Source organism: Tistrella sp. (assembly GCF_002684955.1).
GTDB classification, from domain to species: Bacteria; Pseudomonadota; Alphaproteobacteria; order Tistrellales; family Tistrellaceae; genus Tistrella; species Tistrella mobilis.
In genome coordinates, this window is sequence record NZ_NYWI01000037.1 from 1 (window position 1) to 98,289 (window position 98,289).

99 protein-coding genes are annotated in these 98,289 nt (G+C 69.1%); 28 read left to right on the top strand and 71 right to left on the bottom strand.

The window, feature by feature from the left end; genetic code table 11:
- Nucleotides 1-75: 75 nt before the first annotated feature.
- Genes CMO28_RS13435 through CMO28_RS13445 form a run of 3 tightly spaced genes read left to right on the top strand, consistent with a single transcriptional unit; the run spans nucleotide 76 to nucleotide 3,303 of the window.
- Nucleotides 76-1,044: an ABC transporter permease gene (locus CMO28_RS13435; protein WP_296714247.1), complete on the top strand. Its 969-nt coding sequence runs from the start codon at nucleotides 76-78 to the stop codon at nucleotides 1,042-1,044.
- On the top strand, nucleotides 1,034-1,846 hold the full coding sequence (locus CMO28_RS13440) for an ABC transporter permease (RefSeq protein WP_296714249.1): 813 nt from the start codon (nucleotides 1,034-1,036) through the stop codon (nucleotides 1,844-1,846). Before CMO28_RS13435 ends, CMO28_RS13440 begins: the two co-directional genes overlap by 11 nt.
- A gap of 29 nt (nucleotides 1,847-1,875) precedes the next feature.
- Nucleotides 1,876-3,303 carry a gamma-aminobutyraldehyde dehydrogenase gene (locus tag CMO28_RS13445; protein WP_322111351.1) on the top strand — a complete coding sequence of 476 codons (1,428 nt, stop codon included), beginning with the start codon at nucleotides 1,876-1,878 and terminating at the stop codon, nucleotides 3,301-3,303.
- A gap of 104 nt (nucleotides 3,304-3,407) precedes the next feature.
- Here CMO28_RS13445 and CMO28_RS13450 read toward each other — a convergent pair whose 3' ends face one another.
- Nucleotides 3,408-4,565 carry a glycosyltransferase family 4 protein gene (locus CMO28_RS13450; protein ID WP_062763464.1) on the bottom strand — a complete coding sequence of 386 codons (1,158 nt, stop codon included), beginning with the start codon at nucleotides 4,563-4,565 and terminating at the stop codon, nucleotides 3,408-3,410.
- Between the two features lie 244 nt (nucleotides 4,566-4,809).
- Between CMO28_RS13450 and glmU the strand changes: the two genes are divergently transcribed.
- Complete coding sequence (gene glmU, locus CMO28_RS13455; RefSeq protein ID WP_296714253.1) at nucleotides 4,810-6,174, top strand: bifunctional UDP-N-acetylglucosamine diphosphorylase/glucosamine-1-phosphate N-acetyltransferase GlmU; 1,365 nt, start codon at nucleotides 4,810-4,812, stop codon at nucleotides 6,172-6,174.
- Between the two features lie 14 nt (nucleotides 6,175-6,188).
- Here the strand turns inward: glmU and CMO28_RS13460 are convergent, their stop codons facing one another.
- Entirely contained in the window at nucleotides 6,189-7,538 is a 1,350-nt protein-coding gene (locus tag CMO28_RS13460; protein ID WP_296714254.1) for an alanine/glycine:cation symporter family protein, read from the bottom strand.
- Between the two features lie 253 nt (nucleotides 7,539-7,791).
- On the opposite strand from CMO28_RS13460, the gene CMO28_RS13465 reads away from it, so the two are divergent.
- The 6 genes from CMO28_RS13465 to plsY all read left to right on the top strand — a co-directional run bounded on the left by CMO28_RS13465 (nucleotide 7,792) and on the right by plsY (nucleotide 13,798).
- Nucleotides 7,792-8,718, top strand: a complete 927-nt coding sequence (locus CMO28_RS13465) for an AEC family transporter (protein WP_296714256.1) — start codon at nucleotides 7,792-7,794, stop codon at nucleotides 8,716-8,718.
- Nucleotides 8,719-8,941: 223 nt separating this feature from the next.
- Nucleotides 8,942-9,790: an ABC transporter ATP-binding protein gene (locus tag CMO28_RS13470; RefSeq protein WP_322111352.1), complete on the top strand. Its 849-nt coding sequence runs from the start codon at nucleotides 8,942-8,944 to the stop codon at nucleotides 9,788-9,790.
- On the top strand, nucleotides 9,790-10,602 hold the full coding sequence (locus tag CMO28_RS13475) for an ABC transporter permease (protein ID WP_296714261.1): 813 nt from the start codon (nucleotides 9,790-9,792) through the stop codon (nucleotides 10,600-10,602). The genes CMO28_RS13470 and CMO28_RS13475 overlap by 1 nt, the downstream gene beginning before the upstream one ends.
- Nucleotides 10,603-10,763: 161 nt before the next feature.
- Nucleotides 10,764-11,699, top strand: a complete 936-nt coding sequence (locus CMO28_RS13480) for an aspartate carbamoyltransferase catalytic subunit (protein WP_014746061.1) — start codon at nucleotides 10,764-10,766, stop codon at nucleotides 11,697-11,699.
- Between the two features lie 84 nt (nucleotides 11,700-11,783).
- Nucleotides 11,784-13,127 carry a dihydroorotase gene (locus CMO28_RS13485; protein ID WP_082828433.1) on the top strand — a complete coding sequence of 448 codons (1,344 nt, stop codon included), beginning with the start codon at nucleotides 11,784-11,786 and terminating at the stop codon, nucleotides 13,125-13,127.
- Between the two features lie 50 nt (nucleotides 13,128-13,177).
- Nucleotides 13,178-13,798 carry a glycerol-3-phosphate 1-O-acyltransferase PlsY gene (gene plsY / locus CMO28_RS13490; RefSeq protein ID WP_296714266.1) on the top strand — a complete coding sequence of 207 codons (621 nt, stop codon included), beginning with the start codon at nucleotides 13,178-13,180 and terminating at the stop codon, nucleotides 13,796-13,798.
- Here the strand turns inward: plsY and CMO28_RS13495 are convergent.
- Together CMO28_RS13495 and CMO28_RS13500 are read right to left on the bottom strand one after the other, a co-directional pair.
- Nucleotides 13,783-16,497, bottom strand: coding sequence for an AMP-binding protein (locus tag CMO28_RS13495; protein WP_296714268.1), 2,715 nt, complete (start codon nucleotides 16,495-16,497; stop codon nucleotides 13,783-13,785). The genes plsY and CMO28_RS13495 overlap by 16 nt on opposite strands.
- Nucleotides 16,494-17,492 (bottom strand): uroporphyrinogen decarboxylase family protein, encoded by a 999-nt coding sequence (locus CMO28_RS13500; protein ID WP_296714270.1) that lies wholly within the window; start codon nucleotides 17,490-17,492, stop codon nucleotides 16,494-16,496. Before CMO28_RS13500 ends, CMO28_RS13495 begins: the two co-directional genes overlap by 4 nt.
- A 204-nt stretch (nucleotides 17,493-17,696) precedes the next feature.
- On the opposite strand from CMO28_RS13500, the gene dprA reads away from it, so the two are divergent.
- The 6 genes from dprA (at nucleotide 17,697) to CMO28_RS13530 (ending at nucleotide 27,250) form a co-directional block, all read left to right on the top strand.
- A complete protein-coding gene (gene dprA / locus CMO28_RS13505; protein ID WP_296714271.1) occupies nucleotides 17,697-18,842 on the top strand; it encodes a DNA-processing protein DprA in 1,146 nt (381 codons plus the stop codon).
- A gap of 99 nt (nucleotides 18,843-18,941) precedes the next feature.
- Nucleotides 18,942-21,788, top strand: a complete 2,847-nt coding sequence (gene topA, locus CMO28_RS13510) for a type I DNA topoisomerase (protein ID WP_296714273.1) — start codon at nucleotides 18,942-18,944, stop codon at nucleotides 21,786-21,788.
- A 157-nt stretch (nucleotides 21,789-21,945) separates the two neighbouring features.
- Entirely contained in the window at nucleotides 21,946-24,291 is a 2,346-nt protein-coding gene (gene rnr / locus CMO28_RS13515; RefSeq protein WP_296714276.1) for a ribonuclease R, read from the top strand.
- Nucleotides 24,291-25,061: an HpcH/HpaI aldolase family protein gene (locus tag CMO28_RS13520; protein WP_062764653.1), complete on the top strand. Its 771-nt coding sequence runs from the start codon at nucleotides 24,291-24,293 to the stop codon at nucleotides 25,059-25,061. The genes rnr and CMO28_RS13520 overlap by 1 nt, the downstream gene beginning before the upstream one ends.
- A 41-nt stretch (nucleotides 25,062-25,102) precedes the next feature.
- Nucleotides 25,103-26,350, top strand: coding sequence for a Bcr/CflA family multidrug efflux MFS transporter (locus tag CMO28_RS13525; RefSeq protein WP_296714279.1), 1,248 nt, complete (start codon nucleotides 25,103-25,105; stop codon nucleotides 26,348-26,350).
- Between the two features lie 126 nt (nucleotides 26,351-26,476).
- A complete protein-coding gene (locus CMO28_RS13530; protein ID WP_014746071.1) occupies nucleotides 26,477-27,250 on the top strand; it encodes a ferredoxin--NADP reductase in 774 nt (257 codons plus the stop codon).
- A 31-nt stretch (nucleotides 27,251-27,281) separates the two neighbouring features.
- On the opposite strand, the gene CMO28_RS13535 is transcribed toward CMO28_RS13530, so the two are convergent.
- Nucleotides 27,282-27,878, bottom strand: coding sequence for a PAS domain-containing protein (locus tag CMO28_RS13535; protein ID WP_014746072.1), 597 nt, complete (start codon nucleotides 27,876-27,878; stop codon nucleotides 27,282-27,284).
- A gap of 315 nt (nucleotides 27,879-28,193) precedes the next feature.
- Here CMO28_RS13535 and rpmG point away from each other — a divergent pair, with 315 nt between their 5' ends.
- Nucleotides 28,194-28,361, top strand: coding sequence for a 50S ribosomal protein L33 (gene rpmG / locus CMO28_RS13540; RefSeq protein ID WP_014746073.1), 168 nt, complete (start codon nucleotides 28,194-28,196; stop codon nucleotides 28,359-28,361).
- Between the two features lie 147 nt (nucleotides 28,362-28,508).
- On the opposite strand, the gene CMO28_RS13545 is transcribed toward rpmG, so the two are convergent.
- Nucleotides 28,509-29,885 carry a PleD family two-component system response regulator gene (locus CMO28_RS13545; protein WP_296714284.1) on the bottom strand — a complete coding sequence of 459 codons (1,377 nt, stop codon included), beginning with the start codon at nucleotides 29,883-29,885 and terminating at the stop codon, nucleotides 28,509-28,511.
- Nucleotides 29,886-29,891: 6 nt separating this feature from the next.
- Nucleotides 29,892-30,257 carry a response regulator gene (locus CMO28_RS13550; protein ID WP_014746075.1) on the bottom strand — a complete coding sequence of 122 codons (366 nt, stop codon included), beginning with the start codon at nucleotides 30,255-30,257 and terminating at the stop codon, nucleotides 29,892-29,894.
- A gap of 234 nt (nucleotides 30,258-30,491) precedes the next feature.
- Here CMO28_RS13550 and CMO28_RS13555 point away from each other — a divergent pair, with 234 nt between their 5' ends.
- The gene (locus tag CMO28_RS13555; RefSeq protein ID WP_296714288.1) at nucleotides 30,492-31,517 is read left to right on the top strand and encodes an ROK family protein; all 1,026 of its coding nucleotides are present in this window, start codon (nucleotides 30,492-30,494) and stop codon (nucleotides 31,515-31,517) included.
- Between the two features lie 177 nt (nucleotides 31,518-31,694).
- The gene (locus CMO28_RS13560) at nucleotides 31,695-32,867 is read left to right on the top strand and encodes a DNA polymerase IV (protein ID WP_322111353.1); all 1,173 of its coding nucleotides are present in this window, start codon (nucleotides 31,695-31,697) and stop codon (nucleotides 32,865-32,867) included.
- 42 nt (nucleotides 32,868-32,909) lie between these two features.
- Here CMO28_RS13560 and CMO28_RS13565 read toward each other — a convergent pair whose 3' ends face one another.
- The 3 genes from CMO28_RS13565 to aguB all read right to left on the bottom strand — a co-directional run bounded on the left by CMO28_RS13565 (nucleotide 32,910) and on the right by aguB (nucleotide 35,330).
- Nucleotides 32,910-33,347 (bottom strand): PaaI family thioesterase, encoded by a 438-nt coding sequence (locus tag CMO28_RS13565; protein ID WP_296714292.1) that lies wholly within the window; start codon nucleotides 33,345-33,347, stop codon nucleotides 32,910-32,912.
- Nucleotides 33,348-33,392: 45 nt separating this feature from the next.
- Entirely contained in the window at nucleotides 33,393-34,322 is a 930-nt protein-coding gene (locus CMO28_RS13570) for a cell envelope integrity EipB family protein (protein WP_296714293.1), read from the bottom strand.
- A gap of 126 nt (nucleotides 34,323-34,448) precedes the next feature.
- Nucleotides 34,449-35,330, bottom strand: a complete 882-nt coding sequence (aguB, locus tag CMO28_RS13575; protein WP_062764672.1) for an N-carbamoylputrescine amidase — start codon at nucleotides 35,328-35,330, stop codon at nucleotides 34,449-34,451.
- A 326-nt stretch (nucleotides 35,331-35,656) separates the two neighbouring features.
- Between aguB and CMO28_RS13580 the strand changes: the two genes are divergently transcribed.
- A complete protein-coding gene (locus tag CMO28_RS13580; protein ID WP_296714296.1) occupies nucleotides 35,657-37,018 on the top strand; it encodes an OmpP1/FadL family transporter in 1,362 nt (453 codons plus the stop codon).
- Nucleotides 37,019-37,067: 49 nt separating this feature from the next.
- Here the strand turns inward: CMO28_RS13580 and CMO28_RS13585 are convergent, their stop codons facing one another.
- The 15 genes from CMO28_RS13585 to CMO28_RS13655 all read right to left on the bottom strand — a co-directional run bounded on the left by CMO28_RS13585 (nucleotide 37,068) and on the right by CMO28_RS13655 (nucleotide 55,175).
- Nucleotides 37,068-38,144: an agmatine deiminase family protein gene (locus CMO28_RS13585; protein WP_296714298.1), complete on the bottom strand. Its 1,077-nt coding sequence runs from the start codon at nucleotides 38,142-38,144 to the stop codon at nucleotides 37,068-37,070.
- 300 nt (nucleotides 38,145-38,444) lie between these two features.
- Nucleotides 38,445-39,623 carry an acetate/propionate family kinase gene (locus tag CMO28_RS13590; RefSeq protein WP_296714302.1) on the bottom strand — a complete coding sequence of 393 codons (1,179 nt, stop codon included), beginning with the start codon at nucleotides 39,621-39,623 and terminating at the stop codon, nucleotides 38,445-38,447.
- The gene (locus CMO28_RS13595) at nucleotides 39,620-41,023 is read right to left on the bottom strand and encodes a bifunctional enoyl-CoA hydratase/phosphate acetyltransferase (RefSeq protein ID WP_296714305.1); all 1,404 of its coding nucleotides are present in this window, start codon (nucleotides 41,021-41,023) and stop codon (nucleotides 39,620-39,622) included. The genes CMO28_RS13590 and CMO28_RS13595 overlap by 4 nt, the downstream gene beginning before the upstream one ends.
- A gap of 136 nt (nucleotides 41,024-41,159) precedes the next feature.
- Nucleotides 41,160-42,227, bottom strand: a complete 1,068-nt coding sequence (locus CMO28_RS13600) for a Glu/Leu/Phe/Val family dehydrogenase (RefSeq protein ID WP_296714309.1) — start codon at nucleotides 42,225-42,227, stop codon at nucleotides 41,160-41,162.
- 236 nt (nucleotides 42,228-42,463) lie between these two features.
- On the bottom strand, nucleotides 42,464-42,997 hold the full coding sequence (locus tag CMO28_RS13605) for a MarR family winged helix-turn-helix transcriptional regulator (RefSeq protein WP_296714312.1): 534 nt from the start codon (nucleotides 42,995-42,997) through the stop codon (nucleotides 42,464-42,466).
- A 146-nt stretch (nucleotides 42,998-43,143) separates the two neighbouring features.
- On the bottom strand, nucleotides 43,144-44,529 hold the full coding sequence (locus CMO28_RS13610) for an SLC13 family permease (RefSeq protein WP_296714313.1): 1,386 nt from the start codon (nucleotides 44,527-44,529) through the stop codon (nucleotides 43,144-43,146).
- Nucleotides 44,530-44,556: 27 nt separating this feature from the next.
- Complete coding sequence (locus CMO28_RS13615; RefSeq protein ID WP_296714318.1) at nucleotides 44,557-45,468, bottom strand: hydroxymethylglutaryl-CoA lyase; 912 nt, start codon at nucleotides 45,466-45,468, stop codon at nucleotides 44,557-44,559.
- Between the two features lie 26 nt (nucleotides 45,469-45,494).
- A complete protein-coding gene (locus tag CMO28_RS13620) occupies nucleotides 45,495-47,516 on the bottom strand; it encodes an acetyl-CoA carboxylase biotin carboxylase subunit (protein ID WP_296714321.1) in 2,022 nt (673 codons plus the stop codon).
- A 63-nt stretch (nucleotides 47,517-47,579) separates the two neighbouring features.
- Complete coding sequence (locus CMO28_RS13625; protein WP_296714323.1) at nucleotides 47,580-48,377, bottom strand: enoyl-CoA hydratase/isomerase family protein; 798 nt, start codon at nucleotides 48,375-48,377, stop codon at nucleotides 47,580-47,582.
- A 51-nt stretch (nucleotides 48,378-48,428) separates the two neighbouring features.
- Entirely contained in the window at nucleotides 48,429-50,036 is a 1,608-nt protein-coding gene (locus tag CMO28_RS13630) for a carboxyl transferase domain-containing protein (RefSeq protein WP_062764704.1), read from the bottom strand.
- A gap of 128 nt (nucleotides 50,037-50,164) precedes the next feature.
- Entirely contained in the window at nucleotides 50,165-50,767 is a 603-nt protein-coding gene (locus CMO28_RS13635; protein WP_062764706.1) for a 2-hydroxychromene-2-carboxylate isomerase, read from the bottom strand.
- A 79-nt stretch (nucleotides 50,768-50,846) separates the two neighbouring features.
- Nucleotides 50,847-51,980, bottom strand: a complete 1,134-nt coding sequence (locus tag CMO28_RS13640) for an acyl-CoA dehydrogenase (RefSeq protein WP_296714330.1) — start codon at nucleotides 51,978-51,980, stop codon at nucleotides 50,847-50,849.
- A 190-nt stretch (nucleotides 51,981-52,170) separates the two neighbouring features.
- A complete protein-coding gene (locus tag CMO28_RS13645; protein ID WP_296714332.1) occupies nucleotides 52,171-53,364 on the bottom strand; it encodes an acetyl-CoA C-acetyltransferase in 1,194 nt (397 codons plus the stop codon).
- A gap of 95 nt (nucleotides 53,365-53,459) precedes the next feature.
- Nucleotides 53,460-54,629 carry an isovaleryl-CoA dehydrogenase gene (locus CMO28_RS13650; RefSeq protein ID WP_062764714.1) on the bottom strand — a complete coding sequence of 390 codons (1,170 nt, stop codon included), beginning with the start codon at nucleotides 54,627-54,629 and terminating at the stop codon, nucleotides 53,460-53,462.
- Between the two features lie 57 nt (nucleotides 54,630-54,686).
- Nucleotides 54,687-55,175: a PaaI family thioesterase gene (locus CMO28_RS13655; protein WP_296714336.1), complete on the bottom strand. Its 489-nt coding sequence runs from the start codon at nucleotides 55,173-55,175 to the stop codon at nucleotides 54,687-54,689.
- A gap of 355 nt (nucleotides 55,176-55,530) precedes the next feature.
- Here CMO28_RS13655 and CMO28_RS13660 point away from each other — a divergent pair, with 355 nt between their 5' ends.
- Entirely contained in the window at nucleotides 55,531-56,436 is a 906-nt protein-coding gene (locus CMO28_RS13660; RefSeq protein ID WP_296714338.1) for a LysR family transcriptional regulator, read from the top strand.
- Between the two features lie 20 nt (nucleotides 56,437-56,456).
- On the opposite strand, the gene CMO28_RS13665 is transcribed toward CMO28_RS13660, so the two are convergent.
- Both CMO28_RS13665 and CMO28_RS13670 read right to left on the bottom strand, forming a co-directional pair.
- Complete coding sequence (locus CMO28_RS13665) at nucleotides 56,457-56,786, bottom strand: hypothetical protein (protein ID WP_296714342.1); 330 nt, start codon at nucleotides 56,784-56,786, stop codon at nucleotides 56,457-56,459.
- Nucleotides 56,787-56,854: 68 nt separating this feature from the next.
- Nucleotides 56,855-57,865, bottom strand: coding sequence for a GlxA family transcriptional regulator (locus CMO28_RS13670; protein WP_296714344.1), 1,011 nt, complete (start codon nucleotides 57,863-57,865; stop codon nucleotides 56,855-56,857).
- A gap of 134 nt (nucleotides 57,866-57,999) precedes the next feature.
- Between CMO28_RS13670 and CMO28_RS13675 the strand changes: the two genes are divergently transcribed.
- The 5 genes from CMO28_RS13675 to CMO28_RS13695 all read left to right on the top strand — a co-directional run bounded on the left by CMO28_RS13675 (nucleotide 58,000) and on the right by CMO28_RS13695 (nucleotide 64,008).
- Entirely contained in the window at nucleotides 58,000-58,698 is a 699-nt protein-coding gene (locus tag CMO28_RS13675) for a DJ-1/PfpI family protein (protein WP_296714347.1), read from the top strand.
- A gap of 128 nt (nucleotides 58,699-58,826) precedes the next feature.
- Nucleotides 58,827-60,011 (top strand): multidrug effflux MFS transporter, encoded by a 1,185-nt coding sequence (locus CMO28_RS13680; protein ID WP_296714349.1) that lies wholly within the window; start codon nucleotides 58,827-58,829, stop codon nucleotides 60,009-60,011.
- 50 nt (nucleotides 60,012-60,061) lie between these two features.
- Complete coding sequence (locus CMO28_RS13685; RefSeq protein WP_296714353.1) at nucleotides 60,062-60,610, top strand: sigma-70 family RNA polymerase sigma factor; 549 nt, start codon at nucleotides 60,062-60,064, stop codon at nucleotides 60,608-60,610.
- A gap of 73 nt (nucleotides 60,611-60,683) precedes the next feature.
- Entirely contained in the window at nucleotides 60,684-61,631 is a 948-nt protein-coding gene (locus CMO28_RS13690; protein WP_296714356.1) for a FecR family protein, read from the top strand.
- A 115-nt stretch (nucleotides 61,632-61,746) separates the two neighbouring features.
- Nucleotides 61,747-64,008: a TonB-dependent receptor gene (locus tag CMO28_RS13695; protein ID WP_296714358.1), complete on the top strand. Its 2,262-nt coding sequence runs from the start codon at nucleotides 61,747-61,749 to the stop codon at nucleotides 64,006-64,008.
- 64 nt (nucleotides 64,009-64,072) lie between these two features.
- On the opposite strand, the gene CMO28_RS13700 is transcribed toward CMO28_RS13695, so the two are convergent.
- The gene (locus CMO28_RS13700; protein ID WP_231889382.1) at nucleotides 64,073-64,561 is read right to left on the bottom strand and encodes a YbjN domain-containing protein; all 489 of its coding nucleotides are present in this window, start codon (nucleotides 64,559-64,561) and stop codon (nucleotides 64,073-64,075) included.
- Nucleotides 64,562-64,678: 117 nt separating this feature from the next.
- Here CMO28_RS13700 and CMO28_RS13705 point away from each other — a divergent pair, with 117 nt between their 5' ends.
- A complete protein-coding gene (locus tag CMO28_RS13705) occupies nucleotides 64,679-65,719 on the top strand; it encodes an acyltransferase family protein (RefSeq protein ID WP_296714361.1) in 1,041 nt (346 codons plus the stop codon).
- 41 nt (nucleotides 65,720-65,760) lie between these two features.
- Here CMO28_RS13705 and mgtE read toward each other — a convergent pair whose 3' ends face one another.
- Together mgtE and CMO28_RS13715 are read right to left on the bottom strand one after the other, a co-directional pair.
- Nucleotides 65,761-67,167 carry a magnesium transporter gene (gene mgtE / locus CMO28_RS13710; protein ID WP_296714363.1) on the bottom strand — a complete coding sequence of 469 codons (1,407 nt, stop codon included), beginning with the start codon at nucleotides 67,165-67,167 and terminating at the stop codon, nucleotides 65,761-65,763.
- Between the two features lie 81 nt (nucleotides 67,168-67,248).
- A complete protein-coding gene (locus CMO28_RS13715; RefSeq protein ID WP_296714365.1) occupies nucleotides 67,249-69,558 on the bottom strand; it encodes an NADP-dependent malic enzyme in 2,310 nt (769 codons plus the stop codon).
- Nucleotides 69,559-69,834: 276 nt separating this feature from the next.
- On the opposite strand from CMO28_RS13715, the gene lipB reads away from it, so the two are divergent.
- A complete protein-coding gene (gene lipB, locus CMO28_RS13720; protein ID WP_062763694.1) occupies nucleotides 69,835-70,530 on the top strand; it encodes a lipoyl(octanoyl) transferase LipB in 696 nt (231 codons plus the stop codon).
- Here lipB and CMO28_RS13725 read toward each other — a convergent pair whose 3' ends face one another.
- From CMO28_RS13725 to CMO28_RS13925, 41 genes are all read right to left on the bottom strand, one after another.
- A complete protein-coding gene (locus CMO28_RS13725) occupies nucleotides 70,531-71,079 on the bottom strand; it encodes a biotin transporter BioY (protein ID WP_296714366.1) in 549 nt (182 codons plus the stop codon).
- A gap of 127 nt (nucleotides 71,080-71,206) precedes the next feature.
- Nucleotides 71,207-71,683 carry a DUF2937 family protein gene (locus CMO28_RS13730; RefSeq protein WP_296714368.1) on the bottom strand — a complete coding sequence of 159 codons (477 nt, stop codon included), beginning with the start codon at nucleotides 71,681-71,683 and terminating at the stop codon, nucleotides 71,207-71,209.
- A gap of 38 nt (nucleotides 71,684-71,721) precedes the next feature.
- Nucleotides 71,722-72,087 (bottom strand): acylphosphatase, encoded by a 366-nt coding sequence (locus CMO28_RS13735; RefSeq protein WP_322111349.1) that lies wholly within the window; start codon nucleotides 72,085-72,087, stop codon nucleotides 71,722-71,724.
- 66 nt (nucleotides 72,088-72,153) lie between these two features.
- On the bottom strand, nucleotides 72,154-73,593 hold the full coding sequence (locus CMO28_RS13740; RefSeq protein ID WP_062767770.1) for an FAD-binding oxidoreductase: 1,440 nt from the start codon (nucleotides 73,591-73,593) through the stop codon (nucleotides 72,154-72,156).
- 219 nt (nucleotides 73,594-73,812) lie between these two features.
- Nucleotides 73,813-75,795: an acetyl-CoA carboxylase biotin carboxylase subunit gene (locus CMO28_RS13745; protein WP_296714371.1), complete on the bottom strand. Its 1,983-nt coding sequence runs from the start codon at nucleotides 75,793-75,795 to the stop codon at nucleotides 73,813-73,815.
- A gap of 22 nt (nucleotides 75,796-75,817) precedes the next feature.
- A complete protein-coding gene (locus CMO28_RS13750) occupies nucleotides 75,818-76,084 on the bottom strand; it encodes a hypothetical protein (protein ID WP_296714372.1) in 267 nt (88 codons plus the stop codon).
- 40 nt (nucleotides 76,085-76,124) lie between these two features.
- On the bottom strand, nucleotides 76,125-77,657 hold the full coding sequence (locus tag CMO28_RS13755) for an acyl-CoA carboxylase subunit beta (protein WP_296714375.1): 1,533 nt from the start codon (nucleotides 77,655-77,657) through the stop codon (nucleotides 76,125-76,127).
- Between the two features lie 275 nt (nucleotides 77,658-77,932).
- A complete protein-coding gene (locus CMO28_RS13760) occupies nucleotides 77,933-78,670 on the bottom strand; it encodes an ATP12 family chaperone protein (protein ID WP_296714377.1) in 738 nt (245 codons plus the stop codon).
- Complete coding sequence (locus CMO28_RS13765) at nucleotides 78,667-79,383, bottom strand: HAD-IA family hydrolase (RefSeq protein WP_296714379.1); 717 nt, start codon at nucleotides 79,381-79,383, stop codon at nucleotides 78,667-78,669. Before CMO28_RS13765 ends, CMO28_RS13760 begins: the two co-directional genes overlap by 4 nt.
- On the bottom strand, nucleotides 79,380-80,360 hold the full coding sequence (locus tag CMO28_RS13770) for an RluA family pseudouridine synthase (RefSeq protein WP_296714381.1): 981 nt from the start codon (nucleotides 80,358-80,360) through the stop codon (nucleotides 79,380-79,382). Before CMO28_RS13770 ends, CMO28_RS13765 begins: the two co-directional genes overlap by 4 nt.
- Nucleotides 80,357-80,752 carry a fluoride efflux transporter CrcB gene (gene crcB, locus CMO28_RS13775; protein ID WP_014746119.1) on the bottom strand — a complete coding sequence of 132 codons (396 nt, stop codon included), beginning with the start codon at nucleotides 80,750-80,752 and terminating at the stop codon, nucleotides 80,357-80,359. The genes CMO28_RS13770 and crcB overlap by 4 nt, the downstream gene beginning before the upstream one ends.
- Nucleotides 80,749-82,086: a replication-associated recombination protein A gene (locus CMO28_RS13780; RefSeq protein WP_296714385.1), complete on the bottom strand. Its 1,338-nt coding sequence runs from the start codon at nucleotides 82,084-82,086 to the stop codon at nucleotides 80,749-80,751. The genes crcB and CMO28_RS13780 overlap by 4 nt, the downstream gene beginning before the upstream one ends.
- 60 nt (nucleotides 82,087-82,146) lie before the next feature.
- Nucleotides 82,147-83,619, bottom strand: coding sequence for a DegQ family serine endoprotease (locus CMO28_RS13785; protein ID WP_296714387.1), 1,473 nt, complete (start codon nucleotides 83,617-83,619; stop codon nucleotides 82,147-82,149).
- A gap of 179 nt (nucleotides 83,620-83,798) precedes the next feature.
- Entirely contained in the window at nucleotides 83,799-84,218 is a 420-nt protein-coding gene (rplQ, locus tag CMO28_RS13790; RefSeq protein WP_296714389.1) for a 50S ribosomal protein L17, read from the bottom strand.
- Between the two features lie 159 nt (nucleotides 84,219-84,377).
- The gene (locus CMO28_RS13795; protein WP_014746123.1) at nucleotides 84,378-85,394 is read right to left on the bottom strand and encodes a DNA-directed RNA polymerase subunit alpha; all 1,017 of its coding nucleotides are present in this window, start codon (nucleotides 85,392-85,394) and stop codon (nucleotides 84,378-84,380) included.
- 198 nt (nucleotides 85,395-85,592) lie between these two features.
- Entirely contained in the window at nucleotides 85,593-85,985 is a 393-nt protein-coding gene (rpsK, locus tag CMO28_RS13800) for a 30S ribosomal protein S11 (protein WP_014746124.1), read from the bottom strand.
- A gap of 9 nt (nucleotides 85,986-85,994) precedes the next feature.
- Nucleotides 85,995-86,363 carry a 30S ribosomal protein S13 gene (gene rpsM / locus CMO28_RS13805; protein WP_062762257.1) on the bottom strand — a complete coding sequence of 123 codons (369 nt, stop codon included), beginning with the start codon at nucleotides 86,361-86,363 and terminating at the stop codon, nucleotides 85,995-85,997.
- Between the two features lie 104 nt (nucleotides 86,364-86,467).
- A complete protein-coding gene (locus tag CMO28_RS13810) occupies nucleotides 86,468-87,121 on the bottom strand; it encodes an adenylate kinase (protein ID WP_062762259.1) in 654 nt (217 codons plus the stop codon).
- Complete coding sequence (gene secY / locus CMO28_RS13815; RefSeq protein WP_014746127.1) at nucleotides 87,118-88,461, bottom strand: preprotein translocase subunit SecY; 1,344 nt, start codon at nucleotides 88,459-88,461, stop codon at nucleotides 87,118-87,120. Before secY ends, CMO28_RS13810 begins: the two co-directional genes overlap by 4 nt.
- A 231-nt stretch (nucleotides 88,462-88,692) precedes the next feature.
- Complete coding sequence (rplO, locus tag CMO28_RS13820; RefSeq protein WP_014746128.1) at nucleotides 88,693-89,175, bottom strand: 50S ribosomal protein L15; 483 nt, start codon at nucleotides 89,173-89,175, stop codon at nucleotides 88,693-88,695.
- Between the two features lie 56 nt (nucleotides 89,176-89,231).
- On the bottom strand, nucleotides 89,232-89,426 hold the full coding sequence (gene rpmD, locus CMO28_RS13825; RefSeq protein WP_014746129.1) for a 50S ribosomal protein L30: 195 nt from the start codon (nucleotides 89,424-89,426) through the stop codon (nucleotides 89,232-89,234).
- Nucleotides 89,427-89,431: 5 nt separating this feature from the next.
- Nucleotides 89,432-89,995, bottom strand: a complete 564-nt coding sequence (gene rpsE, locus CMO28_RS13830; protein ID WP_014746130.1) for a 30S ribosomal protein S5 — start codon at nucleotides 89,993-89,995, stop codon at nucleotides 89,432-89,434.
- Between the two features lie 13 nt (nucleotides 89,996-90,008).
- The gene (gene rplR, locus CMO28_RS13835; protein WP_062762260.1) at nucleotides 90,009-90,368 is read right to left on the bottom strand and encodes a 50S ribosomal protein L18; all 360 of its coding nucleotides are present in this window, start codon (nucleotides 90,366-90,368) and stop codon (nucleotides 90,009-90,011) included.
- A 14-nt stretch (nucleotides 90,369-90,382) separates the two neighbouring features.
- Nucleotides 90,383-90,916: a 50S ribosomal protein L6 gene (gene rplF / locus CMO28_RS13840; RefSeq protein WP_062762262.1), complete on the bottom strand. Its 534-nt coding sequence runs from the start codon at nucleotides 90,914-90,916 to the stop codon at nucleotides 90,383-90,385.
- Nucleotides 90,917-90,927: 11 nt separating this feature from the next.
- On the bottom strand, nucleotides 90,928-91,326 hold the full coding sequence (rpsH, locus tag CMO28_RS13845; RefSeq protein WP_014746133.1) for a 30S ribosomal protein S8: 399 nt from the start codon (nucleotides 91,324-91,326) through the stop codon (nucleotides 90,928-90,930).
- 16 nt (nucleotides 91,327-91,342) lie between these two features.
- Nucleotides 91,343-91,648, bottom strand: coding sequence for a 30S ribosomal protein S14 (gene rpsN / locus CMO28_RS13850; RefSeq protein WP_296714401.1), 306 nt, complete (start codon nucleotides 91,646-91,648; stop codon nucleotides 91,343-91,345).
- A 21-nt stretch (nucleotides 91,649-91,669) separates the two neighbouring features.
- Complete coding sequence (rplE, locus tag CMO28_RS13855; protein ID WP_014746135.1) at nucleotides 91,670-92,209, bottom strand: 50S ribosomal protein L5; 540 nt, start codon at nucleotides 92,207-92,209, stop codon at nucleotides 91,670-91,672.
- A 17-nt stretch (nucleotides 92,210-92,226) separates the two neighbouring features.
- Nucleotides 92,227-92,547 carry a 50S ribosomal protein L24 gene (gene rplX / locus CMO28_RS13860; protein ID WP_228382325.1) on the bottom strand — a complete coding sequence of 107 codons (321 nt, stop codon included), beginning with the start codon at nucleotides 92,545-92,547 and terminating at the stop codon, nucleotides 92,227-92,229.
- Entirely contained in the window at nucleotides 92,544-92,912 is a 369-nt protein-coding gene (gene rplN, locus CMO28_RS13865) for a 50S ribosomal protein L14 (RefSeq protein ID WP_014746137.1), read from the bottom strand. Before rplN ends, rplX begins: the two co-directional genes overlap by 4 nt.
- A 32-nt stretch (nucleotides 92,913-92,944) precedes the next feature.
- Nucleotides 92,945-93,181 carry a 30S ribosomal protein S17 gene (gene rpsQ / locus CMO28_RS13870; protein WP_014746138.1) on the bottom strand — a complete coding sequence of 79 codons (237 nt, stop codon included), beginning with the start codon at nucleotides 93,179-93,181 and terminating at the stop codon, nucleotides 92,945-92,947.
- 4 nt (nucleotides 93,182-93,185) lie between these two features.
- Nucleotides 93,186-93,389, bottom strand: a complete 204-nt coding sequence (gene rpmC, locus CMO28_RS13875; RefSeq protein WP_014746139.1) for a 50S ribosomal protein L29 — start codon at nucleotides 93,387-93,389, stop codon at nucleotides 93,186-93,188.
- A 4-nt stretch (nucleotides 93,390-93,393) separates the two neighbouring features.
- The gene (gene rplP / locus CMO28_RS13880; RefSeq protein WP_014746140.1) at nucleotides 93,394-93,813 is read right to left on the bottom strand and encodes a 50S ribosomal protein L16; all 420 of its coding nucleotides are present in this window, start codon (nucleotides 93,811-93,813) and stop codon (nucleotides 93,394-93,396) included.
- A 38-nt stretch (nucleotides 93,814-93,851) separates the two neighbouring features.
- A complete protein-coding gene (gene rpsC, locus CMO28_RS13885; protein WP_062762265.1) occupies nucleotides 93,852-94,529 on the bottom strand; it encodes a 30S ribosomal protein S3 in 678 nt (225 codons plus the stop codon).
- On the bottom strand, nucleotides 94,529-94,909 hold the full coding sequence (rplV, locus tag CMO28_RS13890; RefSeq protein ID WP_014746142.1) for a 50S ribosomal protein L22: 381 nt from the start codon (nucleotides 94,907-94,909) through the stop codon (nucleotides 94,529-94,531). Before rplV ends, rpsC begins: the two co-directional genes overlap by 1 nt.
- A 2-nt stretch (nucleotides 94,910-94,911) precedes the next feature.
- Nucleotides 94,912-95,190, bottom strand: coding sequence for a 30S ribosomal protein S19 (gene rpsS / locus CMO28_RS13895; protein ID WP_014746143.1), 279 nt, complete (start codon nucleotides 95,188-95,190; stop codon nucleotides 94,912-94,914).
- Nucleotides 95,191-95,208: 18 nt separating this feature from the next.
- A complete protein-coding gene (rplB, locus tag CMO28_RS13900) occupies nucleotides 95,209-96,033 on the bottom strand; it encodes a 50S ribosomal protein L2 (protein WP_062762267.1) in 825 nt (274 codons plus the stop codon).
- A gap of 4 nt (nucleotides 96,034-96,037) precedes the next feature.
- Complete coding sequence (locus CMO28_RS13905) at nucleotides 96,038-96,331, bottom strand: 50S ribosomal protein L23 (protein WP_014746145.1); 294 nt, start codon at nucleotides 96,329-96,331, stop codon at nucleotides 96,038-96,040.
- The gene (gene rplD, locus CMO28_RS13910) at nucleotides 96,328-96,951 is read right to left on the bottom strand and encodes a 50S ribosomal protein L4 (RefSeq protein ID WP_296714410.1); all 624 of its coding nucleotides are present in this window, start codon (nucleotides 96,949-96,951) and stop codon (nucleotides 96,328-96,330) included. Before rplD ends, CMO28_RS13905 begins: the two co-directional genes overlap by 4 nt.
- Before the next feature lie 10 nt (nucleotides 96,952-96,961).
- Complete coding sequence (gene rplC, locus CMO28_RS13915; protein WP_296714412.1) at nucleotides 96,962-97,672, bottom strand: 50S ribosomal protein L3; 711 nt, start codon at nucleotides 97,670-97,672, stop codon at nucleotides 96,962-96,964.
- 14 nt (nucleotides 97,673-97,686) lie between these two features.
- Nucleotides 97,687-97,995 carry a 30S ribosomal protein S10 gene (rpsJ, locus tag CMO28_RS13920; protein ID WP_041606294.1) on the bottom strand — a complete coding sequence of 103 codons (309 nt, stop codon included), beginning with the start codon at nucleotides 97,993-97,995 and terminating at the stop codon, nucleotides 97,687-97,689.
- Nucleotides 97,996-98,186: 191 nt separating this feature from the next.
- Nucleotides 98,187-98,289, bottom strand: a 103-nt coding sequence (locus tag CMO28_RS13925; protein WP_296714420.1) for a hypothetical protein, incomplete at its 5' end; no start/stop codon positions are given.

A 98,289-nucleotide genomic window follows, 5' to 3' on the forward strand; every position in this document is an offset into this window, starting at 1 on the left:
AAGATCATCCTTCGAGCGCAACGCGGCGACCCTCTCCCGGCTATCAGGCCAAACATCCTACCAGGAGACGGCCCGATGAGTGGAATTCATACAAGCACCGCCGCCGCGGCCGCCCCGCCGCCCGCCATGGCAGGCGGCCCCGTCCGCCGGCTCTCGGACCTGCTGCTGCGTCGCAGGCGCCTGCTGCTGCTCTCTCTGCTGGTGCCGCCGCTGCTCTGGCTGGGCGTGGTCTATCTGGGCGCGCTCTTCACCCTGCTCGCCCATTCGCTGTTCTCGATCGACGAATTCGCCGGCACGCTGATCTACGAGCCGACGCTCAAGACCTTCGGCGAGCTGATGCGCCCGGCCAATCTCGACATCGTGCTGCGCACGATCGCGATCGCCTCGGTGGTGACGGTGCTGGCGGCGGTGATCGGCTTTCCCGTTGCCTGGTATGCCGCCCGCTATGCCCGCGGCCGGATGAAGGCCGCCTTCTATCTGGCGGTGATGATGCCGCTCTGGTCCAGCTATCTGGTCAAGCTCTACGCCTGGAAGCTGCTGCTGGCCAAGGAAGGCGCGATCGGCTGGTTCGCGGACCGGCTGGGCCTCGCCGGCCTGCTCGATGGCTGGCTGTCCCTGCCGCTGGTGGGCGGGCCGTCGCTTTCGGTCAGCTATACCGGCATGGTGGTGGTGTTCCTCTATCTCTGGCTGCCCTTCATGATCCTGCCGGTCCAGGCCGCACTGGAACGGGTGCCGGCCAGCATGATCGAGGCCTCGTCGGATCTGGGGGCCACGCCCGGCCAGACCTTCCGCAACGTCGTGCTGCCGCTGGCCATGCCGGAGGTGGTGGCGGGCGGCATCTTCACCTTCTCGCTCACCCTCGGCGACTACATCGTGCCGCAGGTGATCGGCACCTCGGCCCTGGTTCTGGGCCAGGCGGTCTACATGCAGCAGGGCGTCGCCGGCAATCTGCCGCTCGCCGCCGCCTTCGCGGTGGTGCCGATCCTGGTCATGGCCCTGTTCCTGACGGCGGCCAAGCGCATGGGGGCCTTCGATGCGGTCTGACATCTCCCGCCCCTCGCGCGGGCTGAAGCTCGCGGCCGGCTTCGGCATCCTGTTCATGCATCTGCCGCTGGCCTTCATCGTCCTCTATGCCTTCACGACCGAAGAGAAATCCTATGCCTTCCCGCCGCCGGGGCTGACGCTCAAATGGTTCGCGGTGGTCTGGCAGCGTCAGGACATCTGGGATGCGGTCGGCCTGTCGCTGAAGGCGGCCGCCATGGCCACCGCGCTGGCCCTGGTGCTGGGCACGCTGGCTGCAGGCGCCCTTGCCCGCTTCTCCTTCTTCAGGCGCGAGCCGGTGACCCTGCTGCTGATCCTGCCGATCGCGCTGCCCGGCATCGTCACCGGCATGGCGATGCGCACCGCCTTCGGGGTGGCCGACATCCCCTTCTCGTTCTGGACCATCGTGCTCGGCCACGCGACCTTCTGCATCGTGGTCGTCTACAACAATGCCGTGGCCCGGCTGCGCCGGCTCAATCCGTCGCTGATCGAGGCCTCGATGGATTTGGGCGGCAACGCCTTCCAGACCTTCTTCCACGTGATCCTGCCCAACACCGCGACGGCGCTGCTCGCGGGCGGCATGCTCGCCTTCGCGCTGTCCTTCGACGAGGTCATCGTCACCACCTTCACCGCCGGTCAGCAGTCCACCCTGCCGATCTGGATGCTGTCGGAACTGGTGCGCCCGCGGCAGCGGCCGGTGACCAATGTCGTCGCGGTGCTGGTCATCATCGTCACCTTCCTGCCGATCCTCGCCGCCTATTACCTCCCCCGCGGCGGCGAAGCGGTCGAAGGCTCCGGAAAATAGGAGACCGTCCGATGGATGCGAACACGCCCCTGGACACGCGCATGCTGATCGGCGCCGATTTCGTCGCGGGCACCGACACGCCGGAAACGATCCTGAACCCCAAGACCGAAGAAACCCTGCTCGACCTGCCCGAGGCCTCCCCCGATCAGGTGGATGCGGCGGTCGCGGCGGCGGGCCGGGCCTTCGGCAGCTGGTCGCGCACCACGCCGGCCGAACGTGCCGCCCTGCTGCTGAAACTCGCCCAGCGCATCGAGGACGAGGCCGAAGGCTTCGCGGCGCTGGAGGCGCTGAATTGCGGCAAGCCGCGCCATGCGGTGCTCGCCGACGAGATCCCGGCGATCGTCGACTGCTTCCGCTTCTTCGCCGGCGCCGCGCGCTGCATGCACGGCGCGGTGGCGGGCGAATATCTTGCCGGCCATACCTCGATGATCCGCCGCGATCCGGTGGGTGTGGTCGCCTCGATCGCGCCCTGGAACTATCCGCTGATGATGGCGGCCTGGAAGCTCGCCCCGGCGCTCGCCGGCGGCAACACCGTGGTGATCAAGCCCTCGGAACAGACCCCGCTCACCATGCTGAAACTGGCGGGTCTGATCGCCGAAATCTTCCCCGAGGGCGTGGTCAATGTGGTGGTCGGGCGCGGCGAAAGCGTCGGCCAGCGGCTGATCGATCATCCGGGCGTGTCGATGGTCTCGCTCACCGGCGACATCGCCACCGGCAAGAAGGTGCTGACCGCGGCGGCGCGCTCGGTGAAGCGCACCCATCTGGAACTGGGCGGCAAGGCGCCGGTGATCGTGTTCGACGATGCCGATCTGGAGGCGGTGGTCGAAGGCGTGAAGATCTTCGGCTACTACAATGCCGGCCAGGACTGCACCGCCGCCTGCCGGATCTATGCCGGGCCGAAGATCTACGACCGGCTGGTCGCCGATCTGTCCTCGGCCGTACAGGGGCTTCGGTTCGCACAGGCCGACGACAGCCAGAACGATATCGGCCCCTTGATCTCCGCCCGTCAGCGCGCCCGCGTCGCCTCTTTCGTGGAGCGGGCGAGCGAGCTGGATCATGTGGAGATCACCACCGGCGGCCGTCAGGCGCCGGGCCGCGGCTTCTTCTACGAACCGACGGTGGTCGCCGGCGCCCGCCAGTCCGACGAGATCGTCCGCCGCGAGGTCTTCGGGCCGGTGGTCTCGGTCACCCGGTTCTCGGATGTCGACGAGGCGGTGGCCTGGGCCAATGACAGCGATTACGGCCTCGCCTCTTCGGTCTGGTCCAGCGACGTGAAGAAGGCGCTGGCGACCGCCTCGCGCCTGCAATACGGCTGCACCTGGGTCAACTGCCACTTCATGCTGACCAACGAAATGCCCCATGGCGGCATCAAGCAGTCCGGCTATGGCAAGGATATGAGCATGTACGCGCTGGAGGACTACACCGTCGTCCGCCATGTGATGGTCAAGACGGTCTGACCGCAGGTCCGGAGCGGCCATCAGCCGGGCGATCCGGACAAGGCGGCACAGGCGCTCCTTGCCCTGGTCGCGGCGGATCGACCGGCTTTGCCGCCGGGTGACGCTCAGCCCTGGGCCAGAGCCCGGGCATAGACGCCGAGCGTGCGCTCGACCATCGCCTCGACCGAATATTCCCGGGCAAGCCCGCCCGCCGCCTCGGCCATGCGGCGGCGGGCGGGTTCGTCGGCGAGCAGCCCGGCCACCGCCGCCGCCATCGCCTGAACATCGCCCGCGGGGGTCACGATGCCGGCCTGGCCCGTGCCATGGACCTCGCGGGCGCCGCCTGCATCCATCACCACCGCCGGCAGCCGGCGGTGCAGGGCCTCGATCAGGGTATAGGGCAGACCCTGCCAGCGGCTGGGCATGACCAGCAGATCGAAGGCGGCCATGGCCCGGGCGCCGTTCTGCACCCCCAGCCAGGCCATCCGGTCGATGCCGCGCCGCTTCGCTTCGGCGCGGATCCGGCCGGCATCGCGGCCGTCGCCGACCACCGCCCAGACGGGATCCAGCCCCATCTGCCGCACCGCCTCGGCCAGCGCCGGCAGCCGGTCGGCGCCCTTTTCGGCGACCAGCCGGCCGACGAAGCCCACCACCAGCGCGTCCTGGGGCAGGCCCAGTTCGGTGCGGGCCTGGGCGCGGGTCACCGGTTCGGGCGGTGCGATGCCGTTCGCCACCCGCTCCAGCCGGCGGCGATCGATTTTCAGATATTCCCGGGCATGGACGCGCTCGTCCTCGGAGACGGCGATGATCCGGGTCGCGCGCGCGGCCAGCAGCCGTTCCCGCAGCCCGGCGGTGATCCGCCCGATCATGCCCCGGTCGGGGTCGAGCGTCGCCAGGCCGTGGGGGGTGTAGACCCTTGCCCGGATCCGCTGCCGCCGGGCCGCCAGCAGGCCCAGCAGCCCGGCCTTGGACCCGTGAAGATGCAGCACGTCCAGCGGCCCCGAGGCCGCGATGATCGCACGGAGCGCCGCCAGATCCCGGCGGTCGCCCGGATGCAGATCGGGGCGCATCGACAGCTCCACCGTCTCCACCCGCCCGCCCAGCTGGCGCAACCCGGCCAGGAAGGGGCCGTCGGCACGTTCGGCCGACCAGACCAGGGTGACCTGATGGCCGCGCGCCGCCATGCCCTCGGCCAGATCGATGACATTGCGCCCGGCGCCCCCCAGGGTCGCCTCAATCACCTGCAGAATGCGCAAGGGGCGGTCGAAACGGACACCGGTCATGAGGGGGGCTTTCTGGTACGGCGCGATGTGGCTGTGGATGAATGGCGGCGGCGATCTTCGGTCGCCGCCCCGTCGCCGTCAATCCCAGGCGCCGTCAATCCCAGGCGCCGCCAATCCCAGGCGCCCTCAATCCCGGGGGCACTGTATCGGGGCGCAGCAGGGGAGCGCTGCGGGCTGGCAGTGCCGCCCGTGCCGGGCTATCGTCGGCCCTCCCGTTCTGCCTGTCTTCGCTGAGGCCGTTTCCATGACCCGGATCACCTGCATCGTTCTCGCCGCCGGCAAGGGCACACGTATGCGTTCCGACCTGCCCAAGGTGCTGCATGCCGTGGCCGGGCGCGCGATGGTGCTGCATGTGATCGACGGTGCGCGAAGCCTGTCGCCCGACCGGATCGCGGTGGTGGTGGGTGCCGGTGGCGAGCGGGTGCGGGCGGTGCTGGCCAGGGCCGCCCCCGAGGTCACAGTCCACGACCAGACCGACCAGCTGGGCACGGCCCATGCGGTGCTGGCCGCCCGGCCGGCGCTGGAGGCGGCCGCCGCCGATGGCGGCGACGTCATGGTGCTTTATGGCGACACGCCGCTGATCCGGCCCGAAACCCTGGCCGCACTGGCAGAGGCCCGGCGCGTGCAGGATGCCGCGGTTGCGGTTCTGGGCTTCCGCCCGGCCGATCCCGGCGCCTATGGCCGGCTCAAGCTCGATGCCGATGGCCGGCTGGAGGCGATCGTCGAGTTCCGGGAGGCGACGACCGAGGAACGCGCCATCGGCCTGTGCAATTCCGGGGTGATGTGCCTGGATGCCGCAGCCGCCCTGTCGATCCTGGACCGGATCGGCAACGACAACGCCAAGGGCGAATACTATCTGACCGATGCGGTCGCCATCGCCCGGGCCGACGGCCGCAGCGCCGTGGCGGTCGAAGCCGCCGATGCCGACGAGGTGCTGGGCGTCAATGCCCGCAGCGAGCTGGCCGCGGCCGAGGCCGCGCTGCAGGCCCGGCTCCGGCTGCGCGCCATGGACGAGGGTGCGACGCTCATCGCCCCCGAGACGGTCTTCCTCTCGGCCGATACCCGCATCGGCCGCGACGTGATCATAGAGCCGAATGTGGTGATCGGCGCCGGGGTCAGCATCGCCGACGGGGTCGTGATCCGCGCCTTCAGCCATCTGGAGGGCTGCACCGTCGACGGCGGTGCGACGGTCGGTCCCTTCGCCCGGCTGCGGCCAGGGGCGGAGATTGGCCGGAACGCCCATGTCGGCAATTTCGTCGAGATCAAGAATGCGACGCTCGGCGAGGGCGCCAAGGTCAACCATCTGTCCTATGTCGGCGATGCCCGGATCGGCGCGCGCAGCAATCTGGGCGCGGGCACCATCACCTGCAATTATGACGGCGTCGGCAAATGGCAGACGGTGATCGGCGCCGATGCCTTCATCGGCTCCGACAGCTGCCTGGTGGCGCCGGTGACGATCGGCGACGGCGCCTATATCGCCACCGGTTCGGTGATCACCGAGGACGTGGCCCCGGATGCGCTGGCCATCGCCCGCGGCCGCCAGGTGGAAAAGCCCGGGCGCGCCGCAGAGCTGCGCGCCCGGTTCAGAACCCGTGCCGGCAAGGACTGATCGGCAGAGGCCGATCAGGCCTGGCCGGCCTTCCAGGCCTTCACGGTGGCGAACACCGTGCCCGACAGCGCCAGCAGGGCGATGAGGTTGGGCACCGCCATCAGCGCGTTCAGGATGTCGGCGATGGTCCAGACCAGGCCCAGATCGGCCACGGCGCCCGCGAACAGGGCCGCCACCCAGGCCAGCCGGTAGGGCAGGATGACCTTGGGGCCGAACAGGAACTGGGCGCAGCGCTCGCCGTAATAGCTCCAGCCCAGAATGGTGGTGAAGGCGAACAGCACCAGGCCGATGGTGACGATCCAGCCGCCGAAACCGGGCAGCCCCGCCTCGAAGGCCGCGGAACTGAGCGGGGCGCCGCTGGTACCCTCGGTCCACAGGCCGGACATCACGATCACCAGCGCCGTCATGGTGCAGACGATGATGGTATCGATGAAGGTGCCGAGCATCGCGATCAGGCCCTGGCGGACCGGATCATTGGTCCGGGCGGCGGCATGGGCGATGGGGGCGCTGCCCAGGCCCGCCTCGTTCGAGAAGATGCCGCGGGCGACGCCGAAGCGGATCGCGGCCATCACCGTCGCCCCGGCAAAGCCGCCGGCCGCCGCTGTGCCGTTGAAGGCGCCGTCGATGATCGTGGCGAAGGCCGCCGGCACCCGGTCGATGCCCAGCAGGATGACCAGCGCCGCGCCGCCGATATAGAACACGGCCATCGCCGGCACCAGTTTCTCGGCCACGGCACCGATCCGGCGCACGCCGCCGATCACCACCACGAAGACCAGCACGACCATCACCAGACCGCTGACCCAGAGCGGCACGCCGAAGCTGTGCTCCATGGCGGTGGAGATGGAATTGGCCTGCACCGTATTGCCGATGCCGAACCCGGCCAGCATGCCGAACAGGGCGAAGAGCAGGCCCAGCCAGGCCCATTTCGCGCCCAGCCCGTTGCGGATGTAGTACATCGGCCCGCCGACATGGGCGCCGGACAGGTCGGTTTCGCGATATTTCACCGCCAGCACGGCTTCGGAAAACTTGGTCGCCATGCCGAAAAGCGCGGTGATCCACATCCAGAACACCGCCCCCGGGCCGCCGAGCGCGATGGCGGTGGCGACGCCGGCGATATTGCCGGTGCCGATGGTGGCCGACAGCGCCGTGGCCAGCGCCTGGAAGGGGCTGATCTCACCCGCCACGGCCGTATCGCCCGGCTTGCGGCGCCCGAAGGCCAGCGCAAAGCCGGTGCCGATGCGCCGGAGCGGCAGGAAACCAAGCCCCAGCATCAGATAGACGCCGGTGCCCAGCAGCAGCACAAGCGTCACCGGCCCCCAGACGACGCCCGAGACGGCGCCCAGCAGTTCGTTCAACTCGGTCATCTTCACCTCTTCTTCCGGCGCGGGGGCGGCCGGCGCGGGTCGAAAGCCCCCCGCGAGGTTCATCTTGCCGCCAAGATTGGCCGCTGACCGGTGATGACGCAACCTTTCCGCACCCGAACACCGTTCAATTCCGCAGGGCCGTGCAGGATCGGAGCACCGTTCCGCCACCACGGGGATTGCACCCCCGGTCGGCGCGGATCATGCTTAGCTCCCCCGCCTGCCCCACCCCCGCCCGCTCCCGCCGGATCGCCCGATGACCGAGACCTTCCTCGCCCTTCTGCCCGTCTTTGCCGTCATCCTGCTCGGCGCCGGGCTCAAGCGGGCGAAGATCCCGGGCGATGCCTTCTGGCCGATGATCGACCGGCTGACCTATCTGGTGCTGTTTCCGGCCCTGCTGATCACCAGCCCCGCCCGCGGCGCCTTTCCCGCCGCCAGCGCCGTGCCGATGGCCGCGGCGCTCACCGGCGGCATCCTGATCATGGCGGGCGCGCTGGTGCTGATCCGCCGGCTGCTGCCGGTGGACGGGCCGGGCTTCAGCTCGGTCTTCCAGGGGGCGCTGCGCTACAACACCTATGTCGCCTTCGCCGCCACCACCGCCATCGCCGGCAAGCAGGGCATGGCGCTCGCCGGTCTTGCGGTGGCGGCGATGGTGCCGCTGCTGAACCTGATTTCGGTGATCTGCGTGGCGGCCTGTGCCGTCCCGCCGGGCGAGGATGCGCCGCAGCACCCGCCTTTGCTGCGGCTGATCGTCACCAACCCGCTGATCATCGCCTGCGCGATCGGCATTCCGCTCGGCGTCTCGGGGCTGGGCCTGCCGCCGGTGGTCGACGGCGTGCTCGACATCCTGGCCCGCGGCTCTCTGCCGCTGGCGCTTTTGTCGGTGGGCGCCGGCTTGTCGCTGCGCCTGGACGGCCGGGCCGCCTTCGCCATCGGGTTCTCGACCGCGATCAAGCTGCTCGGCATGCCGCTGATCGCCCTGCTGATCCTCTGGCCCTTCGGCGCCGACGACACCACCCGGGTGGTTGCGGTCCTCTTTGCCGCATGTCCGACGGCGACATCGGCCTATATTCTCGCCCGCCAGCTTGGGGGCGATGCGCCGCTCGCCGCAGCGGTCATCACCGTCAGCACCTTCGCGGCGCTGATCACCATGCCGCTGATGCTGGCCCTGGTCGTGCCGTGACGCCCCGCACAGCTTTCGGCTTGACCTCGTGCTTCCAAGGCGTTACCGCCAAGCCCAAAGGCGCCGCCGTGTGCCGGAACGAGACGATCATCCGCCGCAGGGACAGGAAACCGTGAGCCAGCCGAGACAGTCCAGGTCCGTCGCCGCCACCGATCCCGCCCGCCGCAGCGCCACAGCCGATGTGGCCGCGGCCCTGATCGGCGTGACCAAGCGCTATGGCGCGATGGCCGCGCTGGACGGCATCGACCTGACGCTTCACCGCGGCGAGGTGCTGGCCCTGCTCGGCCCCAACGGGGCCGGCAAGAGCACGGCGCTTTCCCTTCTGCTGGGCCTGCGCAAGCCCGATCAGGGCCGGGTGGAGCTGTTCGGCCGCAGCCCCGACGATCCGGCGGCGCGCGCCATGGTCGGCGCCACCCCCCAGGACACCGGCTTCCCCGAAACGCTGAAGGTGGGCGATGTCATCGATCTGGTCTCGGCCCATTATCCGAACCCGGTGCCCAAGGCGGAACTGCTCGACCGTTTCGGCCTCACCCCGCTTGCCGCCCGCCAGACCGGCGGGCTGTCCGGCGGGCAGAAGCGCCGGCTGGCGGTGGCGCTCGCCTTCGCCGGCCGTCCGGCCGCGGTCTTCCTCGACGAGCCGACCACGGGTCTGGATGTCGAGGCGCGGCGCATGCTCTGGGCGGCCGTCGACGGCTATGTCGCCGGCGGCGGCACGGTGCTGCTCACCACCCATTATCTGGAAGAGGCCGAGGCGCTCGCCCGGCGGATCGCGGTGATCGATCAGGGGCGCGTGGTCGCCGAAGGTGCGCTCGACGACATCCGCGGCCGGGTCAGCCTGCGCCGGGTCCGCTTCACCGCCGCCCATCTGCCGCCGCTCGACGCCAAGGCGCTCGGGATCGAGCGGGTCGAGCGCGCGGGCACCGAAATCGTCCTGGTCACCGCCCGCGCCGACGACACGGTCCGCGCCCTGGTGATGAGCGGGGCGCCCTTCTCCGATCTCGAAGTCCGGGCGGCAACGCTCGAGGAGGCGCTGATGTCGATCGTGCGCACCGGCCGTGGGGAGGCTGCGTGATGGCCGGAACCGAAACCACCCGCCCGCAGCAGGCCGGTCTCGCCCAGGCGGGGACGGCGTCCGCCACGCCCGGTTTCGGCCGGCTGTTCGGCGCGCATCTGGCGGCCAATCTCAAGGAACTCGGCCGGTCCAGCTCGTTCGCCATGTCGACCGTGGCCATGCCCTCGCTGCTCTACCTGTTCTTCGGCGCCACCAACGCCTCCAACCCGGCCGAGGCCGGGCGCCTGGCCGCCGCCTGGGGGCTGTTCGGCGTGCTGGGGGTCGCCTTCTTCCAGTTCGGCGTCGGCGTCGCCCAGTCGCGGGAACGGCCCTGGTTCACCTATCTGCGCACCCTGCCGGCCGGCGGCGGCCCGCGCATCGCCGCCCAGGTGGCGACCGCGCTTGCCTTCTCGCTCGCGGCCGTGGCCCCGGTCATCCTGCTCGCGGTGCTGATCAACGGTGCCACGCTCACCTTTCTCGCCTGCCTGAAACTGCTGCTGGTGCTGGTGCTGGGCGGCGTGCCCTTCGCCCTGCTCGGCCTCGCCATCGGTTTCAGCGTCACGGCCCGGGCCAGCGTGCCGATCGCCCATCTGGTCTATTTCCCGCTGGCCTTCCTGGGCGGGCTGTGGCTGCCGCCCGACATGCTGCCCGCGATCGTCAACCGGATCTCGCTGCTCCCCCCCACCCGGCATTATGCCGAACTGGCCTGGAGCGCCATTGCCGACGGGCCGCTGCCGCTGGTGCACTGGGCCTGGCTGCTGGGCTGGGGCATCGTCTTCGCCTGGGTGACGCTGATGGCCTATCGCCGCGACCGCGGCCGGCGCTTCGCCTGACAGGCCCTACGCGCATCAGGGTTTGCGCCGGGCTTGCGGAAGCGGTTCCCCCTCCCGTATAGTCCGCCGCCGAGGTGCGGAAGGGTCCTTCCGCGCCCGCCGTCGCACGCGCACGGCCGGCGACAGCCGCTCGCCGGGCCGTCGGGTCAAGGGACTGCCACATGGACACCGGCTATGCACACCGCCACCTGCTCGGCATCGAGGGGCTGACCGCCGACGAGATCGGCTATCTTCTCGACCTGGCCGACGGCTATGTCGATCTGAACCGGCAGGCCGAAAAGAAGCGGTCGACGCTGAAGGGCCGGACGGTCATCAACCTGTTCTTCGAGAACTCGACCCGCACCCGCACCTCGTTCGAGCTGGCGGCGAAGCGGCTCGGTGCCGACGCGATCAACATGTCGGTGGCGACGTCGAGCGTGAAGAAGGGCGAAACCCTGATCGACACCGCCCAGACGCTGAACGCCATGCATCCCGACATCCTGGTGGTGCGCCATGGCGACAGCGGCGCGGTGAAGCTGCTCTCGGAAAAGGTCCATGCCGGGGTGATCAATGCCGGCGACGGCAATCACGAGCACCCGACCCAGGCCCTGCTGGATGCGCTGACCATCCGCCGCCGCCGCGGCCGGATCGCCGGGCTCAAGGTCGCGATCTGCGGCGACATCCTGCACAGCCGGGTCGCGCGTTCGAACATCCACCTGCTGAACGCCATCGGCGCCGAGGTGCGGCTGATCGCACCGCCGACCCTGGTGCCGACCGCGATCGAGCGCATGGGTGTCAAGGTCTACAACCGGATGGAAGAGGGGCTTGAAGGCGTCGACATCGTGATGATGCTCCGCCTGCAGCTGGAGCGCATGCACGGCGCCTTCATCCCCTCGATCCGCGAATACTTCCACTTCTACGGCCTGTCCTACCAGAAGCTGGCGGTGGCCGCCCCCGATGCGCTGGTCATGCATCCCGGACCGATGAACCGCGGCGTCGAGATCGACAGCGAGCTGGCCGACGACATCGACCGCAGCGTGATCCTGGACCAGGTGGAGCTGGGCGTCGCCGTGCGCCAGGCCTGCCTGGACGTGCTCTGCCGCAACCTGCCAGCCTGATCCGCCGCCAGATCCGACAGCCGACGTTTTTCAGGGCCGGTCCCGCACCTGCCCGCCGCTTCTCCCCCAAGGGACATCTGCGTCATGCCCACGCCCGTCTTCGCCGAAACGACGCCCGACCGCAGCCCGATGCCCGGCCGGGTCGCCTATGTCAACGCCCGGCTGATCGATCCGGCGACCGGCACCGACCGCATCGGCACGCTGCTGACCGAGGGTGAGACCATCGTCGATATCGGCCAGGGCCTCTTCGCCGACGGCGTGCCCGAGGGCGTGCAGGTGGTGGACTGCACCGGCCTGGTGCTGGCGCCGGGCCTGGTCGACATGCATGTCCATCTGCGCGAGCCGGGCCACGAGCACAAGGAAACCATCGAAACCGGCAGCCGCGCCGCGGCGGCCGGCGGTGTCACCACCATCGCCTGCATGGCCAACACCGCGCCGGTGATCGACGACATCGCGCTGGTCGATTTCATCCGCCGGCGGGCGCGCGAGACGGGCCTCGTCAACGTGCTGCCGGTGGCCGCGATCACCAAGGGGCTGAAGGGCGAACAGCTGGTCGAGATGGGGCTGCTGGCCGAAGCCGGCGCCGCCTATTTCAGCGATGACGGCCTGCCGGTCCGCGACACGCTGGTGATGCGCCGGGCGTTGTCTTATGCCGGCGGCATGGGCCTGCTGGTCGCCCAGCATGCCGAGGATCACAGCCTGGCCGGCTGCGGCTGCATGAACGAGGGCGAGACCGCCACCCGGCTCGGCCTGCCCGGCATCCCGTCTGCGGCCGAGACCGTGATCGTGGAGCGCGACATCCGCCTGCTGGAGCTGACCGGCGGCAAGGCCCGCTATCACGTCGCCCATATCTCCACCGCCGAGGCGGTGGAGGCCGTGCGCCAGGCCAAGCGCCGCGGCCTGCCGGTGACGGCGGAGGTCACCCCGCATCACTTCACGCTCGACGACCGCGCGGTCGGCGACTACCGGACCTTCGCCAAGATGGCGCCGCCGCTGCGCGCCGCCCGCGATGTCGACGCCATGATCGAGGGGCTGGCCGACGGCACGATCGATGCGGTCGCAACCGACCACGCCCCCCACGACCAGGACAGCAAGCGCGTGCCCTTCGCCCATGCCGCCAATGGCGTGGTCGGGCTGGAAACCATGCTGCCGCTGACCCTGGAACTGGTTCGCGACGGCCATATGTCGCTGATCGATGCGGTGGCGGCGATGACGCTGAAGCCGGCCGATCTGCTCGGCATCGCCGCCGGCCGGCTTGCGAAGGGCGCACCCGCCGATCTGGTGCTGTTCTCCACCGAACATGAATGGGTGTTGAACGCGGCCCTGCTGCATTCGAAGTCCAAGAACACCCCCTTCGACGGCCGCACCCTGCGCGGTCGGGCGCTGCGGACCGTGGTCCGCGGCCGTACCGTCTTCCAGCTCGCCTGATCCCGCAGGCCCTCACCCCAGCCCCCTGATCCCCGCAGGAGCCCCCGCCCATGGCCGCAGAGACCGCCCCCTGGCTGCTCGTCATCGCCGCCCTGGGCGGCTATCTGCTGGGCGCCATCCCCTTCGGTCTGGTGCTGACCCGCATGGCCGGGCTCGGCGATGTCCGCAAGATCGGCTCGGGCAATATCGGTGCCACCAATGTGCTGCGCACCGGCAACAAGCCACTGGCGCTGGCGACGCTGATCCTGGACAGCGGCAAGGGGGCGGCCGCCACCCTGATCGCGCTCGCGCTCCTCGGCCCCGATGCGGCGCTGGCGGCCGCCGGGGGCTCGGTTCTGGGCCATCTCTTCCCGGTCTGGCTGGGCTTCAGGGGCGGCAAGGGCGTCGCCACCGGGCTCGGCGTGCTGCTGGCCGCCGACTGGCGGATCGGTCTTGCCGCCTGCGCCATCTGGCTGGCGACGGCCTTCCTCAGCCGCTTCTCGTCGCTGGCGGCGCTGGTCGCCTTTGCCGCCGCCCCGGTGCTGTCGTGGTTCCTGGCCACGCCGGAGCTGGCCGGCGTCACGCTGTTCATCGCCGTGCTGGTCTTCATCCGCCACAAGACCAACATCGCCCGGCTGCTGGCCGGAACCGAGCCGAAGATCGGAAAAAAGAAGGATCAGGCCGGCGGCTGATCGCTGTCCGGCCAGGCCGCCCCGATCGCCGTCACCACCCGCGCCAGATTGGCCTCGTCGCCGGCCAGCGCCGTATGGTTGCCGGCCACCTCGACCAGTCGCACCTCCGGCGCCACCGCATCCCAGCCAAGCAGGCGACCGCTGCCGGCAAAGATCTGCCGGGTCTGGTGGGTCACGATCAGCAGCAGCCGACAGGGCAGCCGGCCCGGCCGCCAGCCGATGATCATCGCCCTGCGGATGGCCAGAAGCAGCGCCTGTTCCACCCGCGCCCGGTTCCGCCGCCCGGGTGCTGCCCGTCGTGCAATCGCCGCAGCCAGACGCAGCGGCCGATGATCGCGGCGCTGCGCCAGGGTGAAGAACAGCCGCGCCACCGGTCGCCCGATGCTGCGCGTCAGCCGGTGCCGCAGGCTCGTGGCCGGCGCCGGAATCGTTCCCGCCTGCACCACCGAGGCGGCATCGTCATGGGTGGCGACGATGTCGCCCACCACCACCATCCCGGCCGTCAGCCCCCGTGACGCCAGGATCTGCGTGGCCGCCACCGCCAGCCGCCCGCCGAAAGACAGCCCCACCAGGCCGAAAGCCGGGGTGGCTCCGCCGGGGCCGGCCGCCGCCGCCAGATGCGCGGCGATCCTGTCGGCCACCTCCGCCGCCAGATCGTCGATGCCCCGCCGCCGGGACAGTTCCACATCCAGGTCCGGCAGGGCCACCAGACGCACCGTCGCCATCCCGGCGCAGCGCGCGGCCAGGATGATCAGATGCGGGGCCATGCCCATCACCCCCGGCACGAAGAACAGCATCCGGGCGGTCGCGGCACCCAAGGGGTCGCGCAACGCCCGGCGCAGATCGGCCGGGGTCATCGCGCCGTTCAGCAGGGTGACCGGCAGCGGCCGGCCGGCCAGCGTTTCGACCCGTGCGGCGAAGCGCATCAGTTCCAGGCTGTCGCCGCCCAGTTCAGAGAAGGTGACGCCGGCCTGGGGGGCAGAGGCGCCGAACATCTCGGCCCAGGCCCGGTCGACGGCATCGGCGAGCGCGGGCTCGCCCGTCCCGCCGGCCGGTTCCGGCACGGGCGGCGCAGAAGGTGCCGCCCCCAGCCCGGCCAGGCCGTCGGCAAGGCTGCGGCCATCCAGCTTGAAATTAGCCAGCCGCGGCAGTTCCGCCATCACCAGCAGACGCCGCGGCACCAGATGCGGCGGCAGCTCCGCAGCCAGCCGGCTGCGCAGGGCCGCAGGGTCGATCAGCCGCCCCGGCGCCGGCACCACCACCCCCGCCAGGGCCGTCTCACCTTGCGGTGTCCGGTCCGGCAGAACCGCGGCATCCCCCACCCCCGGCAGGGCCCGCAGGGCCGCCTCCACCTCGGCCGGCTCCACCCGATGGCCGCGGATCTTGAGCTGACCATCCGCCCGGCCCAGGAATTCGAGCTGCCCGTCGGCGCGAATCCGGCCCAGATCGCCCGGCCGCAGCCGCCGTGCCCCCGGCGCCACATCGCCGCCGGTCAGAAAGGTGGCGGCGGTCAGCTCCGGATCCCGCCAATAGCCTGCGGCCATATAGCGGCTTTCGACCTCGATCTCCCCGATTTCGCCATCCGGAACCAGCCGGCCCGCGGCATCCACCAGCCGCATGCGCCGATCTGCAACCGGCCAGCCGACCGGCACCACTCCGGTGGTGGGGCAGGTTTCGCGATCGATCAGCCAGTGCCGGTAGATGGTGGCATTCTCGGTGGAGCCGATGCCGACATAGATCCGGGCATCGGCCGGCGCATCGGCAAAGACGCGCGCCAGATCGGCGGCAAGGATGCGCTCCCCCGCCAGATAGGCGACACGGATGCCGCCCAGCGCCGCCGGGCCGGCCCCGCCATCGGCCAGGACACGCAGCACCGTCGGCATGGCGTGAAAGATGGTCGGGCGGGTGGCCGCGAAGCGCCGGCCGGCGGCGGCGACACCTTCGGTTCTCAGGTCCACCGGAATGACGGCGGCCCCGGCCAGCAGCGCGCCATACATGTCGCGAATGGCACCGTTGACCGCCGGCGAATACAGCCAGGTCAGGCGATCGGCGGCAGAGATGTCCAGAACGTCCCGATACTGAAAAACGTCGTGCAGCAGCCCCCTCTGGGTCTGCCAGACCCCCTTGGGGCGGCCGGTGGAGCCGGAGGTGTACAGAACATAGGCGGCATCATCCGGCCCGCCCCGGGGCGACCAGCCGGCCGGCGGCGCCGCCAGATCGTCGATGGCGAGCACCGTGGCCCCTGCGGCCGTGGCCGCCGCCATCAGCTCCTGTCGCCCGGCTGCGGTCGCCCGATCGGTCAGCACCAGCCGCACCCCGGCATGGCCCAGGATCAGCTCGTTGCGGGCTGCGGGAAAGGAGGGATCGATCGGCACATAGGGCCGCCCGGCCGCAAGCGCCCCCAGCAGGGCCGCCAGACAGCCGGCCGAGGCGGGGATCGCCACCGCCACAGGCTCCGGCTCCTCTCTGGCCGCCCCCTCTCCGGCCGCCGCCCTCCGGCCGTCGACCGCCCAGGCGATCCGCAGCGCCTGTCCCAGCAGGTCGCCATAAGTCGTCGCAGCCCCGGGCCCCAGAACCGCAGGGGCGCTGGGGTCGCGGGCCGCCTGATCGGCAAAGACCGCGAAGACCGGCCGTTCCAGACGGTCGGGCGCAATCGGCACCAGCAGCGCCTCGGGTGTCGCGGCAGGCCCCCCGGTCATGTCGCCACCCGGCGGAGCTGCCGCATCATCCGCGCCGCAGCCCGCAGATCCACCGACAACGGCAGCACGCAGGCACTGGCCAGGATCATGCCCCCGGCCCCCGGCCCGGCGCGCAGCCGGTCCACCACCGCAGCCAGATCGCGGCCGCCCCGGCCGATCAGCCGGTGGTCAAGCCCCACGGCCGGCAGGGCCCCCGCCAGCGCCTGTGCCGGCAGCGCCTCCAGCACGGCCTGATCCAGATGCACCGCCCAGCGCGCCACCCCGGCGGGCAGGGGCCACCAGGCTGCGGCATCGGCCTCGTGAAGATGCAGCATGTTGAACCCCAGCCCGTCCGCCGCGGCCATCACGCGGCGGTCGGTGTCGTCGATCGCGGCCGCCAGCCGGTCTCCGGCGGCACCTGCGGGCAGGGGCCAGCGGCCATGGCCGCGATGCTTCGCGGCAAGATAGACCCCGTCGGCCCCCGCGGCCGCAATCGCCGCCACCAGCCGCACGGCCCGCCCGGCAACCGCGTCCAGCGCCGCCATCACGGCCTCGGGCGCCTCGGTCAGATGCCGGGCCAGCACATCTGCCGGCGCCAGCTGGGCCAGAACCGTCGCCGGGGCGAACAGCGTGGTCAGCAGCGGCACCGGCCGGGTGCGGGTCGCCGCCATATCGGCGGTCGCCTTCAGAACCGCCTGCTCGCGCGGATGCCAGGGGGCTGCCGCCGCAGCCTGCCCGATCCCCGCCCAGTCCGCGACGGCCGCGACCGGGCGGTGCAGAATGGTGCGCAGGCCCACCGGATCCGGCCGCCAGCAATCCGTCAGCCCGAAAGCCACCGCCTGCCAGGTGCCGGCCGGGGTCAGCTTGATCAGGTCCCCCTCAAGCCGGCGGTCCAGATCACGCGTGGCGGTGACCAGGGCCGGGGCGGAGACGTCACGCCGCGGATGATGTCGCCACAGCGCGACCTTCGTCCGGCGCCCATCCGCCCGCCATCCTGTCCCGGCTCTGCCAGACACGGTCTCACCTCTCTTTATCTGCTTATCTGCGGATCTGCCTGGTATGAAGACCGCCGCACCCTACCCCGAGCCGCGCCCCCGCGGCCAGACCGCAGCAGCAGGTTCCGGCGCCGCCCGGTGTTGAATCTACAACTGAAAAGCGACATACGCGCATAATTCCTGGATCATTGACGCGCAACGGGATGCACATGCATCCTGTGGCCCATGTCCAGAACCCGCGTCGGCGGGCTGACGCGGGCGGAGCGCCTCGACTGGTTGAGGCTGATCCGGACCGAGCAGGTCGGCCCCATCACCTTTTTCGACCTGCTCGACCGCTATGGCAATGCCGCGGCGGCGCTGGAGGCCATTCCGGAGCTGGCGAAACGCGGCGGCAGGTCCCGGCCGCTGACCCCGCCCTCGCGCAGCGCGGCAGAGGCGGAACTGCGCCGGATCACCGCGGCCGGCGCCCGGCTGGTGGCATTGGGCGAGCCCGGCTATCCGCCGCCGCTCGCCCGCATCCCCGACCCGCCGCCCCTGCTTCAGATCCGCGGTCATGATGCCGTCGCCACCGCACCGGCGGTGGCCCTGGTCGGCGCCCGGTCCGCCGCCCTGCCCGCCATGCGCCTCGCCGGCCGCATCGCCGCGGATCTGGCCGCGGCGGGTGTGGTGGTGGTCTCAGGCCTTGCCCGCGGCATCGATGCCGCCGCCCATGACGGTGCCCTGCGCGCCGGCCCGGGCGGTGCCGGGACGATGGCGGTGGTGGCGGGCGGGATCGATGTGGTCTACCCGCCGGAACACGCCGCCCTCCAGGCGCGCATCGCGGCCGAAGGGCTGCTGGTCGCCGAACAGCCGCCGGGCACCGAACCCCAGGCCCGTCATTTTCCCCGCCGCAACCGGATCGTCGCCGGTGCCACACTCGCCACCGTGGTGGTCGAAGCGGCGCCGCGGTCGGGCTCTCTGATCACGGCCCGGCTTGCGGGCGATTATGGCCGCGAGGTGCTGGCGGTGCCGGGCTCCCCCGCCGATCCGCGTTCGGAAGGCGCCAACCGGCTGATCCGCGACGGCGCAACCCTGGTCCGCGATGCCGCCGACGTGCTGGAGGCGATCCGCCCGCTGATCGACCGGCCGCTTGCCGAACCGGTCATGGAGACGGCCGTCGCCCCGCCGCCCATGGCCCCGGATCCGGCGGAACTCGACCATGCCCGACGCGAAATTCCCCGCCGGATCGGCGCGTCTGCCGCACGTCTCGACGATCTCGTCCATGAGTCCGGCTTGACGGCGGCGACCATTCTCACGATTTTGTTGGAACTGGAACTTGCCGGGCGGCTCGATCGCCTGCCCGGACAGAAAGTGTCGCTGAGCATGGGCTGATCCCCGCGCCCCGGCCGCGGCGCGAGGAAGGCCCGACGTTCCCTTCGTCAGATGGGTACCGGCGGGTCCGTTGAAGCGCGGAGACCAGCAAGGCAGCTCATGAAGGTCGTCGTCGTCGAATCGCCTGCGAAAGCCAAGACGATCAACAAGTATCTCGGCGATGACTTCAAGGTCCTCGCGAGCTACGGCCATGTCAGCGATCTGCCGGCCAAGGATGGATCGGTGCGTCCGGACGAGGACTTCGCGATGACCTACGAGGTCGATCCGAAGTCCGAACAGCATCTGAAGGCCATCGCCAGCGCGCTCAAGGGCGCCGATCAGCTCTTCCTCGCCACCGACCCGGATCGCGAGGGCGAGGCGATCAGCTGGCATGTCCACAATGCCCTCACCCGGCGCGGCGCGCTCAAGGGCGTGCCTGTCAAGCGGGTGGTGTTCCACGAGATCACCAAAAGCGCGGTGCAGAAGGCGATCGCCAACCCGCGCGACATCGACATGAACCTGGTCAACGCCCAGCAGGCGCGCCGGGCGCTGGACTATCTGGTCGGCTTCAACCTGTCGCCGGTGCTGTGGCGCAAGCTGCCCGGCTCCCGCTCGGCCGGCCGCGTCCAGTCGGTGGCGCTGCGGCTGATCTGCGAGCGCGAGGCCGAGATCGAGGCCTTCCGCAGCCGGGAATACTGGACGATCGATGCCGAATTTGCCGCAGGCGAGCGCCGGCTGCTCGCCCGGCTGCACGCGCTCGACGGCAAGAAGCTCGACAAATTCGCCCTCGGCTCCGAGGAAGAGACCAAGGCTGTGCTGGGCAGGCTGGAAGCGCTCTCCGACTGGCGCGTCTCCGACGTCGAGCGCAAGCAGGGCCGCCGCAACCCGGCGCCCCCCTTCACCACCTCGACCCTGCAGCAGGAAGCCAGCCGCAAGCTCGGCTTCTCGGCCAAAAAGACCATGCAGGTCGCCCAGAAGCTTTACGAGGGCATCTCGCTCGGCCGCGAGACCGTCGGTCTGATCACCTATATGCGAACCGACAGCGTCAACCTGTCGAACGAGGCGGTGGCCGCGATCCGCGACATGGTCGACCAGGTCCACGGGCCCCGCTACCTGCCCGACCGGCCGCGCAGCTTCGCCAACAAGGCCAAGAACGCCCAGGAAGCGCATGAAGCCGTGCGCCCGACCGACGTGTTCCGCCGGCCGAAAGAGATCCGGTCCCATCTCGACGACGACCAGTTCCGGCTCTACGAGCTGATCTGGAAGCGCACGGTCGCCAGCCAGATGGCGGCGGCGATCCTGGATCAGGTCGCGATCGAGGTGACCGACGGTGCGAAGGTCGCAACCTTCCGCGCCACCGGCAGCGTCATCGCCTTCGACGGCTTCCTGGCGCTTTACCAGGAAGGCCGCGACGACGAGGAAGAGGACGAGGAAAAGCGTCTGCCGAATTTCGAGCGGGCCGAACCGCTCGATCGCGGCCCGCTGAAATCCGACCAGCATTTCACCGAGCCGCCGCCGCGCTATACCGAGGCGACGCTGGTGAAGAAGCTCGAGGAACTGGGCATCGGCCGCCCGTCGACCTATGCCTCGATCATCTCGGTGCTTCAGGACCGCAACTATGTGGTGCTGGACAAGAAGCGCTTCGTGCCCGAAGACCGTGGCTGGCTGGTCACCGCCTTCCTGGTCAGCTTCTTCGACCGCTATGTCGAATATGATTTCACCGCCCGGCTCGAGAACGAACTCGACCAGGTGGCCGAAGGCGAGGGGGACTGGAAGGCCGTGCTGCGCGCCTTCTGGGACGCTTTCCACATGGCGATCGACGGCACCAGCGATCTGAAGATCTCCGACGTGCTGACGGCGGTCGAGGCGCGGCTCGAATCCCATGTCTTCCCCGACAAGGGCGACGGCAGCGATCCGCGCGCCTGCCCGGCCTGCGCCAATGGCCGGCTGTCGCTGCGCCTCGGCAAGTTCGGCTCCTTCGTCGCCTGTTCCAACTATCCCGACTGCAAGTTCACCCGGCCGGTCGGCGGCGCCGCCGGCACCGGTGACGGGGCGTCGGAAGCGGGTGCCACCGGTCTGGATGTCGGCCCCAAGCACCTGGGCGACGACCCGGCGATGGGCCTGCCCGTCACCCTGCGCAAGGGCCCCTATGGCGTCTACGTTCAGCTGGGTGACGGCGGCAAGGGGGAAGAAAAGCCCAAGCGCGCCTCGCTGCCCAAGGGGGTGACGCCCGAGGCGGTGACCCTCGACATCGCCCTCGGCCTGCTGGCCCTGCCGCGCGAGATCGGCCGGCACCCCGAGACCGGCGAGATGATCACCGCCGGCATCGGGCGCTTCGGTCCGTATCTGAAGCATAACGGCGCCTTCAAATCGCTCACCCCCGACGACGATGTGCTGACCATCGGCATCAACCGGGCGGTCGCCCTGCTCGCCGAAGCCCCCAAGGGCCGTGGCGGATCGGTCGCGCCGCTGCGCGTGCTGGGCGAGCATCCCTCGGGCGGCGAAATTGCGCTCTACAAGGGCCGCTACGGGCCGTATGTGAAACATGGCCCGGTGAACGCCACCCTGCCGCGCGGGGCCGATCCCGAGGCGCCGACGCTGGACGAGGCCGTGGCCCTGGTCGATGCCCGCGCGGCGGCGACCGGCAAGAAGGCGAAGCCGGCGAAGAAGCCGGCAGCATCGAAGGCCAAGGCCGAGAAGCCCGCGGCCAAGGCGACGAAGGCGTCTACCGCCAAGGCCGCCACCAAGGCCAAGGCCGCGCCGAAGAGCAAGGCCGCCGCAGCGGCCGAGCCCGACGAGGTGCCCTTCGACGGTGCCGTGCCGGCAAAGGCGGCTGCGAAAAAGCCCGCGGCGAAGAAGGCGGCTGCGGCCAAGGCGGCGCCGAAGAAGGCCACAGCCCCCAAGGCGGGGGTTGCGAAAAAGCCGGCGCCGAAGAAGGCCGCCGCGAAGACGAGTACCGCCGGCTGACGCCGGCGGCAACTTTGCAGCCACCAAACGCTTGATCGCACACGGCAGGTTTGCGTGCCAGCGGCTTGCGGGGCGGGCACGGGCGGCGTACCGTGCCGCAGGATGATGCCGGCCGTGTGTCCACGGGCGGCGCCCGCAGAGAAAGCAAACCGCAGCCTTGACCTCCTCCTCGGACGACGGCACCGACCGCCTGCCCACCCGCGAACAGATCCTGGCCTTCATCGCCGAGAGCGACCGCCCGGTCGGCAAGCGCGAGATCGCGCGCGCCTTCAACATCACCGGCGGCGCCCGTATCGCGCTGAAGCGGATCCTGCGCGAGTTGAAGGAGGACGGCACCCTGAAGCGCGCCGGGCCGCGCCGCGTCGCCGAACCCGGCGTCCTGCCCTCGGTGCTGGTGGTCGACGTGGTCTCGATCGACGACGAGACCGGCGAGGCCGAAGCCCGGCCGGCGGTCTGGGACGACGACGAGCGCGGGCCCCCGCCGCCGATCGTGGTGCTGCGCGAAGGCGGTCTGCGCCCGCGTGACGAGGCGGCCCCCGGCTTCGGCGACCGGCTGCTGGTCCGCCTGCATCGCGGCGATGCCGATGCCTATGAAGCCCGCGTGATCCGCCGGCTGGAAACCCGGTCGCGCCGGGTGACCGGGGCCATCCGCTCGATCGATTACGGCTGGCGGCTGATCCCGGCCGATCGCCGTGCCAAGACCGATTATTCGATCGAAGAGGCCGATCTGGGCGGCGCCGAGGACGGCGAATTCGTCGTGGCCGAAACCCTGCCCGGCCGGCGGCTGGGCCTGCCGCGGGCCCGGGTGGTGAAGCGGCTGGGCCAGGAGCAGACGGCGCCCGCCATCATCGACCTTGCGATCGAGGCCCACGGCATTCCCGATCACTTCCCGGCCGCCGCCGTGCGCGAGGCCGAGGCGGCGACGGCGCCGAAACTCTCCGCCGGTCGCGAGGATCTGCGCTCCATCCCCTTCGTCACCATCGACGGCGAGGATGCCCGCGACTTCGACGACGCGGTCCATGCCGAGCCCGACCCGGATCCGACCAATCCCGACGGCCACATCATCCGGGTCGCGATCGCCGATGTCGCCCATTACGTCACCGCCGGCAGCGCGCTCGACCGGTCGGCCGAAGAGCGCGGCAATTCGGTCTACTTCCCCGACCGGGTGGTGCCGATGCTGCCGGAAGCGCTGTCCAACGGGCTGTGCTCGCTGCGCCCGCACGAGGATCGCTACTGCCTGGCCGCGATGATGCGCATCGACGGCCAGGGCACCCTGCTGGAACACCGCTTCGTGCGCGGGCTGATGCGCTCGGCCGCGCGGCTGACCTATAACCGGGTTCAGGCCGCGCATGAGGGCCGGCCCGATGCCGAGATCGAGCCGCTGATGGCGCCGGTCATCCGGCCGCTCTATGCCGCCTTCCAGGTGCTGGATGCCGCCCGGCGCCGGCGCGGCGCGCTGGAAATCGACATGCCCGAACGCCGGGTGGTCATGGACGAGACCGGCCGGGTGACCGATATCCGCACCCGCCAGCGCTTCGACGCCCACAAGCTGATCGAAGAGTTCATGATCCTGGCTAATGTGGCCGCCGCCGATACGCTGCTTCGCCGCAACCGGCCCTGCCTGTTCCGCGTCCACGACCAGCCGCCGGCCGACAAGGTCTCGGTGCTGCGCGACTATGTGAAGTCGCTGGGCCTCAGCTTCACCAACTCGGTGCATGTCGCCCCGCGCGACTTCAACCGCCTGCTCAAGGCGGTGGCGAACACGCCGCTGGAGCATCAGGTGAACACCACCGTGCTCCGCAGTCAGTCGCAGGCGACCTACAGCCCCGACAATATCGGCCATTTCGGCCTGTCGCTGGAACGCTACGCCCATTTCACCTCGCCGATCCGGCGCTATGCCGATCTGATCGTGCACCGGTCGCTGATCAAGGCGCTGAACCTCGGCTCCGACGGGCTGGACGGGGCGGCCGCCGACGGTCTGCATGCGCTGGGCGAACATCTGTCGATCACCGAGCGCCGGGCCGATCTGGCCGAGCGCGAGGTGACCAACCGCCTGCTGGTGGTGTTCCTGGCCGACCGGGTGGGCGCCACCTTCGGCGGCCGGATCACCGGCGTCCACGGTGTCGGCCTGTTCATCGAACTCGACGAGACCGGGGCCGACGGTTTCGTGCCGATCTCCACCCTCGGTCGCGAGTTCTTCATCCTGGATCCGTCGGAACAGGCGCTGATCGGCGAACGCTCTGGCATGCGTTTCACCCTGGGTGACCGGGTCGAGGGGCGGCTGCGCGAGGCCGATATCGTGGCAGGCGGGTTGCTGTTCGAACTGATCGAAGGCGGCCGTGCCGGCAAGCCGCCGACTCCGGGCCAGGTCAAGCGCCTGAAGGCCATCGCCCGCGAGGTGGCGGCCGAACGGGCTCGCAACCGCCGCGACGGCGGCGGCGGCCGGGGTCCGAAAACCGGCCGCAACCAGAACGGCCGCCATGGGGGATCGAGGAGACGCTGATGATCGAGAACCGGCTGCGCCGCATCATTCAGGAAGCGGACGGCTTCGCCGTCGGCACCTTCCTGATGTCCGACAGCGCCACCTCGGCGGCGCTGATGGATGCCGCGGGCTACGATTTCCTGGCGATCGATCGCCAGCACGGCGTGATCGACGACGCCACCTGTCTGCGCCTGCTGGCCGAATGCGGCCGTCACGGCACCACGCCGATCGTGCGCATCCCGGCCAACCGGCCCGAGGATGCGATGCGGGCGCTGGACCATGGGGCGCTGGGCGTGATCGCACCGCTGATCGACGACGACGCCGGTGCGGCGATGCTGGCCGGCGCCTGCCGCTTCCCGCCCCGCGGCGGGCGCAGTTTCGGGCCGGTGCGCGCAGCCCCCATCCATGGCCGCAGCTATCTGCAGGCCATCGACGACAGCGTGCTCGCGATCGCGATGATCGAAACCCGCGCCGGGCTGGATGCGCTGGACCGGATTCTGGCCGTGCCCGGCCTGGATGCGATCTTCGTCGGCCCCAATGATCTGGGCCTGGCGCTCGGCCTGGGCTTCACCGGCGGCCGCACCGACACACAGCCGGCGCTGGCCGAAGCCGTGACCGGCATCGTCACCCGCGCCCGCGGTGCCGGCATTCCGGCCGGCATCCATTGCACCGATCCGGCGATGGCCCGGGCGATGCGCGGCCTTGGCTACCGCTTCGCCACGGTCGGCAGCGATCTTGGGCTGATGGCCCAGGCGGCCGCCGCCAGCGCCGACCAGTCCCGCGCCTCCTGACCTGCTGCTCCCCCTTTAGACCACGAAGGCCCACCCTTTCCATGTCCGTCCGTCCCGAGCATGCCGCCGCCGGTGCCGGCCAGCCGCCCATGTTGAAGCTTGCCCTGATCCTGGGGCTGCTTGCGGCCTTCGGGCCCCTGTCGATCGACATGTACCTGCCGGCCTTCCCGGCGATCGGCGCCGATCTGAAGGCGGATGCCGCGGCCGTGCAGGCGACGCTGGCGCTGTTCTTTATGGGCATCGCCGGTGGCCAGCTGGTCTATGGGCCGCCGGCCGACCGCTTCGGCCGACGGCGGCCGCTGCTGGCCGGCTGTCTGCTCTATGCAGCCGGCAGCATCGGCTGCGCGCTGGCGACCGATGTCGACCAGCTGATCGCCTTCCGCCTGGTGCAGGCGCTGGGCGGCTGTGCCGGCATGGTGATGTCGCGGGCGGTGATCCGCGATCTGTTCGATGAACGCCATTCGGCGGTGATGCTGGCCCGGCTGATGCTGGTGATGGGCGCCGCCCCCATCCTGGCACCGCTGATCGGCGGCCAGCTGCTGGAAATCGCCGGCTGGCGGGCGATCTTCTGGCTGCTCACGGGGGTGGGCGTGCTGGCGCTGGTGGTGGTGGCGCTGTTCCTGCCCGAAAGCCTGCCGGCCGAACGCCGCCGGCGCCAGGGGCCGGGAGAGATCGCCCTCACCTATCTGCGCTTCGCCATCGACCGGCGCTTCATCGCCCCGGCGCTCGCCAGCGGTGCGGCGATGGGGGCGATGTTCGCCTATATCTCGGGCTCGCCCTTCGTCTTCATCGAGCTGCACCAGGTGCCGCCGGCCGCCTATGGCTGGCTGTTCGGCGCCAATGCCGCCGGCCTGATCCTGGCCTCGCAGTTCAATGCCCGGCTGGTGCGGCGCACAAGCCCGGCACAGATCATGCGCCGGGCCAATCTGGTTCAGGCCGTGGCGGGGTTGGTGCTGGTGGCGGTGGCGATCAGTGCCGTTTCCACCCCCGGCACCGCGCTGGCGCTGGTGGCGATCATGCTGCCGCTGTTCCTGTGCATCGCCATGAACGGGCTGATCAACCCCAATGCCACCGCCGTGGCCATGGCCCCCTTCGGCGCCCGGGCCGGCAGTGCCGCCGCCCTGCTGGGGCTGATCCAGTTCGGCACCGGCGCCATCTCGGCCGCCATCGTCGGCGCGCTCGACGACGGCACGGCCTGGCCGATGGCGGCGGTCATCGCGGGCATGGGAATCGCCGGGGCGATCGCGGCCCGTCTGGCCGTCCATACGCCCCCGACGGTGAGGCGATGATTGCCATGCCCGGACGAAACCACTACTAATCGAAGAAGCGCGACCATCTTAAAACGCGAAACGGATTTGTGTTTTTCTCGTTTCGCGATGCGGCCCTCTCCACGCCAGACCTTGGAAGCTTGAGCGATGAGCAACATCCGTACCGAGCGCGTGATCGACGTTCACCACTGGACAGACCGGCTGTTCAGCTTCACGACGACGCGTGATCCGGCATTCCGCTTCGAAAACGGCCAGTTCACCATGATCGGGCTCGAGGTCAACGGCAAGCCGCTGCTTCGCGCCTACAGCGTCGCCAGCCCCAACTATGAAGAGACGCTGGAATTCCTCAGCATCAAGGTGCAGGACGGCCCGCTGACCTCCAGGCTTCAGCACATCAAGCGCGGCGACGCGCTGCTGGTCGGCGCCAAGCCGGTCGGCACGCTGGTGAAAGACAATCTGCGCCCGGGTCGCACGCTCTATATGCTGTCGACCGGCACCGGCCTTGCCCCCTTCATGAGCCTGATCCGCGATCCCGACGTCTATGACCGCTTCGAGAAAGTGGTGCTGACCCATACCTGCCGCGAGGTCAGCGAGCTGGCCTATCACGACTACATCTCGAAAGAGATGCCGGCGCACGAGTATTTCGGCGATGCGGTGCGCGAGCAGCTGATCTACTACCCCTCGGTGACCCGAGAGCCGTTCCGCAACCAGGGCCGGATCACCGACCTGATCGACAGCGGCAAGCTGTTCACCGATATCGGCCTGCCGGAATTCACGCCCGAGCATGACCGGATCATGATCTGCGGCAGCCCGGAAATGCTCGCCGACCTGCAGAAACGGGCCGAGGACCGCGGCTTCACCGAGGGCAACAGCAGCCGCCCCGGCGAATACGTGATCGAGAAGGCCTTCGTCGACCGCTGATCGACGCGCCACCTTCAGGCCCCGGCCCGGCTCAGCCGGCCGGGGACGGCACGCACGGCCTGCAGACGACATCCCGCCGCCTGGCCGGCAGCTCGGCACTTTCCAGCAGTTCCCAGAGCGGCAGGGACAGCGGCGGCACCACCCGCCAGTGGAAGGCGACCAGCAGCCGGGTCACAACCGGCCTGGCGCCATTGCCGTCGCCCTGGCCCAGCGGCAGCACCATCCGGGCGTAATGCAGCCGGCGCCGGCTGCCGGGCCGGACATAGAGCGCCAGCGCCAGCCAGCACAGCCCCTCGGCCGTGGACGGCCCATAGCTGGCGGCGGCGCGGCTGCGCAGCTCTTCCGGCAGCGCGTCGGGCAGCTCGCGCCCGGTCAGATCCCGATCGAACATCTCGCGCAGGCGCTCGCCCGCCGTGCGCACCCGCCAGCGATCGGCGGCCAGCACGTCGAGCAGCATCAGCTGGGGCAGGATCCGGCGCAGGGCCTGCGGATCGACGGCAGACGGGGGTGGCAGGGCCGCTGAAGCCGGCCGCCAGTCGCGCCAGAGGTCGAACAGGGTCGCGAAGGCGCCCCTCCGCCCCAGCAGCCGCCGGAACCCCTCTTCATCAACCTCGTATGCCACCGCCATTCCCCGATCTGGTCCGGGCAGCCGGTCTGCCGCCCGCCTCCGCACGCGGCCCGCAGCTTAGCCGCACCGGGGTGAAATGGGCAGTGCCCCCTTGGAAATCATCACAACCGGACACGGCGCTTGACAAGGCTGCGCCCATGAATAAGGTGCACGTCTCTACGTCCGGCGCCGACGTTACGGCGCCGTCAACGAACACCCGCGCGATCGGCCGCCAGCCGGTCGCCCGCCCCCGGGAGACCGGGGGACGGCGGGGCGCCGGTGGCCCTGATGCCGCCGCCCTCCGGGGCAACCGGATAGCGATACGAGGATTGAGCGATGGCCAAGCCCGCCACCGTGCAGATCAAGCTGGTCAGCTCCGAGGGGACCGGCTTCTTCTACGTGACCAAGAAGAACCCGCGCACTCAGACCGAGAAGCTCCAGCTGCGCAAGTACGACCCGAAGCTGCGCAAGCACGTGCTGTTCAAGGAAGCCAAGATCAAGTGATCCCGCCCTCCCTTCGGGGAGGATGCGGATCGCTCAGGCGACCGACGCCGCGAAAAAGGCCGCATGCCCGACCCGGGTACGCGGCCTTTTCATTTGGCAGACACGTCGTTCGGCAGATCCGGATCACCCTGGCGGCCCGGAAGCAGGTCAGGTGGGCCGGTCGAAGATGAAGCAGTCGCGCCCGGCGGCCTTGGCCCGATAGAGCGCCTGGTCGGCGCGGCGGAGCATGTCGTCGGCATCCTGGTCGGCCGGGATGCGCTGGGCCCCGCCCAGGCTGGCGGTGACGGTGACCTTGGTGCCCTCGTCGTCGATCACGATCGGCTGGCCCGAGATCACCGCCCGGACCCGCTCGGCCACTTCGTGCGCCGAGCGGTGGTCGCTGTCGGGCAGCACCATCACAAATTCCTCACCGCCATAGCGGGCCACCAGATCGACGCCACGGACATGGCGGCTCATCCGGTCGGCGATCGCCTGCAGCACCCGGTCGCCGGCATCGTGGCCATAGGTGTCGTTCAGCTGCTTGAAGCGGTCGATGTCCAGCATCAGCACCGCCAGCGGGCGGCCGTCATTGCCGGCGCGCATGAACATCCGGTGCAGATGCGCCGACAGATAGCGGCGGTTGTACAGCCCCGTCAGGCCGTCGGTGGCGGCCAAGGCAATGGAGCGCTGATAATTCTGCCGCAGCCGGTCCTGATAGCGCTTGCGGCGGACCTGGGTGCGCACCCGCGCGCCCAGCTCGTTCACGTCCAGCGGCATCATCAGATAGTCGTTCACGCCCAGATCCAGCGCCTTGGCCATGCGCTCGACATCGTCATGCCCCACGATCACCAGGATCGGGGTCTGGCGGGTTTCGTCGATCGCCCGCAGCTGGCTGCACAGGCGCAGCGGATCGAAACTTTCGATCAGCAGGTTGATCACGATCAGGTCGAAACCGGCGGTGCGCGCCAGATCCAGCGCCTCGGTCGCCGTGCCGACCGCCGAGACGCTGTGCGTGCGCTTCAGCCGGTCGGCCAGAAAGTCGCGCTCGATCTCGCTGTCGTCCACCACCAGCACGCGCGCATTGTCGCCGCTTTCGTCCAGCGGCAGCGGCGCTGTGGCGCCGACCCCGAAATCCGAGATGGTCTGCTCGCGCAGGCGCAGCTCGTCGAGCATCATCTTGAGCCGGGTGAGAGAGCGCACCCGCGCGAAGAGCGCCAGATCGTTGATCGGCTTGGTCAGGAAATCATCGGCGCCGGCTTCCAGCGCCCGCACCCGTTCCACGCTGTCGCTGAGGGCCGTGACCATCACCACGGGGATATGGGCGGTCTCGGGGTCGCTCTTCAGCCGGCGGCAGACCTCGTAGCCGTCCATGCCCGGCATCATGATGTCGAGCAGAACGATGTCCGGGGGATGGGCATGGGCACGGGCAAGCGCCATCTCGCCGTTCTGCGCCAGATCGACGTCGTAATACTCCGCCGCAAGCTTCGCTTCGAAGAGCTTGAGGTTGGGCAGGAGATCGTCGACCACCAGAACGCGACCGGGCATCGCCCCTCAATCCAGAAACTTGCGCACCGTTTCGAGGAACGGGGTCACCGAGATCGGCTTCGAGATATAGCCCTCACAGCCGGCATCCAGGATCTTCTCCTCGTCGCCCTTCATCGCGAAGGCCGTGACCGCGATGATCGGGATCGTGCGGAGATCGTCGTCGGCCTTGATCCACTTGGTCACGTCCAGTCCTGACACTTCGGGCAACTGAATGTCCATCAGAATCAGATCGGGATGCTGATCCCGTGCGATCTTCAGGGCCTCCATGCCGTCACGGGTCTGCAGAGTCACGTAGCCGTTCGCCTCAAGGAGGTCATTGAACAGCTTCATGTTCAGTTCGTTGTCTTCGACGATCAGAACCGTCTTCGGCATGGCCAATTCCGCCCCGCGCCATCAGGAGGTCCCCTCGGCCGCCGCGGCGGCCCGACCTCACGTCGAACGGCCCGCGACCGGCGGTTCGCCTCGTACCGGCGCACGATGCCCGGTTCCGATGACCGCAGCAATCATTTTGTGGCCATCCGTCAGGCGGTGCAACATCATGCGTGCCCGGCGGGCCGTTTCCGATCATGCCCCAGGCCCGGTCAAGCACGAGGAGGACGACCACACATGTTGGACCCGGCTGCCGCAGATGATGGCTCCCGCATGCAGTCCCGGGTGCTCGTCGGCATCGATCTGGGCGGCACGAAGATCGCGGCAGTCGCCATCGAACGGGCAACGGGGCGAACGCTTGCACATTTGCGCATGCCGACGCCGCGTGGCGACTATGATGCCACGATACGGACCATCGACGAAATTGCCACCCGTGCCGAACAGGCGGCCGGGGTGACGGAGCGCCTGCCGCTGGGCATCGGCATGCCCGGCGCCATCAGCCCCAAAACGGGTCTGGTGAAGAACGCCAACTCCACCTGGCTGAACGGCCGGCCGCTGGACCGCGATTTCACGGCACGCACCGGCAGGGCCGTGCGGCTTGCCAATGATGCGAATTGCCTGGCGGTGTCGGAAGCCGTCGACGGGGCGGCGGCGGGGGCCCGTCTGGTCTTTGCCGCCATCCTGGGCACGGGCATCGGCGGCGGCATCGCCATCGATGGCCGGGTGCATGACGGCGCCGATGCGATCGCCGGCGAATGGGGCCATACCCCGATGCCCTGGGCCCAGCCCTGGAGCCGGGGCCCCGGCGAAACCCCGCCGCCGCAGGCCGCCGACCTGCCGGAACTGCCGGGCCCCGCCTGCTATTGCGGCCGGACCGGCTGCATCGAGACGCTGCTGTCGGGCCCGGGGCTTGCCCGCGATGCCGCCCGGCTGCGCGGGCTGGACGACGCCGCCGCCGCCCTGGAACGCAGCGCCGAGGCCGTGCTGGCGGCGGAAGGCGACGGCGCCCCCTGGGCGCTGGCGGCCGTGGCGCGCTGGCGCCACCGCTTCGGCCGGGCGCTGGCCATGATCGTCAACATCCTGGACCCGGATGTGATCGTGCTGGGTGGCGGGCTGTCGCAGGTGCCGGCGCTGGTGGCGGATCCCCAGCCTCTGGTCGCGCCCTGGCTGTTTTCCGACCGGATGCGCACGCCGGTGCGCATTGCGCGCCATGGCGACGACAGCGGCGTGCGCGGCGCCGCCCGGCTATGGGACAGCGCCTGACCGCAGGATCGGCGGGCTGCGGCTCAGCACTGGACGCGACGCCCGCCGCGTGGGAACATGACCGGAACATCCGGCCGTTCCTGGCGAGTGCCACAGCCCATGTCCGCAGCCCCTGCCGCCGATGACGGCGGCACAGATCGGGTCCCCGCGCCCCCAGTCCCCGCCGCCGCGGGGTGGCTGTGCCGCGACTGCGGATCCACCCGCGTGGCCGAAGACGGCAGCCGGCGCTGCCCGGCCTGCGGTTCGGCGCGGATCGTGATCCATCCCGAACTGCACCGGCTGACCATCGCCCATGTCGATTGCGATGCCTTCTACGCCTCGGTCGAAAAGCGCGACCGGCCCGATCTGGCGCAACGGCCGGTGATCGTGGGCGGCGGCCATCGCGGTGTCGTCGCCACCTGCTGCTATCTGGCCCGGATGAAGGGCGTGCGCTCGGCCATGCCGATGTTCAAGGCGCGCGAGCTGTGCCCGGATGCGGTGGTGCTGCCGCCCGATATGGCACGCTATCGCGAAGCAGGGCTGAAGATCCGCCGGCTGATGCGCGCCCTTACCCCGCTGGTCGAGCCCTTGTCGATCGACGAGGCCTATCTGGATCTGGCGCCGGAGGCGGGGGCGCCCGACAGCCGGGCCAGCCCCGCCCAGCGCCTGGCCGCCCTGGCCCGGCGGGTGGAGCGCGAGGTGGGGGTCACGGTCTCGGTCGGGCTCGGCCCCAACAAGTTTCTGGCCAAGCTGGCCTCGGAACTGGACAAGCCGCGCGGCTTTGCGGTGATCGGCGCGGCCGAAGCCGCCGCCTTCCTGGCCGAGAAGCCGGTGCGCATGCTGTGGGGGGTGGGCCCGGCTTTCGAACGCCGGCTTGCCACCGACGGCATCACCCGGATCGGCCAGCTGCAATCGCTGGGGCCGCAGGCGCTGGCCCGCCGCTATGGCCGGATCGGCGCCCAGATCGCAGGTTTTGCCACGGGGCGCGACCCGCGGCGGGTCACGCCCTCGCGCCCGGCCAAAAGCGTGTCGGCCGAAACCACGCTGGCCCGCGACGAACGCGCCGCCGACCGCCTGGCCGAACTGTTGCCGCCGCTGGCCGAACGGGTGGCGGCCCGTCTGGCCGGCAGCCATCTGGTGGCCGAAGGCGTGGTGCTGAAGCTGAAGACCGCCGATTTCCAGACCCTGACCCGCAGCCGGCGGCTGAAGGCGCCGACCGATCGATCGGCGCCCCTGATCGCCGCGGCGCAGGACCTGCTGGCCGCCGAGGCGACCGGCGATACCGCCTTCCGGCTGATCGGGCTGGGCGCCCAGCCGGTGCGCGACCGGGACGGCGATCCCGCCGCCCCGGATCTCTTCGGCCCCGGCTGACGGATTCGGCCCCGGCTGACGGATTCGGTACCGGCTGACGGATCAGCCCGGCAGTGCGAAGGTCAGCGTGGCATGGGCCACGGGCTCGTCGTCGCCGTCGGAATAAAGCGACACCTCGCCATAGGCCAGCCTGCGGCCGCACCGGATCAGCCGTGCTTCGGACAGCACGTCGACCATGGCCGGGCGGCGCAGGAAATTGATGTTCAGATTGCTGGTCACCGCCATCCGCGCCGGGCCCAGCCGGCCCATGATCGCGGCATAAAAGGTGACGTCGGCGAGCGTCGCCAGGGCCGGGCCGCTCAACGTGCCGCCGGGGCGGATCAGCTGCACCGTGGCCGGCAGACGGCCCCGGGCGCTGCCATCGTCGATCCGCTCGACACGGATGCCGAGCAGCTCGGCCATGGGCAATTCATCACGAATGATCTGATTGAAGGCGTCGGGACAGATCCGGTCGAGGCCGGGTTCGACCATTACAGTCATGCGTGGCGTCTCTCTGTTCGGAACGCACTGAGGGAACGGGTTCTGTCAGTTACACTCTTCCGCCGCCGGCCGATTTTCTACCGAGACGAGACGAGCAGATATCGCAAATTCACCATAATCTATATCAAATCGCCGGACGACCCCGTTCGGCTGGATCTGGTAAAGAAGCTCATAGATCGGCGTCTCGGACCGATCGTCGGGCTTGAAGAAGGCAAGCCGCATGGGGATGACGGTCGCCGTGCGCAGCGCATCGGCCGCCTCCCCCGCCTGGGACGGCCAGTCCTGGTCGGCCGCGATCTCCGTCGGCCGGCCGATATGGGCGCTCACGAAAGACAGGCTGTCCTGGCCCGATCCGGTCAGGACCTCGGCGCGGATGAAGGCTTCCCCGGCCTCCGCCGCCTGAAGCAGCCGCTCGGTATGGGCGGTGGGCAGCAGGGCGCCGGCCGGCACGCTCTCGGTCACGCCCGGCGGATTGGCGAAACGAAGTTTCGAAGGACGATCCGGTGACGTGCGATCGAGATGGGCGATGGCCAGTTCGACGCTCTCGCCGTTTTCTCGCTCTTCGTAACGAAACCGAAACCTTGTGCCATCGTCGGACTCCTCGGAATCGAACAGGATGTCCGACACCACCGGTTCCGCCTCGTCGAAATCGATCTCCATCCGGCTGGCCTGCAGCACCGACCAGCCGTCACAGGACCGGTCGAAGATCACCGCCATATCGCCCGCAACGCCGGCGATCGCGGCATCGGCCTGGGCTTTCAGCAGGCTCATCGCGTAATGCGCGCGGTGCGGCACCGAATGCGGGGCCGCCAGGGCCGCGGGCATCAGGGCCAGGGCGGTGCCGGCCGCAACCACGCATCCCAGGATCCCTTGCCCGATCCGGAACCGCCCTCCGGCTGCGATCAGGCGCGGCATCACGACCAGACGCGACATCACGGCTCGACGGGCGGCGGCGGAACGGCTGGGCAGAGGCATGGGCGAAAGCTCCGGGATCTGCGGTCGGGAAGACGTCTGCGGGGCGCAGGCCGCCGGCGCCGCGGGCGCAAGAGTGTGCCACGGGCGGAACCCGCCCGGAAGGCCCGCCCGCGCGGGCGGCTTCTCTCAGCGGCGGATCCCGCCGTCCAGTGTTGCAACCGCGCCGTAAAGATCCGGACGGCGATCGCGGAACAGCCCCCACGAGGCTCTCAGCCGGCGCGCCATCGCCAGATCCAGCTCTGCGGTCACCACCGCATCGCCGCTGCGCCCGGCCTCGGCCAGGATCGCGCCGGTCGGGTCGGCCACGAAGCTGGATCCATAGAAGGTGAGCGTGGCATCGCGGCCGGCCTCGGTCCCCACCCGGTTGGCGGCGATGACCGGCACGATATTGGCGCCGGCATGGCCCTGCATCACCCGCCGCCAATGGTCGCGGCTGTCCCAGTCCGGGGCCTGGGGCTCGGATCCGATCGCCGTCGGATACAGCAGCAGTTCGGCCCCGGCCAGCGCCATCGCCCGCGCCGCTTCGGGAAACCACTGGTCCCAGCAGATCGCGGCGCCGATCCGCCCCAGCTTCGTGTCGAACACCCTGAAACCGGTGTCGCCGGGCGAGAAATAGAATTTCTCCTGATAGCCCGGCCCGTCGGGGATATGGCTCTTGCGGTAGAGGCCCAGCACCCGGCCGTCGGCATCGATCATCGCCAGGCTGTTGAAGAAGGCCTGGCCGGCGCGTTCGAAGAAGCTGACCGGGATCACCACCCCCAGTTCCGCCGCCAGGGCCGACAGCCGGGCGATCGCGGGATTGCCCTCATAGGGGCGTGCGGCATCGAACCAGGCCGGGTCCTGGTCTTTGCAGAAATAGGGCAGCTCGAACAGTTCCTGCGGCAGCACCAGCCGGGCGCCGGCCGCGGCGGCGGTGCGGATCATCTCCTCGACCCGGTCGAGGTTCCGGTCACGGTCGTCGGCGACCGCCATCTGCAGGGCGGCAACCGTCAGCAGGCCGTCGGTCATGTCGGAACTCCGTCTGCGGCGTCTGAAATCCGGGGCATATGATCCGTTCAGCCTATCCGGCGCCGGCCTCTCGCCGCAACCGAAGCCCTTGTGACAAGGCTGCGGCGCCGTGGCGATTTCGCAACAGCAGGTTTCCAATCCTGGACATAATTCCCCCCATGATCGACGAAGGGCGCTTTCTGCAATTGACGTTAACGTAAACGTTACTTAACCATCGAGTGGTCCGAGGGAATTAGATCCGGGTCGTACACCCGCTTTAGATACCTAAGACACATCCTGAAAGAGAATCTTTCCGGATCAAAAGAATCTCAATGGGGAAACGTCCGATGCACGCCCGTCCGCCCAGACGTCATCCGGGCCGCGCCGCCGCGGCCAGCCTGCCGACCCTTCTCGGCCTGCCCGCGCTTGCGGCGGCCCTGCTCGCCGCCGGCCCTGCCGGGGCTGCCGGCTTCTTCATTCAGGAACAGAGCGTCAAGGGCGTCGGCCGCGCCTTTGCCGGCGAGGCCGCCCTCGGTTCCGACGCCTCCACCATCTTCACCAACCCGGCGGGCATGACCCGGCTCGACGGTCGCCAGGTTCAGCTGGGCGGCCATGTGCTGATCCTGAAGGCGGATCTGACCGATGCCGGCTCCACCGCCACCACCCTCGGCACCGGCGGTGCCGCGGTGCGCTATGGCGGCGCCAATGGCGACCCCTTCGACACCACGCCCGTGCCGAATTTCTATGCCGCCATGCCGGTGGACGACGACAACCGGGTCTGGCTGGGTGTGGGCATCTCGGCCCCCTTTGGCCTGGTCGCCGACTATGGCGATGGCTGGTTCGGCCGATACGATTCGACCAAGACCGAACTCAAGACCATCGACATCGCCCCCAGCATCGCCTTCAAGGCCAGCGACTGGCTGTCGGTGGGCGGCGGCCTCGACATCCAGTATGCCGAGGCGACGCTCGAAAACGCGGTCGCCAACGGCCTCGCCCCGGGCGGGCCCAGCCCTGCGACCGACGGCCATGCCCGCGTCGAGGGCGATGACTGGAGCGTGGGCTACAATCTGGGTGTGATCTTCACCCCGGTGCCCCAGGCGCGGATCGGCCTGCATTACCGCTCGGCCATTTCCCACGACCTGAAGGGCACGGCCTCGCTCACCGATCTGACCGGCCCGCTGGCTGCGGCCAATTTCCGCACCGACGGCCAGGCGGCGCTCAACCTGCCGGCCGTCGCCTCGGCGGCGGTGGCGGTGGATGTCACCGACCGGCTCACCCTGCTCGGCCAGGTCAACTTCTACGAATGGAGCCGGTTCGACGAGATCCGGGTGCAGTTCTCCAACGGCCTGCCGGATTCGGTGAAGACCCAGAATTACGAAGACAGCTGGGGTGTCAGCCTCGGTGCCGAATACCGGCTGGATCCGGCCTGGACGCTGCGCGGCGGCGTGCAGTGGGACCAGACGCCGACGGTCGATGAATACCGCACCACCCGCACCCCCGATGCCGACCGGCTGTGGGTGGCGGCCGGTGCCAGCTGGGAAGTCTCGGACTGGATCGGCATCGACATGGCCTATGCCCACATCTTCGTCGACGACACCCGGATCGACCTGATCGAGCCGGGCATCGGCGGCACCGGCCAGGTCAATGTCCGCGCCGATGTGGAAAGCAGCATCGATATCGTCAGCCTTCAGGCGCGCCTGAAGTTCTGATCACCCGGCCCCCCCCCCGCCGCCCTCGCCTCGCGCCCGCGACCTCCGCCTAGCGGAGGTCGTCGGCCGGGGCGGCCTCGATCAGGCCGGCATCCTCGGCCTCGGGCATCGGGGCGGGTTGCGGCAGGGCCACAGCCAGGCGGGCGAAGCCGCCGAAGGGGGCCAGCGCCGGGCAGGGCACCTGCTCGATCGCCGCGGTGGGCAGGGCCCTGGACAGGGCCTTCAGCGCCGCCGCATCATTGCCGTCTTCGAAGCCCGGCACCACCAGCCGGCGGCCATCGCGCAGCAGGCTCAGATAGCTCGCCGGCAGCAGCCGCCCGGCCTCGTCCCGCGGCCGGCGCTTCGGCAGGGGCACCGGCACCACGCTCATCGGCATGCCGTCGGCCAGGGTCACCACCTCCAGCCGACGCCGGATCTCGGCCAAGGCGGCATGATCCGGATCGCCTTCGGGTGCCACCGCAACGGCGACCACCCCCGGCGCCAGAAAACGGACCACGCCGTCCAGATTGCCGGGCCGCTCGTCGCCCGAAAATCCGCCCGGCACCCAGACCACGCGGGTCGCGCCGAAGGTTGCGGCCAGATGCACGGCCATGGCCTCGCGGTCGGCCTCTCGCCCGCCGACCAGCACCTCGCTTGCAACCAGCACCCCGCCGCCATCGGCCGCGACCATGCCGGCACGACCGTCGATGTCGAGCAGGATGCGGCCCACCGTCCCGTCGCCGGCCAGCGCCAGCAGGCGGCCGGCCACGTCGCAATCGTCATGGTGGTGGCTGCGGTCGACCGGCCATTCCACCGCGCAGGGCGCGCCATCGGCCGTCCGCCCCATCGACGGGCGGCGATCGGCAAAGCAGGCCAGGCTGCCTTCCCAGGACGATACCCCCACCCCGGCGCCGCAGCGCATCGAGGCGTCGGCAAGATCGCCGGCGCGGGCCAGCATGGCGACCTGGGTGTCGCGGGCCAGAATGCGGGCGGCCTCGGCGATGGCGAGGCCGGCATCGCGGGGCTCGCTGATGCCGTCGGCCGCCGACGGCCAGACGGCAAGCCACAGCCGGGCCGGCTGGTCGGGGGCCGGCAGGTGGCAGGAGGGGTGCGGCGGGGCACCCGGATGCATGAACATCTCGGACATGAGGGCGTCTCCGCTCCGGAGCGCCGGGATGCTGGCAGGGCGATCATGACCGGGGGCGGCCCGCATAAACAGGCGGGGCCGGTCCTGCCCGGCATGTCGGGCCGCAGTCTCCGGCGTGAGGGGGATCGGTCGTCGCTGGTGCGGATGGCGTGCCGCCGAGGTCGGGCCTTGCCTCGTCTGGTGTTCCGGTCGTTGCCGACGGCACGTCTGGTCGTGTCCCGGATCCCATCCTAGCGCGTGTGGGGGAAGAGGTGCAATCCGCAGCAGCACCCCGCCCCCTCCTCGATCCGAAGCCCGCCCCTATCCGAAGATCAGCCGCGCCGTTTCGCGCGCGATCACCGCCTCTTCATCGGTGTCGAGCGCCAGAACCAGCACCGGGCTGTCGGCGGCCGAAATCACCGGGCCGTGGGCGGCATTGGCCGCCGGATCGAGCTTCACGCCCAGAAAGCCCAGATGGGCGGCGATGCGCGCCCGCATGGCGGCCGAATACCGTCCGATGCCGGCGGTGAACACCAGCACGTCCAGCCCGCCGATCGCCACCGCCACCGAACCCGCCTCGCGACCGGCACGATAGGCGAACAGGGCCATCGCCTCTTCGGCCTTCGGATCCGGGGAGGTCTCCAGCACGCGCATGTCATCAGAGACACCCGACACGCCGAGCAGACCCGAGCGGGCATTCAGCAGCCGGTCGACCTCGGCCGCCGTCATGCCCCGGTCGCGGATCAGATGCAGCACCACGCCGGGGTCGATCGCCCCCGACCGCTTGCCCATCATCAGCCCGTCGAGCGCTGTAAAGCCCATGGTGGTCGCCACCGACCGCCGGGCGAGCATGCCGCAAAGGCTGGCGCCATGGCCCAGATGCGCCACGATCACCCGCCCGTCGGCCCGCGGGCCGGCATGATCCGGCAGCACATGGGCGATATGGGCGTAAGACAGGCCGTGGAAGCCATAGCGCAGCACGCCCTCGTCGCTCAGCTCCCGCGGGATCGGCATGGTCTGGGCGATCCGGGGCTGGCTGCGGTGAAAGGCGGTGTCGAAACAGGCAACCTGCGGCAGATCCGGCCACAGCTTCCGGGTGGCGGCGATGCCCGACAGATTGTGCGGCTGGTGATTGGGCGCCAGCGCCACGAAGCCTTCCAGCGCCGTGATCACCGCATCATCCACCACCACCGGCGCATCGAAGCGGGCGCCGCCATGGACCACGCGATGCCCCACCGCCGCCACCTCGCCCAGGTTGTGGACGACCGCCGCGATCCGGTCCAGCGCCCAGGCCGTCAGTCCGGCATGATCGGCCAGACCTTCCGGCGGCTGGCCGATCTCCTCCAGATGCGCGCCGCGCCCCTTGGCCGACGGCCCCCTCAGCGTGCCGATGGATTCGACCTCGGCCCGGCCGATCTCCTCCATGTCCGACAGGCGGACGACGCCGAATTTCAGGCTCGACGAGCCGGCATTCACGGTGATGATCAGCTGTTCGGTCATGGCCGGGCCCCACGATGGACGAAGATCTGCGCCAGCGCCGCCGAGGCGAGGCGGGCGGCCGGGCCGTCGGCACGGCTGGTCAGCATGATGGGCACGCGCGCGCCCAGCACCAGGCCTGCGGCCTCGGCGCCGGCCAGGTGGATCAGCTGCTTGGCGACCATATTGCCGGCTTCCAGATCCGGGGTGACCAGAATGTCGGCATCGCCTGCCACCTCGGACATGATGCCCTTGGCCCGGGCCGCGGCTTTCGAGACCGCATTGTCGAAGGCGAGCGGGCCGTCGAGCAGGCCGCCGGTGATCTGGCCGCGATCGGCCATCTTGCACAGCGCCGCCGCTTCCAGCGTCGAGGCGATGGCCGGATAGACCGTCTCTACCGCCGACAGGATCGCGACCTTCGGCCGGTCGGTCCCCAGCGCCCGGACCAGATCGATGGCGTTCTGGACGATGTCGCGCTTGGCGGTAAGATCCGGATAGATGTTGATCGCCGCATCGGTCACGAAAAGCGGCTTGGGATAGGCCGGCACGTCCAGCGCGAAGACATGGCTCATCCGCCGGCCGGTGCGCAGACCCGTCACCTTGTCGACGGCGGCGGCCATCACCTCGTCGGTGTGCAGCGCGCCCTTCATGATCGCCGCCGCCTCGCCCTCGCGCACCAGCGCCACCGCCCGTTCGGCGGCGGCATGGCTGTGCGGCTGGTCGACGATGCGGATGCCCGACAGGCTGCGTCCGGCGGCCTCTGCCGCCGCCCGGATCTTGGCCTCGGGGCCGATCAGGATCGGCTGGATCAGCCCGGCCGCCGCCGCATCCAGCGCGCCCTCGATCGAATTGGCATCGACCGGATGAACCACGGCGGTCGCGATCGGCGGCAGCTCGGCGGTGGCCGCCAGCAGGCGGCGATAGACCGGCCGGTTTTCGGGCGCCGCCGCCTCGGCGGCGACGGTCGCCTGCGGGGTTACGACGAAGGGCCGGTCGACACGGATCTCCGCGGCACGAACCTCGGCCGAGCCGGTGGCGACCAGCCGGCCATCGGCCGCGACCACGGTCGCATCCAGGGTCAGGCGGCGATCGGCGCCCAGCGTGCGGACCACCAGCTTTGCGGTCAGCCGGTCACCGGCCGCCACCTGGCCGGTGCGGTCCAGCCGCGAGCCCAGGATTTCGGCACCGGGGCCGGGCAGTTCGGCCGCGATCAGCAGGTCGATCATCAGCCCCGGCAGGGCGGCGAAGGCGGCGGCGCCGCGAAAGCCGGCATCGGCCGCGAGGGCCGGGTCGATATGGGCGGGGTCGATCTCGCGGGCGATCTCGCCCAGCCGGTCGGCAAGCGGCTGGCCTGCCTCGTGAACCAGGCAGGCGCTGTCGCCGGTGCGGATATCCTCGAACGGTCGGTTGGCGATCCTGAGCATGGGAACGGTCGGTTTCCGGGCCTCGTGTGGACGGACGCTTGGCTTGTTGCTTTGCACCATCCTCGCCGGAATGCGTGACGATTGCGACCGCGAGTTTGCCCCCGCGGCCGATCGTCCCGCCGCCCAGGGCGCCCGGTCAGGCCGCGTCGGCCGCCTTCTTCTTCGCGGCCACCGCCCGGATGCGCGCCTCGGCCATGGCATCCGCCACTTCGGCGGTGGTACGGCCGGTTCTGGCCGCCTCGGCGAAGATCCGCGACATGGTGTCGCCGATGCCCTGAACCAGAGCCGTGGCCCGCGCCACGTCATAGCCCGCCGGCCCGTGCTCGACCGCGATGTTGATCACGCCGCCGGCATTGATCACGTAATCGGGGGCATAAAGCACGCCCCGATCGGCCAGCATCCGGGCATGGCGCGGTTCCGCCAGCTGGTTGTTGGCGGCACCGGCGACGATGCCGGCCTTGATCTCGGGGATGGTGCGGTCGTTCAGCACCGCGCCCAGCGCGCAGGGGGCATAGACATCGACCGGCTCGGCATGGATCACCGCCGGGTCGACGACGCGGGCGCCGGTGGCGGCCGCCACGCGGTCGGTGGCATCGCGGTGAATATCGGCCACCACCAGCCGGGCACCGGCCTCGTGCAGCCGCCGGGCCAGATCCGCCCCCACATGGCCAAGCCCCTGAACCGCCACGGTCACGCCGGTCAGCTCGTCGCTGCCGCGGGCATGGGCCAGGGCCGCGCGGATGCCCAGAAACACGCCCAGGGCCGTGAAGGGCGACGGGTCGCCGCTGGTTTCGGCCAGGCCCAGAACATGGCCGGTTTCGCGCCGCACATGGGCCATGTCCTCGGTGCCGATGCCGACATCCTCGGCCGTGATGTAGCGGCCGGCCAGGCTTTCGACGAAACGGCCGAAGGCGCGCATCATCGCCGGCGTCTTGTCGCGGCGGGCATCGCCCAGAATGACGGCCTTGGCCCCGCCGAAATCCAGCCCCGCCATGGCGTTCTTATAGGTCATGCCGCGGGCAAGCCGCAGCACATCGGTCACGGCGGCGGCCTCGTCGGGGTAGGCCCACATCCGGCAGCCGCCGACACCGGGGCCCAGCACGGTGGAATGGAGGGCCACGATCGCCTTCAGCCCGGTTTCGGGATCATGGCCAAAGACCACCTGCTCGTGACCGTCGAACGCGGCACAAGAAAATACGGACATGTTTTCTCCCCTCCGGCCATCTTCCCAAGATGGCCGACTGTCTTCGCCGAAGCGAATTCTGTTGCTGTTGGGAGTCAATCTGTCACCGCGTCGCAAGGCTTTCAATCGCCCTCCGCATGCCCGTCTGAAATAGAGGGAAAGTTGCCGGCCGCCAATTCGGCGTCATTTTCCCTTCGAAAGCGTCCGGAAGAATGGGTAATAAAATTACCTGCCGTGACAGGGGGATTGGGGGGCGCTCAGCTCCCGCGATCGGCGATCTCGTCCTCGACCGCCTCGGGGTCGGCGCCGCGTTCGGCGATGTCGCGATCCAGATTGGCGATCACCCGCACCAGCAGCTCGCGCAGGGCATCGATCTCGCAGCTGGCCAGGCCGTCGATGGCGGCAATATTGGTTTCGGCGGCACAGGGCAGCAATTCGTGGCGCAGCGCCCGGCCGCGATCGGTCAGATAGACCAGGCTGCGGCGGCGGTCATGCACGTCGCGCTCGCGGCGCACCAGGCCGCGGCGCTCCATCAGCCTGAGCGCCGTCACCGTCGTCGGCTCCATCATCCGGATGCGCCGGCTGAGGTCGCGCTGGGTGATCCCCTCTTCCTGCCACAGGATGCGCAGAAAGAACCACATGCCCATGGTGACTTCGGTATCCGCCACCCGCATCTGCATGGCACGCAGATAGGCCCGATGGGCGTCGCGCACCAGATAGCCGATGCTCTCGAACAGCGGGAAATCCGCGCCGGCCATGGCCTGCTCGTAGACTTCGGCGGCCGGTCGCACGCCATGACCGGGTCTTCGAGGATCCGACGACACCATCAGTTGCTTCCGATCGTAAACAATGTCGCATTACGATTGAAGCATACCACGGCTATCGCCCCCGCCAAGGGGCTGGGCGCGTTCATTCTGCAGCCGGAGACCGGTCTCCGTCAGATCCGGCCCAGAACAGTCCACCATACGAGATCAAGCGGCCAGAGCAGCAGCATCGCCGCCAGCCCGAGCGCGATCATCGCCCGCGCCGCCGGGCCCTGGCCGATGCCCGACAGGCCAAGCGCCACGATCACCGGCGGCGACTGATAGGGCAGCAGGGCGGTGGAAAAGCCCAGCGCCTGGGTCATCAGCACCGTGTCGAGCGACAGCCCGGTCGCCTCCGCCAGCCGGGCGGCCAGCGGTGTCAGGATCGCAGGCGTGCCGTGCAGAGAGCCCAGCAGCCCGACCACGGTCGAGATCAGCCCCAGCTTGTAGACGTTGAGCGCATCGGCCCCGGGCTCGAAGCCGGCGAGATCGATCATCACCCCGCCCATGGCATCCCCCAGCCCCGCGGCCGAGATCACGGCCCCCAGCGACAGCATGGCGGCGATGAAGATCAGCGTGCCGACCGGCAGGCCGGTGCGGATGAAATCCGCCGGCACCAGGCGCAGGCCGGGGGTCAGGATCAGGGCCGCGGCCGAAAGCCCGACCCAGGCCGGCTTCAGCCCGTGCAGCCAGTCGGTCGCCCAAAGCGCCAGCGTCGCGCCCAGGATCAGCGCCAGCCGGCCCAGCGCCCGCGGATCGGCCGCCGCACCCGGCGCCATCGCGCCGGCCTCCCGCGGCGGCGGGGCGGGAAACAGCCGCACCAGCAGCACCACCAGCAGCACCGCCTTCAGGATGCCCAGCACCGGGAAATGCAGCGCCAGCCAGCCGCCATAGCTGAAATGATGGTCGTAGAGCGTTTCCGCCGCACCGGTCAGGATCATGTTCGGCACATTGGCCGGCAGAATGCCGAAGGGCGGAAAGAAGGTGCCCAGCGCCGCCGCCATTACCAGCCCGGTGCGGCCGGGATGGCCGGCGTCATAGCCCGCGCGCTCGGCCAGGGCCAGCGCGATCGGCACCAGCAGCGCCCCCCGCCCCACCGCGGCCGGCACCAGAAAGGCGAGGAGCACGCCCGCCGCCACCAGGCCGGCGATCAGCGCCGCGTAAGACGTGCCGAACACGCCCGCCGCCTGGCGGGCCAGACGGTCGGCCAGCCCCGCATGGCGCGCCGCCGCCCCGAAAACGAGGCCCGAGAGCACCAGCCAGAAGGCGCCGGAATGGAAGCCCGAAAACACCGTGTCGGGTGGCGCCACCCCCAGGATGGCGGCCCCGGCGAAGAACAGGATCGCGGCATAGGCCTCGGGTGCGGCCGCGGTCGCCACCAGCACCAGCATGGCGAGGGCGAGCCCGCCCGCCTGCCAGGCGGGGGCCACATCCCCGAAAATCCAGGGGGCGATCACGGCAAGCAGAAGCCCTGCCGCCGAGACGATCGGCGGCAGGGCGGCTGATATCGGGCCCGGCATTCTGCGTGGAGCGGCGGACACGGCCGGTCAGGCCGCCTCGCATTTCGCGCGCAGGGCGCGCGACACCCGCCCTGCCGGCGGCCGGCCCAGCTGGTCCGAGATGAACCAGCCGGCCTGCAGCACCGCATCGAAATCGATGCCGGTACGGATACCCATGCCGTTCAGCATATAGAGCACGTCCTCGGTCGCGACATTGCCGGTCGCCCCCTTGGCATAGGGGCAGCCGCCGAGCCCCGCGACCGAGGCATCGACCACGGCGATGCCTTCTTCCAGCGCCGCCAGGATATTGGCCAGGGCCTGGCCATAGGTGTCGTGGAAATGCACCGCCAGCCGGTCGCGCGGCACCACGGCCGAAACGGTGTCGATCAGCGTCTTCACCTTGCCGGCGGTGCCGGTGCCGATCGTGTCGCCCAGCGAGACCTCGTAGCAGCCCATCTCGTAGAGCGCCTTCGACACCTCGGCCACCTTCGCCGGGTCGATCTCGCCCTCATAGGGGCAGCCGAGCACGCAGGACACATAGCCGCGCACCTGGGCGCCGGCCTCGCGGGCCCGCTCCACCACCGGGCGGAAGCGCTCAAGGCTTTCGGCGATGGTGCAGTTGATGTTGCGCTTGCTGAAGGCTTCCGATGCGGCGCCGAACACCGCGACCTCGTCGGCCCCCACCTCCAATGCGGACTCGAGCCCCTTCAGATTGGGGGTCAGCACGGGGTAGCGGGTGCCCGGGCGCCGGGTCAGGCCGCGCATCACCTCGGCATGATCGGCCATCTGCGGCACCCATTTCGGGCTGACGAAGGCGGTCGCCTCCCCCGCCGGCAGGCCGGCCGCGGCCAGACGCTCGATCAGCTCGATCTTCACGGCCGTGGGCACGACCTCCTTCTCGTTCTGCAGGCCGTCGCGTGCGCCGACCTCGACGATCCGGACCTCGGAAGGCAGGGCCATGATCTCGTCCTCCGTCTGGAATTTCCTCACGCCTTGGCCTCGGCGGGGGCGAAGGCGATCAGCTCCGCCCCGTCCTCGACCAGGTCGCCCGCGGCATAATGGACCGCCTCGACCGTTCCGTCGACCGGGGCGGCGATGGTGTGTTCCATCTTCATCGCCTCCAGCACGATCAGCGGCGTGCCCTTGGTGACCGCGGCCCCCGCCTCGGTCAGCACCTGCACCACCTTGCCCGGCATCGGCGCCACCAGCCGGCCGCCGCCCGCGCCCTCGTCGCCCGTGAAGGCGAAGGGATCGAAGCGGTCGATCGCGGCATGCTCCCCCGCCGCCCAGACATGCACCCGGGTCCCGACCTCGGCGACCCGGGCGGTGAAGCGATGGCCGTCCAGATCGACGATCATCCGGCCGTCGGCCTCGATCGTGGCGCGGACCGGCCGTTCCGGCCCCTCGCCCACCGACACGCCATAGCCGGCGGCATGGAAATGCACCCGCACCGCGATTTCGCGTTCGCCGTCGCGGAAATGGTCATCGACATGGCTGACCGCGTTCATCCGCCAGCCATCGGCGATCGCCCAGGGGCTGTGCGGATCGCTGGATGCCGCCGCCCGTTCCGCCGTCGCGCCGGCCAGCACCAGCAGCCGGTGAAGCGCCGCCGTCGCCAGCACCCGGTCCGAGACCGGCACCGGCCCGGGCAGCAGATCGGTGCGGTGCCGCTCGATGAAGCGGGTGTCGAGTTCCGCGGCGGCGAAGGCCGGATGGGCCGCCACCCGGCGCAGGAAGGCGAGATTGGTCTTCAGGCCCGCCACCTCGTAATCGGCCAGCGCCGCCTGCAGCCGCCGGATCGCCTCGTCCCGGTCGGCGCCGTGCACGATCAGCTTGGCGATCATCGGGTCGTAATGGATCGACACCTCGTCGCCGGCACGGACACCGCTGTCGACCCGGACCCCCGGCCCCATGGGCGGCACCAGATGGGCCAGCCGGCCGGTCGCCGGCAGGAAGTCGCCGTCGGGATCCTCGGCATAGAGCCGGACCTCGATCGCATGGCCATTGATGGTCAGCTCGTCCTGGGCCAGCGGCAGCGGCCGGCCATCGGCCACCTGCAGCTGCCAGTCGACGAGATCCTGGCCGGTGATCGCCTCGGTCACCGGATGCTCGACCTGCAGGCGGGTGTTCATCTCCATGAAATAGAAGGCGCCCTTGCCCTCGGGCGAGGCGTCGACGATGAACTCCACCGTGCCGGCACCGACATAGCCGATCGCCTGGGCCGCCTTTACCGCCGCCTCGCCCATGGCGCGGCGGGTCGCCTCGTCCATGCCCGGCGCCGGGGCCTCTTCCACCACCTTCTGATGGCGGCGCTGGATCGAACAGTCGCGCTCGAACAGATAGACCGCCTGGCCGCTCTGATCGGCGAAGACCTGGATCTCGATATGGCGCGGCGTCACCAGATATTTTTCGATCAGCACCCGGTCGTCGCCGAAGCTCGCCGCCGCCTCGCGCTTGGCACCGGCCAGGGCCGCGGGGAACTCCGCCTCGGAATGCACCGCGCGCATGCCCTTGCCGCCGCCGCCGGCGGTGGCCTTGATCAGCACCGGCCAGCCGATCCGGCGGGCTTCCGACAGCAGCAGCTCCGGATCCTGATCCTCGCCGTGATAGCCGGGCACCAGCGGCACGCCGGCCTTTTCCATGATCCGCTTGGCGGCGCTCTTCGATCCCATCGCCCGGATGGCATCGGCGGGCGGGCCGATGAACACCACGCCGGCCGCGGCGCAGGCCTCGGCGAAGGCGTCGTTTTCGGACAGGAAGCCATAACCCGGGTGGATCGCCTGGGCGCCGGTGTCGCGGGCCGCCTTCAGGATCAGATCCGCCTTGAGGTAGCTGTCGCGCGCCGGCGCGGGCCCGAGCAGCACCGCCTCGTCGGCCATTTCGACATGGGCGGCGTTGCGGTCGGCCTCGGAACAGACCGCCACCGTGGCGATGCCGAGCCGGCGGCAGGTGCGGATCACGCGGCAGGCGATCTCACCGCGGTTGGCGATCAGGACTTTGCCGAACATGCGTGTCGGTCCCCGGTTCTGAAGTCTTGGCGTGAATGACGGAAGCGGCGGGTGGGTCGGGCGTCAGCCGCGCCAGGACGGCGTGCGCTTCTCAAGGAAGGCGGTCAGCCCCTCGCGCCCCTCGTCCGAGGCACGGCGGTCGGCGATGCGGGCGGCGGTATCGGCCACCAGCGCGTCGTCGATCGGCCGGCCGGCGACCGCGAAGGCGAGATCCTTGGCGGCGGCCATGGCCTCGGGGCCGTTGGCGAGCATCAGCTGCACCAGCCGTTCGCCGGCCGCCTCCAGTTCCTCGGCGGCCACCACCTCGTGGATCAGCCCGATCTCGCGCGCCCGGTCGGCATCGATCGCCTCGGCGGTCACGAACAGCCGCCGGGCCCAGCGCAGGCCGATTGCGTTGATCACATAGGGGCTGATCACCGCCGGGATGATGCCGAGCTTGACCTCGGTCAGGGCGAATTTGGCCCGCGGGGTGGCGATCGCGATGTCGCAGGCTGCCACCAGTCCGACCCCGCCGCCATAGGCCGCCCCCTGCACCAGGGCCAGGGTCGGCTTCGACAGATCGTTCAGCGCCCGGACCATGGCCCCCAGCGCGCCCGCATCGGTAAGGTTCTCCTCGCGGCCATAGCCGGCCATGCGCCGCATCCAGTTCAGGTCGGCACCGGCCGAGAAGCTCTTGCCCTCGGCGGCCAGCACCACCACCCGCACCGCGGGATCGGCATCCAGCGCCCGGAAGATCCGGGTCAGTTCCGCGATCAGCTTGTCGTCGAAGGCGTTGTGGATCTCGGGCCGCGCCATGGTGACGCGTGCAACACCCCGGTCATCGGTCGAGACGACCACGGCAACGGGAGAGGTATCGGTCATCGTCCGGGCATCCTCGATTGGCTGTGTGGCAGGGACGGAGGCGGGCGTCCGTCACATGCGGAACACGCCGAAGCGCGTCTGCTCGATGGGTGCGTTGAGCGAGGCGGACAGCCCCAGCCCCAGCACCCGGCGGGTGTCGGCCGGGTCGACGATGCCGTCGTCCCACAGCCGCGCCGAGGAATAATAGGGGTGGCCCTGAACCTCGTACTGCTCGCGGATCGGCGCCTTGAAGGCGTCCTCCTCGGCCGGATCCCACGCCTGACCGCGCTTTTCCATGGCGTCGCGCTTCACCTGGGCCAGCACGCTCGCCGCCTGCTCGCCGCCCATCACCGAGATGCGGGCATTGGGCCACATCCACAGGAAGCGCGGGCTGTAGGCGCGGCCGCACATGCCGTAATTGCCGGCGCCGAAGCTGCCGCCGATCAGCATGGTGAATTTCGGCACCTGGGCGCAGGCCACCGCGGTCACCATCTTGGCGCCGTCCTTGGCGATGCCGCCGCTTTCGTATTTCCGCCCGACCATGAAGCCGGTGATGTTCTGCAGGAACATCAGCGGAATCCCGCGCTGGGCGCAGAGTTCGATGAAATGCGCGCCCTTCTGGGCCGATTCCGAGAACAGGATGCCGTTATTGGCGACGATGCCGACCGGATAGCCGTAAAGATGGGCGAAGCCGGTGACCAGGGTCGTGCCGTAGAGCGCCTTGAACTCGTCGAATTCCGAGCCGTCGACCACGCGGGCGATCACCTCGCGCACGTCATAGGGCTTGCGGGAATCGCGCGGGATGATGCCGCCCAGCTCCGACGGGTCGTAGGCCGGATCGCGGGGCGTGGCCAGCGCCAGCGAGGCGGGCTTGCGCCAGTTCAGATCGGCCACGATCCGCCGGGCGATCTCCAGCGCATGGGCGTCGTTCTGGGCATAGTGGTCGGTCACGCCCGAGATGCGGGAATGCACGTCGGCGCCGCCCAGATCCTCGGCCGTCACCACCTCGCCGGTGGCGGCCTTCACCAGCGGCGGGCCGCCCAGGAAGATGGTGCCCTGGTTGCGGACGATGATGGTCTCGTCCGACATCGCCGGCACATAGGCGCCGCCTGCGGTGCACGAGCCCATCACCACCGCGATCTGCGGGATGCCCATGGCCGACATATTGGCCTGGTTGTAGAAGATCCGGCCGAAATGTTCCTTGTCGGGGAAGACCTCGTCCTGCTGCGGCAGGTTGGCGCCGCCGCTGTCGACCAGATAGATGCAGGGCAGCCGGTTCTGCATCGCCACTTCCTGGGCGCGCAGATGCTTCTTCACCGTCATCGGGTAATAGGTGCCGCCCTTGACCGTGGCGTCATTGGCGACGATCACGCATTCCACGCCCGACACCCGGCCGATGCCGGTGATGATGCCGGCGCCCGGAATGTTTTCGCCATACATGCCGAAGGCCGCGAACTGCGACAGCTCCAGAAAGGGCGAGCCGGGATCGAGCAGCGCCCGCACGCGGTCGCGCGGCAGCAGCTTGCCGCGTGAGACATGGCGCTGCCGCGCCGCCTCGCCGCCGCCCGCCGCAATCCCGGCGACCTTGGCCTTCAGGTCGTCGACCTGGGCACGCATATGGGCGGCATTGTCGCGGAACTCGTCGGAGCGGGTGTTCACCGCGCTTCTGATCTGTCGCATGGCAGGCAGGTTCCCGGACGTCTAGGACTGAGGACGGAGACGGACTGAAGACAGGGTCCGACTGAAGACGGAGCCAGACTGAAGACGGAATCAGGCAGCCGTGGCCGGATGGCGGTGGTCGGGCATGCTCACCAGCCGCCGGTTTCCAGCCAGCGATCCACCTGCGGCAGACGGTCGGCCCCGAAGAAGGGCTCGCCATCGACCAGGAAGAAGGGGCTGCCGAAAACCCCGCGCGCCACCGCGGCATCGCCGGCGGCGCGGAGCTTCGCCTTGATCTCGTCGGAGCCGAGGGCTGAAAGGCAGGCCTCTCGGTCGAACCCGGCCTCGGCGGCGGTATCGGCAACGGCTTCCGGCGTCACCGGGCCGGTATCGGTCACGAAGACCTTGTCGTAGATCTTCAGCGCCAGACGCTTCGCGCCCTCCTGGTCGATCGCATCGGCCCAATAGAAGGCGCGCGAGGCGGCGACCGGATTGAACGGGAAGGTCGACGGCATGTTGAGCGGCAGCCCGGCCAGCCTGGCGGAGCGCATGAAATCGCGCCGGGCATAGGGGCCCTTCAGCGGATCCTCGATCGCGGCGCGGGTGCCGGTCAGCTTGAACACCGCGCCCACCAGGAAGGGGTGCCAGCGCACCGCCCGGCCATGGCGGCCGGCCACGTCCTCGATCCGGTGGGCGGCGATATAGCCATAGGGCGAGGTGAAGTCGAAATAGAAGTCGATCGGCTCGGCCATGGTCGGGGCGTCTCCTCCGCACCAGTGGCGCCGGGTCTTGTGCGGCCCGGTCGCCCCCTCGTTTCGATCAGTCCGGCACTCAGGCGGCGAGCGCGCGGGCAATCACCAGCCGCTGAATATCGCTGGTGCCCTCGTAAATCTGGCAGACGCGGACATCACGGTAAATCCGCTCCACCGGATACTCGGCCAGATAGCCATAGCCGCCCAGCGTCTGGATCGCCGACGAGCACACCCGCTCCGCCATCTCTGACGCGAAGAGCTTGGCCATCGAGGCTTCCTTCAGGCAGGGCAGGCCGGCATCGCGCATCTGGGCCGCGCGCACCACCATCAGCCGTGCCGCTTCCACCTGGGTCGCCATGTCGGCCAGACGGAACGACACCGCCTGATGCTCGAAGATCTTCACGCCGAAGCTCTCGCGCTCCTGGGCGTACCGCACCGCATAGTCCAGCGCCGCCCGCGCCATGCCGACCGACTGGGACGCGATGCCGATGCGGCCGCCTTCCAGGTTCGACAGCGCGATTCTGTACCCCTCGCCCGGCTTGCCGAGCATCAGATCGGGGGGGAGCTTCAGATCCTCGAAGATGATCTGGCAGGTGTCGGAGGCGTGCTGGCCCAGCTTTTCCTCCACCCGGCCGACCTTGTAGCCGGGGGTGTCGGTCGGCACGATGAAGGCCGAGATGCCCTTCTTGCCCGCCGCCGGGTCGGTCACCGCAAACACGATGGCGACATCGGCATTGGCGCCCGAGGTGATGAACTGCTTGGTGCCGTTCAGCGACCAGACGCCGTTTTCGAACACCGCCCGGGTCTTGAGCGCGCTTGCATCCGATCCGGCCTGGGGCTCGGTCAGGCAGAAGGCGCCGATCTTGCGCCCCTGGGCCATATCGGGCAGGAAGCGGCGCTTCTGCTCGTCGGTGCCGAATTTCAGGATCGGCATGCAGCCGACCGAGGTATGCACGCTCATGATGGTCGAGGTGGCGCCGTCGCCGGCGGCGATCTCTTCGATCGCCAGCGCATAGGACACGTTGTCGGCGCCGGCCCCGCCCCATTCCTCGGGCACGATCATGCCGAGCAGGCCAAGTTCGCCCATCTTGGCCAGCGCCTCGCGCGGGAAGGCGTGTTCGCGGCTCCACTCGGCGGCATGGGGGAGCAATTCGCCCTGGGCGAAGTCCCGCGCCATGTCGCGGATCATCTTCTGCTCTTCGGTGAGGATCATCGAAAGCGCTCCGGCAGATGGTCTGGTCGGGCTTGACCGCCGCCACCGGCCAGTGGGGACCGGGGGTCGGGCCGCATCGGACGGCGGCGGCGGGGCCGGCGGCAACAGGCTGGAGAGGGGGTGGGGATGCCTGTCGCCGCGATCGGATCCGGCCGGCCGCATCCCTGCGGCGGCCGGGCATGGCGTCTGGTCAGTTCATCAGCTCGACGGCCATGGCGGTCGCTTCGCCGCCGCCGATGCACAGGCTGGCCACGCCACGGGTCATGCCGTTGCGCTTCAGGCCGTTGAGCAGGGTCACCAGGATGCGCGCGCCCGAGGCCCCGATCGGGTGGCCCAGGGCACAGGCGCCGCCATAGATGTTCACGCGCTCGTGGTCGAGATCCAGCTCCTTCATCGCCGCCATGGTGACGACCGCAAAGGCCTCGTTGATCTCGTAGAGGTCGACATCCTTCGCCGACCAGCCGGTCTTCGCGAAGAGCTTGTTCATGGCGCCGATCGGCGCCGTGGTGAACCAGGCCGGCTCCTGGGCATGGGTCGCATGGCCGAGGATCCTGGCGAGCGGGGTCAGGCCGCGACGCTCGGCTTCGGACGCGCGCATCAGCACCAGCGCCGCGGCACCGTCCGAAATCGACGACGAGTTCGCAGCCGTCACGGTGCCGTCCTTGGCGAAGGCCGGGCGCAGGGTCGGGATCTTGTCGAGATTGGCCTTGCGCGGCTGCTCGTCGATGCCGATCTCGGCCGTGCCGCTGCGGGTCTTGACGCTGACCGGGGTGATCTCGACGGCGGCGCTGCCGTCCTCGCCCGCCTTCTGGGCGCGCTTCAGCGAGGTGATCGCGAAGTCGTCCTGCGATTCGCGGGTGAACTGGTAATGGCGGGCGGTGTCTTCGGCGAAGGTGCCCATCAGGCGGCCCTTGTCGTAGGCATCCTCCAGCCCGTCCAGGAACATGTGATCCATCACCCGGCCATGGCCCATGCGATAGCCGCCGCGGGCCTTATCGAGCAGATAGGGGGCGTTGGTCATGCTCTCCATGCCGCCGGCCACCATCACGGTGTTGGACCCGGCCAGCAGCTGGTCATGGGCGAACATGGCGGCCTTCATGCCCGAGCCGCACATCTTGTTGATGGTGGTGCAGCCGGCATCCAGCGGCAGGCCGGCGCCGAGCGAGGCCTGACGGGCGGGCGCCTGGCCCTGGCCGGCGGGCAGCACGCAGCCCATCACCACTTCCTCGACATCGGCGGCATCGACGCCGGCGCGGGTCAGGGCCGCGCGGATCGCCGCGGCACCCAGTTCGGAAGCGGTCAGGTCCTTAAGCTCGCCCTGGAAGCCGCCCATGGGCGTGCGGGCGGCGCCGACGATGACGATCGGATCGGTGGCGGTGGTCATGACGTCTGCTCTCCTCGATCTCTCTTATCGCGGGCCCCTGCACGGGCAGCGCGCCCCGCCGGCCGTCATCGGCCGGCGCGGGCTGCCCCCATCGGTCACGCCGTCTCGCCGAACAGCTCGCGGCCGATCAGCATGCGGCGGATCTCGGACGTGCCGGCGCCGATCTCGTAGAGCTTGGCGTCGCGCAGCAGGCGCCCCGTGGGATAATCGTTGATATAGCCGTTGCCGCCCAGGGCCTGGATCGCTTCCAGCGCCATCCAGGTCGCCTTTTCCGCCGCGTAGAGGATGGCACCGGCGGCATCCTTGCGCGTGGTCTCACCCCGGTCGCAGGCTTTGGCCACAGAGTAGACATAGGCGCGGGTGGCGCTCAGCGTCACATACATGTCCGCGAGCTTGCCCTGCATCAGCTGGAATTCGCCGATCGGGCGGCCGAACTGCTTGCGCTCGTGGACATAGGGCAGCACCACGTCCATGCAGGACTGCATGATGCCGAGGGGGCCTGCGGCCAGCACCGCGCGCTCGTAGTCGAGCCCGCTCATCAGCACATGGACGCCCTTGTTCACGCCGCCCAGCACGTTCTCTTCCGGCACCTCGCAATCCTCGAACACCAGCTCGCCGGTGTTGGAGCCGCGCATGCCCAGCTTGTCGAGCTTCTGGGCGACCGAGAAGCCCTTGAAGCCCTTCTCGATCAGAAAGGCGGTGATGCCGCGCGGGCCCGCTTCCGGATCGGTCTTGGCATAGACCACCAGCGTGTCGGCGTCGGGGCCGTTGGTGATCCACATCTTGGTGCCGTTCAGGACGTAGCGGTCGCCCTTCTTCTCGGCCTTCAGCCGCATCGAGACGACGTCGGAGCCGGCGCCGGGCTCGCTCATCGCCAGCGCCCCCACATGATCGCCCGAGATCAGCTTGGGCAGATAGCGCCGCTTCTGTTCTTCATTGCCGTTGCGGCTGATCTGGTTGACGCAGAGATTGCTGTGCGCGCCGTAAGACAGACCCACCGAGGCCGAGCCGCGGCTGATCTCTTCCATCGCGATCACATGTTCCAGATAGCCGAGACCGGTGCCGCCGTATTCCTCTTCGGCGGTCATGCCGAGCAGGCCAAGATCGCCCATCTTCTTCCACAGATCGGCCGGGAAGTCGTTGGTCTGGTCGATCTCCGCCGCGCGCGGCGCGATCTCCTGGGCCGAGAAGCTGGTCACGGTCTGACGCAGCATGTCGGCGGTCTCGCCCAGATCGAAGTTCAGCGTCGGATAGTTCGACAGCATCTGGATCGTCTCCCTTGGATCCCGACCGGGCGCCCTGGGCGGCACGGCCGGGGTGACTCAGGCTTCGCCAACCTCGATCAGCGTCGATTGAGAGGCGGCGCAGAAAACCGGCCGGCCGTCGCGATCGCCGAACACGTCGCATTGCGCGACCGACAGCATCCGCCCCGACCGGAGCACCCGGGCACGCGCGATCAGCTTGCGGCCGACCGCCGGCGCCATCAGGTTCAGCTTGTATTCGACCGTCAGCACGCGGGTCTGGGGCCGCATCAGGGTGTGGCAGGCATAGCCGCAGGCACTGTCGGCAACAGCACCGACGATGCCGCCGTGATAGAAACCGTCCTGCTGGGTCACCATCTCGGACCAGGGCAGCTCGATCTCGCAGATCCCCGGGGCACAGACGGTCATGACCGCACCGATGGTGCGCATGATCGCCTGCGCGTCGAAGCTCGCCCGGACGCGCGCCTCGAAATCGGGATCCTGGACCCGGAACTCCGGCAGCTCATGTGCCGGCAAAAGGCGCTCGGCCTCGGCCAGGGTGATGGTCATGGGCGGTCACTCCCTCTTCCCTCGGGATCGTTCCGACATGCCCGGCCGGCACCCGCTGGTGCGGCCGCGTGTTCCCGGCATGGAAGATCGTGTCCATCGAGGCTTCCCGGGCCTCCGTCTTAAGTGCGGCAGCTCCGGTTCGGGTCGAACCATAGCAGTGGCTCGCCCATAGACGAAATTGTATCTTTTCATGCGACGCATCGATAGCGTCTATATGTATGGCCCTCGCCGGGCGGGCGCTGCCGCGCCCTTGGCCGCCGCCGCAATGGCGGCTGGGGGAGGCTGGCGCCTCCCCGGGCTGGTTGTCGGGGCCTGATCATGCCATCGCAGTGGCAGCTTCCATCGGACGGGTAGCGTGGACCTGTATCAGATCCGGTATTTTCTGGCGGTGGCGGAGACCGGCAGCTTCACCAAGGCGGCGGAGCGGGTGTTCGTGACCCAGCCGACCTTGTCGGCCGGCATCCGCAAGCTAGAAGACGGGCTCGGCACGCCGCTCTTCATCCGCCGGGCGCGGCGGGTGGAGTTGACCGAGGCGGGGCAGCGGTTTCAGCCCCATGCGCGGGTGATCCTGCAGGAGGCGGCGATCGCCGAGCAGGCGGCGCGGCGCGGTGCCGATCGGCAGGGTTTCCGGCTGGGCGTGCTCAAGACCCTGCCGGTGGAGCGGATCGCGGCCCTGCTCACCCAGTTCGCCGACGGCCAGCGCGATGTCGATGTCGACCTGTTCGAGGGCACGGTGCCCGAGATCGACGAGGCCTTGACCGCCGGCCGGATCGATGCCGCCATCACCCGCATCGCCGACGATGCCGACCGCGCCCAGGCAGCCCCCCTGTTCCGCGACCGCTATCGCATCGCCGTGTCGGAACGCAACCCGCTCGCCCGGCGCAGCCAGCTGCGCATCCCCGAACTCGACGGCCTGCCCTTCATCCTCAGGCGGCATTGCGAGCTGATGGGCGATATCCGGCGCAATTTCCTGGCCGGCGGCGCCCGTCCGCGCATCGTCCACCGCTCCACCCAGGATGAATGGACCGTGGCCCTGGTCGCCGCCGATCTGGGGCTCGCCCTGATGCCGCAGAGCTTCGAGCGGCCGGGCATCGCCATGATCCCGATCATCGATTACGAGCCGACCCGGCTGATCGGCCTGGCCTGGCACGGTGCGCCCGACGAGGCGACCACCCTGTTCCGCGCCTTCGCCGCCTCTCACGACTGGCATGCCGGCAGTACCGCGCCGGTGCCGCAGGTGGCGGCCGGGTGGATGCGCTGAGGCCTCCACCCGGGGCTCACTCATTCCGTGATCGTATAGGTGCCGAGATCGCAAAGGTTCTGGGTGTCTTCCAGCGGTTCCAGATCGCCGCCGCCGAATTCGAACCGCATGTCGTATTTGCAGACATTGCGGTCGTCCTTGAAGCGGATGGTCTTCTGCTTGCCGGGCTGGATCACCCCGTCGCCGAGCATGTCTTCCTCCCAGTCATCCTCGCCCACCGGCGAGGTGTAGAACGCTTCCACCACCGACGAGGTCTTGTTGACGATCGTCAGAGAGAAGGTGTTGGCCGCTGCCGTCCCGCTCCAGGCGGTGAGGGCCATCAGCGCCGCGATGCGCAGCACGGTCTTCATGTCGTCCTCGATTCTGTCTCACGAGGTTTCGGAACGCGGCGCCGATATGCGGTGCCGCATGCCGCACGTTACAGCCTTGGCCCACCGGCCGCCATCCCGCGATTTTCAAGGCCGTTTCCGAAACGTGACCGGTATGCCTCAGGTGTCACGCCCAGCCGTCTGAGAAAGGCGCGGCGCATCCGCTCGTCATCGCCGAAACCGCTGCGGACCGCCACGGATTTGATCGAGGCGGCCCCCGCCTCCAGCGCCCGGCGGGCCGCATCCAGCCGCATGCCCTCCACCCAGCGCGCCGGCGTTTCGCCCACTTCCGCAAGGAAGGCGCGCGAAAAGGCCCTGAGGCTCATCCCCGCCCGTTCGGCAAGCGCCGGCACCGTCAGATCCGCGGCCGGATCGGCGGTCGCCTGGATGCGCAGCTGCAGGAAGCCGCCTTCGGGCGCGGTCACCGGCTCGGGCACCAGCGGGCTGAACTGCGACTGGCCGCCGGGCCGGCGCAGGAACACCACCAGCTGGCGCGCCACCGCCCGGGCCAGGGCCTGGCCTTCATCCGCCTCCACCAGCGCCAGCGCCAGATCGATGCCGGCGGTGATGCCGGCCGAGGTCCAGACCGGCTCGTCCTGCACCCAGATCTGGTCGGGTTCCAGCTGCACCGCCGGGAAGCGCCGCCGGAACTCCGCCGTCCGACACCAGTGGGTGGTGGCGCGGCGCCCCTCCAGCAGGCCGGCCGCCGCCAGCAGCAACGCGCCCGAACAGACCGAGGCCACCCGCTCCGCCCGTCCCGCCCCGGTTTTCAGCAGGTCGAGGAAATCCGCATCCCGGCCGGCGGCATTCACCCCGTCGCCGCCGGCAACGACCAGGGTATGCGGCCGGGCCTCTCTCAGCACCGCGGCCGGCTCTGCCAGCAGCTGCATGCCCGATGTGGTCTCGACCGCCCCGCCCGCCCCCGCCGCATGGCGCAGCCGATAGGGCGCCGCCCGCCCGCCCAGCCGGGCCAGATCATTGGCGGTCGCAAAAACCTGGAAGGGGCCGGTCACGTCCAGAAGCTGGGCGCCGGGGAAGCTCAGGAACAGGATCTCGCGCATCGGCGCCCTCCGCGAACAGGCCGTCGACCGAGCTTACACCATGTCCATGCCGAAAAGGAGGAGTTGATGACCTTTCGGCCAGGGCGCCGCCGCGGCAGCATGGCGGCACCCGTCCCTGAAGGAGTGCCCCGTCCATGACCGACACCGCCATCCGCCGCCGCGCCGGGCTGCTGATCTTCCCCGGCCTTACCGCCCTCGACATGATCGGCCCGTGGGAGGTGTTTCTGCGCCTGCCCGGCTGGGCGCCGGTCGCCATCGGGCTCGACGATCAGCCGATCGCGGCCGATGGCCGGCTGATGATCACGCCGCAGGCCACCATCGCCGACTGCCCGCCGCTCGACCTGCTGATCGTGCCCGGCGGCGGCGGCGTCGATGCCCTGCTCGACCGCCCGGATGTGCTGGATTTCGTCCGCAGCCGCGCCGGGGCGGCTGAATTCGGCGTGGCCTCGGTCTGCCCCGGCGCGCTGGTGCTGGGGGCGGCCGGGCTGCTGCGCGGCAGGCGTGCCGCCACCCACTGGGCCTCGCGCCCGCTGCTGGCGGCGCTGGGTGCCGAACCCTCGGCCGATCGGGTGGTGATCGACGGGCCGGTCGCCACCGGTGGCGGCGTCACCGCCGGCATCGACATCGCCCTCGCCCTCGCCGCCCGGATCGCCGGCCCCGACATCGCCGCCGCCGCCGAGCTTGCCATCGAATACGCGCCGGAACCGCCGATGGGCGCCGGCCGGCCGGAACTGGCCCCGCCCGCCGTGCTGGCCATGGTCGAGACCGCTTTCGCCGACCGGATCGCCGCCCGACGCCGGCTGGTGGAGGCGGCGGCCGCCCGCCTCGCCTGAACCCACGCCTCACCTGAACCCACGTCTCACCTGAACATTGGCCCGCGGCTTGTCGGCCGGGGATGGCTGCGGCTATCGTCGGGGGCCCCGGCGGGATCGCCCCGCCGGACCTCATCGCCGGAGCCCCGATGCCGCCCTCCCCCGACCGCGCCGCCAGCTGGGCCTTCTGGATCGTGATCGGCGCCGTGATCGTCGGCCAGGGCGCCGGGACGATCCACCTGCCGTCGCTGGCGGCCCTCGCCGCCGATCTGGGCACCGATACCGCCACCGCCCAGCTGACCCTCGCCATCTGCCTGATCGGCAATGGCGCCGGCCAGCTGCTCTACGGCCCGATCGCCGACCGCGCGGGCCGGCGGCCGGCGCTGCTCATCGGCCTGGGCCTGCTGACGCTCGGCTCGGTCGGCGCCACTTTCGCCGCCGATGCCGGCCAGCTGCTCGTCTGCCGCTTCATCCAGGGCCTGGGGGCCGCCGCCGGGCCGGTGGTCGGCCGCGGCGTGCTGCGCGATGCCGTGCCGCCCGATCGCCTGGTGGTGGCGATGTCGTCGCTGGGCCTGGCGCTGGCACTCGCCCCCGGCAGCGCCCCGGTGATCGGCGGGGTGATCGAACGTCTGGGCGGCTGGCGGTGGAGTTTCGGCCTGATCGCCCTTGCCGCCGTCGCCGCCTGGATCACCTGCCGGCTGCATCTGCCGGAAACCCTGTCTGCCGCCGACCGCAGCCGCGCCCGCCATACCGGCGTGCTCTCGGGCTATGGCGTCTTCCTGCGCATGCCGGCCTTCTGGGGCTATGGGCTGGTGCTGACCTTCACCTTCGGCGGGCTGTTCATCTTCGTGGGCCTTGCCCCGGTTCTGCTGATCGGCACGCTCGGCATCCGTGCCGATCACTACGGCTTCTGGTCGCTGCTGCCCTCTCTGGGCTTCCTGGCCGGCACCCAGGTGGTGCGCCGGGCGGGGCTGCGGCTGGGCGGCCGCCGGATGATCCGGATCGGCACGCTGGTGCTGGTCGCGGCCGGCATCGCCATGGCCGCGGCCGCCCTGCTGCTGCCGCTTTCCGCCATCACCCTTATGGCCCCCATGGCGCTGTTCGGCGCCGGGCTCGGCATTCAGGTGCCCAATGTCATGACCCGGGCGGTGCAGCTGGAACCGATGCTGGCCGGCACCGCATCCTCTCTGCTCGGCCTGTTTCAGCTGGGCGGATCGGCGGTGATCGCGGCCACCGCCGCCCTGCTGCCCCATGACGATGCCGCCGGCCTCGGCCTCGCCCTCGCCGCCTGCGCCCTTGCCGCCCTCGCCTGTCTGAAGCTGATCCCGCGCTGAGACATGGAATTGAGAATCAGTCGCAATATGGCCGCAAGTCGTGCTATGGGATGCCGATCGTCCTTCTTGCCACAGGCTTCGGCTTGGATCAGAACCCCGACCGGCTCGACACCTTTCTGGCCCATCGCGGCGCGCTGGTCAGCTATGCCACGCGCATCGTCGGCGAGCGCGCCGATGCCGAGGATGTCGTCCAGGATGCCTATCTGCGCTTCGAAGCGGCCGAGCCCGAGCGGCGGCTCGACGAGCCCCGCGCCTATCTGTTCCGGATCGTCCGCAATCTGGCGCTGGATCTGCGCCGGCGCATCGGCCGCGACCATCTGCGCCGCGCGGCGGATGCGGGCGCAGCGCTGGCCGGGCTCGCCACCGACGACCCCTCTCCCGAGACCGAAGCCGAGGCGCGATCGGATCTCCGACGCCTGTCCGCGGCGATGGCCGAATTGCCGGCCCGCACCCGTCAGGCGCTGGAGCTGCATCGCCTTCAGGGGCTGACCATCCGCGAGATCGCCGCGCGGCTCGGCATCTCCACCGGCCTTGCCCATGCCCTGGTGACCGACGGGCTGGAGCACTGCCGGCAGCGCTTGCAGGAGCGGGATCGATGACCTTTCATCTGAACAGAACCGGCGCGCCGGACGTCTTCTGCTCAGGGAGCCGCAGATGAACGGGAAGGCGCCGATGCGCGGAGAAGAAACACCGGTCCGGGCCTCGGACTGGCTGGTGCGCCTGCTCGACGCACCCGGCGATGCCGGGTTACGGCGGCGCTTCGATGCCTGGCTTGCCGCCGATCCGGATCATCGGCGCGACTGGGAAGAGATGGCGCAGACCTATGCGCTGCTGGGGCAGGTTCTGCCGGCGCCGGCCGCCGCTGCCCCGCAGCGCACCGCCCGGGCCCATCGCCGTCTTCCGCGACGGCGGATGCGGATGGCGGGGGCCGGGCTGGCCCTGGCGGCCGGTATCGCGCTCGCCATCCTGCCGGTCCGGTTGCCGGCCTGGCTGGCCGACCAGTCCACCGGCCATGGCCAGACCCGTCAGATCGCGCTGGCCGATGGCAGCCGCATGGATCTGGCACCGCAAAGCGCCGCCGATGTCGTGATCGATGCCACCGGCCGCCGGATCCGTCTGATCGACGGCCGGGCCTATTTCGAGGTGGTCGCCGATCCCGCCCGCCCCTTCGTCGTCACGGCCGGCACGGCGACGGTCACCGTCCACGGCACCGGCTTCGAAGTGGCCGATACGGCAGAGGGCGGGGTGGTGGCGGTCCGTCACGGCCGGGTGGAGGTGGCGGGCGGTTCCGAACCCCGGCTTCTGGGCCCCGGCGACCGGCTGACCCTGGGCGCGGATGGGGATCTTGTCCAGGACCGGTTGCGCCCCGACGAGGTCGCCGCCTGGACCGAAGGTCAGCTGATCGTGCGCGACCGGCCCGTCGCCCGGGTGGTCGATGCGCTGCGCCCCTATGCGCCGGAGATGATCCTGCTGACCGACGACAGCCTTGCCCGTCAGCCGCTCACAGGCATCTACGACCTCCGCCGGCCGCGCGCCGCACTCGACGCCATCGCGGCCGCACAGGGCGCCCGCGTCATCGAGATCACGCCCTGGATCCTGCTGCTCTCGAAAAAAATCTGAACACCCGCCCCGGCACCGTCGTCAACGGATCGATATCTGCAACTGCGTCGCACATGCAAAACACCATGGGGCACATGGTGCGCGACGCTGAAGAACGCATCCGAAGGGTCGGGCTATGACGATGGTGAAGAACATGTCGGCCGGGCGGGCCGTCGCGGCGGCGCTGATGCTGGGAACGGCGCTCGCGACCGGTACCGCCTGGACGGCCGCGGCACGGGCACAGACGGCGGCCGAGGCAGCCCGGCACGATTTCGACATTCCGGCCCAGAAACTGGCCGATGCCCTGCCGGCTTTCGGCCGCCAGGCCGGCATCCAGGTTTCGGCCCATGGCGATCTCGTCCGCGAGGCCATGACCGGCGGCGTTTCCGGCCGCCTGACCGTGGCGGCAGCGCTCGATCGTCTGCTCGCCGGCACGGGGCTCGGCCATCGGCTGGATGCCGGCGGGGTGGTGATCTCCGAGGCAGCCCCGGGCGGCGGCACCGCCGCCGGCAACACCACCCTCGACCCGCTGATGGTCCAGGCTGCGCGCAGCGCCGATGCCTTCGCCAATGCCGCCGACCGCGCCGGATCGCTGACCGTCACCCGCGAGGATCTGGAACGGCGCAACCCGGCCACCCTCAAGGACGTCTTCGCGGGCGAGGCCACGGTCTCCGTCGGCGGCGGCCAGCCGGTCGCGCAGAAGATCTATGTCCAGGGCATCGAGGAGACCAATCTGGCGGTCACCATCGACGGCGCCCGCCAGAACAACAAGGTCTTCCACCACAACGCCACCACGCTGATCGACCCGGCTCTGCTCAAGGCCGTGCGGGTGGATCCGGGCGTCGCACCCGCCGATGCCGGGCCGGGTGCGCTGGGTGGTGCCATCGTTTATGAAACCGCCGATGCCGCCGACCTGCTCGACCCGGGCGAGATGGCCGGCGGCTATGTCTCGACCAGCTGGGACAGCAACGGCAACACCTTCACCAAGGGCGGCTCGGTCTATGGCCGCACCACCGACGGCTTCGAAGGGCTCGCCTTCTTCAAACAGGCCGATGGCGACGACTACGAAGCCGGCAATGGCCGCGAGGTTTCGGGCACCGGTGCCGGGCTGCAGAGCATCCTGCTGAAGGGCGCCTGGGAAAGCACCGACGGCCACCGCCTGGAGCTGTCGGGCGAGCAGGTGCAGGATGATTCGGTTCGCCCCTTCCGCGCCAATATCGGCCGTCTGACCAACCGCCCCGCGGACAACCGGCTCTACGATCTCCGCCGCCGCAATCTGGTCGCGACCTACGAAGACACAACCCGCGAGGGGATGTGGAACCCGCGCGTGGTTCTGGGCTGGAACGAAACCGATCTGGGCGTCCCCAGCCCCGACGACACGGTCGTCTACAGCCATGGCGAGACGACCAGCCTGTCGGGCCGGATCGAAAACCGGATGTTCTTCACCCCCGATGACAGCGTCACCGCCGGTGTCGATTTCTACGACGACGAGGCCGCGTACAAAGACCGCAGCAGCGACATGTCCGAGACCGCGACCAATCTCGGCCTCTATGCCCAGGCCCGCCTGCAGCCGGTCGACCGGCTGCGCCTCTCCTTCGGCCTGCGCGGCGACCAGCAGTGGTTCGAAGGCGTCAACGGCACCGAGATCGACCATGCCGGCCTCAGCGGCAATGCCTCGGTGGCCTGGGACGTGCGGGATGATCTGACGCTGAAGGCCGGGTATTCGAACGTCTTCGGTGGCGTCGCTCTGGCCGAGAATTTCGTCATGAATTCGGGGTGGGACTATTCCGGCGGCATCAAGCCGGTCCGGTCCGACAACGTGACCCTTGGCGCAGAATACCGGCTCGACGGCTTCACCTTCGGTGCCGGCGTGTTCCGCAGCCGGTTCGAAGATGCCCGCAACGAAAGCTGGCGTGACGGCCCGGCCGGCAATCTCGACGTCGAAACCGAGGGCTATGTCCTCTCGGCCGCCTATGGCTGGGGGCCCGGTTTCGCACGCATCTCTTACACCGACACCCGGTTGACCATCGAAGGCAAGCCGGGCGATTCGGACATCGGCCTCTATCTGGGCAGCCCGGTCGGACGGTTGATCGCAGCCGAAATCGCCCATCGCTTCGAGACCACCGGCCTCCTGGTCGGCGCCACCGTCGAAGCCGGCTTCGAGAACGACGACCTGGTTTCAGAAGGTTATGAGGCGCTCGAAGCCTATCAGTCGCTGAACCTCTATGCGGAATACACCCCGGATGTCGTGCCCGGGCTCACCCTGCGGGGTGAGGTCAACAACGTCTTCGACCAGGCCTATGCCGACCGCACGACCTATGGCCAGGAATTCTCCAATGTCGATCCGATCTACGAACCGGGCCGGTCGGTCCTGATCAAGGCCACCATGGCCTTCTGAGCCAGCGCTCGCCTGCGGAACCGAAAACGCCGGCCCCTCTCGGGGCCGGCGTCTTTTTTTCACCTCAATTCGCCTCGATCACCTGGTCGCGGAAATCGAGCATGACGGTCTTCCACCAGTCCAGCGTGTCGTCGAAATTGCGCCGGCTGACGCCGCTCTTCAGGTTCACGTCGAACTCGATCACCGGGTCGCCCTCGTCGTCGATATAGGCCCGGCTGAACCGCTTGGTACGGTTCCACTCGGCGACATGGGCCTCGGTCACATTGGTGTCCGTCCAGCCGGCATAGAAGCCCAGCGTGTCGCAATTGCGGTTATTCGTGCAGTCGTTGAAGAAGATCGCATAGCCGACACCGTCGATGCGGCCGCGGATCAGCGGATCGCCGTTGTCCGATTTTTCAAGATTGGCAGAGCCGTAGCCGCGGGCCAGATTCAGGATCTGGTCGGGGTCGGAACCGTCGATCATCTGTTGCGCGGCCACCGCCTGCGGCGCCAGCATCATCATGCCCAGTGCGGCGGCCACCACTACCCCGCGGATCGACGTCATGCCAGTCATGCCTGAACCTGCCTTCCGGTTTCAATGTCACGAAACCGGAGCCTACGGGATGGCGCCGGCAGCGGCAAGCTGGCAGAAATGAGGATCAGGTGAACCCCGACCGGTGAAAGGCACCGCATGCAGACATCATCTTCACGCATTGCCCCGCTGCAGCTTCTGCGCTTCGTCGCGGCAATGATGATCGTGCTGCATCACACGGCCAACCTTCTCTACGACCGCGGCCTCCGGGACAGCCGGGGGCTCCATCCCCTGAATGCGGGCGTCGACATCTTCTTCGTGCTGTCGGGCTTCATCATGGTCTACGCCTTTGTCGACGGCGGAAGCCGTGGGGCCTTCATACGGCGACGCCTGTTCCGGATCGTGCCGCTCTACTGGCTGCTGACCCTGTTCCTCTGGTCCCTGGCGGCCGGGCTGCCGGGCGGGCTGAACACCATCGACGGCAGCCTCTACGCCCTGGTCACGTCGCTGACCTTCGTCCCGCAGGTGGTGGGCGACACCATTCGCCACCCGGTGCTGTCGGTCGGCTGGACGCTGATCTACGAGATGGCCTTCTATCTGGTCTTCGCCCTCTGCATGACCGCCACGGCCGAGGCCACGGCACGGCGTTGCATGCTGGTTCTGATGCTGGTGGTGGCGGCCGGTCTGGTGTTCTCGCCCACCCATCCGCTGCTGCAATTCTACAGCTCGACCATGATGCTCGAATTCGTCGCAGGGATGGGGCTTGCGCTGTTCCATGCCCGTGCAGGCGACGTCCTGCACCGGGCGGCCCCCTGGCTGCTGCTCGCCGGCCTCGGGCTCTTCGCCCTGCAGCCGGTCTTCCAGATCTTCGGGCCGCGGCCGCTGGGCTACGGTGTCCCCGCCTTTCTGGTGGTGGCCGGCACGGCCGCCATCCGGTTGCCGGACCGGTTCCACGGCCTCTCCGACCGGCTGGGTGATCTCTCCTATGCGCTCTATCTGGTCCATCCGATCGCGCTCGCCATCGTCGCGCGCCTGGTGATCGACCGCAGGATCAGTCACGACCCGCTGCTGCTCTGGATTCTGATGGTGTCGGCCTCGGTGCTGGGGGCCATGCTGTGCTGGCATGCCTTCGAACGGCCGGTCCGGCGCAGGCTGCACCGGCGTTTCCTCGCCCCGTCCACGCGGCGTGCCGCTGCCTGACCGGACCGGCAGTCGAGCCGCTCCATGCAGGTAAGTGGCGTCTAGAGCAGAACCAGCTGAGCCAGCCCCAGAAAGGCGAAGAAGCCGACCACATCGGTGACCGCGGTCAGGAACACGCCGGCCGAGACCGCCGGGTCGACCTTCAGCCGGTCCAGCGCCAGCGGGATCAGCATGCCGGCCAGGCCCGCCGTCACCAGATTGGCCAGCAGGGCGCAGAACAGCACGCCGCCGATAAAGGGATCGAAGATCATCGCCGCCACGGCGCCGACCGCGATGCCGAAGACCAGGCCGTTGATCGTGCCCACCCCCACCTCGCGGGTCAGGATGCGCATGGCATTGGACGGCGTCAGCTCCTTCAGCGCCAGCGCCCTGACCGCCACGGTCAGGGTCTGGGTGCCGGCATTGCCGCCCATCGAGGCCACGATCGGCATCAGCACCGCCAGGGCGACGATCTGTTCGATCGTGGCCTCGAACAGCGAGATCACCGAGCTGACCATCAGCGCCGTGCCGAGATTGACCCCCAGCCAGGCAATGCGCTGGCGCACCACCGAAACCAGGCCGGCATTCACGTCGACCTCGGATCCGACACCGGCCATCAGGGCCATGTCCTCTTCGGCCTCTTCCTGAATGACGTCGACCACGTCGTCGAAGGTGATCACGCCGATCAGCCGGCCCTGATCGTCCACGACCGGGGCGGAGGCCAGCGAATAGTGCCGGAACAGCCGGGCCACCTCTTCCTGGTCGGTGGCGGCGGCGATGGCATCGACGTCGCGATCCATGATGTCGCGCAGCAGCACCTTGCGCGGATGGCGCAGCATGCGGGCCAGCGGCACCGATCCGATCGGCTTGTGCCGCGGGTCGACCACGAAGATTTCGTAGAATTCCTCGGGCAGATCCGGGGTTTCGCGCAGGAAGTCGATCGCGCGCCCCACCGTCCAGAAGGCCGGCATCGCGATCAGATCGCGCTGCATCAGGCGGCCGGCGGAATATTCCGGATAGGCGAGGCTTTCCTCCAGCGCCCGCCTTGTGGCGGGGGGCACCGCCGCCAGCAGTGCCGCCTGGATGTCGTCGTCCAGATCCTCGATCAGATAGATCGCATCGTCGCTGTCCAGTTCCGACAGCGCTTCGGCCAGCGCCCGTGGGCCCAGCTGGGCGATGACCTGATCGCGGACATTGCCGCCCAGATGCGGCAGGATTTCAGGGTCGAAGCCGTCGCGCTGCAGCTCCACCAGCGCGCGGCGTTCCTCTCCCGACAGCCGTTCCAGCAGATCGGCGATGTCGGCGGCATGCAGTTCGGCGACCAGCATGCGCGCCGTGGGCGCGTCCCCCTCGTCCAGGGCATCGGCCACCCGCCGGACCAGTTCGTCCGAGACACCGTAAAGCGCCTCGGCCTCGCCCGCCGCCGCGACCTCGCCTTCGCGTCCCTGGATGTCGTCATCGTCGCGCAAGCTGTCGGGCCTCCGGGGATCGAGGGGTCAGGGGATGCCGGCCGGCATCCCGTCCCCGGAAAGCCGGCCGCTCAGATCATGTCAGGCAGGTTCCGCCGGGATCGGGCACCAGGGCGTGTCGCGCGACTTTTCGATCGCGTCCACGACCACCAGGGCCGACAGGTTGACGATACCGCGCACCGACACCGCGGGGGTCAGAATATGGGCCGGATGGTTGAGCCCGATCAGCACCGGCCCGACCGAGGTGCCGCTGGTCAGCGCCTTGGCGAGATTAAAGGCGATGTTGCCGGAATCAAGGTCCGGCGTGATCAGCAGATTGGCCGAGCCCTGAAGCAGCGAGCCCGGGAAGACCCGATGGCGTACCTCTTCCGAGATCGCGGCATCGGCCTGCATCTCGCCCTCGACCTCCAGTTCCGGCGCCTGCTCGCGGACCATCGCGAAGGCATCGCGCATCATCTGCGCCGACGGCGTCTCGCCGGTGCCGTAGCTCGACGACGACAGCAGGGCGATCTTGGGCGTGATGCCGAAGCGGCGGACCTCTTCGGCGCACATGATCGTCATCTCGGCGATCTGTTCGGGGCTGCGCTTGTGCTCCACCTGGGTGTCAGCCACGAAGATGGTCTTGGTGGGCAGGATCAGCGCCTGCATGGCGCAGGGCTCGCTCACCCCCCGGCGCACCCCGAAGATCTCCTTCAGGTGGCGCAGGTTCTTCACGAACCGGCTGACCGGGCCGCAGATCAGGGCGTCGGCCTCGCCGATATGGACCATCAGCGCGCCGATCACCGTCGCCCGGGTGCGTACCACGGTGCGGGCGCTTTCGGGCGTCACGCCGCGGCGGCACATCAGCCGGTGGTATTCCGACCAATAGGTGTTGTAGCGCGGATCATCCTCGGGATCGCAGAGCTCGATATCCTTGTCGAGCTTGAGCCGCAGGCCCAGCCGCTCGATGCGCCGCTGCACCACCGCACGGCGGCCGATCAGGATCGGATGGGCGAAACCCTCGTCGACCACGATCTGGGCGGCGCGCAGCACGCGCTCATCCTCGCCATCGGCATAGACCACGCGCTTGGGCTGCGCCTTCGCACGCTCGAACACGGTCCGCATGACCAGGCCCGAGCGGAAGAAATAGGACGACAGCACCTGGCGATAGGCGTCGAAATCCTCGATCGGCCGGGTGGCGACGCCGCTTTCCATCGCAGCCCGGGCCACCGCCGACGACACCTCGACCACCAGCCGGGGATCGAACGGCTTGGGGATCAGGTAGTCCGGGCCGAAGCGCAGTTCCTGGCCGCCATAGGCCTGCGCCACTTCCGACGAAGGCTCGGCCATGGCCAGATCGGCGATCGCCTGGGCTGCCGCCTTCTTCATCTCGATGTTGATCGTGGTCGCGCCCACATCCAGCGCGCCGCGGAACACGAAGGGGAAGCAGAGGACGTTGTTGACCTGGTTGGGGAAGTCCGACCGGCCGGTGGCGATGATCGCATCGGGGCGCACCCGGCGCGCCTCGTCGGGCAGGATCTCGGGCGTCGGGTTGGCCAGCGCCATGATGATCGGCTGCGGCGCCATGGTCTTGACCATCTCGGCCGTCAGCACCCGCGGGGCCGACAGGCCCAGGAAGATGTCGGCGCCGGAAATCACCTCGGCCAGCGTCCGCGCGTCGGTCTCGACCGCATAGGTCTCCTTGCGCGGATCCATCTGCTCGTTGCGGCCCTTCCAGACCACGCCGACGATGTCGGTGACGGTGATGTTGGCGCGCGGCAGGCCCAGCTCGACCAGCAGGTCCAGGCAGGCCAGCGCCGCGGCACCGGCGCCCGAGGCCACCAGCTTCACCTGATCCAGCGGCTTGCCCACCACGCGCAGCGCATTCAGCATCGCGGCCGAAACCACGATCGCGGTGCCGTGCTGATCGTCGTGGAAGACCGGGATCTTCATCCGGTCCTTCAGCCGTTCCTCGATCTCGAAGCATTCCGGCGCCTTGATGTCCTCAAGGTTGATCGCGCCGAAAGACGGCTCCAGACTGGCGATGATCTCGACCAGCTTGTCGGGGTCGCGCTCGTCGATCTCGATGTCCACCGCGTCGATGCCGGCGAACTTCTTGAACAGGACCGCCTTGCCTTCCATCACCGGCTTGGCCGCCAGCGGGCCGATCGCGCCCAGGCCCAGAACGGCGGTGCCGTTGGTCACCACCGCGACCATGTTGCCGCGGGTGGTATAGAGCGAGGCGTTGAGCGGGTCCTCAACGATCGCCTCGCAGGCATAGGCCACGCCCGGAGAATAGGCGAGCGCAAGGTCGCGCTGGTTGGCGAGCGGCTTGGTCGGCTCGATGCTGAACTTGCCCGGTTTCGGCAGGCGGTGATATTCGAGCGCGCCGTCGCGCAGTTCCTTCGACATTCGCGGTCGTCTCCCCCGGTATCTTACGCCGCAGGCCCGGGCTGCGGCCTCTTCATCCGCGCCCTTTTCCCGCGTGCGGGCACAGTATAGCCGCCACGCCCCGAAAGGCCACCGGCACCCGGCCGCAGCCGCCGGAGGTCCGGTTTGCAACCATCGCATGGGCGGGGCCTCGCCGCACCATCGTGCGGGATGTCGCCCGATATGGCGCAACCGGCCCCGGCGCACTAGATTGGGGCCAGCTGTCGCTGACGAAGATGAAGACGAGGGACGAGACGGATGGCGGGAACGCTGCAGGGGGACGGGATCAGACCGGTCGAATGGGTCATCGCCCCCGGCCTGACCGATTACGAGGCCGCCGTCGCCGAGATGGAGGCGCGCGCCGCCCGGATCCGCGAGGGCACGGCGGGAGAGCGGGTGTGGCTGGTCGAGCATCCGCCGATCCTGACCGCCGGCACCAGCGCGCAGCAGGATCGCGACCTGCTGGTGCCGCCGCGTTTCCCGATCTACCGGACCGGCCGCGGCGGCCAGATCACCTATCACGGCCCCGGCCAGCGCGTGGCCTATGTCATGCTCGACCTCAAGGCCCGCGGCGCCGATATCCGCGCCTATGTCCACGGGCTGGAAAACTGGGTGATCCGGGCGCTCGACCGCTTCAACGTCAAGGGCCTCACCCGCGACGACCGGGTGGGGGTCTGGGTGGAGCGCGGCGACGGGTTCGACGACAAGATCGCCGCCATCGGCGTGCGCGTGCGCCGCTGGGTCAGCTTCCACGGCATTTCGCTGAATGTGGAGCCGGATCTCGGCCATTATGCCGGCATCGTGCCCTGCGGCGTGCAGGGCCACGGCATCACCTCGCTGGTGGCGCTGGGCCGGCCGGTGGGCATGGTAGAGGCCGACATGGCGCTGCGCGAAGCCTTCGAGGAGGTCTTTGGTCCCACCACCGACGAGGTCACCGCGGAGCGCGGCAGCTGATCATCGCCTGAAGGATATCGCGGTCGACCGGCCGCGGTCGCGGAGGGTGACGGCGATCGCGGCTGCCGTCACCGCCTTGATCAGGTCGCCGGGCAGGAAGGCCATGCTGCCGGTCAGCACCTGCCAGGGCGACAGCGTGGTCACCATCGCAGCCCAGGGCACGCCGATCAGATAGACCACGCCGATGCCGCCGGTGATCGTCGCCAGGATGAAGCGCAGCCAGCCGGGGCGCCCCGCTTCCGCCAGCAGCCCGGTGACGAAGGCCGCCGGGATCCAGCCGATCAGAAAGCCGCCGGTCGGCCCGGTCAGAATGCCCATGCCGCCACGGCCGCCGGCCAGCAGCGGTGCGCCGGCCATCACCAGCGCCACGAACACCATCTGGGCCAGCGCCGCCCGCCACGAGCCCAGCACCAGGCCCGAGAGCATCACGCCCAGGGTCTGGGCGGTGATCGGCACGTCGATCAGCGGCACGTCGAGCGGCGGGAACAGGCCCAGCACGGCGGTCAGCGCCGTAAAGAACAGAATGCGGAAGACATCACGGGCGTGCATCGGGTCGATCCTCCTGCCGCCGGTCTCCCCTCTTCAGGACGGGAACGCCGAAGGCGCAGACTCCCTTATCGGTTATGTTTCAGTCTACGTCAATCGCCCATGACGCGGGCCCCTGCGACAGGCCATCTCACCCGGCGCGGCGCCGGAAGGGCCAGGCGATCAGCCCGGTGATCGCATCATAGACCAGCCACGCCACCACCATGCCCAGCAGGCCATAGGTCAGGCTGGCCGGCTCCACCGGCAGGGTCGGCACGTAATCGGCCCAGGTCGCCCGGGCGATCTCGGGATCGACCCGCCGCAGCAGCTCCAGCGGCCTGAGGAAGGGGTCCGCCGCGGCCACGGCATCGCGCGCGACGGCAAGCTCGTCCACCCGCGCCGCGGCGGCCGCCTCCAGCGCCGCCCGGGCCGGCTCGGCCACCTGGTCATAGGGGGCCACGCCGATGCGGATCTGATCCAGCAGCCGGCGCGCCTCGTCCAGATGGCCGCCCAGGCGCTGCAGATAGGCCAGCGCGAAGCCCTGTGCCTGTGCCGCGCCAAGCCCCAGAACCAGGGCGCAGATGCTGCCGGCCAGGCGGTCTATGCGGCCCAGAAGCCAGCGTCCCATGAATGGCGGTGTCCCATTTTTCAGACGGTCGGCCCGGTTCAAACGGTTGACTTACGGCGAAAGCCGGGCGCCTCGGGTGCCTCGGCCGGGCTGCTCCGCACGGCTTCGACCCGTGCGGCGGGCGGCCCGTCCTGGGCGCGGCGGATCACGGTCTGCACCGCGGCGCGCGGCCCGGAAATCAGCGCCTCCACCGATCCGTCCCGGCGGTTGCGCACCCAGCCGTCCAGCCCGTAGCGGCGGGCCTGGCCCTCGAACCACCAGCGATAGCCCACCCCCTGCACCCGGCCGGTGATGGCCAGCGCCATGGTCACCCGGTCGCCCGCCGCCGGGCCGGCGACAGGTGCCGGCGCATCCCGGGCCGCGGGGGCGGACCTGTCCTCGTCAGGGGATCGATCGTCGGTCATGGCGCGTCCGTATGTGCCGTGGGCCGGCCTTAAGCCTAGCCCAGCCGCCGGCCGCACGGAAGCGGTTCAGGGCAGCAGCCGGCCCGGATTCAGGATGCCGTGCGGGTCCAGCACCGCCTTCAGCATCTGCATGGTCCGGATCTCGGCGGCAGAGCGGTTGCGGTCCAGATAGGCCCGCTTCACCTGGCCGATGCCGTGTTCGGCGGAAATCGAGCCGCGATACTGGCCGACCAGGTCGAACACCGCCTCGTCGATCGGCGCCTGCAGGGCGCGGTAGCCCTCGGCCGACATGCCCTGCGGCGCCATCACGTTGACATGGACATTGCCGTCGGCGACATGGCCGAAATAGATCGGCCGCAGCCCGCGGGCGACCCGGGCCAGCGCCAGATCGCAATCGGCGATGAAATGGCCGATATCGCCCACCGCAAAGGTCAGGTCGTATTTGTGCACCGGCGCGGTGCGGCCCACCGCCTCGGGCACGCCTTCGCGCAGCAGCCAGAGCGCTTCGGCCTGGGCCTCGCTCTGCGCGATGATCGCATCGGCCACATGCTCGTCCTCGATCAGCCGGCCGATCACCGTCTCCAGCCGCTCGCGCTCGGCGGCGGCGGCGGCATCGTCGCTGCCCACCTCGATCAGCACCGCATAGGTATGGGTGTCGGCAAAGGGGCTGCGGGCCCCGTCGAGCGCCGTGGCGACCAGCGTCACCGCATCGGCGCCGATCAGCTCCACGGAATTCAGCCGGCCCGGAAAGGTGCTGCGCACCGCCCCCAGCACCCGGGTCACGTCCTCGAAACGGTCGACCGCGACCATGGCGACGGCGCGCCCGGCTTCGGCCGGGTGCAGCTTCAGGCTGGCGGCGGTCACCACGCCCAGCGTGCCCTCGGCGCCGATGAAAATCTGCTTCAGATCGTAGCCGGTGTTGTTCTTGCGCAGCGTCGTCAGCCCGTCGAGCACCGTGCCGTCGGCCAGCACCACCTCCAGCCCCAGCACCTGGTCGCGGATATGGCCGTAGCGCAGCACCTTCAGCCCGCCGGCATTGGTCGAGATGTTGCCGCCGATTCGGCAGGATCCCTTGGATCCCAGATCCAGCGCCAGCATCAGCCCCGCCTCGCGCGCCGCCGCCTGGGCGGTCTCCAGCACCACGCCTGCATCCATGGTGATGCTGGCGCCGACCGTGTCGACCTCGCGGATGCGGGTCATCCGCTCGACGCTCAGCACGAAGGCGCCGGCGGCATCGGGCACCGAGCCGCCGACCAGGCCGGTATTGCCCGCCTGGGGCACCACGGCCAGGCGATGGGTGTTCAGATAAGACAGCAGCCGCGAGACGGCGGCCGTGTCGCGCGGGCGCAGCACCGCGAAGGCCCGCCCCTGGAACTTGCCCATCCAGTCGCGCTCATAGGCCGCCATCTGCGCCGGATCCGTGATCAGACCGGCCGTATCGACCAGGCTGCCGAGCTGTTCGACATGGCGTTCCAGATCGGCGACGGACGGCGGACGACGGGTCATGCGGCACTCCGGTCGGACGGGATGGGATCGGATCTGTCGGGGATCTCTCAGGGCGAGAGTGGGACTGATTCTGTCGCCGGTTCGCGATCACGACAACGGCCATGGGCGGCGGGGCAGCCATGCACCGGCTGCGGTCCGGAACCGCCTCCCGGACAGAAAAACCCCCGCCGGGCACGCCGCCCGGCGGGGTTTGGAAGAGACGGCCGGAGAGGCCGGCGATCACTCGAATTCGATGATCACCTGATCGGCGGCGACGCTGGAACCGGCGCCGGCCTTGATCTCCTTCACCGTGCAATTGCGCTCGGCGCGCAGCACGTTTTCCATCTTCATGGCCTCGATCACCGCCAGCTCCTCGCCGGCCTGGACCTCCTGGCCCACCTCGACCGCCACCGACAGCACCAGGCCCGGCATCGGCGAGAGCAGGAACCGGCTCATGTCCGGGGCCTGCTTGACCGGCATCATCGCGGCATAGGCGGCACCCTGGCGGGTATAGACCCGCGCCACCAGCACCGAGCCGCCATGGGTCAGCTTCCAGCCCGCGGCCACGCGCTCGATCTGCACCACGCGGGTGCGGTCGTCGACGGTGGCCGACAGCAGCCGGTCGCCCAGCTTCCAGCTGCAGTCCAGCGTCACCGGCTTGCCGCCCATGTCGAGCACCAGCGCCGGCGCATGCTGCACCACCTTCACCTCGACCTGCTCGTCATCCAGCATGACCACCAGCTCGTCGGGGACATGGTGGACATAGCCGCGCATCTGGCCGGTGATCCGGCCCTGGCGCGCCCGGTCGGCCAGATCGGCCATCACGGCGATCGCCGCCAGCGCACGGCGGGCCTCGGCGTCCAGGGGCGCGCCGTGGAAGCCGTCGGGGTATTCCTCGGCGATGAAGCCGGTCGACAGCCGGCCTTCCAGGAAGCGCGGATGCTTCATCAGCGCGGTCAGGAAGGGGATGTTGTGGGTGATGCCGCGGATGTAATAGGCGTCGAGCGCATCGCTCATCCGCTCCGCCGCCTGGGCGCGGGTCTCGCCGTAAGTGACCAGCTTGGCGACCATCGGGTCGTAGAACATGCTGATCTCGGCGCCTTCATAGACGCCGCTGTCCACGCGCACGCCCGGGCCCTTGGGCTCGACATAGCGCGCCAGACGGCCGATCGACGGCAGGAAGCCGCGATACGGGTCCTCGGCATAGACGCGGGCTTCCATCGCCCAGCCGGTCAGGGTCACATCCGCCTGCGAGAACGGCAGATGCTCGCCCGCCGCCACCCGAATCATCAGCTCGACCAGGTCGTAGCCGGTGATCAGCTCGGTCACCGGATGCTCGACCTGCAGGCGGGGGTTCATCTCAAGGAAGTAGAAGCTGCGATCGGGGCCGACGATGAACTCGACCGTACCGGCCGAACGATAGTTCACCGCGCGCGCCAGCGCGACCGCCTGCTCGCCCATCGCCTTGCGGGTCGCCTCGTCCAGGAAGGGGCTCGGGGCCTCTTCGATCACCTTCTGGTGACGGCGCTGGATGGAGCATTCGCGCTCGCCCAGATAGCAGATGTTGCCATGGGCGTCGGCGATGATCTGGATCTCGATATGGCGCGGCTGCTCGATGAACTTCTCGATGAAGACGCGGTCGTCGCCGAAGCTCGACTTCGCTTCCGAGGTCGCCGAGCGGAAGCCTTCGCGGGCCTCCTTCGCGTCATGGGCCAGGCGCATGCCCTTGCCGCCGCCGCCGGCCGAGGCCTTGATCATGACCGGATAGCCGATCTCGTCGGCGATCTTCACCGCCTCGTCGGCGTCCTTGATCTCGCCCACATAGCCGGGGACGGTCGAGACACCGGCCTTCTTGGCCAGCTTCTTCGACTCGATCTTGTCGCCCATCGCATAGATGGCCTCGACATTCGGGCCGATGAAGGCGATGCCGGCGGCATCCAGCGCCTTGGCGAAGCTCTGGTTCTCGGACAGGAAGCCATAGCCCGGATGCACCGCCTGGGCGCCGGTGGCCTTGCAGGCCTCGACGATGCGGTCGGCGATCAGATAGCTCTGATTGCTGGGGCTAGGGCCGATATGCACGGCCTCGTCGGCCATGCGGACATGCAGCGCGTCGGCATCGGCATCCGAATACACCGCCACCGTCTTGATGCCCATACGGCGGGCAGTCCGGATCACCCGGCAGGCGATCTCGCCGCGATTGGCGATGAGGATCTTCTCGAACATGGGAGCGCGTCTCGACTGGAAATCAGGAAGAGGATGACGGCGGTTGCGGCGGTTCGGCCCCGCCTCCCGTCTGCCCCCGGCCCCACGACAGCACGCCGTAGGCCCAGAGGCCGTGGAGGACCACCGCACCTGCCCAGATCGCGAGCGCGAAGCCGATCCGACCTTCGGGGTCGTCGATCTTCAGCAGCTGCGTCAGCAGGGCGATCAGGCCGTTCGCCGCCGCGAAGCCGAAGCCGTGGAGATAGAAGCCGGTCAGGCGCCGCGCGCGTCGTGCATGCGCCGCCTTCACCAGATCCGTCTCCTGCTCCGGCCCGCTCACGGCTGCCCGGTCACAGCGGAATGTTGCCGTGCTTCTTCCACGGCTTCTCGCGACGCTTGTTCCGCAGCATGTCCAGCGCGCCGCAGATGCGGGCGCGGGTGTTGTGCGGACGGATCACGTCGTCGATGAACCCGCGGGAGGCCGCGACGAAGGGATTGGCGAAGCGGCCGCGATATTCCTCGGTCCGCGCCGCGATCTTCTCCGCGTCGCCGATATCCTGACGGAAGATGATCTCCACCGCGCCCTTGGGGCCCATGACCGCGATCTCGGCCGAGGGCCAGGCGTAGTTCATGTCGCCGCGCAGATGCTTGGAGCTCATCACGTCATAGGCGCCGCCATAGGCCTTGCGGGTGATGACGGTGACTTTCGGCACCGTCGCCTCGGCATAGGCATAAAGCAGCTTGGCGCCGTGCTTGATGATGCCGCCGAATTCCTGGCTGGTGCCCGGCAGGAAGCCCGGCACGTCCACGAAGGTGACGATCGGGATGTTGAAGCAGTCGCAGAACCGCACGAAGCGGGCGGCCTTGCGCGAGCTGTCGATATCCAGGCAGCCGGCCAGCACCATCGGCTGGTTGGCGACGATGCCGACGGTCTGGCCGTCCATGCGCGCGAAGCCGACCAGGATGTTCTTCGCGAAGTCGGGCTGGATCTCGAAGAAGTCGCCCTCGTCGACCACCTTCTCGATCAGCTCCTTCATGTCGTAGGGCTTGTTCGGGTTCGGCGGAACCAGGGTGTCGAGCGACGGCTCCTGACGCGCGACCGGGTCCTGGGTCTCGCGCAGCGGCGCGGGCTCGCGGTTCGACAGCGGCAGGAAGTCGAAGAAGCGGCGCAGCTGCAGCAGCGCATCGACATCGTTCTCGAAGGCGACGTCGGCAACCGAGGACTTCGTGGTGTGGGTGACCGCACCGCCCAGTTCTTCGGCCGTCACCACCTCGTGGGTCACGGTCTTCACGACATCCGGACCCGTCACGAACATGTAGGACGTGTCCTTCACCATGAAGATGAAGTCGGTCATGGCGGGTGAGTATACCGCGCCGCCGGCGCAGGGGCCCATGATCATGGAGATCTGCGGCACCACGCCCGAGGCTTCGACATTGCGCAGGAACACGTCGGCATAGCCGGCGAGCGAGGCCACGCCTTCCTGGATGCGGGCGCCGCCCGAGTCGTTGAGCCCGATGACCGGCGCGCCGACCTGGACCGCCTGGTCCATGATCTTGCAGATCTTCTCTGCATGCGCTTCCGACAGCGCGCCGCCGAACACGGTGAAGTCCTGGCTGAACACGAAGACCAGGCGGCCGTTGATCGTGCCGCGGCCGGTGACGACGCCGTCGCCCGGAACCTTGGTGTTCTCCATCCCGAATTCGGTGCAGCGGTGTTCGACGAACATGTCGTATTCTTCGAACGACCCGGCATCGAGCAGCAGTTCGATGCGCTCGCGGGCAGTCAGCTTGCCCTTGGCATGCTGGGCGTCGATACGGCGCTCGCCGCCGCCCATCCGGGCAGCCTGACGACGCTTCTCAAGCTCTTCGAGTATCGCCTGCATCTCCGGTCTTCTTCATCCTCGAATGGTAGGGCGCCGTCCGCGGACGGCCCCCCCGGACCGGATGCGGCACGCAAAGCGCCTTACACGGCGTTTCCTTGTTCGCCTGTGCTGATAGCATGACGAACCCGGCTGCGCCACATCCTTTGCCGTGAACAGGGCTTTTGCGGCAAGGCTTTGGCAAATTCTTGCCGCATATGCGAAAGGTGTGCGACATCGCACGCCCGGTTGCGCAACTTTGCGCAACGGCCATCTGCGGCTGCGGAATTAGACCGACCCTACCCTGCGTTGAGCGCGTCGCGGATCCGTGCCAGATCATCAAGGTCGCGGCGCAGCAGCGCCAGGCGCTCGGCCTGCTCGGCATCCTCGCCCCAGCGGGCGATCTGGAAATGTTCATCGGCGAAGGCGGCATCATATGCCGTCGCGGGATCGATTCCCGCCTCGGCCAGCGCCAGGCCGATCACCACCGATCCGGCGGTGGTCACCGCGCCATGCAGCACCGCCAGCCGCCAGGGGTCGGCGGCCTCGATCGCGCGCGTCAGCCTTTCCACCGTCGCGGGTGGCTGGTCCACGGCCAGAAGGCCGGTGGTGGTCACCAGATGGATATCGTAGCGGGTGCGGGCCCAGTCGACCAGGGGATCCCAGTGCCGGGCCTGAAGGGCCGCCAGTTCCTTCGGATTGTCGGCGCGATAGCAGACCAGATCCGTGCCGATATAGCCGGCAAGCTCGGCCGCGATCTGCGGCCGATGCGGCACCACCCGGTCGATCACCACATTGGCGAGCTTCGTCGCCGGCATGGTCTCGGGCGCGATATGGGTCTCCTGCGCCGCCCATTCATCGGCAATCAGCTGTGCCAGCGCCCGGCCGGGCACCACCAGCGGCGCCTTGGCGGGGGTGCGCAGGCCGCGGCCGTCGAGCAGAACGGTCCAGCCACCGCCCGTGGCCTCCTCCCCTGCCGATGGTGCGGCCTCGGCCGCCTTGTAGAAACGCTTGCGGCGCGTGACGGCGTCGCTCATGCCCCGATCCTCCGTTCCGGCGCAAGCGGCGCCCCGATCAGGGTCGCGATCGCGGCATCCAGCTCGGCCGCCGCCGTCACCACCAGATCGGCGCCCGCATCCAGCAGGTCCTGATGGGCATGGCAGCCCCAGGCCACCCCGATTGCCCTGGCACCCGCCGCCCGCGCCATTTCCATGTCGTAGCTGGTATCGCCGATCAGCACGCTGCGCGCCGGATCGGCCCCGGTTTCGTCCATCGCAGCCAGCATCATCGCCGGATGCGGCTTGCTCGGATGGGTGTCGGCGGTCTGTATGGTCACGAACAGCCGCTCGAAGCCGAAGCGGGCCACCGTGCGCTCCACGCCGCGGATCGATTTGCCGGTCGCCATGCCCAGCACATAGCCCGCCCCGTCCAGCCGCTTCAGCGCCGCATCAACGCCGTCGAACAGCCGCTCGTCGCCCATCAGCCCGGCCGCCAGCCGGCGGCGATAGGCATCGCGATAGCCCCGGGCCAGATCATGGCAGGCGACATCGTCCAGATACGGCAGCAGCCGGCCGATCGCGATCGGCAGCGACAGGCCGATGATCCGCGCCACCTCGGCCGGTGTCGGGGCCGCGATGCCGGCGGCGAGGAAGCAATCCGCCATGGTGTCGGCGATATGCCCGGCGCTGTCGACCAGCGTGCCGTCGCAATCGAACACCACCAGCCCGATACCCTCCGTCCCCGTCGTCATGCGTCCATCTCCGGATCGAAGCCCAGCCGGTCGAAACTCTGCGCCATATGGGGCGGGATCGCGGCAGAGACCGAAATCCGCCGCCCGTCCGGCCCGTCCAGGGTCAGGCGCCGTGCATGCAGATGCAGGCGCCGCGGCAGCCCCTCTCCGCGCAGATCCACCGCCTGTCCGCCATATTTCAGATCGCCCACGATCGGCGTGCCGATCGCCGCCAGATGGGCGCGGATCTGGTGGGTGCGGCCGGTCAGCGGCTTCAGCGCCACCAGGGCGCAGGGTCCGCCCGCCGCCAGCACCTCGTATTCGGTGACCGCCGTCTGGCCGTCGCCCTCGTCCACCGCCACCATGCGTTCGCCGCCGCGTTCCACCTGGCGCTTGGCCAGCGGCAGGTCGATCACGCCCCGCGCCGGCCGCGGCACGCCCAGCGTCACCGCCCAATAGATCTTGGTGGTGGTGCGCTCGCGGAAGGCCCGGGTCGCCCAGGCGGCGGCGCGGGCATTGCGCGCCAGTGCCAGCACGCCCGAGGTGTCGCGATCCAGCCGGTGCACCAGCCGCGGTCGCTCGTCGTCCGGGTGGCGCTTCAGCGCATCCAGCATGCCGTCCAGATGCCGGTCGGTGCCGCTGCCGCCCTGTACCGCCAGCCCCGAAGGCTTGTCGATCAGGATCAGGTCGGGGGTTTCCAGCAGCACCCGGCCGCGCAGGAATTCCGCCTCCTCGGCCGTGGTCTGGCGGGCCCCCGCCCGGCCCTCGGCCTTCGCCTCCAGCATCGGCAGGGCCGGCGGCGGCAGGCGGACCACGGCGCCGGCCGTCAACCGCTGATCGGCCTTGGCGCGTTTGCCGTCCACCCGCACCTGGCCGGTGCGGGCCCAGCGCTGGGCCTCGCCGAAACTCAGCGCCGGCAGGTGTTTGCGCAGCCAGCGGTCCAGCCGCTGGCCGTCCTCGTCGGGCCCAACTTCCCTATGCAGCGGATCGGCGCTCATCCGGCGATCATCCTGACGGTCGCAAGCCCGGCCAGCAGGGCCAGCGCGCCCGCCACCACCGATCCCAGCACGTAAAGCGCCGCGGCCATGGTTTCGCCGCGCTGCCAGAGCGAGACCGCATCCAGCGAGAAGGTCGAAAAGGTCGTGAACGCCCCCAGAAATCCGGTCGCGATCAGGGTGCGGGCATGGGGGAACATCGGCAGGCCATGGGCGGCGGCGCCGGCGATCGCGCCCATCAGGAACGAACCCAGGATGTTCACGATCACCGTGCCCCAGGGGAAGCCCAGGCCGAAGGCCGCCGCACTCCAGGTGTTGACGCCGTGACGGGCCAGCGCGCCCGCGGCCCCGCCGATGGCGATCACCGCCAGCGTCGCCGGTGCGAATGCGGTCATGCCTCTCCCTCTTCGTCCCTGGATCTGCGGGCGGCGGCCCGCATCTCCGCCTGGCGCTCGGCTCTCAGCTTCGACCAATATTCCAGCCGCCTGGCGATGTCACGCTCGAACCCCCGTGGCCGGGGTTCATAGATGACCCGCGCGCCCATGCCCTCGGGCCAGTAGTCGCGGCCTGAAAACGCGTCCGGCGCGTCATGGTCATAGTCATAGCCATGGCCATAGCCCAGTTGCTTCATCAGCTTCGTCGGCGCGTTCAGGATATGCATCGGCGGCATCAGCGAACCGGTTTCCTTGGCCAGCCGGCGCGCGGTCTTGTAGGCCATATAGACCCCGTTCGACTTGGGCGCGGTCGCAAGATAGACGACCGCCTGGGCGATGGCGAGTTCGCCTTCGGGGCTGCCCAGGGTCTCGTAGGCGCGCTGGGCCGCCAGCGCCTGTTCCACCGCCCGCGGATCGGCCATACCGATATCCTCGACCGCGAAGCGGATCAGCCGGCGGACGACATAAAGCGGATCCTCACCGCCATCCAGCATGCGCGCGAACCAGTAGAGCGCCGCATCGACATCCGATCCGCGCAGCGATTTGTGCAGCGCGCTGATCAGGTTGTAATGGCCTTCCTGCGCCTTGTCGTAGAGCGGCAGCCGCTTCTGCAGCAGCTGGCCCAGCCGCACCGTATCCAGCCGCCCGCCCTCGGGCAGGGCATAGAGCGTGTCGGCCAGGTTCAGCAGAAAGCGGCCGTCGCCGTCGGCCATGCCGACCAGTACGGCCCGGGCCTCGTCGTCCACCGGCAGCGGCCGGCCTTCCGCCGCCTCGGCGCGGATCAGAAGCTCGCCCAGCGCCGCCTCGTCCAGCCGCCGCAGCACCAGAACCTGGGTGCGCGACAACAGCGCGCCGTTCAGCTCGAAAGACGGGTTTTCGGTCGTAGCACCGATCAGCGTGACTGTCCCGTCCTCCACATAGGGCAGGAAACTGTCCTGCTGGGCGCGGTTGAAGCGGTGGATCTCGTCGACGAACAGCAGGGTCTGGCGGCCGGTATCGCGCAGCGCCGCCGCCTCGGCAAAGGCCTTGCGCAGATCGGCGACGGTCGAGAACACGGCCGAAAGTGCCGCGAAGCGCATGCCGGTCGCCTCGGCCAGCAGCCGCGCCAGCGTGGTCTTGCCGGTGCCCGGCGGCCCCCACAGGATCAGCGAGGCCAGCCGCTTCGCCTGGACCATCCGGGTCACCGGCCCGTCGGGGCCGAACAGATGGTCCTGGCCGACGATCTCGCCGATCCGGCCGGGACGGAGCCGGTCGGCAAGCGGGCGCGGGGTGGCGGCATCGAACAGCGTGGCCATGGGGGTCGGGCGGGCTCCGGGTGGCTGACGTAAGGGCAGAGAGCGCGGGAGGGCCCGCGATCAGCCCATCAGATCCAAGGTGAGTTCGCGGCCCTCGCGGCGCAAGGTCAGCTGCCAGCGGCGCTGGCCCTGCATCTGCTTCAGGGTCTTCTCGACATCGGCGGTGCGCGACAGGCGCTTGCCGTTCACCGCCAGCACCATGTCGCCGGGCTTGAGGCCGATCGAGGCCGCGGCGGAATTGCGGGTGATGTCGACCACGATCACCCCTTCCTCGAAGCCGTCGATCCCCAGCTCCTCGGCCAGGGCGGGCGAGAGATTGGCGATCCGCGCGCCGGCAAGCGGGTTGCTGCCGGTGATCTCACGCTCGTCGCGGGCCACCGTCTCGGGGGCGGCGATCAGCGGCAGCGACACGGTCTGCCGGCGGCCCTCGCGCCAGATGGTGACCGCGGTCTCGCCGCCGATGCCGGCGGCCGCCAGCCGGAACCTCAGCGCCCGCGGATCGTCGACCGGCTTGCCGCCGATCTCCAGGATCACGTCACCGCGCTTCAGAACGCCTTTGGCCGGGCCGTCGGGATGCACATCGCTCACCAGCACGCCGGTCGGGCGCGTCATGCCCAGGCTTTCGGCGATCTCCTGCGTCACCGGCTGGCCGCGGGCGCCCAGCCAGGCGCGGGCCACCGGCCGGCCCTCGATCGCCGCCTGCACCACCGTTTTCACCAGGGTGGCGGGGATCGCAAAGCCGATGCCGTTGGAGCCGCCGGAGCGGCTGAAGATCGCGGTGTTCACGCCGATCAGCTCGCCGTTCACCGTCACCAGCGCGCCGCCCGAATTGCCGGGGTTGATCGCCGCATCGGTCTGGATGAAGGACTGGAAGTCCGAGACCCCGACCATGGTGCGGGCAAGCGCCGAGACGATGCCGCTGGTCACCGTCTGCCCCACGCCGAAGGGGTTGCCGATCGCCAGCACCAGATCGCCGACCTCGATCGAATCGCTGTCGCCGAAGCTCAGCGCCGGCAGGGTCTGGCCCTCGGTGTCGATCTTCAGCACCGCCAGATCGGTCTGCGGGTCCAGCCGCACCACCTCGGCCGCGAATTCGCGGCGGTCGTTCAGCACCACGGTGATCTGGTCGGCGCCGTCGATCACATGGTTGTTGGTGACGATATAGCCGCGGCCGTCGACGATGACGCCCGATCCGAGCGCGTTCTGCACCCGCTCCGACGGCTTGCCGATGCCCATCCGGTCGCCGAAGAAGCGGCGGAAGAACGGGTCGTCGAAGAACGGGGAACGCTGCTGCACCACCACCGTGCGGCGGGTGTAGATGTTCACCACCGCAGGCGCCGCCTGACGCACCACGGGCGCGAAGGACAGCTGCATTTCGCGCCGGCTTTCCGGCACCCGCCGTTCTGCATCGGCCGCCACCGCCGGCGGCACCTGCAATGCCGCCAGGGCCAGCACCAGCGCCAGCATCCTCGACCGCAGGCCGCCGCGGATCGCCGCGACCAGGTCTGCATCCCGTTCAGGCAGTCGGTTCATCACTCTCATTCCCGCCCGGTTGTCTCGTCCAGGTCCGACAGCATAGTCCCCGCCGCCCGGACCACAAGTGACCAGAGCCACGCACGCGCCCCGAACGCAGAACGGGCGGTGCGCCTTGCGGCACACCGCCCGTTCCCAAGGGTCCCGTCGCGATGCCGATACCGGCACCGCCGCCCGGATCAATCCTCGGCGTCGTCCTCGGCAACCTGCTTCGGGCCCGAATCCTGGCCCTTGGCGGCAAGGTTGCGGTCGACCAGCTCGATGATCGCCATCGGGGCCGCATCGCCATAGCGGAAGCCGGCCTTCAGCACGCGGGTATAACCGCCGGCGCGGGCCTGGTAGCGCTCGGCCAGCTCGCCGAACAGCTTCTGCACGATCACGCCGTCGGGCAGGCGCGAGGCGGCCTGACGGCGGGCGTGGAGGTCGCCGCGCTTGCCGAGGGTGATCAGACGCTCCACCACCGGGCGCAGTTCCTTCGCCTTCGGCAGCGTGGTCTTGATCTGCTCGTGCTTCAGCAGCGCGACCGCCATGTTGGCGAGCATCGCCTTGCGGTGGGCGGTGCTGCGGTTCAGCTTGCGCTGGTTCATGCCATGACGCATGAGGGGTACTCCTGCCTTGGCATCATCCGCAGGCGGGGGCCATCCGCTGTGCGGGGCCCGGTCTCCGGGCCTTGATGCTGTTCTGGACGGGGCGGACGTGCGCAGGCACTACCCGCCCCCTGGGATGTCGTCCGGTGCCGCGAGGGCGCCCGAAGAGGCTCAGTACGGCTCTTCGAGCTTCTTCGCCAGCTCTTCGATGTTCTCCGGCGGCCAGTTGCTGATCTGCATGCCGAGCTTGAGACCCATGGAGGACAGAACCTCCTTGATCTCGTTCAGCGACTTGCGACCAAAATTCGGCGTCCGGAGCATCTCGGCCTCGGTCTTCTGGACCAGGTCGCCGATGTAGACGATGTTGTCGTTCTTCAGGCAATTCGCCGAACGCACCGACAGCTCCAGCTCCTCGACCTTGCGGAGGAGGTTGGGGTTGAACGGCAGCTCGTCCTGCTCCTCGCGCTCCGTCGGCATTTCCGGCTCTTCGAAGTTGATGAAGAGCTGGAACTGGTCCTGCAGGATGCGCGCGGCCAGCGCGATCGAGTCTTCCGGCGTGATGGCGCCGTTGGTCTCGACATAGAGCGAGAGACGGTCGTAGTCGGTATAGGAACCGACACGGCTGTTCTCGACCTTGTACGAGACCTTCTTGATCGGGCTGAACAGGGCGTCGACCGGGATCAGGCCGATCGGCGCGTCCTCGGGCCGGTTGGCCGAGGCCGGGACATAGCCCTTACCCGTGTTGACGACGAATTCCATGTTCAGCACCGCGCCCTCGTCGAGGGTGCAGAGCACCAGATCCGGATCCAGGATCCCGATATCGGGCCCGGTCTGGATCATCGACGCCTTCACCTCGCAGGGGCCGGTCGCCTTCAGCGTCATCCGCTTCGGGCCATCGGCATGCATGGTAAGCGACATGGTCTTCACGTTCAGCACGATATCGGTCACGTCCTCGCGCACGCCGGGGACGGACGAGAACTCGTGCAGAACGCCGTCGATCTTGATGGCGGTGACAGCGGCGCCCTGGAGCGACGACAGCAGCACCCGGCGGAGGGCATTGCCGAGCGTCATGCCGAAGCCGCGCTCAAGCGGCTCGGCAACCACGGTCGCCTGACGGGCCGGATTGGCGCCGGGCTCGATCTCGAGCTTGTTCGGCTTAATCAGGTCCTGCCAATTCTTATGGATCACGTGAACGACCTCTCGTTGCTCGCGCCGCAAGTGGTGGATGCCGGTCGTTGCGGGGATCCGGCGTTGCGGTGATACGGCGGGCTTATGGCACCCGCCGTGCCGGTGACGCGGAACCAGACAGGCTTACGCCGGCCGGTGCGCGCCCCGCTCATCGGGGCTGGCGCGTCCGACCGGCGGGGGCGCGTGCGGTCCTGGACGTCAGACGCGGCGCCGCTTGGGCGGGCGGCAGCCGTTGTGCGGGATGGGGGTCACGTCGCGGATCGACGTGATCGCGAAGCCGGCCGCCTGAAGGGCGCGCAGAGCCGACTCGCGGCCCGAACCCGGGCCCTTCACCTCGACGTCGAGGGTGCGCATGCCGTGCTCGGCGGCCTTGCGGCCGGCGTCTTCGGCAGCGACCTGCGCCGCATAGGGGGTCGACTTGCGCGAGCCCTTGAAGCCCATGGTCCCCGACGACGACCAGGAGATGGTGTTCCCCTGAACGTCGGTGATGGTGATCATGGTGTTGTTGAAGCTCGCGTTCACGTGCGCGACGCCGGAGGTGATGTTCTTCCGGTCGCGGCGGCGCAGACGCGCACCCGTATCCTTAGCCATGGTGCGTCCTTACTTCTTCTTGCCCGCAATCGGCTTCGCCGGGCCCTTGCGGGTCCGCGCGTTGGTGTGGGTGCGCTGGCCGCGCACCGGCAGGCCACGACGATGGCGCAGGCCGCGATAGCAGCCGAGGTCCATCAGGCGCTTGATGTTCATCGCGACTTCGCGGCGGAGGTCACCCTCGACCGTATAGTCGCTGTCGATCACTTCACGGATGCGGATAACTTCGGCATCCGACAGCTCGTTCACACGCCGCTCGGCGGGGATACCGACCTTGCCGCAGATCTCCTGCGACTTCGCCCGGCCGATGCCGTGAATGTAGGTCAGCGCGATCTCGACCCGCTTCGCGGTCGGGATATTCACACCTGCAATACGCGCCACGCTTGATTCTCCTTCGTCGACCGACGGTCTGCGCCCGCACGCGCCCACTCGGCGCGGAGGGGCGCGATTATAGGATGACCGTCGCTCAAGTCAACACTCTGATGTCAGGATCCGGCGTCCAAAATGGCCTTCAGCGCCCGGGTCACATCATCGATGTCTGCCATGCCGTCCACCGTCCGCAACAGCCCCTTCGATTCGTAATAGGGCAGCAGCGGCGCGGTCTGGGCGTGATACGCCTCGAGCCGGCTCTTCACCGTCTCGGCATTGTCGTCCTTACGGCGGGTGAACTCGGTCGACCCGCACACGTCGCAGACGCCCTCGACCTTGGGCTTCTGGAAGGTGTCGTGATAGCCGGCGCCGCATTTGGCGCAGGCGAAACGGCCGGTGATGCGCTCGACCAGCGCACCATCGTCGACCTTCATCTCGATCACATGGTCGAGCTTCAGGCCCTGAGAGGCGAGCATCCCGTCCAGCGCCTCGGCCTGGGCCACGGTGCGCGGGAAACCGTCGAGGATGAAGCCGTTGCTGCAATCGTCCTGGCCGATGCGGCCGGCGATCATGTCGATGATCGCCTGGTCCGGCACCAGCTGGCCGGCATCCATGATCGCCTTCACGCGGTTGCCGAGCGCACTGCCCGACTTCACTTCGGCGCGGAGCATGTCGCCGGTGGACAGCTGCACGATGCCGTAGGCGTCGACCAGACGCTGCGACTGGGTGCCCTTGCCGGCACCGGGAGGTCCGAGGAGGATCAGGATCACGACCGCCGTCCTTTGAGTCGGGCCTTCTTGATCAGCCCTTCATACTGGTGTGCCAGCAGGTGGGACTGGATCTGGGCCACGGTGTCGATGGTGACGTTGACCACGATCAGCAGGCTGGTGCCGCCGAAATAGAACGGAACCGAGTACTCGCTGATCAGAATTTCGGGGAGCGCGCAGACCGCTGCGATATAGGCCGCGCCGATCACGGTCAGACGGGTGAGGACGTGATCGAGGTAATCTGCCGTGTTCTTGCCCGGCCGGATGCCCGGAATGAAGCCGCCATGCTTGCGCAGGTTGTCGGCCGTCTCTTCCGGGTTGAAGACGATGGCGGTGTAGAAGAAGCAGAAGAACAGGATCGCGCCGACATAAAGCGCCAGGTAGAGCGGCTGGCCATGGGCCAGGTTCGCCGTCAGCCAGGTCAGCCATGCGGGGCCGCCCGTGGCGTTGAAGCTTGCGATGGTGGTCGGCAGCAGCAGGATCGAGCTGGCGAAGATCGGCGGGATCACGCCGGCGGTGTTGAGCTTCAGCGGCAGATGCGAGCTCTCGCCACCATAGATCCGGTTCCCGACCTGGCGCTTGGGATACTGCACCACGATCCGGCGCTGGGCCCGCTCCATGAACACGATGAAGGTGATCACGGCGACCGACATGATCAGCAGCGCCAGGATGAAGCCGGTCGACAGCGCGCCGGTGCGGCCCAGTTCCAGCATGCGGGCCAGCGCGCCGGGCAGCTCGGCCACGATGCCGGTGAAGATGATCAGAGAGATGCCGTTGCCGACGCCGCGGGCGGTGATCTGCTCGCCCAGCCACATCAGGAACATCGTGCCGCCGACCAGGGTGATCACGGTCGCGGCGCGGAAATAGGCGCCGGGGTCGGCCACGGCGGACATGCCGCCGGCCTGCAGCCCCTCAAGGCCCACCGAGATGCCGTAGGCCTGCACGATCGCCAGCGCCACCGTGCCGTAGCGGGTGTACTGGTTCAGCAGCTTGCGCCCGCTCTCGCCCTCCTTCTTCAAGGCCGCGAAGCTCGGCAGAACCGCGGTCAGCAGCTGCACGATGATCGAGGCCGAGATGTAGGGCATCACGGTGAGCGCGAAGATGGTCATACGACCGAGCGCGCCGCCGGCGAAGACGTTGAACATGCCGAGAATGCCGCCGGCGTTCTGATTGAACACGTCGGCGAGCACGGCGGGATTGATCCCCGGCACCGGGATATAGGTGCCCAGGCGATAGACCAGCAGCGCGCCCAGGGTGAACCAGAGCCGCTTCTTCAGTTCCGTGGCCTTGCCGAAGGCCGCGAAATTCAGGCTGCCCGCAAGTTGGTCGGCGGAGGACGCCATCGCGGATGCGCTCCCGGCTTGAAGATGGGGATCAGGAATGTCGCGGCCGGGGGCGCCCCCCGTCCGCGGACACACAGGTCGTCGAGTGGTCCTCAGGCGTCGCCCGGGCTGCCCGCCGCCCCTGCCCCGCGGCATCCGCGGTTCGGGAATGCGAGCGCGGGCAACCATCCCCCGGTCAGGACCGGCGGACGGTCACCCGTCAAGCCTGCTCGACGCAAGCCCCGGCCTGGATCAGGCCTGGGCCTCGTCGGCCACCGGCGCCGCCGGCAGCTCGACCTTGCCGCCGGCCTTCTCCACCGCTTCCACGGCCGCCGCAGAGGCGCCGCTGACGCGGATGGTGACGGCTGCGGTGATCTCGCCCTTGGCGAGCAGGCGCACGCCGTCGCGGATGCGACGCACGAGACCCGCCTCGATCAGGGCCGCTTCGGTGATCTCGGTGCCGAGCTTGCCGGCATCGATCGCCTTCTGGATGCGACCCAGATTGACATGGACGAAATCGTTACGGAAGGGCGCATTGGTGAAACCACGGCGCGGAAGGCGACGATGCAGCGGCATCTGACCGCCCTCGAAGCCCTTGATCGCCACGCCGCTGCGCGCCTTCGCACCCTTGTGGCCCTTGCCGGCAGTCTTGCCGGTGCCGGAGCCGGGGCCGCGACCGATGCGCTTGCGGTCCTTGGTCGCGCCGGGATTGTCCCTGAGCTCGTTGAGCTTCATGACACGGCTGTTCCTTGCGTTCGTGTGTCTGGGGAAGGAAGCCCGGGGTCACCCCCTCAGGCCACCTCCTCCACCACCACGAGATGGGCCACCTTGGCGATCATGCCGCGCACCGAGGGGGTATCCTCGAGCACCCGGCTGCGATGCCGCTTGTTGAGGCCCAGACCGATCAGCGTCTGGCGCTGGTAGTCGGGACGACCGATCGGGCTGCCGATCTGGGTCACCTTCACCTGCTTCTTCGCCTCGGACATGGATCTCACTCCTTGCCCGCGGCAGCAGCGGCGGCCTGGCCGTCGCGGCGCCCGATGATGTCGCTGACCTTGCGGCCGCGGCGGCGGGCAACCTCACGCGGCGACTGCACGGCCTTGAGGCCGTCGAAGGTCGCCTTGATGAGATTGTACGGGTTCGAGGTGCCGTGGCTCTTCGCCACGACGTCCGCGACACCCAGGCTCTCCAGCACCGCGCGCATCGGGCCGCCGGCGATGATGCCGGTGCCCGGAGGGGCCGCGCGCATCAGGATCCGGCCGGCACCGAAATGCCCGTCGATGTCGTGGTGGAGCGTGCGGCCCTCGCGAAGCGGAACGCGGATCATGCCGCGCTTCGCCTTCTCGGTGGCCTTGCGGATTGCCTCGGGGACCTCGCGGGCCTTGCCCTGGCCGAAACCGACCCGGCCACGACCGTCACCGACAACCACCAGCGCGGCAAAGCCGAACCGGCGACCGCCCTTCACCACCTTCGCGACGCGATTGATGGTGACGAGCTTGTCGATGAACTCGCCATCTTCCTCGCGAGGCTTGCGCTCGTTTTCCGTGCGTGCCATGCGTTCGGCCCCCTCAGAACGACAGCCCGCCCTCGCGGGCGGCGTCGGCCAGCGCCTTCACGCGGCCATGATAGATGTAGCCACCGCGGTCGAAGACCACCTCGGTCACGCCGCTTGCGGCAGCGCGCGAGGCAATCAGCTTGCCGACCGCCTTGGCGGCTTCGATGCCGGCACCGTTCTTCAGCTGGCCCTTGAGCTCGCCGTCGAGGGTGGAGGCCGAAGCCAGGGTCACGCCCTGCACATCGTCGATGATCTGGGCGTAGATATTCAGATTGGAGCGGTAGACGCTCAGCCGCGGACGGCCGTGCGACTTCTTGCGCAGCTGCGTACGCACACGCCGCTTGCGCCGCTCGAAGAGCGAATTCGCGTTCATGCCCCTGCGGCTCCTTACTTCTTCTTGCCTTCCTTGCGGACGATGACCTCGTCCTCGTACTTGACGCCCTTGCCCTTATAGGGCTCGGGCGACCGGAAGGACCGGATCTCGGCGGCAATCTGACCGACGCGCTGCTTGTCGATGCCAGAGATGGCGAGCGCGGTCGGCTTTTCAGCCTTGATCTCGATGTCCGCCGGAACGGCGTACTTGATGTCGTGGCTGTAGCCGAGCTGCAGGGTCAGCAGCTTGCCGTCAACAGCGGCGCGGTAACCGACGCCGTTGATGTCGAGCTTCACGGTGAAGCCTTCCGACACGCCCTTCACCATATTGGCGACGAGGGTGCGGGACAGGCCCCACATGGCGCGGCCGCGGCGTTCGTCGTTGGCCGGCGCGACGACGACCTTGCCGTCTTCGAGCGCGACGTTCACGTCCGACGGCAGGGTCCGCTCGAGCGCGCCGAGCTTGCCCTTCACGCGGACAGTGTTGCCGTCGACGGCCACTTCGACGCCCTGGGGCACCGCAACCGGGTTCTTACCGATACGCGACATGGGACGTCTCCTCAGAACACCTTGCAGAGAACCTCACCGCCGACATTGGCGGTGCGGGCCTCCGCGTCGGACATGACGCCACGGGGGGTCGAGAGGATCTGGATGCCGAGGCCGTTATAGTGCTTCGGCAGCGCCTTGATCGACGAATAGACGCGGCGACCGGGGCGGGAAACGCGGCCGATTTCGCGGATGGCGGGCTCGCCGTCCACATACTTCAGCGCGATCTCGAACACCGGCTTGCCTTCAGACGACTCGCTGCGCTCGTAGCCACGGATGTAGCCCTCGCGGGTCAGCACGTCGAGCACCCAGCCGCGCAGCTTCGAGGCGGGGCACAGAGTCGTCGACTTGCGCGCCAGCTGAGCGTTGCGGATACGGGTGATCATATCGCCGAGGGGATCGGTCATGGACATATCCGGTCCTCCTCTCTTACCAGCTCGACTTCGTCATGCCGGGGATCTGCCCCTGCGACGCCAGGTCGCGGAGCGCCACACGGCACAGCTTCAGCTTGCGGTACACCGCACGGGGGCGGCCGGTCAGCTCGCACCGGTTCCGGATGCGGGTCTTCGAGCCGTTGCGCGGGAGGGCGGCGAGCTTCAGGGTCGCCGCGAAACGCTCCTCGGGCGACAGCTCACGATCGTCAACCACCGCCTTCAGGGCAGCGCGCTTGTTCGCAAAACGCGCAACCAGCTGCTCGCGGTGCTTGTTCTTCTGGACGGCACTGGTCTTGGCCATAATCGCCTCGCTTGCCGTTGCTCAGTTCACGAAGGGCATCTTGAAGGCGGCAAGAAGCGCCTTCGCCTCGGCATCCGTCTTGGCCGTCGTCGCGAAGACGATGTCCATGCCCCGGACGGTATCGACCTTGTCGTACTCGATCTCGGGGAAGACGATCTGCTCTTTGAGGCCCATGGCATAATTGCCACGCCCGTCGAACGACTTGCCGTTCAGCCCGCGGAAGTCGCGGACGCGCGGCAGAGCGATGGTGACGAGACGATCCAGGAACTCGTACATCCGGTCGCGGCGCAGCGTCACCTTGACGCCGATCGCCATGCCCTCGCGCAGCTTGAAGCCGGCGATCGACTTCGAGGCGCGGGTCACGACGGGCTTCTGGCCGGTGATCTTGGCCAGATCGGTCACGACGCCGTTGATCTTCTTCTGATCGCCAACCGCCTCGCCGACGCCCACATTCAGGACGATCTTATCGAGACGGGGGATCTCCATGACGTTCGCATAGCTGAACTGCTCGCGCAGCTGCGGGCGAACCTCGTTAACGTAGTACTCGTACAAGCGTGCCATTTTGGGCTGCTCCGCCGTCAACGATCGATCTGCTCGCCGGACCGCTTGGCGACGCGCACCTTACGGCCATCTTCGAGCGTGGTAAAACCGACGCGGGTCGGCTTGCCGTCCTTGGGGTCGGCGATCGCGACGTTCGACAGGTGCAGCGACGCTTCCTTCTCCACGATACCGCCGGGATTGCCCGGCTTGGGAGCGGTGTGCCGCTTGACGAGGTTAACGCCCTGAACGACGACGCGGTTCTCCTTGGGGAGAACCTGCGCAACCGTCCCGGCCTTGCCCTTGTCACGCCCGGTCAAAACGACGACGTTGTCGCCTTTCTTGATCTTGGCTGCCATCAGAGGACCTCGGGGGCCAGAGAGATGATCTTCATGAACTTCTTGCCGCGGAGCTCGCGGGTGACCGGCCCGAAGATACGGGTACCGATCGGCTCGCCATGCTTGTTGATGAGCACGGCGGCATTGCGGTCGAAGCGGATGGCGGTGCCGTCCGGACGACGCAGCTCCTTGGCGGTACGAACGACCACCGCACGGTGGACGTCGCCCTTCTTCACCTTACCACGCGGAATCGCCTCCTTCACGGAGACGACGATCACGTCGCCGACACGCGCGACGCGGCGACGCGAACCGCCGAGAACGCGGATGCACATCACACGCCGGGCGCCGCTGTTGTCCGCCACTTCCAGATTGGTTTCGGTCTGGATCACGGGACCGTTCCTTAATCAGCAGGGGCCGGGCTTCATTCGCCGTCAGCGACGACCGTCCAGCGCTTGCGCTTGGAGATCGGAGCCGATTCAATGATGCGGACGATGTCGCCGGCCTTGAACCGGTTGTCCTCATCATGCGCGGCATACTTCTTGCTGCGGCGAATGAACTTCTTGTAGATCGGGTGCTGGAAGCGACGTTCGACCTTGACGATGATCGTCTTGTCGCCCTTGTCGCTCACCACGACGCCCTGAAGGATACGCTTGGGCATCTGATCACTCCTTCGCCGCGGCGCCGGCCGACTGGCCGATCACGGTCTTGATCCGGGCGATGTCGCGCCGCACCTCGCGCACGCGCGCGGTGTTTTCAAGCTGGCCGCCAGCCTGCTGGAAGCGCAGGTTGAACTGCTCCTTCTTCAGCTGGAGCAGCATGGTGTTCAGCTCGGTCGCCGACTTCGCGCGCAGTTCTTCAGCCTTCATGGCCTCAGCCCTCCACACCGATGCGCTGGATCACGCGGGTGCGGATCGGCAGCTTGGCGGCGCCACGCTCGAAGGCCTCGCGGGCCAGGTCGGCGGGGACACCATCCAGTTCGAACATCACGCGACCGGGCTTCACGCGGGCCATCCAGAATTCCGGAGAGCCCTTGCCCTTACCCATGCGCACCTCGGCCGGCTTCTTCGAAACCGGCACGTCGGGGAAGATACGCACCCACACGCGGCCGACACGGCGGATGTGGCGGGTGATCGCGCGACGGGTCGCCTCGATCTGCCGCGCCGTCAACCGGCCGGGTTCCATCGCCTTCAGGCCGTAGGCGCCGAAATTCAGCGCCGTACCACCCTTGGCATCACCGTGGATGCGGCCCTTATGCGCCTTGCGATATTTCGTCCGCTTCGGACTCAGCATAAGTTCCAGCCTTTCTCACTAAGCTGATCGCCGCCGGATCAGCGCGAAGCCCGCGTCTCACGACGCTCGGCTTCCGCTGCCAGCGGATCGCGGCTCAGCACTTCGCCCTTGAACACCCAGACCTTGACACCGCAGGTGCCGTAGGTGGTGAAGGCGGTCGCCTGGCCATAGTCGATGTCGGCGCGCAGCGTATGCAGCGGCACGCGACCTTCACGGTACCATTCCGTACGGGCGATTTCGGCGCCGCCCAGACGGCCGCTGCAGGTGATGCGGATGCCTTCGGCACCCAGACGCATCGCCGACTGCACGGCACGCTTCATCGCCCGACGGAACGCCACGCGGCGCTCCAGCTGCTGGGCGATGTTCTCGGCCACCAGGGTGGCGTCGAGTTCGGGCTTGCGGACCTCGGCGATGTTCAGATGAACCTCGCCGCGGACCAGCTTGCCGACATCAGCCTTCAGCTTGTCGATGTCGGCGCCCTTCTTGCCGATGATCACGCCGGGACGCGCGCTGTTCAGCGTGATGCGCACCTTCTGCGCAGCCCGCTCGATCACGATGCCCGACACGCCGGCGTTCTTCAGGCGGCCCTTCAGGTACTTGCGCAGGCGCAGGTCTTCCTGAAGCAGGTCGCCATAATTGTCATCCGCGTACCAGCGGCTGTCCCAGGTACGGATGATCCCGAGCCGGAGCCCGATGGGATTGACCTTATGACCCATTAGTCCTGCTCCTCACGCTCGCGGACCACCACGGTCAGCTGGCTGAAAGGCTTCTCCACGCGACCAACACGGCCACGGGCGCGGGCGCTGAACCGCTTCATGACCAGCGCCTTGCCGACAAAGGCCTCGGCCACGAACAGACGGTCCACGTCCAGCTCGTGGTTGTTTTCCGCATTGGCGATCGCCGACTGCAGGGTCTTCTTCACGTCGTTCGAGATCCGGCGGCGCGAGAAGGTCAGCGCAGCCAGCGCCGACTCGACGCTCCGACCACGGATCAGCTCGGCGACGGTGTTGAGCTTGCGCGGGCTCACGCGCAGCATCGTCGAAACCGCGCGCGCCTCGTTTTCGGCAACCCGCCGCTCGGCACTAGGCTTGCCCATGGTTATTTCCTCTTGGCCTTCTTGTCCGCGGCGTGGCCGTAGAACGTGCGGGTGGGCGCGAACTCGCCGAACTTATGCCCGACCATGTCCTCGGAGACAAGCACGGGCAGGAACTTGTGCCCGTTATAGACCCCAAAGGTCAAGCCCACAAACTGGGGCAGGATGGTCGAACGACGCGACCAGGTGCGAATCACCTCCTTGCGGCCGGAGGTGTGCAGCGCGTCGGCCTTCTTCAGCAGGTACCCGTCGACAAACGGGCCTTTCCAAACCGAACGGGGCACGGTGTCCTCCTTCAGACCTTAGGGCTTGCGGCGACGGACGATGAACTTGTCCGTAGCCTTGTTATTGCGGGTGCGCTTGCCCTTGGTCGGCTTGCCCCACGGAGTGACCGGATGACGACCGCCCGAGGTGCGGCCTTCGCCACCACCATGCGGATGATCGACCGGGTTCATCGCAACGCCACGGACAACCGGGCGGCGGCCCATCCACCGGGAACGGCCGGCCTTACCCAGGCTAACGTTCTGGTGGTCGGGGTTCGACACCGCACCGATGGTGGCCATGCATTCGGCGCGCACCATGCGCTGCTCGCCGGACGCCATGCGCAGCATGACGTAGTTGCCGTCCTTGCCGACCACCTGAACATAGGTGCCGGCCGACCGCGCGATCTGACCACCCTTGCCGGGCTTCAGCTCGACATTGTGGACGATCGTGCCGACCGGGATCGACGACAGCGGCATGGCATTGCCGGGCCGCACGTCGACCTTGGCACCGGCGACGACCTTGTCGCCGGCCTTCAGGCGCTGCGGGGCCAGGATATAGGCCTGCTCGCCGTCGGTGTACTCGATCAGCGCGATGAACGCGGTGCGGTTCGGATCGTACTCAAGGCGCACGACCGAGGCTTCCACGTCCCACTTGCGGCGCTTGAAGTCGACCAGACGGTAGCGACGCTTGTGACCGCCACCCACCTGGAACGCCGTGATGCGGCCCAGATTGTTGCGGCCACCCGACTTGGTCAGGCCTTCGGTCAGGGACTTGACCGGCTTGCCCTTCCAAAGCTCCGAGCGATCGACCAGAACCAGCTGACGCCGGCCGGGCGAAGTCGGCTTGTATGCCTTCAAAGCCATCGGATCAGATCCCCGCCGTCAGATCGATCTGCTGGCCTTCGGCCAGGGTCACGATCGCCTTCTTGAAGTCCGAGCGACGCCCGGGGCGGCCACGGAAGCGCTTGGTCTTGCCGGCCTGCACCAGGGTGTTCACCGCCTTGACCTTCACGCCGAAGAGCTTCTCGACGGCCTGCTTGATCTCGGGCTTGGTCGCATCCAGGGTCACCTTGAAGGTGACCTGGTCATTCTCCGAACCCATCGTCGACTTTTCGGTGACGACCGGGCTCAGGATGATGTCGTACATCCGCTCCGGGTTCATTTCAGCCGCGCCTCCAGGCTCTCGACCGCGGCGCGCGACAGCACCAGGGTGTCGCGGCGCAGGATGTCGTAAACATTGGCGCCCTGGCTCGGCAGAACGTCGATGCCGATCAGGTTGCGGGCGGCGAGGCGGAAGCCCTGGTCGACCTCGGTGCCGCCGATGAACAGCGTCGAGCTGCCCAGACCGGCCTTCTCGAGACGGGCCACCAGCGCCTTGGTCTTGGCGTCGTCGGCCTTCAGCTCGTCGACCACCACCAGCTTGCCACCCTGGGCCTTGACCGACAGCGCGGTCTTCAGGGCCAGACGACGCACCTTCTTCGGCGGGTCGTGGGCATGGCTGCGGACCACGGGACCGTGGACCGTGGCACCGCCGCGGAAGATGTTCGCCCGCTTGGCGCCGTGCCGCGCGCGGCCCGTGCCCTTCTGGCGGTAGATCTTCGCGGTCGAGCCGGCGATCTCGGAGATCGTCTTCACCTTGTGCGTCCCGGCGCGCCGCTTGGCGAGCTGGTAGCGCACCATCCGGTGCAGGATGTCGACGCGGGCCGGGAGACCGAACACCTCGTCAGCCAGCGCGATCGTGCCGGCATCCTCGTTATCGAGGGTAATGACCTTCACATCCATCGCTCGGCCCTCAGCCTTCCGTGGTCTCGGCGGCCGCCCCGGCGGCCTGCGCCTTGAGGCCGGCCGGGAACGGCACGCTCTCGGGCAGCGCCTTCTTCACGGCGTCGCGCACAAGAACGTACGAACCGGCGGCACCCGGGATGGCGCCCTCGACGAGCAGCAGGCCACGGTCGGCGTCGACCACGGTCACGCGCAGGTTCTGCACGGTCACGCGGCGGGCACCCATGTGGCCGGCCATCTTCTTGCCCTTGAAGGTACGGCCCGGATCCTGACGGTTACCGGTCGAACCATGCGAGCGGTGCGAGACCGACACGCCGTGGGTGGCACGAAGACCGCCGAAGTTGTGGCGCTTCATGGCGCCGGCGAAGCCCTTACCGATCGAGGTGCCGACGACGTCGACGAGCTGGCCGACGACGAAGTGGTTGGCACCGATCTCGGCTCCGATCTCCGGCAGCGCGTCGGCGGTCACGCGGAACTCCGCGAGCTTCGCCTTCGGCTCCACCTTCGCCTTGGCGAAGTGGCCACGCTGGGCCTTCGAGACGTTCTTAACCTTGGCCGCGCCGTAACCGACCTGAACCGCGGTGTAACCGTCGGTCTCGTCGGTGCGGTGGGCGACGACCTGCACATTGTCGACCTTCAGCACGGTCACAGGAATGTGAATGCCGGCCGAGTCGAAAACGCGGGTCATCCCGAGCTTGCGGGTGATGACTCCAGTACGCATCTGGCGTTACCCCCTCAGAGCTTGATCTCGACGTCGACGCCGGCCGCGAGGTCGAGCTTCATCAGCGCGTCGACGGTCTGCGGGGTGGGCTCGACAATGTCGAGGAGGCGCTTGTGCGTCCGGATCTCGAACTGTTCGCGCGACTTCTTGTCGATGTGCGGCGAACGGAGCACCGTGAAGCGCTCGATCTCGGTCGGCAGCGGGATCGGGCCCCGCACGCTGGCGCCGGTCCGCTTGGCGGTGTTCACGATCTCGCGCGTCGACTGATCGAGCACGCGATGATCGAACGCCTTCAGGCGGATGCGAATGTTCTGGCCTTCCATCATGGGCTTCTACCTTGGCCTCGGCGGTGCGACCTGCCGGATGAATCCGGGGTGCCGCAGCGCCGCGCGTCCTTGCATGAGACCGGCCCGCCGGGCGGACCGGCCGGGCGCTCGTGGCGTCAGGATATCAGGCGGCGGGTGCGCCAGGCGGGATCAACCCGCCCGGCGCACCCGCTGCCGTCGTCCGTCGATCAACCCATCACCTTGGCGACGACGCCGGCGCCGACGGTACGGCCGCCTTCGCGGATCGCGAAGCGCAGGCCTTCGTCCATGGCGATCGGCGAGATCAGCTCG

Excerpts from the sequence above, each read along its gene's own strand:
- CMO28_RS13640 (WP_296714330.1), bottom strand. The coding sequence starts at position 51,980 with ATGATCCTCACCGAAGAGCAGAAGATGATCCGCGACATGGCGCGGGAC.
- CMO28_RS13495 (WP_296714268.1), bottom strand. The coding sequence starts at position 16,497 with ATGACCGGGGGGCCTGCCGCGACACCCGAGGCGCTGCTGGTGCCGATT.
- CMO28_RS13580 (WP_296714296.1), top strand. The coding sequence starts at position 35,657 with ATGCACGCCCGTCCGCCCAGACGTCATCCGGGCCGCGCCGCCGCGGCC.
- rpsC (WP_062762265.1), bottom strand. The coding sequence starts at position 94,529 with ATGGGTCATAAGGTCAATCCCATCGGGCTCCGGCTCGGGATCATCCGT.
- CMO28_RS13485 (WP_082828433.1), top strand. The coding sequence starts at position 11,784 with ATGCCCACGCCCGTCTTCGCCGAAACGACGCCCGACCGCAGCCCGATG.
- CMO28_RS13520 (WP_062764653.1), top strand. The coding sequence starts at position 24,291 with ATGATCGAGAACCGGCTGCGCCGCATCATTCAGGAAGCGGACGGCTTC.
- CMO28_RS13545 (WP_296714284.1), bottom strand. The coding sequence starts at position 29,885 with ATGCCCGGTCGCGTTCTGGTGGTCGACGATCTCCTGCCCAACCTCAAG.
- plsY (WP_296714266.1), top strand. The coding sequence starts at position 13,178 with ATGGCCGCAGAGACCGCCCCCTGGCTGCTCGTCATCGCCGCCCTGGGC.
- CMO28_RS13590 (WP_296714302.1), bottom strand. The coding sequence starts at position 39,623 with ATGACCGAACAGCTGATCATCACCGTGAATGCCGGCTCGTCGAGCCTG.
- CMO28_RS13465 (WP_296714256.1), top strand. The coding sequence starts at position 7,792 with ATGACCGAGACCTTCCTCGCCCTTCTGCCCGTCTTTGCCGTCATCCTG.
- CMO28_RS13735 (WP_322111349.1), bottom strand. The coding sequence starts at position 72,087 with ATGACCGACGATCGATCCCCTGACGAGGACAGGTCCGCCCCCGCGGCC.
- CMO28_RS13715 (WP_296714365.1), bottom strand. The coding sequence starts at position 69,558 with ATGTCGAAGGAACTGCGCGACGGCGCGCTCGAATATCACCGCCTGCCG.
- CMO28_RS13440 (WP_296714249.1), top strand. The coding sequence starts at position 1,034 with ATGCGGTCTGACATCTCCCGCCCCTCGCGCGGGCTGAAGCTCGCGGCC.
- CMO28_RS13480 (WP_014746061.1), top strand. The coding sequence starts at position 10,764 with ATGGACACCGGCTATGCACACCGCCACCTGCTCGGCATCGAGGGGCTG.
- CMO28_RS13615 (WP_296714318.1), bottom strand. The coding sequence starts at position 45,468 with ATGGCCCTGCCTTCCGAGGTCCGGATCGTCGAGGTCGGCGCACGCGAC.
- CMO28_RS13650 (WP_062764714.1), bottom strand. The coding sequence starts at position 54,629 with ATGCTGTCGAACTATCCGACGCTGAACTTCGATCTGGGCGAGACCGCC.
- CMO28_RS13555 (WP_296714288.1), top strand. The coding sequence starts at position 30,492 with ATGTTGGACCCGGCTGCCGCAGATGATGGCTCCCGCATGCAGTCCCGG.
- CMO28_RS13680 (WP_296714349.1), top strand. The coding sequence starts at position 58,827 with ATGCCGCCCTCCCCCGACCGCGCCGCCAGCTGGGCCTTCTGGATCGTG.
- dprA (WP_296714271.1), top strand. The coding sequence starts at position 17,697 with ATGTCCAGAACCCGCGTCGGCGGGCTGACGCGGGCGGAGCGCCTCGAC.
- rplB (WP_062762267.1), bottom strand. The coding sequence starts at position 96,033 with ATGGCTTTGAAGGCATACAAGCCGACTTCGCCCGGCCGGCGTCAGCTG.
- CMO28_RS13470 (WP_322111352.1), top strand. The coding sequence starts at position 8,942 with ATGGCCGCGCTGGACGGCATCGACCTGACGCTTCACCGCGGCGAGGTG.
- CMO28_RS13525 (WP_296714279.1), top strand. The coding sequence starts at position 25,103 with ATGTCCGTCCGTCCCGAGCATGCCGCCGCCGGTGCCGGCCAGCCGCCC.
- CMO28_RS13765 (WP_296714379.1), bottom strand. The coding sequence starts at position 79,383 with ATGACGACGGGGACGGAGGGTATCGGGCTGGTGGTGTTCGATTGCGAC.
- rpsQ (WP_014746138.1), bottom strand. The coding sequence starts at position 93,181 with ATGCCCAAGCGTATCCTTCAGGGCGTCGTGGTGAGCGACAAGGGCGAC.
- CMO28_RS13665 (WP_296714342.1), bottom strand. The coding sequence starts at position 56,786 with ATGAAGACCGTGCTGCGCATCGCGGCGCTGATGGCCCTCACCGCCTGG.
- CMO28_RS13705 (WP_296714361.1), top strand. The coding sequence starts at position 64,679 with ATGCAGACATCATCTTCACGCATTGCCCCGCTGCAGCTTCTGCGCTTC.
- CMO28_RS13610 (WP_296714313.1), bottom strand. The coding sequence starts at position 44,529 with ATGCCGGGCCCGATATCAGCCGCCCTGCCGCCGATCGTCTCGGCGGCA.
- CMO28_RS13595 (WP_296714305.1), bottom strand. The coding sequence starts at position 41,023 with ATGCTCAGGATCGCCAACCGACCGTTCGAGGATATCCGCACCGGCGAC.
- CMO28_RS13620 (WP_296714321.1), bottom strand. The coding sequence starts at position 47,516 with ATGTTCGGCAAAGTCCTGATCGCCAACCGCGGTGAGATCGCCTGCCGC.
- CMO28_RS13475 (WP_296714261.1), top strand. The coding sequence starts at position 9,790 with ATGGCCGGAACCGAAACCACCCGCCCGCAGCAGGCCGGTCTCGCCCAG.
- CMO28_RS13740 (WP_062767770.1), bottom strand. The coding sequence starts at position 73,593 with ATGACCCGTCGTCCGCCGTCCGTCGCCGATCTGGAACGCCATGTCGAA.
- CMO28_RS13645 (WP_296714332.1), bottom strand. The coding sequence starts at position 53,364 with ATGACCACCGCCACCGATCCGATCGTCATCGTCGGCGCCGCCCGCACG.
- CMO28_RS13905 (WP_014746145.1), bottom strand. The coding sequence starts at position 96,331 with ATGAACCCGGAGCGGATGTACGACATCATCCTGAGCCCGGTCGTCACC.
- rpsJ (WP_041606294.1), bottom strand. The coding sequence starts at position 97,995 with ATGGAAGGCCAGAACATTCGCATCCGCCTGAAGGCGTTCGATCATCGC.
- topA (WP_296714273.1), top strand. The coding sequence starts at position 18,942 with ATGAAGGTCGTCGTCGTCGAATCGCCTGCGAAAGCCAAGACGATCAAC.
- rplE (WP_014746135.1), bottom strand. The coding sequence starts at position 92,209 with ATGGCACGCTTGTACGAGTACTACGTTAACGAGGTTCGCCCGCAGCTG.
- rpsH (WP_014746133.1), bottom strand. The coding sequence starts at position 91,326 with ATGTCCATGACCGATCCCCTCGGCGATATGATCACCCGTATCCGCAAC.
- rpmD (WP_014746129.1), bottom strand. The coding sequence starts at position 89,426 with ATGTCCGAGGCGAAGAAGCAGGTGAAGGTGACCCAGATCGGCAGCCCG.
- lipB (WP_062763694.1), top strand. The coding sequence starts at position 69,835 with ATGGCGGGAACGCTGCAGGGGGACGGGATCAGACCGGTCGAATGGGTC.
- CMO28_RS13700 (WP_231889382.1), bottom strand. The coding sequence starts at position 64,561 with ATGACTGGCATGACGTCGATCCGCGGGGTAGTGGTGGCCGCCGCACTG.
- CMO28_RS13565 (WP_296714292.1), bottom strand. The coding sequence starts at position 33,347 with ATGACTGTAATGGTCGAACCCGGCCTCGACCGGATCTGTCCCGACGCC.
- CMO28_RS13675 (WP_296714347.1), top strand. The coding sequence starts at position 58,000 with ATGACCGACACCGCCATCCGCCGCCGCGCCGGGCTGCTGATCTTCCCC.
- rpmG (WP_014746073.1), top strand. The coding sequence starts at position 28,194 with ATGGCCAAGCCCGCCACCGTGCAGATCAAGCTGGTCAGCTCCGAGGGG.
- CMO28_RS13755 (WP_296714375.1), bottom strand. The coding sequence starts at position 77,657 with ATGCAGGCGATACTCGAAGAGCTTGAGAAGCGTCGTCAGGCTGCCCGG.
- glmU (WP_296714253.1), top strand. The coding sequence starts at position 4,810 with ATGACCCGGATCACCTGCATCGTTCTCGCCGCCGGCAAGGGCACACGT.
- rplR (WP_062762260.1), bottom strand. The coding sequence starts at position 90,368 with ATGAACGCGAATTCGCTCTTCGAGCGGCGCAAGCGGCGTGTGCGTACG.
- rplC (WP_296714412.1), bottom strand. The coding sequence starts at position 97,672 with ATGCGTACTGGAGTCATCACCCGCAAGCTCGGGATGACCCGCGTTTTC.
- CMO28_RS13450 (WP_062763464.1), bottom strand. The coding sequence starts at position 4,565 with ATGACCGGTGTCCGTTTCGACCGCCCCTTGCGCATTCTGCAGGTGATT.
- CMO28_RS13625 (WP_296714323.1), bottom strand. The coding sequence starts at position 48,377 with ATGACCGATACCTCTCCCGTTGCCGTGGTCGTCTCGACCGATGACCGG.
- CMO28_RS13685 (WP_296714353.1), top strand. The coding sequence starts at position 60,062 with ATGCCGATCGTCCTTCTTGCCACAGGCTTCGGCTTGGATCAGAACCCC.
- CMO28_RS13585 (WP_296714298.1), bottom strand. The coding sequence starts at position 38,144 with ATGTCCGAGATGTTCATGCATCCGGGTGCCCCGCCGCACCCCTCCTGC.
- CMO28_RS13770 (WP_296714381.1), bottom strand. The coding sequence starts at position 80,360 with ATGAGCGCCGATCCGCTGCATAGGGAAGTTGGGCCCGACGAGGACGGC.
- CMO28_RS13460 (WP_296714254.1), bottom strand. The coding sequence starts at position 7,538 with ATGACCGAGTTGAACGAACTGCTGGGCGCCGTCTCGGGCGTCGTCTGG.
- rplO (WP_014746128.1), bottom strand. The coding sequence starts at position 89,175 with ATGAAGCTCAACGAGCTCAGGGACAATCCCGGCGCGACCAAGGACCGC.
- rplP (WP_014746140.1), bottom strand. The coding sequence starts at position 93,813 with ATGCTGAGTCCGAAGCGGACGAAATATCGCAAGGCGCATAAGGGCCGC.
- CMO28_RS13695 (WP_296714358.1), top strand. The coding sequence starts at position 61,747 with ATGACGATGGTGAAGAACATGTCGGCCGGGCGGGCCGTCGCGGCGGCG.
- rpmC (WP_014746139.1), bottom strand. The coding sequence starts at position 93,389 with ATGAAGGCTGAAGAACTGCGCGCGAAGTCGGCGACCGAGCTGAACACC.
- rplQ (WP_296714389.1), bottom strand. The coding sequence starts at position 84,218 with ATGCGTCATGGCATGAACCAGCGCAAGCTGAACCGCAGCACCGCCCAC.
- rplV (WP_014746142.1), bottom strand. The coding sequence starts at position 94,909 with ATGGGCAAGCCTAGTGCCGAGCGGCGGGTTGCCGAAAACGAGGCGCGC.
- CMO28_RS13780 (WP_296714385.1), bottom strand. The coding sequence starts at position 82,086 with ATGGCCACGCTGTTCGATGCCGCCACCCCGCGCCCGCTTGCCGACCGG.
- CMO28_RS13635 (WP_062764706.1), bottom strand. The coding sequence starts at position 50,767 with ATGGCCGAGCCGATCGACTTCTATTTCGACTTCACCTCGCCCTATGGC.
- CMO28_RS13730 (WP_296714368.1), bottom strand. The coding sequence starts at position 71,683 with ATGGGACGCTGGCTTCTGGGCCGCATAGACCGCCTGGCCGGCAGCATC.
- rpsE (WP_014746130.1), bottom strand. The coding sequence starts at position 89,995 with ATGGCACGCACGGAAAACGAGCGCAAGCCTCGCGAGGAAGATGGCGAG.
- crcB (WP_014746119.1), bottom strand. The coding sequence starts at position 80,752 with ATGACCGCATTCGCACCGGCGACGCTGGCGGTGATCGCCATCGGCGGG.
- CMO28_RS13600 (WP_296714309.1), bottom strand. The coding sequence starts at position 42,227 with ATGTCCGTATTTTCTTGTGCCGCGTTCGACGGTCACGAGCAGGTGGTC.
- CMO28_RS13535 (WP_014746072.1), bottom strand. The coding sequence starts at position 27,878 with ATGGCGGTGGCATACGAGGTTGATGAAGAGGGGTTCCGGCGGCTGCTG.
- CMO28_RS13725 (WP_296714366.1), bottom strand. The coding sequence starts at position 71,079 with ATGCACGCCCGTGATGTCTTCCGCATTCTGTTCTTTACGGCGCTGACC.
- CMO28_RS13690 (WP_296714356.1), top strand. The coding sequence starts at position 60,684 with ATGCGCGGAGAAGAAACACCGGTCCGGGCCTCGGACTGGCTGGTGCGC.
- CMO28_RS13570 (WP_296714293.1), bottom strand. The coding sequence starts at position 34,322 with ATGCCTCTGCCCAGCCGTTCCGCCGCCGCCCGTCGAGCCGTGATGTCG.
- CMO28_RS13670 (WP_296714344.1), bottom strand. The coding sequence starts at position 57,865 with ATGCGCGAGATCCTGTTCCTGAGCTTCCCCGGCGCCCAGCTTCTGGAC.
- rplF (WP_062762262.1), bottom strand. The coding sequence starts at position 90,916 with ATGTCGCGTATCGGTAAGAACCCGGTTGCGGTGCCCCAGGGCGTCGAA.
- rpsN (WP_296714401.1), bottom strand. The coding sequence starts at position 91,648 with ATGGCCAAGACCAGTGCCGTCCAGAAGAACAAGCACCGCGAGCAGCTG.
- aguB (WP_062764672.1), bottom strand. The coding sequence starts at position 35,330 with ATGACCGACGGCCTGCTGACGGTTGCCGCCCTGCAGATGGCGGTCGCC.
- rpsK (WP_014746124.1), bottom strand. The coding sequence starts at position 85,985 with ATGGCTAAGGATACGGGTGCGCGTCTGCGCCGCCGCGACCGGAAGAAC.
- rplD (WP_296714410.1), bottom strand. The coding sequence starts at position 96,951 with ATGGATGTGAAGGTCATTACCCTCGATAACGAGGATGCCGGCACGATC.
- CMO28_RS13630 (WP_062764704.1), bottom strand. The coding sequence starts at position 50,036 with ATGCGACAGATCAGAAGCGCGGTGAACACCCGCTCCGACGAGTTCCGC.
- CMO28_RS13550 (WP_014746075.1), bottom strand. The coding sequence starts at position 30,257 with ATGCCGAAGACGGTTCTGATCGTCGAAGACAACGAACTGAACATGAAG.
- CMO28_RS13785 (WP_296714387.1), bottom strand. The coding sequence starts at position 83,619 with ATGAACCGACTGCCTGAACGGGATGCAGACCTGGTCGCGGCGATCCGC.
- CMO28_RS13435 (WP_296714247.1), top strand. The coding sequence starts at position 76 with ATGAGTGGAATTCATACAAGCACCGCCGCCGCGGCCGCCCCGCCGCCC.
- CMO28_RS13530 (WP_014746071.1), top strand. The coding sequence starts at position 26,477 with ATGAGCAACATCCGTACCGAGCGCGTGATCGACGTTCACCACTGGACA.
- CMO28_RS13760 (WP_296714377.1), bottom strand. The coding sequence starts at position 78,670 with ATGAGCGACGCCGTCACGCGCCGCAAGCGTTTCTACAAGGCGGCCGAG.
- secY (WP_014746127.1), bottom strand. The coding sequence starts at position 88,461 with ATGGCGTCCTCCGCCGACCAACTTGCGGGCAGCCTGAATTTCGCGGCC.
- CMO28_RS13745 (WP_296714371.1), bottom strand. The coding sequence starts at position 75,795 with ATGTTCGAGAAGATCCTCATCGCCAATCGCGGCGAGATCGCCTGCCGG.
- CMO28_RS13655 (WP_296714336.1), bottom strand. The coding sequence starts at position 55,175 with ATGACCATCACCCTGGCCGAGGCCGAGCGCCTTTTGCCGGCACATGAG.